General features: G+C 64.9%; 108 protein-coding genes (1 of these 108 running past the window's edge). 69 read left to right on the top strand and 39 right to left on the bottom strand.

Features of this window, described 5'->3' with window-relative positions; genetic code table 11:
- On the bottom strand, positions 1-20 hold the beginning of the coding sequence (locus tag CSQ95_RS10390; RefSeq protein ID WP_099409432.1) for a phytanoyl-CoA dioxygenase family protein. 1,174 nt of this gene lie to the left of the window's left edge; only the first 20 of its 1,194 coding nucleotides appear in the window; its start codon is at positions 18-20; the stop codon falls past the left edge of the window.
- 104 nt (positions 21-124) lie between these two features.
- Here CSQ95_RS10390 and CSQ95_RS10385 point away from each other — a divergent pair, with 104 nt between their 5' ends.
- From CSQ95_RS10385 to CSQ95_RS10340, 10 genes are all read left to right on the top strand, one after another.
- Positions 125-1,174 (top strand): LacI family DNA-binding transcriptional regulator, encoded by a 1,050-nt coding sequence (locus CSQ95_RS10385; protein ID WP_099409431.1) that lies wholly within the window; start codon positions 125-127, stop codon positions 1,172-1,174.
- Between the two features lie 65 nt (positions 1,175-1,239).
- A complete protein-coding gene (locus CSQ95_RS10380; RefSeq protein WP_218963598.1) occupies positions 1,240-3,057 on the top strand; it encodes a DUF885 domain-containing protein in 1,818 nt (605 codons plus the stop codon).
- 65 nt (positions 3,058-3,122) lie between these two features.
- Positions 3,123-4,112 (top strand): DMT family transporter, encoded by a 990-nt coding sequence (locus tag CSQ95_RS10375; protein WP_099409430.1) that lies wholly within the window; start codon positions 3,123-3,125, stop codon positions 4,110-4,112.
- A gap of 86 nt (positions 4,113-4,198) precedes the next feature.
- Positions 4,199-4,654, top strand: coding sequence for a homoprotocatechuate degradation operon regulator HpaR (hpaR, locus tag CSQ95_RS10370; protein ID WP_257218015.1), 456 nt, complete (start codon positions 4,199-4,201; stop codon positions 4,652-4,654).
- A gap of 316 nt (positions 4,655-4,970) precedes the next feature.
- Entirely contained in the window at positions 4,971-6,137 is a 1,167-nt protein-coding gene (locus CSQ95_RS10365) for a porin (RefSeq protein WP_257218014.1), read from the top strand.
- Between the two features lie 28 nt (positions 6,138-6,165).
- A complete protein-coding gene (locus CSQ95_RS10360; protein ID WP_240453642.1) occupies positions 6,166-6,690 on the top strand; it encodes a sorbitol dehydrogenase family protein in 525 nt (174 codons plus the stop codon).
- Positions 6,691-6,699: 9 nt separating this feature from the next.
- Positions 6,700-8,310, top strand: coding sequence for a GMC family oxidoreductase (locus CSQ95_RS10355; protein ID WP_099409426.1), 1,611 nt, complete (start codon positions 6,700-6,702; stop codon positions 8,308-8,310).
- Positions 8,307-9,716 carry a cytochrome c gene (locus CSQ95_RS10350; protein ID WP_099409425.1) on the top strand — a complete coding sequence of 470 codons (1,410 nt, stop codon included), beginning with the start codon at positions 8,307-8,309 and terminating at the stop codon, positions 9,714-9,716. The genes CSQ95_RS10355 and CSQ95_RS10350 overlap by 4 nt, the downstream gene beginning before the upstream one ends.
- 116 nt (positions 9,717-9,832) lie before the next feature.
- Positions 9,833-10,285, top strand: coding sequence for an Rrf2 family transcriptional regulator (locus CSQ95_RS10345; RefSeq protein WP_099409424.1), 453 nt, complete (start codon positions 9,833-9,835; stop codon positions 10,283-10,285).
- Entirely contained in the window at positions 10,272-11,234 is a 963-nt protein-coding gene (locus tag CSQ95_RS10340) for an NAD(P)/FAD-dependent oxidoreductase (protein WP_180279016.1), read from the top strand. The genes CSQ95_RS10345 and CSQ95_RS10340 overlap by 14 nt, the downstream gene beginning before the upstream one ends.
- Here the strand turns inward: CSQ95_RS10340 and CSQ95_RS10335 are convergent.
- Positions 11,162-11,923 (bottom strand): SDR family oxidoreductase, encoded by a 762-nt coding sequence (locus tag CSQ95_RS10335; protein WP_099409422.1) that lies wholly within the window; start codon positions 11,921-11,923, stop codon positions 11,162-11,164. The two genes, CSQ95_RS10340 and CSQ95_RS10335, sit on opposite strands and share 73 nt — an antisense overlap.
- Before the next feature lie 123 nt (positions 11,924-12,046).
- On the opposite strand from CSQ95_RS10335, the gene CSQ95_RS10330 reads away from it, so the two are divergent.
- Both CSQ95_RS10330 and CSQ95_RS10325 read left to right on the top strand, forming a co-directional pair.
- Entirely contained in the window at positions 12,047-12,970 is a 924-nt protein-coding gene (locus CSQ95_RS10330; protein WP_099409421.1) for a LysR family transcriptional regulator, read from the top strand.
- A 16-nt stretch (positions 12,971-12,986) separates the two neighbouring features.
- Entirely contained in the window at positions 12,987-13,739 is a 753-nt protein-coding gene (locus tag CSQ95_RS10325; protein ID WP_180279015.1) for a DUF4303 domain-containing protein, read from the top strand.
- Between the two features lie 3 nt (positions 13,740-13,742).
- On the opposite strand, the gene CSQ95_RS10320 is transcribed toward CSQ95_RS10325, so the two are convergent.
- The 7 genes from CSQ95_RS10320 to CSQ95_RS10290 all read right to left on the bottom strand — a co-directional run bounded on the left by CSQ95_RS10320 (position 13,743) and on the right by CSQ95_RS10290 (position 21,094).
- On the bottom strand, positions 13,743-14,864 hold the full coding sequence (locus tag CSQ95_RS10320) for a metallophosphoesterase (protein ID WP_099409419.1): 1,122 nt from the start codon (positions 14,862-14,864) through the stop codon (positions 13,743-13,745).
- 118 nt (positions 14,865-14,982) lie between these two features.
- Positions 14,983-16,500, bottom strand: coding sequence for a response regulator (locus CSQ95_RS10315; protein WP_099409544.1), 1,518 nt, complete (start codon positions 16,498-16,500; stop codon positions 14,983-14,985).
- Positions 16,487-18,310 carry an ATP-binding protein gene (locus CSQ95_RS10310; protein ID WP_099409418.1) on the bottom strand — a complete coding sequence of 608 codons (1,824 nt, stop codon included), beginning with the start codon at positions 18,308-18,310 and terminating at the stop codon, positions 16,487-16,489. The genes CSQ95_RS10315 and CSQ95_RS10310 overlap by 14 nt, the downstream gene beginning before the upstream one ends.
- On the bottom strand, positions 18,307-19,401 hold the full coding sequence (locus CSQ95_RS10305) for an ATP-binding SpoIIE family protein phosphatase (RefSeq protein WP_257218013.1): 1,095 nt from the start codon (positions 19,399-19,401) through the stop codon (positions 18,307-18,309). Before CSQ95_RS10305 ends, CSQ95_RS10310 begins: the two co-directional genes overlap by 4 nt.
- Positions 19,398-19,835: an ATP-binding protein gene (locus CSQ95_RS10300; protein ID WP_070310644.1), complete on the bottom strand. Its 438-nt coding sequence runs from the start codon at positions 19,833-19,835 to the stop codon at positions 19,398-19,400. The genes CSQ95_RS10305 and CSQ95_RS10300 overlap by 4 nt, the downstream gene beginning before the upstream one ends.
- Before the next feature lie 10 nt (positions 19,836-19,845).
- A complete protein-coding gene (locus tag CSQ95_RS10295) occupies positions 19,846-20,208 on the bottom strand; it encodes an STAS domain-containing protein (protein ID WP_034785745.1) in 363 nt (120 codons plus the stop codon).
- 7 nt (positions 20,209-20,215) lie between these two features.
- Positions 20,216-21,094: an STAS domain-containing protein gene (locus CSQ95_RS10290; protein ID WP_257218012.1), complete on the bottom strand. Its 879-nt coding sequence runs from the start codon at positions 21,092-21,094 to the stop codon at positions 20,216-20,218.
- A gap of 239 nt (positions 21,095-21,333) precedes the next feature.
- On the opposite strand from CSQ95_RS10290, the gene CSQ95_RS10285 reads away from it, so the two are divergent.
- From CSQ95_RS10285 to CSQ95_RS10270, 4 genes are all read left to right on the top strand, one after another.
- Positions 21,334-21,747: a hemerythrin domain-containing protein gene (locus tag CSQ95_RS10285; RefSeq protein ID WP_099409416.1), complete on the top strand. Its 414-nt coding sequence runs from the start codon at positions 21,334-21,336 to the stop codon at positions 21,745-21,747.
- Between the two features lie 34 nt (positions 21,748-21,781).
- Positions 21,782-22,963 (top strand): NO-inducible flavohemoprotein, encoded by a 1,182-nt coding sequence (gene hmpA, locus CSQ95_RS10280; protein ID WP_099409415.1) that lies wholly within the window; start codon positions 21,782-21,784, stop codon positions 22,961-22,963.
- 128 nt (positions 22,964-23,091) lie between these two features.
- Positions 23,092-23,400 carry a DUF485 domain-containing protein gene (locus CSQ95_RS10275; RefSeq protein WP_099409414.1) on the top strand — a complete coding sequence of 103 codons (309 nt, stop codon included), beginning with the start codon at positions 23,092-23,094 and terminating at the stop codon, positions 23,398-23,400.
- On the top strand, positions 23,397-25,079 hold the full coding sequence (locus CSQ95_RS10270) for a cation acetate symporter (protein ID WP_180279014.1): 1,683 nt from the start codon (positions 23,397-23,399) through the stop codon (positions 25,077-25,079). The genes CSQ95_RS10275 and CSQ95_RS10270 overlap by 4 nt, the downstream gene beginning before the upstream one ends.
- 68 nt (positions 25,080-25,147) lie before the next feature.
- Here CSQ95_RS10270 and CSQ95_RS10265 read toward each other — a convergent pair whose 3' ends face one another.
- Positions 25,148-25,603: an Rrf2 family transcriptional regulator gene (locus tag CSQ95_RS10265; protein WP_070291511.1), complete on the bottom strand. Its 456-nt coding sequence runs from the start codon at positions 25,601-25,603 to the stop codon at positions 25,148-25,150.
- A 341-nt stretch (positions 25,604-25,944) separates the two neighbouring features.
- Between CSQ95_RS10265 and ppc the strand changes: the two genes are divergently transcribed.
- The 9 genes from ppc (at position 25,945) to CSQ95_RS10210 (ending at position 37,649) form a co-directional block, all read left to right on the top strand.
- Positions 25,945-28,698, top strand: a complete 2,754-nt coding sequence (gene ppc, locus CSQ95_RS10255) for a phosphoenolpyruvate carboxylase (protein WP_218963597.1) — start codon at positions 25,945-25,947, stop codon at positions 28,696-28,698.
- 120 nt (positions 28,699-28,818) lie between these two features.
- On the top strand, positions 28,819-29,829 hold the full coding sequence (gap, locus tag CSQ95_RS10250; protein WP_099409412.1) for a type I glyceraldehyde-3-phosphate dehydrogenase: 1,011 nt from the start codon (positions 28,819-28,821) through the stop codon (positions 29,827-29,829).
- Positions 29,830-29,919: 90 nt separating this feature from the next.
- Entirely contained in the window at positions 29,920-31,380 is a 1,461-nt protein-coding gene (pyk, locus tag CSQ95_RS10245; protein WP_175444767.1) for a pyruvate kinase, read from the top strand.
- A 392-nt stretch (positions 31,381-31,772) separates the two neighbouring features.
- The gene (locus CSQ95_RS10235; protein ID WP_099409411.1) at positions 31,773-32,255 is read left to right on the top strand and encodes a DUF3617 family protein; all 483 of its coding nucleotides are present in this window, start codon (positions 31,773-31,775) and stop codon (positions 32,253-32,255) included.
- Positions 32,256-32,390: 135 nt separating this feature from the next.
- Positions 32,391-32,897 (top strand): sigma-70 family RNA polymerase sigma factor, encoded by a 507-nt coding sequence (locus CSQ95_RS10230; RefSeq protein WP_099409410.1) that lies wholly within the window; start codon positions 32,391-32,393, stop codon positions 32,895-32,897.
- Entirely contained in the window at positions 32,894-33,871 is a 978-nt protein-coding gene (locus tag CSQ95_RS10225) for a FecR domain-containing protein (protein ID WP_099409409.1), read from the top strand. The genes CSQ95_RS10230 and CSQ95_RS10225 overlap by 4 nt, the downstream gene beginning before the upstream one ends.
- Before the next feature lie 221 nt (positions 33,872-34,092).
- The gene (locus tag CSQ95_RS10220) at positions 34,093-36,552 is read left to right on the top strand and encodes a TonB-dependent receptor (protein ID WP_257218011.1); all 2,460 of its coding nucleotides are present in this window, start codon (positions 34,093-34,095) and stop codon (positions 36,550-36,552) included.
- A 75-nt stretch (positions 36,553-36,627) separates the two neighbouring features.
- Positions 36,628-36,996 (top strand): hypothetical protein, encoded by a 369-nt coding sequence (locus CSQ95_RS10215; RefSeq protein ID WP_070218459.1) that lies wholly within the window; start codon positions 36,628-36,630, stop codon positions 36,994-36,996.
- Entirely contained in the window at positions 36,993-37,649 is a 657-nt protein-coding gene (locus tag CSQ95_RS10210) for a hypothetical protein (RefSeq protein ID WP_143449935.1), read from the top strand. Before CSQ95_RS10215 ends, CSQ95_RS10210 begins: the two co-directional genes overlap by 4 nt.
- A gap of 105 nt (positions 37,650-37,754) precedes the next feature.
- Here the strand turns inward: CSQ95_RS10210 and CSQ95_RS29045 are convergent, their stop codons facing one another.
- On the bottom strand, positions 37,755-37,979 hold the full coding sequence (locus CSQ95_RS29045; protein ID WP_143449934.1) for a hypothetical protein: 225 nt from the start codon (positions 37,977-37,979) through the stop codon (positions 37,755-37,757).
- Positions 37,980-38,006: 27 nt separating this feature from the next.
- On the opposite strand from CSQ95_RS29045, the gene CSQ95_RS10205 reads away from it, so the two are divergent.
- Both CSQ95_RS10205 and CSQ95_RS10200 read left to right on the top strand, forming a co-directional pair.
- Positions 38,007-41,714 carry a PAS domain S-box protein gene (locus CSQ95_RS10205; protein ID WP_099409406.1) on the top strand — a complete coding sequence of 1,236 codons (3,708 nt, stop codon included), beginning with the start codon at positions 38,007-38,009 and terminating at the stop codon, positions 41,712-41,714.
- 13 nt (positions 41,715-41,727) lie between these two features.
- On the top strand, positions 41,728-42,723 hold the full coding sequence (locus CSQ95_RS10200; RefSeq protein WP_099409540.1) for an HD domain-containing phosphohydrolase: 996 nt from the start codon (positions 41,728-41,730) through the stop codon (positions 42,721-42,723).
- 11 nt (positions 42,724-42,734) lie between these two features.
- On the opposite strand, the gene CSQ95_RS10195 is transcribed toward CSQ95_RS10200, so the two are convergent.
- Genes CSQ95_RS10195 through CSQ95_RS10185 form a run of 3 tightly spaced genes read right to left on the bottom strand, consistent with a single transcriptional unit; the run spans position 42,735 to position 44,484 of the window.
- The gene (locus CSQ95_RS10195) at positions 42,735-43,415 is read right to left on the bottom strand and encodes an RES family NAD+ phosphorylase (protein ID WP_143449933.1); all 681 of its coding nucleotides are present in this window, start codon (positions 43,413-43,415) and stop codon (positions 42,735-42,737) included.
- A gap of 1 nt (position 43,416) precedes the next feature.
- Positions 43,417-44,061 (bottom strand): hypothetical protein, encoded by a 645-nt coding sequence (locus tag CSQ95_RS30025; protein ID WP_257218010.1) that lies wholly within the window; start codon positions 44,059-44,061, stop codon positions 43,417-43,419.
- A gap of 9 nt (positions 44,062-44,070) precedes the next feature.
- Positions 44,071-44,484 carry a hypothetical protein gene (locus CSQ95_RS10185; RefSeq protein WP_143449932.1) on the bottom strand — a complete coding sequence of 138 codons (414 nt, stop codon included), beginning with the start codon at positions 44,482-44,484 and terminating at the stop codon, positions 44,071-44,073.
- A gap of 174 nt (positions 44,485-44,658) precedes the next feature.
- On the opposite strand from CSQ95_RS10185, the gene CSQ95_RS10180 reads away from it, so the two are divergent.
- Positions 44,659-45,474 carry an aminoglycoside phosphotransferase family protein gene (locus CSQ95_RS10180; protein WP_099409403.1) on the top strand — a complete coding sequence of 272 codons (816 nt, stop codon included), beginning with the start codon at positions 44,659-44,661 and terminating at the stop codon, positions 45,472-45,474.
- 6 nt (positions 45,475-45,480) lie between these two features.
- Here the strand turns inward: CSQ95_RS10180 and CSQ95_RS10175 are convergent, their stop codons facing one another.
- Both CSQ95_RS10175 and CSQ95_RS10170 read right to left on the bottom strand, forming a co-directional pair.
- The gene (locus CSQ95_RS10175; RefSeq protein WP_099409402.1) at positions 45,481-47,361 is read right to left on the bottom strand and encodes a triacylglycerol lipase; all 1,881 of its coding nucleotides are present in this window, start codon (positions 47,359-47,361) and stop codon (positions 45,481-45,483) included.
- Between the two features lies 1 nt (position 47,362).
- The gene (locus tag CSQ95_RS10170; protein ID WP_099409401.1) at positions 47,363-48,139 is read right to left on the bottom strand and encodes a YdiY family protein; all 777 of its coding nucleotides are present in this window, start codon (positions 48,137-48,139) and stop codon (positions 47,363-47,365) included.
- A gap of 290 nt (positions 48,140-48,429) precedes the next feature.
- On the opposite strand from CSQ95_RS10170, the gene CSQ95_RS10165 reads away from it, so the two are divergent.
- The 12 genes from CSQ95_RS10165 to hmgA all read left to right on the top strand — a co-directional run bounded on the left by CSQ95_RS10165 (position 48,430) and on the right by hmgA (position 61,500).
- Positions 48,430-49,116: a winged helix-turn-helix domain-containing protein gene (locus CSQ95_RS10165; protein ID WP_099409400.1), complete on the top strand. Its 687-nt coding sequence runs from the start codon at positions 48,430-48,432 to the stop codon at positions 49,114-49,116.
- Positions 49,109-50,473 carry a cell wall metabolism sensor histidine kinase WalK gene (locus tag CSQ95_RS10160; RefSeq protein ID WP_099409399.1) on the top strand — a complete coding sequence of 455 codons (1,365 nt, stop codon included), beginning with the start codon at positions 49,109-49,111 and terminating at the stop codon, positions 50,471-50,473. Before CSQ95_RS10165 ends, CSQ95_RS10160 begins: the two co-directional genes overlap by 8 nt.
- Positions 50,474-50,694: 221 nt before the next feature.
- Positions 50,695-51,777 carry an acyltransferase gene (locus CSQ95_RS10155; RefSeq protein ID WP_099409398.1) on the top strand — a complete coding sequence of 361 codons (1,083 nt, stop codon included), beginning with the start codon at positions 50,695-50,697 and terminating at the stop codon, positions 51,775-51,777.
- Between the two features lie 178 nt (positions 51,778-51,955).
- Positions 51,956-52,858 (top strand): DUF535 family protein, encoded by a 903-nt coding sequence (locus tag CSQ95_RS10150; protein ID WP_099409397.1) that lies wholly within the window; start codon positions 51,956-51,958, stop codon positions 52,856-52,858.
- A gap of 112 nt (positions 52,859-52,970) precedes the next feature.
- A complete protein-coding gene (hemB, locus tag CSQ95_RS10145) occupies positions 52,971-53,945 on the top strand; it encodes a porphobilinogen synthase (protein ID WP_070218449.1) in 975 nt (324 codons plus the stop codon).
- A gap of 80 nt (positions 53,946-54,025) precedes the next feature.
- Positions 54,026-55,369 carry an MBL fold metallo-hydrolase gene (locus tag CSQ95_RS10140; protein ID WP_099409396.1) on the top strand — a complete coding sequence of 448 codons (1,344 nt, stop codon included), beginning with the start codon at positions 54,026-54,028 and terminating at the stop codon, positions 55,367-55,369.
- Positions 55,370-55,425: 56 nt separating this feature from the next.
- A complete protein-coding gene (msrA, locus tag CSQ95_RS10135; RefSeq protein ID WP_070218447.1) occupies positions 55,426-55,935 on the top strand; it encodes a peptide-methionine (S)-S-oxide reductase MsrA in 510 nt (169 codons plus the stop codon).
- Between the two features lie 18 nt (positions 55,936-55,953).
- Complete coding sequence (locus CSQ95_RS10130; RefSeq protein WP_099409395.1) at positions 55,954-56,772, top strand: helix-turn-helix transcriptional regulator; 819 nt, start codon at positions 55,954-55,956, stop codon at positions 56,770-56,772.
- A gap of 175 nt (positions 56,773-56,947) precedes the next feature.
- The gene (locus CSQ95_RS10125; protein WP_257218009.1) at positions 56,948-58,309 is read left to right on the top strand and encodes an MFS transporter; all 1,362 of its coding nucleotides are present in this window, start codon (positions 56,948-56,950) and stop codon (positions 58,307-58,309) included.
- Between the two features lie 12 nt (positions 58,310-58,321).
- The gene (locus tag CSQ95_RS10120; RefSeq protein WP_099409393.1) at positions 58,322-60,001 is read left to right on the top strand and encodes an FAD-dependent oxidoreductase; all 1,680 of its coding nucleotides are present in this window, start codon (positions 58,322-58,324) and stop codon (positions 59,999-60,001) included.
- Positions 60,002-60,013: 12 nt separating this feature from the next.
- The gene (locus tag CSQ95_RS10115; RefSeq protein ID WP_096235651.1) at positions 60,014-60,199 is read left to right on the top strand and encodes a DUF2783 domain-containing protein; all 186 of its coding nucleotides are present in this window, start codon (positions 60,014-60,016) and stop codon (positions 60,197-60,199) included.
- Complete coding sequence (gene hmgA, locus CSQ95_RS10110; RefSeq protein WP_099409392.1) at positions 60,196-61,500, top strand: homogentisate 1,2-dioxygenase; 1,305 nt, start codon at positions 60,196-60,198, stop codon at positions 61,498-61,500. Before CSQ95_RS10115 ends, hmgA begins: the two co-directional genes overlap by 4 nt.
- Here hmgA and CSQ95_RS10105 read toward each other — a convergent pair whose 3' ends face one another.
- The gene (locus tag CSQ95_RS10105; RefSeq protein WP_099409391.1) at positions 61,501-62,832 is read right to left on the bottom strand and encodes an LLM class flavin-dependent oxidoreductase; all 1,332 of its coding nucleotides are present in this window, start codon (positions 62,830-62,832) and stop codon (positions 61,501-61,503) included. It abuts the gene before it with no gap.
- 157 nt (positions 62,833-62,989) lie between these two features.
- Between CSQ95_RS10105 and CSQ95_RS10100 the strand changes: the two genes are divergently transcribed.
- The 4 genes from CSQ95_RS10100 (at position 62,990) to CSQ95_RS10085 (ending at position 69,278) form a co-directional block, all read left to right on the top strand.
- A complete protein-coding gene (locus CSQ95_RS10100; protein ID WP_099409390.1) occupies positions 62,990-64,189 on the top strand; it encodes a sigma-54-dependent Fis family transcriptional regulator in 1,200 nt (399 codons plus the stop codon).
- A 233-nt stretch (positions 64,190-64,422) separates the two neighbouring features.
- Positions 64,423-65,502, top strand: coding sequence for an LLM class flavin-dependent oxidoreductase (locus tag CSQ95_RS10095; RefSeq protein ID WP_099409389.1), 1,080 nt, complete (start codon positions 64,423-64,425; stop codon positions 65,500-65,502).
- 26 nt (positions 65,503-65,528) lie between these two features.
- On the top strand, positions 65,529-66,683 hold the full coding sequence (locus tag CSQ95_RS10090; protein ID WP_099409388.1) for an LLM class flavin-dependent oxidoreductase: 1,155 nt from the start codon (positions 65,529-65,531) through the stop codon (positions 66,681-66,683).
- Positions 66,684-66,905: 222 nt separating this feature from the next.
- The gene (locus CSQ95_RS10085) at positions 66,906-69,278 is read left to right on the top strand and encodes a TonB-dependent receptor (RefSeq protein ID WP_099409387.1); all 2,373 of its coding nucleotides are present in this window, start codon (positions 66,906-66,908) and stop codon (positions 69,276-69,278) included.
- A gap of 122 nt (positions 69,279-69,400) precedes the next feature.
- Here CSQ95_RS10085 and CSQ95_RS10080 read toward each other — a convergent pair whose 3' ends face one another.
- Positions 69,401-70,453, bottom strand: coding sequence for an ABC transporter substrate-binding protein (locus CSQ95_RS10080; RefSeq protein WP_099409386.1), 1,053 nt, complete (start codon positions 70,451-70,453; stop codon positions 69,401-69,403).
- 260 nt (positions 70,454-70,713) lie between these two features.
- On the opposite strand from CSQ95_RS10080, the gene CSQ95_RS10075 reads away from it, so the two are divergent.
- The 8 genes from CSQ95_RS10075 to CSQ95_RS10040 are packed head-to-tail and all read left to right on the top strand — an operon-like array spanning position 70,714 to position 78,514.
- Positions 70,714-71,466 carry a class II aldolase/adducin family protein gene (locus CSQ95_RS10075; RefSeq protein WP_099409385.1) on the top strand — a complete coding sequence of 251 codons (753 nt, stop codon included), beginning with the start codon at positions 70,714-70,716 and terminating at the stop codon, positions 71,464-71,466.
- Between the two features lie 22 nt (positions 71,467-71,488).
- Entirely contained in the window at positions 71,489-72,562 is a 1,074-nt protein-coding gene (locus CSQ95_RS10070; protein ID WP_099409384.1) for a PhnD/SsuA/transferrin family substrate-binding protein, read from the top strand.
- Complete coding sequence (locus CSQ95_RS10065; protein WP_099409383.1) at positions 72,559-73,395, top strand: ABC transporter permease; 837 nt, start codon at positions 72,559-72,561, stop codon at positions 73,393-73,395. The genes CSQ95_RS10070 and CSQ95_RS10065 overlap by 4 nt, the downstream gene beginning before the upstream one ends.
- Entirely contained in the window at positions 73,392-74,156 is a 765-nt protein-coding gene (locus CSQ95_RS10060; RefSeq protein WP_099409382.1) for an ABC transporter permease, read from the top strand. The genes CSQ95_RS10065 and CSQ95_RS10060 overlap by 4 nt, the downstream gene beginning before the upstream one ends.
- Positions 74,149-75,429 carry an MFS transporter gene (locus CSQ95_RS10055; protein ID WP_099409381.1) on the top strand — a complete coding sequence of 427 codons (1,281 nt, stop codon included), beginning with the start codon at positions 74,149-74,151 and terminating at the stop codon, positions 75,427-75,429. The genes CSQ95_RS10060 and CSQ95_RS10055 overlap by 8 nt, the downstream gene beginning before the upstream one ends.
- A complete protein-coding gene (locus CSQ95_RS10050) occupies positions 75,426-76,307 on the top strand; it encodes an ABC transporter ATP-binding protein (protein WP_099409380.1) in 882 nt (293 codons plus the stop codon). The genes CSQ95_RS10055 and CSQ95_RS10050 overlap by 4 nt, the downstream gene beginning before the upstream one ends.
- Before the next feature lie 32 nt (positions 76,308-76,339).
- Complete coding sequence (locus tag CSQ95_RS10045; protein WP_099409379.1) at positions 76,340-77,413, top strand: ABC transporter substrate-binding protein; 1,074 nt, start codon at positions 76,340-76,342, stop codon at positions 77,411-77,413.
- Between the two features lie 48 nt (positions 77,414-77,461).
- Positions 77,462-78,514, top strand: a complete 1,053-nt coding sequence (locus tag CSQ95_RS10040) for an ABC transporter substrate-binding protein (protein ID WP_180279013.1) — start codon at positions 77,462-77,464, stop codon at positions 78,512-78,514.
- A gap of 22 nt (positions 78,515-78,536) precedes the next feature.
- Here the strand turns inward: CSQ95_RS10040 and CSQ95_RS30020 are convergent, their stop codons facing one another.
- A complete protein-coding gene (locus CSQ95_RS30020; RefSeq protein ID WP_256267169.1) occupies positions 78,537-78,659 on the bottom strand; it encodes a hypothetical protein in 123 nt (40 codons plus the stop codon).
- 161 nt (positions 78,660-78,820) lie between these two features.
- Between CSQ95_RS30020 and CSQ95_RS10035 the strand changes: the two genes are divergently transcribed.
- Entirely contained in the window at positions 78,821-81,526 is a 2,706-nt protein-coding gene (locus tag CSQ95_RS10035; protein ID WP_099409377.1) for a polysaccharide deacetylase family protein, read from the top strand.
- A 13-nt stretch (positions 81,527-81,539) separates the two neighbouring features.
- Positions 81,540-81,902 (top strand): immunity 22 family protein, encoded by a 363-nt coding sequence (locus CSQ95_RS10030; protein WP_176741164.1) that lies wholly within the window; start codon positions 81,540-81,542, stop codon positions 81,900-81,902.
- On the opposite strand, the gene CSQ95_RS10025 is transcribed toward CSQ95_RS10030, so the two are convergent.
- A complete protein-coding gene (locus tag CSQ95_RS10025) occupies positions 81,881-83,110 on the bottom strand; it encodes a response regulator (RefSeq protein WP_099409375.1) in 1,230 nt (409 codons plus the stop codon). The genes CSQ95_RS10030 and CSQ95_RS10025 overlap by 22 nt on opposite strands.
- A gap of 95 nt (positions 83,111-83,205) precedes the next feature.
- On the opposite strand from CSQ95_RS10025, the gene CSQ95_RS10020 reads away from it, so the two are divergent.
- The gene (locus CSQ95_RS10020) at positions 83,206-85,275 is read left to right on the top strand and encodes a TonB-dependent receptor (RefSeq protein WP_099409374.1); all 2,070 of its coding nucleotides are present in this window, start codon (positions 83,206-83,208) and stop codon (positions 85,273-85,275) included.
- A 33-nt stretch (positions 85,276-85,308) separates the two neighbouring features.
- Here the strand turns inward: CSQ95_RS10020 and CSQ95_RS10015 are convergent, their stop codons facing one another.
- Positions 85,309-86,697: a hypothetical protein gene (locus CSQ95_RS10015; RefSeq protein ID WP_143449931.1), complete on the bottom strand. Its 1,389-nt coding sequence runs from the start codon at positions 86,695-86,697 to the stop codon at positions 85,309-85,311.
- A 216-nt stretch (positions 86,698-86,913) separates the two neighbouring features.
- Here CSQ95_RS10015 and CSQ95_RS10010 point away from each other — a divergent pair, with 216 nt between their 5' ends.
- The gene (locus CSQ95_RS10010) at positions 86,914-87,459 is read left to right on the top strand and encodes an RNA 2'-phosphotransferase (protein WP_099409372.1); all 546 of its coding nucleotides are present in this window, start codon (positions 86,914-86,916) and stop codon (positions 87,457-87,459) included.
- Here CSQ95_RS10010 and CSQ95_RS10005 read toward each other — a convergent pair.
- From CSQ95_RS10005 to CSQ95_RS09950, 13 genes are all read right to left on the bottom strand, one after another.
- On the bottom strand, positions 87,443-88,573 hold the full coding sequence (locus tag CSQ95_RS10005) for an aldo/keto reductase (protein ID WP_099409371.1): 1,131 nt from the start codon (positions 88,571-88,573) through the stop codon (positions 87,443-87,445). The two genes, CSQ95_RS10010 and CSQ95_RS10005, sit on opposite strands and share 17 nt — an antisense overlap.
- Before the next feature lie 12 nt (positions 88,574-88,585).
- On the bottom strand, positions 88,586-89,437 hold the full coding sequence (locus CSQ95_RS10000) for an aldo/keto reductase (RefSeq protein ID WP_099409370.1): 852 nt from the start codon (positions 89,435-89,437) through the stop codon (positions 88,586-88,588).
- Positions 89,438-89,529: 92 nt separating this feature from the next.
- Positions 89,530-90,720, bottom strand: coding sequence for a PepSY domain-containing protein (locus CSQ95_RS09995; RefSeq protein ID WP_099409538.1), 1,191 nt, complete (start codon positions 90,718-90,720; stop codon positions 89,530-89,532).
- A 14-nt stretch (positions 90,721-90,734) separates the two neighbouring features.
- Positions 90,735-92,714, bottom strand: coding sequence for a TonB-dependent siderophore receptor (locus CSQ95_RS09990; protein WP_180279012.1), 1,980 nt, complete (start codon positions 92,712-92,714; stop codon positions 90,735-90,737).
- Positions 92,669-93,208, bottom strand: coding sequence for an STN domain-containing protein (locus CSQ95_RS29660; protein ID WP_180279011.1), 540 nt, complete (start codon positions 93,206-93,208; stop codon positions 92,669-92,671). The genes CSQ95_RS09990 and CSQ95_RS29660 overlap by 46 nt, the downstream gene beginning before the upstream one ends.
- Before the next feature lie 103 nt (positions 93,209-93,311).
- Positions 93,312-94,316 carry a FecR domain-containing protein gene (locus tag CSQ95_RS09985; RefSeq protein ID WP_099409368.1) on the bottom strand — a complete coding sequence of 335 codons (1,005 nt, stop codon included), beginning with the start codon at positions 94,314-94,316 and terminating at the stop codon, positions 93,312-93,314.
- Positions 94,313-94,822: a sigma-70 family RNA polymerase sigma factor gene (locus CSQ95_RS09980; RefSeq protein WP_099409367.1), complete on the bottom strand. Its 510-nt coding sequence runs from the start codon at positions 94,820-94,822 to the stop codon at positions 94,313-94,315. Before CSQ95_RS09980 ends, CSQ95_RS09985 begins: the two co-directional genes overlap by 4 nt.
- A gap of 129 nt (positions 94,823-94,951) precedes the next feature.
- A complete protein-coding gene (locus CSQ95_RS09975) occupies positions 94,952-96,085 on the bottom strand; it encodes a HupE/UreJ family protein (RefSeq protein WP_099409366.1) in 1,134 nt (377 codons plus the stop codon).
- Positions 96,082-97,296, bottom strand: a complete 1,215-nt coding sequence (locus CSQ95_RS09970; RefSeq protein WP_099409365.1) for a hypothetical protein — start codon at positions 97,294-97,296, stop codon at positions 96,082-96,084. Before CSQ95_RS09970 ends, CSQ95_RS09975 begins: the two co-directional genes overlap by 4 nt.
- Positions 97,297-97,360: 64 nt before the next feature.
- On the bottom strand, positions 97,361-97,594 hold the full coding sequence (locus CSQ95_RS09965; RefSeq protein WP_099409364.1) for a hypothetical protein: 234 nt from the start codon (positions 97,592-97,594) through the stop codon (positions 97,361-97,363).
- A gap of 18 nt (positions 97,595-97,612) precedes the next feature.
- Positions 97,613-99,121 carry a DUF4331 domain-containing protein gene (locus tag CSQ95_RS09960; RefSeq protein ID WP_099409363.1) on the bottom strand — a complete coding sequence of 503 codons (1,509 nt, stop codon included), beginning with the start codon at positions 99,119-99,121 and terminating at the stop codon, positions 97,613-97,615.
- A 119-nt stretch (positions 99,122-99,240) separates the two neighbouring features.
- A complete protein-coding gene (locus CSQ95_RS09955) occupies positions 99,241-99,888 on the bottom strand; it encodes an NrsF family protein (protein WP_099409362.1) in 648 nt (215 codons plus the stop codon).
- Positions 99,885-100,475 carry a sigma-70 family RNA polymerase sigma factor gene (locus CSQ95_RS09950; RefSeq protein WP_099409361.1) on the bottom strand — a complete coding sequence of 197 codons (591 nt, stop codon included), beginning with the start codon at positions 100,473-100,475 and terminating at the stop codon, positions 99,885-99,887. Before CSQ95_RS09950 ends, CSQ95_RS09955 begins: the two co-directional genes overlap by 4 nt.
- 131 nt (positions 100,476-100,606) lie before the next feature.
- Here CSQ95_RS09950 and CSQ95_RS09945 point away from each other — a divergent pair, with 131 nt between their 5' ends.
- The 7 genes from CSQ95_RS09945 (at position 100,607) to CSQ95_RS09915 (ending at position 105,731) form a co-directional block, all read left to right on the top strand.
- Complete coding sequence (locus CSQ95_RS09945; protein ID WP_099409360.1) at positions 100,607-101,413, top strand: DUF1223 domain-containing protein; 807 nt, start codon at positions 100,607-100,609, stop codon at positions 101,411-101,413.
- On the top strand, positions 101,413-102,009 hold the full coding sequence (locus CSQ95_RS09940; RefSeq protein ID WP_099409359.1) for a cytochrome b/b6 domain-containing protein: 597 nt from the start codon (positions 101,413-101,415) through the stop codon (positions 102,007-102,009). The genes CSQ95_RS09945 and CSQ95_RS09940 overlap by 1 nt, the downstream gene beginning before the upstream one ends.
- Before the next feature lie 4 nt (positions 102,010-102,013).
- Positions 102,014-102,790 (top strand): molybdopterin-dependent oxidoreductase, encoded by a 777-nt coding sequence (locus CSQ95_RS09935; protein ID WP_099409358.1) that lies wholly within the window; start codon positions 102,014-102,016, stop codon positions 102,788-102,790.
- 192 nt (positions 102,791-102,982) lie between these two features.
- Positions 102,983-103,294, top strand: coding sequence for a pentapeptide MXKDX repeat protein (locus CSQ95_RS09930; RefSeq protein WP_099409357.1), 312 nt, complete (start codon positions 102,983-102,985; stop codon positions 103,292-103,294).
- Positions 103,295-103,428: 134 nt separating this feature from the next.
- Positions 103,429-104,649: an MFS transporter gene (locus CSQ95_RS09925; protein WP_099409356.1), complete on the top strand. Its 1,221-nt coding sequence runs from the start codon at positions 103,429-103,431 to the stop codon at positions 104,647-104,649.
- Between the two features lie 13 nt (positions 104,650-104,662).
- Positions 104,663-105,052 carry a DUF5071 domain-containing protein gene (locus CSQ95_RS09920; RefSeq protein ID WP_099409355.1) on the top strand — a complete coding sequence of 130 codons (390 nt, stop codon included), beginning with the start codon at positions 104,663-104,665 and terminating at the stop codon, positions 105,050-105,052.
- Between the two features lie 37 nt (positions 105,053-105,089).
- A complete protein-coding gene (locus tag CSQ95_RS09915; RefSeq protein WP_099409537.1) occupies positions 105,090-105,731 on the top strand; it encodes a CatA-like O-acetyltransferase in 642 nt (213 codons plus the stop codon).
- Here the strand turns inward: CSQ95_RS09915 and CSQ95_RS09910 are convergent.
- Positions 105,728-106,486, bottom strand: coding sequence for a helix-turn-helix domain-containing protein (locus CSQ95_RS09910; protein ID WP_218963596.1), 759 nt, complete (start codon positions 106,484-106,486; stop codon positions 105,728-105,730). The genes CSQ95_RS09915 and CSQ95_RS09910 overlap by 4 nt on opposite strands.
- 85 nt (positions 106,487-106,571) lie before the next feature.
- On the opposite strand from CSQ95_RS09910, the gene CSQ95_RS09905 reads away from it, so the two are divergent.
- Complete coding sequence (locus CSQ95_RS09905; RefSeq protein WP_099409353.1) at positions 106,572-107,333, top strand: alpha/beta fold hydrolase; 762 nt, start codon at positions 106,572-106,574, stop codon at positions 107,331-107,333.
- On the opposite strand, the gene CSQ95_RS09900 is transcribed toward CSQ95_RS09905, so the two are convergent.
- Together CSQ95_RS09900 and CSQ95_RS09895 are read right to left on the bottom strand one after the other, a co-directional pair.
- Positions 107,334-107,975, bottom strand: a complete 642-nt coding sequence (locus CSQ95_RS09900; protein ID WP_070310603.1) for a LysE family translocator — start codon at positions 107,973-107,975, stop codon at positions 107,334-107,336.
- Positions 107,976-108,082: 107 nt separating this feature from the next.
- On the bottom strand, positions 108,083-109,159 hold the full coding sequence (locus tag CSQ95_RS09895) for a YeiH family protein (protein ID WP_257218008.1): 1,077 nt from the start codon (positions 109,157-109,159) through the stop codon (positions 108,083-108,085).
- Positions 109,160-109,266: 107 nt separating this feature from the next.
- Between CSQ95_RS09895 and CSQ95_RS09890 the strand changes: the two genes are divergently transcribed.
- From CSQ95_RS09890 to CSQ95_RS09870, 5 genes are all read left to right on the top strand, one after another.
- Positions 109,267-110,166 (top strand): LysR family transcriptional regulator, encoded by a 900-nt coding sequence (locus CSQ95_RS09890; protein WP_099409351.1) that lies wholly within the window; start codon positions 109,267-109,269, stop codon positions 110,164-110,166.
- A 32-nt stretch (positions 110,167-110,198) separates the two neighbouring features.
- Positions 110,199-110,771 carry a helix-turn-helix domain-containing protein gene (locus CSQ95_RS09885; RefSeq protein ID WP_099409350.1) on the top strand — a complete coding sequence of 191 codons (573 nt, stop codon included), beginning with the start codon at positions 110,199-110,201 and terminating at the stop codon, positions 110,769-110,771.
- Positions 110,772-110,778: 7 nt separating this feature from the next.
- Positions 110,779-111,309, top strand: a complete 531-nt coding sequence (locus CSQ95_RS09880) for a GNAT family N-acetyltransferase (protein ID WP_099409349.1) — start codon at positions 110,779-110,781, stop codon at positions 111,307-111,309.
- Between the two features lie 213 nt (positions 111,310-111,522).
- Positions 111,523-111,786: a DUF378 domain-containing protein gene (locus tag CSQ95_RS09875; protein ID WP_083287209.1), complete on the top strand. Its 264-nt coding sequence runs from the start codon at positions 111,523-111,525 to the stop codon at positions 111,784-111,786.
- A gap of 12 nt (positions 111,787-111,798) precedes the next feature.
- On the top strand, positions 111,799-112,149 hold the full coding sequence (locus tag CSQ95_RS09870; protein ID WP_099409348.1) for a hypothetical protein: 351 nt from the start codon (positions 111,799-111,801) through the stop codon (positions 112,147-112,149).
- A gap of 46 nt (positions 112,150-112,195) precedes the next feature.
- On the opposite strand, the gene CSQ95_RS09865 is transcribed toward CSQ95_RS09870, so the two are convergent.
- Together CSQ95_RS09865 and CSQ95_RS09860 are read right to left on the bottom strand one after the other, a co-directional pair.
- The gene (locus CSQ95_RS09865; RefSeq protein WP_256267167.1) at positions 112,196-112,630 is read right to left on the bottom strand and encodes a cytochrome c family protein; all 435 of its coding nucleotides are present in this window, start codon (positions 112,628-112,630) and stop codon (positions 112,196-112,198) included.
- 103 nt (positions 112,631-112,733) lie between these two features.
- Positions 112,734-113,585 carry an EamA family transporter gene (locus tag CSQ95_RS09860; RefSeq protein WP_180279025.1) on the bottom strand — a complete coding sequence of 284 codons (852 nt, stop codon included), beginning with the start codon at positions 113,583-113,585 and terminating at the stop codon, positions 112,734-112,736.
- Positions 113,586-113,594 lie beyond the last annotated feature (9 nt).

The following is a 113,594-nucleotide window of genomic DNA, read 5'->3' as shown; positions in this document are numbered from 1 at the left end:
GCGGCGTCTGTGGTGGGCATGCGGTGTCTCCGTTGTTTAAGTTGTAGAATCAGTATAGGGATGAAAATCCGCATTTTTCATCAAAAAATCCATCAAAAAACCATCAATCTGAATTGGATATGGCATGACGCATCCGTTCCCCGTCAAGGTCGTGGCGCTGCAGGCCGGCGTCAGCGTGGCCACCGTCGACCGCGTGATCAAGCAGCGCGGCGGCGTGCACGCCAATACTGTGCGCCGCGTGATGCAGGCGCTCGATGAACTGGCGCGGCAAAGCACGCAGGTGGGCCTGTCTGGCAGAAAATTCATGCTCGATGTGCTGATGGTGGCGCCGCGCCGCTTCACGGACGCCGTGCGGGCCGCGCTGGAGGCCGAATTGCCGTCGCTGCATCCGGCCGTGCTGCGTTCGCGCTTTCACCTGCATGAAACCCTGGAGGTGGACGGCATCGTCGACCTGCTGGAGCGCATCCGCAAGAACGGCAGCCACGGCGTGCTGCTGAAAGCACCGGACTTGCCAGCGGTGGCGGAAGCGGTGAACCGGCTGGCGGCGGCCGGCATCCCCGTCGTGACCCTGGTGACGGACTTGCCAGGCTCCGCGCGCCGCAGCTACGTGGGCATGGATAACCGCGCGGCGGGCGAGACGGCCGCCTGCCTGGTCGGCCAGTGGCTGGGCGCGGGCAGGCGTCCAAGGAAACAGCAGGTGCTGGTGACCCTGAGCAGCAACCGCTTTCATGGCGAGGAAGAGCGCGAGATCGGCTTTCGCCGCGCGCTGCGCGAACGGCACCGCCACTTGTCCATCGTCGAAGTGAGCGAGGGCCACGGCATCGACGGCGCCACGGGTGCGCTGGTGCGTCAAGTCCTGGCAGATCATCCGGGCATCGCCGCCGTGTATTCGATCGGCGGCGGCAATGCCGCCATCGTGCAGGCATTTGCGCGAGCGGGCCGGCCCTGCCAGGTCTTCATCGGCCACGACCTCGATGCGGACAACGTGGCGCTGCTCAAGTCGGGCGCCATCCAGGCCGTGCTGCACCACGACCTGGGCCAGGACATGCGCCGCGCCTGCCAGGAAATCCTGCGGGCACAGGGTGCACTGCCGGCCCTGGCGCAATCGCCGTCACTGTCCGCCATCCAGATCGTCACGCCGTGGAACCTGCCCGTCCTGAACGGGGTGAATTGACAGGCCTGCGAGGCTGGCCGATACTCGCCGCTTCGCTCATCGCTCACCTTTGAAGGAATCCCCCGATGTCCGTCACGCCGAAATTGCACCAGACCGTACTTGCCGCCGCGCTTGCAGCCGCGCTGGCCATGCCCGCCATGGCGGCCGACCCCGTCGTTTCCGCAGCTGCTTCCGCGTCGTCCGCCTGGGTCGAGGCCAGCAACCGCAACGCGGCCATCGTGCTGGCGGCGCAGGCGCAGTTCTCGCCCGAAGACGCGTCCGACAGGGGCCTGGCCCAGTACGACGGCATGGTCGCCGACCTGGGGCCGGACATCATCGGGCGCCAGGTCGCGGCCATGCGGAAGGCGCGCGCGCAGTTGCAGCAGAAGCTGGAACTGGAACGCGACGAACGCATACGCCAGGACCTGGAAATTCTGATCGGCGCCGTCGACCAGGAAATCGCCGGCACCGAGCTGGAAGCCAGATACACCCTGCCGTGGGTCGATGTGCCGCAAATGGTCTTTGGCAGCATGCAAAGCCTGCTGCAGGAGCAGCGCCCGGCCGCGCGCCGCGCCAAGGCGCTTGAGCGCCTGCAGCGCTATGTGGGCCAGTTCCCGGGCAGCACGCCGATCACGCAGCAGGCGAAGGCGCGCTTCACGGAGAAAATCGGCACGCCTGACCTGGCCGGTCCCGTGCGCCTGCAGGTGGCGCAGTCACTGGAAAACGTGCCGACGTATATCGCCGGCATCCGCAAGCTGTTCGCCGACATGAAGATCGCGGGCGCCGAACCCGCGCTGGCCGCCATGGAGCAGCAGTTGAACGAATATGCGGCATGGGAAAAGCAGGTGGTGCTGCCATTGGCGCGCACGGATTTCCGCATGGCGCCCGAGCTGTACGCGTTTCGCCTGAAACAGGTGGGCATCGACATCGAGCCGCGCGCGCTGGTCGAGCGCGCGCAGGTGGCTTACCTGGAAACGCGCGCCGCCATGCAGGCGCTGGCGCCCGTGGTGGCGGCCAGGCTGGCCTTGACGGGCGTCGACGGCGCGGACTACCGCCAGGTGCTGCGCGCGCTGAAGAGCGATTCCATCCCGAACGCGCAGCTCGAGGCGCACTACAAGGACGTCAATACGCAGCTGGAACAGCGGATCACCCGGCAGCGCGTGGTCGATATCCCTGCGCGCGCCATGACCATGCGCCTGGCATCGGATGCCGAATCGGCGGCCCAGCCGGCGCCGCATATGCGTCCGCCTCCGCTGATCGGCAATACGGGAGAGCACGGCCAGTTCGTCCTGCCCGTCAGCAATCCGGCCGCCAGCGGCAAGGGCGAAGCGTATGACGATTTCAACTTCGCGGGCGCGGCCTGGACCCTGAGCGCGCACGAAGGCCGCCCTGGCCACGAGCTGCAATTCAGCGCCATGGTGGAGCGGGGCGTGTCGCAGGCGCGCAGCCTGTATGCGTTCAACAGCGTCAACGTGGAAGGCTGGGCGCTGTACGCGGAAGCGGAAATGATCCCGTACGAGCCGGCCGAAGGCCAGTTCATCGCGCTGCAGTTCCGCATGCTGCGCGCGGCGCGCGCCATGCTCGACCCGATGCTGAACCTGGGGCAAGTCACGCGCGAAGAGGCGGGCCGCATCCTGACGGATGAAGTGATGCTGTCGAAACCGATGGCGCGCCAGGAACTGGACCGCTACACTTTCAACATGCCGGGCCAGGCGGGCAGCTATTTCTACGGCTATACGCGCATCCTGCAGCTGCGCGCGGAAACGGAGCTGGCGCTGGGAGACCAATTCGACCGCCTGGCCTTCAACAACTTCCTGCTCGGACAGGGCTTGCTGCCGCCGGACTTGCTGGCCAAGGCCGTGCGCGAACACTTCATCCCCGGGCAGAGAAAAGCGAAGGGCTGACGGCGGGCGACTCGCGCCGCATACCCTATACTGGCGTCCTTGAATAATGACGTGAGCGTGGCTGCATGTGGCGTGGGATCGTATCTGGTTTGCTGGCCGGCGCCTTCTGGGGCGCCGTTTTCATTGTGCCCGTCTTGCTGCCGGATTTTTCTCCGTCCGAGCTGATGGTGGGCCGCTACATCTGCTATGGCGCGCTGGCGGCCGGCCTGATGCTGCCGCGCCTCCTGCCCCTGCTGCGCCGGCTGCGGCGCGGCGACTGGCTGGCCATGCTGCGCCAGGCGCTGGCGGGCAACGTCGTGTATTACCTGCTGCTGGCGTATGGCGTCAAACTGGCCGGCGTGGCGCCCACGTCGCTGATTATTGGTTTGCTGCCCCTGAGCGTGACGCTGTTCGGCCACAAGGACCACGGCGCGCCGCCCTTGCGCCGCCTGGCCTTGCCGCTGCTGGTGGTGGCTGCGGGCATGGCCTGCATCAATGTCGATATCTTCAGCCATGCGGACGGCGCGGGCGCGGACGGCGCCAGCCTGGCGCACAAGCTGGCGGGCGTGCTGTGCGCCATCGGCGCGCTCGCGTGCTGGACCTGGTATGCGCTCGACAATGCCCGTTTCCTCAAGCGCCATGCGCATGTCAGCGCCGCGGAGTGGGCCATGCTGTATGGCCTGGCCAGCGGCGTCATCGCGCTGGTCGTGGGCGCCGTGATGCTGGTGCTGCAGCCGGCGGGCGGCGCCGATGGCGCTCCGGCGCGCGACTGGCCCCGCTTCTGGCTCGTCTGCCTGCTGCTGGCGCTGGGCGCTTCCGTGATCGGCAACTATCTGTGGAATCTGGCGTCGCGCCGGGTGCCCGTCACCCTGTCGGGCCAGCTGATCCTGTCGGAGACCCTGTTCGCGCTGCTGTACGGCTTCGTCTACGCGCAGCGCATGCCGCGCCCGCTGGAGTGGAGCGCGATGGTCTTGCTGACGGCGGGCGTGCTGTGGTCCGTGCAGCGGCATGCGCACGAGGAGGCAGAGGGGCGGAGAGACGGGCGGGGAGAAGGGCGTGGGGCAGGGCGGACGTAGCGAAAAATACATCGTTGCCAGTCCGCCGTTTGCCCTGGGCCGGCCGTATAATGACGCTCATTTGCCGGTCACCCAGGGAGTTCCGCTTGCAGCTACCGATCCGTTATCCGAACATGCCGCAACTGCTGCTGAAGGCGCGCGACAGCCTGCTCCAGCATTTTCGTCCCATCCTCAATCACTTCGGCGTGACGGAGCAGCAGTGGCGCATCATGCGCGCGCTGAACGAAAGCCCCACCCTGGAACCGCGCGAACTGTGCGAGATCTGCCAGATTTCCAGCCCCAGCATGAGCGGCATCCTGGCGCGCATGGAAGAAATCGGCCTGATCGGGCGCAGCAAGTTCGAAGGCGACCAGCGCCGCCGCAAGGTGCACCTGTCGGAAGCGGGCGCCAGCCTGCTGCTGCAGATGGGTAAGCTGATCGACCTGCAATATGCCCACCTGGAAGAAGCGTACGGCAAGCAGGTGTTCGAAGACATGCGCCGCACCCTGGAAGCCTTCATTGCCCTCGAAACCCTGCCGGTGGCGCCCGCCATCCTGCGCTGAACCCCAAACTTTTCCTTGCCTGAGCATCATCGGGCGCGTGTTTTTCGACACGCGCCGCCGCTGCTTTTGCCATGCCTGTTCCGCGCATTGCCGCACCTTGCCGGGTGCGCGCCTTCTGGTTTTGCTATAAGACTAATCAATGTTTTGCTATAAGACTACGCCTTACAGTCAATCACTTACATGTGAGTAAATAAGCGTATAATTTGCTGCACTTGATCTAAATCAAGAAGAACAGCGGATGCCCCATTGTTGATGGGGCGGTAACGGGGCGCCACGCCCGTATTTCGCCAGATAAAACAGGAAAGTCAGGAAAAAAATGAACCATACATGCATGCGCGCTGCGGCGCTGGCCGTCTCCACGCTCATCGGCGCAAACGTTTGCGCCCAAAGCAATGTCACCATCTATGGCGTGGTCGACGCGGCCACCGCGTACGCGAGCAACCAGGGCGGCAAGTCGAATACCTATATGCGCAGCGGTAACTTGTCCGCCAGCAAAATCGGTTTCCAGGGCGTGGAAGACCTGGGCGGCGACCTGAAGGCGCTGTTCCTGCTGGAAAACGGCTTTGAAAGCGATACGGGCGCGCAAAGTTCGGCCAGCGCCCTGTTCAACCGCCAGGCTTACGTGGGCCTGCAATCGCACGCCTACGGCAGCCTGACGGCCGGGCGCCAGTACACGCCGTACTACCTGCTCGTGGGTTCCCTGGCGTCGAGCAACGTCTTGACGGGCGCCACCGGCGCACACCCGGGCGATATCGACGGCCTCGATACGACCGTGCGCATCAGCAATTCCGTCACCTACAGCATGCCCGCCTGGCGCGGCCTGCAAGCGAGCGCGCAATACGGCTTTGGCGAAGCGGCCGACGGCAATGCCGCGGGCAGCAGCTTCAGCGCCGCCGTCAAGTACAGCACCTCGCCGGCGGAACTTGCGCTCGGCTATCTGAAACTGAAAAATGGCGAGAACGGCACCGGCTGGAGCGACAAGGCCTCGGCCAGCTTCGGCATCTCCGCCATCAACCAGGGCTACGCCTCGGCCGACAGCATCGAATTCATCGCCGCCAGCGCCCGCTACACGATGGGCAAGTGGATGGTGGGCGCCAACGCCAGCAACGTGCAATACCAGGCGGGCAGCCATTCCACCTTCCGCGACACGGCCATCTTCAACACGGCCGGCCTGATCGCCAGCTACCAGTGGACGCCGCAGTGGTTCCTGTCCGCCGGCTACAGCGACACCTACGCCAGCCGCGCCAACGGCGTGTCGGACCGCGCGCGCTACCGCCAGCTGTCGTTCGAACAGAATTATGCGCTGTCCAAGCGCACGGCGATCTACCTGATCGAAGCGCGCCAGCTGGCGCGCGGCCAGACCCTGGGCCAGAACGGCGCCATCGTCGACGCCGTCGCCTCGGTCGGCGATTCGCAAAACGGCACGCCGTCGTCGAACGGCGGCCAGACGGTGGTGATGGTCGGTCTCAAGCATTCTTTCTGAACGGTTGCTGAACTCACGGGAGCTTCAATTGGACGCTACACATAACAAGGAGGGCCGCGGCCCCCTGAATCCCGGCCGCCGCATGGTGCTGGCCGGCTTGCTGTCGGCTTCGGCCGCGGCGCTGATTCCCTGGGCGCTGGCCGAACCGGTCGCCAGTGCGGAGCAGGGCGCCTTCCTGGGCGTGTCGGCCATGCTGGTCGGGCGCCAGGTGCTCGATCCCGTGCTGGCCCGGCGCCTGTATGACGCGTTGGTGGCGCAGGACGCTGCCTTCCCCGCGAATGTGCGTGCCTTGCTGGCCCTGATCAATGCGCAGGGCTTGCAGGCGGCCGGCCTGCAGGAAGCGCTCGATGCGCTCGACCCGGCACTGTCGCCGCTGGCGGCCCTGCCGCGCCAGATCGCCAGCGCCTGGTACCTGGGCATCGTCGGCACGGGCGAGGCGGCCGTCTGCGTCGCCTACGAGCAGGCGCTGAACGCGGCCGTCGTGGCCGACGTGCTCAAGCCCCCCACGTATTCCTACGGCGCCTACGGCAGCTGGGCCAGAAAACCCATTTAAGGAGCCATCATGGCTGAAGAACTCTCCGCCGATTACCTCGTCATCGGCTCCGGCATCATCGGCTCGCTGGCCGCGCGCAAGCTGGCGCTGGCCGGCGCCTCGGTGCTGATCCTGGAAGCGGGCCCGCGCGTGTCGCGCGGCGAAATCGTCGCCCGTTTCCGCAACACGACGCGCCGCAGCGACTGGATGTCGCCGTATCCGTCGGTGGCCACGGCGCCGCACCCGATCTACCAGCCGAAGGATAACGGCTACCTGGTGCAGGCGGGCCCGTACCCGTACCCGGCAGAGTACATCCGCCAGTTCGGCGGCACCTCGTGGCACTGGGCCGCGCAGGCGTGGCGTAACGTGCCGAACGATTTCCGCATCCATACCTTGTATGGCGTGGGCGTCGACTGGCCCATCAGCTACGAAGACCTGGAGCCGTTCTACCAGGAAGCGGAAGAGATCATGGGCGTCTCGGGTGCCGAGAATACGGGTTCGCCGCGCAAGCAGCCATTCCCGATGGATCCCGTGACGGAGCCGTACGCCATGCGCCGCATCCGCGAACGCCTCGACCCGTCGTTCAAGGTGGTCGGCAACACGGTGGCGCGCAACAGCGTCAGCTACGATGGCCGCCCGGCCTGCTGCGGCAACAACAGCTGCCAGCCGATCTGCCCCATCGACGCGCAATACCACGGCGGCATCGCCGCGCAGCAGGCGGAAGACGCGGGCGTGAACATCGTCTGCAACGCCAACGTCTACAAGCTGGAACACGACGCGCAGGGCCGCATCACGGCTGCCCTGTACTACGACGTGGATAAAAAAAGTCACCGGGTCACGGCCCGGACCTTCATTCTGGCCGCCAACGGCATCGAAAGCCCCCGTTTGCTGCTCGTTTCCGCCACGGACAAGTACCCGAACGGCCTGGCGAACAGCAGCGACATGGTGGGCCGCAACCTGATGGACCACCCGAGCACCTCGATCACCTTCGACGCCGATGAAGACCTGTGGCTGGGCCGGGGCCCGCAAAGTCCCAATTCCATCAACACCATGCGCGACGGCGACTTCCGCAGCGAACATTCGCCATACCGCCTGGACTTCACGAACATCTCGCGCGTGGATGGCGCGACCAGGGAGTTGATCGGCAAGGGCGTGTTTGGCGCGGAATTCGAACAGCAGCTGCGTTTCCGCTCGGCGCGCGAAATGAGCCTGAAAAACGTGCTGGAAGTGCTGCCGAACCCGGAAAACCGCATCGCCCTCAGCGGCGAAAAGGATGCCATGGGCATCCCCAAGCCGCAGGCGCATTATGCGATCGACGAGTACACGAAACGGGGCCACGAGCGCTCGAAGCAGGATTTCGAGCAGATCGCCAAACTGATGGGCGGCACCAATCTGCGCCACAGCAAGGAAGGCGTGTTCGCCAACAACCAGCACATCTGCGGCACCCTGTCGATGGGTTCCGATCCGGCCAAGGCCGTGTGCGACCAGTGGGGCCGCACATTTGATCATGCCAACCTGTTCCTGTGCAGCACCGGCGTGCTGCCCACGTCCGGCACCTGCAATTCGACGGAAAACGGCCTGGCCGTGGCACTGCGCACCGTCAAGCATATCCTCGACGAACAACAGGGAGGAACCGCATGATGGCGACCTTCAGAACGGCGGCCGGCGCCGCCTTGCTGGCACTGGCCTTGCCCGTGCTGGCGGCGAACGCCCCTGGCGCCGACGTGCAGGCCATCGAGCGCGGCCGCTACCTGGCGACGGCGGGCGACTGCATCGCCTGCCACAGCGTCCCGGGCGGCAAGCCGATGGCGGGCGGACTGTCCCTGGCCACGCCGCTGGGGGCCATCGTCGCCACCAACATCACGCCGTCGACAACGCATGGCATCGGCAACTACACGCTCAAGCAGTTTTCCGACGCCGTGCGCCATGGCGTGCGGGCCGACGGCGCGCACCTGTACCCGGCCATGCCCTACACGGCCTACGCCAGGGTGACGGATGACGACACGGCCGCCCTGTACGCCTACTTCATGCATGGCGTGGCGGCGGTGGACACGGCGCCAGCGCAAAAGACGGACTTGCCGTTCCCGTTCAACATCCGCCTGTCGATGACGGGCTGGAATTGGCTCTTCCTCGACAAGAAGCCGTTCGTGGCCGATGCGGCCAAGAGCATGGAGTGGAACCGCGGCGCCTACCTGGCGCAAGGGCTGGCCCACTGCAGCACCTGCCACACGCCGCGCAACGCGCTGATGGCCGAGCAGCTGTCGAAAGAGCTGGGGGGCTTTGATCTGGGTACCTGGTTTGCGCCGAACATCACCTCGGACGCCAACAGCGGCATCGGCAGCTGGAGCCAGCAGGACCTGGCCGATTACCTGCGCACGGGCCGCGCCGCGCACCGGGGGCAGGCAGCCGGACCGATGGCCGAAGCCATCGACCATAGCCTGAAGCACCTGAGCGACGCGGATTTGGACGCCATCGCGCATTACATCAAGAGCGTGCCCGCCATCCGCGACAAGGCGGATACGAAACCGGTGACGCAATGGGGCCAGGCGGGCGATGAGCTCAATGCGATCCGCGGCGTGGCGCTGCCGCAAAACCTGAACAGGATGTCGGGTGCGCAGCTGTACGATGCGCAGTGCGCCAGCTGCCACCAGGCGAAGGGCGAGGGCAGTTTCGACGGCAGCTTGCCGCCCTTGTTCCACAACTCGGTGACGGGCCGCAGCAACAGCAACAACCTGGTGATGGCGATCCTCGATGGGGTGGAGCGGCAGGATGGCAAGGGTAATCATACTGCGGGACACCTGATGCCAGCCTTCCGCCAGACCCTGTCGGATGAGCAGATCGTCACCCTCGGCAATTACGTGCAAAAGATGTATGGCAACCCTGACGTCAAGGTGACGGCGGAACAGGTGACGACCCTGCGCAATGGTGGCGTGCCGTCGAACCTGATCGGCCTGGCCCGCGCCGGCATCATCGTCGCCGTGCTGGTGCTGCTGGCCTTGCTGCTGTGGTGGCGGGGACGGCGGCGCAAGGAAACATCAGCAGCTTAAAAAATCCCCCTGAAGCAAAGGCTGGGGTCAGACCCGACAGGGTCTGACCCCTTTTTTTTTCGCAGGATTTTGCAACTCGTTTGCATATGCGGACATTATGTACTATGATTAGTTACATGAGACGCGACAGCAAACTATCATCGATCCTCCATGTGCTGCTGCACATGGCCCACGCGGGACGCCCGATGACGTCCGAGGAACTCGCCGGCTGCCTGGACACCAACCCCGTGCTGGTGCGGCGCGTGATGGCCGGCTTGCGCGAGCGCGGCTACGTGGCCTCGGGCAAGGGGCATGGCGGCGGCTGGCGCATCGTCTGCGATCTGCACAGGGTGACCCTGCAAGACATCTACGTGGCCGTCGGTTCGCCCACCATCTTCGCCATGGGAAACCGTGTCGACCAGCCGGGCTGCCTGGTGGAGCAGGTAGTCAACCAGTCGCTGGCCGGCGCCTTCGATGAAGCCGAGGCGCTGCTGATCCGGCGCTTCGGCGCCGTTACCCTGGCCGACCTGGCCGGCCGTTTCAGCCAACAATATGCCATCCACCGAGGAGCACCCCATGCACATCTTTGACGCCATCATCGTCGGCGGCAGCTACGCCGGCCTGTCCGCCGCCACGCAACTGGCGCGCGCGCGCCTCCGCGTGCTGGTGATCGACGGCGGCCAGCGCCGCAACCGCTACGCCAGCCACTCCCACGGTTTCCTGACCCAGGACGGCAGCGGGACGGCCGCCATCGCCGCCGAGGGCAAGGCGCAGCTGCTGGCGTATGCCACCGTCACCTGGCTGGACGGCACGGCAGTGCTGGCGGCAGCCAGCCGCGATGGCTTCGACGTGACCCTGGCGGACGGCAATGTCGTTCACGGCCGCCGCCTGGTGCTGGCCACCGGCGTGATCGACGAGCTGCCGCCCGTCGATGGCTTGTCCGAGCGCTGGGGCGGCAGCGTCTTTCACTGCCCTTATTGCCACGGCTATGAATTGGAGCAGGGCGCCATCGGTGTGCTGGCCACCGGGCCCCTGTCCATGCACCATGCGCTGATGCTGCCCGACTGGGGCACGGTCACTTTTTTCCTGAATGGCGCGTTCGAGCCCGATGCGGCGCAGCTGGCGCAACTGGGCGCGCGCGGCGTGACGGTGCTGCGCACGCCCGTGGCGCGGATTGACGGCGTGGCCGACGTGGTCATGGCCGACGGCAGCCGCCATGCGATGGCCGGCCTGTTCGTGGCCACCCGCACCCGCCTGGCCAGTTCCCTGGCTGTGACGCTGGGCTGCGCGCTGGAAGAGGGCGCCATGGGTCCGTTCGTGCGCACCGACGAGCAAAAGGCCAGCAGCGTGCCCGGCGTCTTTTGCTGCGGTGACGCGGGCCGCATGGCCGGCAGCGTGGCGTTCGCGGTGGCCGACGGCGCCATGGCGGGCGTGGCGGCACACCGTTCGCTGATGTTCGGGCTGGATCAGGCGGCAAAACCCCCGTCGATCTTCAGCCCCGCGCCCGTGACGAACGCCGCTTCGTCGCTGGCCAGGTAAGCCACCATGCCGGCGATTTCATCGGCCGTGCCGTGGCGGGGCAGGGCCATCAGGCCGTGCATCAGGTCGGCGAAGTCGCCCGTGGGCGGGTTCATGTCGGTGGCGACGGGGCCCGGTTCCACGTTGTTGATGGTGATGCCGCGCGGTCCCAGGTCGCGCGACAGGCCTTGCGTCAGGCCGCTCAGCGCCGATTTGCTCATGGCGTAGGCGGCCGCGCCGCCGAACGGCATGCGGTGCGCATTCGTGCTGCCGATATTGATGATGCGCCCGCCCGTCTGCATGTGCGCCACGGCCGCCTTGATGGCCACGAACACGGCGCGCACGTTGACGGCAATCGTCTTGTCGAAGTCCGCCAGCGAAAAATCATCGATGGCGCCGGGCAGGAATACGCCCGCGTTGTTGACGAGGATATCGATACGCCCAAATTGCGCCGCCACCTGGTCGATGGCCGCCGTCAGGGCTGCGGCGTCGGCCGCATCGGCCTGCACGCCCAGCGCCTTGCCGCCGGCCGCTTCCACCTTGGCGGCCAGCGCCTGCGCTTCGGCGGCCGAGCTTTGATAGGTGAAGATGACATTGGCGCCCTGGCTGGCCAGGCGGCGCACGATGGCCGCGCCGATGCCGCGCGAGCCGCCCGTCACAAAGGCGATCTTGTTCAGCAGTGACTGGGTATTGTTGGTTTGGGTTTGCATGACGGGCTTTCTGTGTGAGGAGTCGAGGAATTCAGTATCTATGTTTCATTCCTGCCGCGCTAGCCATGAATCGCTACAATCACTTTCAACTAAAACGATCAAATGAGCGGGTAGAATAGGCGCATGGATGCCCTCAATCACTTGCAATCGTTTGTGCTGTCTGCCGAGCTGGGCAGCTTTTCGGCGGCTGCGCGCCGCCTTGGGCTGACGCCGGCGGCCGTCAGCAAGAACGTGGCGCGGCTGGAAGCGAGCCTGGGACTGCGCCTGTTCCAGCGCAGCACGCGCCGCCTGACCCTGACGGAAGGGGGCGAACGCTTCCTGCAGCAGATCGGAGGCGCCTTGTCCACCTTGCGCGAGGCGATCGCCGGCGTGGCGGAAGAGGGCGGCCAGCCGGCCGGCATCCTGAAAATCAGCATGGCGCCGTCGTTCGGGCGCAGCTATGTGGTGCCCCTGCTGGGCGACTTCATCGCGCGCTACCCGGGCGTCATCCCCGACTGCCATTTCGACAACCGGCAAGTGGACTTGATCGGCGAAGGTTTCGATGTCGCCATCGGCGGCGGCATCGAGCTGACGCCCGGCGTGGTGGCGCGCGAACTGGGTCACGCCCACGTCGTCGCCACGGCGTCGCCCGCCTTCATGCAGGGGAAACGCATGCCCGCGCATCCTTCGGACCTGGCGCAATTCGACGGCGTGGCGCGCCGCTCGGCCGGCAGCGGCAGATTGCGCAGCTGGATATTGCGCGATGGTTCTGGCGGCGAAGGCGTGGCCGAATGCCGGCCGCGCGCCATCTTCGACGATCCGGAAGCGATGGCGCAGGCGGCCATCCAGGGTGTCGGCGTGGCGCTGCTGCCCATGCCGCACGCGCTGGCCCATTTGCGCAGCGGCGCGTTGATCCGCCTGCTGCCCGGCTGGCATGCCGATTCCGGCCCCCTGTCCGTGTACTATGCGAGCAAGAAGCTGCTGCCCGCAAAGACGCGCGTCTTCGTCGATTTCTTGCTGGAGCAGTTCCGCCAGCGCGATTTCGCCGCGCAGATACGACCCGATTAAGCAATCAACATTTTCCATGCATAGCAACTACAACCTGTTTTATACCTTCGACGGCGATCAGCCGGCCCACTTCCAGGAAGCGCGCGTTTTCGGCACGACCGTCTGGACGGCCGCCGGCGCGGCCATGACCTGGGGTGCGGAGACGCGCAAGGACTACGCCAGCGAAGCCGAGGCGCAGGCCGCGTACGTGGCGCATGGCGAGGCGGCGCTGGCCGATGGCTATATCTTGGCGCGCGCCATGGTCATCGACCCGGCCGTCTTCGATTTCGCGTTGCTGCAAACCCTGGTGGCGCAGGCCGCGCGCCTGGCTTTCGACTGCGTGCGCCGTGTGCATCCGGATCAGCACATCGACGCTTTCGCGCTGGTCAGCGACGACAGCGCCATGACGATAGGCTGCATGGCGAACAGCAGCGAAGCGCTGGTCGCCTCGGAATACGGCGAAGAGATGCTGTGGAACCCGGCCGAATGGGCGTTTGACGACGGCGGCGCCTACTTCGACAGCGCCTACCGTTTGCTGCTGCAGGCGCACCGTGGCTTGCCGTTCGACGTCGCATTCGCCACCTTCCGCGCCGGCGTGTTCGACGCCTGTATCGCGGCGCTGGCGCAGCTCGACGCCGAAGGCTGTTTTGGTACGGGCGCGCAGCGCAATCAAACCGTGCTGCTGTTCGAGGTCAGCGACAGCGAGCCGGTGGAAGGCGCGCTGGCGCGTTTGAATCCGCCGGCCGTGGTGGCGCGTTTCGAGGCGTGGATGGCCAGCTGGGCCGACTAGGTTCTACGCCGCCACCAGCCGCAACAGCGTAATCTCCGCCGGCGCGCCGATGCGCTTGGGCGGACCCCAGTATCCCGTGCCGCGGCTGACATAAATCCACAGGCGGCCTTGCCGGTGCAGGCCCGCCACGTAAGGCTGCTGCAGCGGCACGAACAGATTCCATGGCCAGAACTGGCCCCCGTGGGTGTGGCCCGACAATTGCAGGTCGTAGCCGGCCGCTTCCGCCTCGGGCGCGCTGCGCGGCTGGTGCGCCAGCAGGATGCGGGGGATATCGGCCGGTGCGCCGGCGATGGCGCCCTGCGGGTCGCTGCGTTGATCCGGATCGAAGGCGCCGGCATTGAAATCGGTGACGCCGGCCAGCGCCAGGCGCGCGCCGTCGTGCTCGAGCACCGCATGTTCGTTCATCAGCACGCGCAAGCCCAGGCGGCGAAATTCCGCCACCCATGGCGCGGCGCCCGAATAGTATTCGTGGTTGCCTGTGACGAGAAAGACGCCGTGGCGCGCCCGGAGCTCGCCCAGCGGCGCCGTATGGCTGCCCAGTTGCGCCACCGTGCCGTCGACCACGTCGCCCGTGATGGCGATGAGGTCCGCTTGCAGGCCGTTGGCGCGCGCGACGATGGCGTCCACATAGGCGCGCTTGATGGTGGCGCCTACGTGGATGTCGCTCAGCTGCACGATGCTAAAACCTTGCAGGGCGGCCGGCAAGCCGGTAATCGGCACCGAGACTTCGCGCACGCGCGCCACACGGCGGGCGTTGATGAAACCGACGACGGTGGCCAGCAGCGCCAGGGCTAGCGCCGCCACGGCGGAGGCCTGCGCATGCGGGCGGGTGGCGGGGATCAGCATCAGCAGTTCGCGCAGCACGGTGAGCACGAACAGCGAAGAAAAAAAGCCCATGCACAGCGAGCCGGCCCAGCTCAAACGGTCGGCCAGGCGCGCATCGTTGGTGACGGCGCGGGCGAAGATGGTCATCGGCATGAGCATGGTCGAGGCCAGCAGGACGGCACCGCCCAGCAGCCAACCGGCCAGGCCGACGGGCAGCGCGGGCAGCAGCAGCCAGCCCAGCAGGGCATGCAGGGCGCCCAGTATCATGGTGATGCGCAGCAGCGGCGTGCGGGTTTTCATGTGATCGTTCCAATGGTGGGGTACCCGGCGCGGCGGATGCGATGCGGCGCCATCGCCGGCCGCCGATTATAGCCGACGCCTCGGCAACCGGCAGCCGGCCACCCCGCTCATGCTGCGCTCATGGCGTGATATGCAGCCCCAGCATGGCCAGCTTGCCGAAATCGACAGGCTTGGCGAAGTGCTCGTTGAACCCGGCCTGCAGGGCCGCCTGGCGGTCGTGTTCCTGGCCATAGCCGGTCAGCGCCACGAGCTGGAATTGCTGCGGTATCGGCAGCTGGCGCAGCTTGCCGGCCACGTCGTAGCCGCTCATGTCGGGCAGGCCGATGTCGAGAAAGACGATGTCGGGCTTGAATTCCAGGGTGCGCTCGGTCGCTTGCGCGCCCGTGTAAGCCGTGCGCACCGTGTGGCCGTACATTTCCAGCAATTCGGCCAGGGTATCGGCCGCATCGCAGTTGTCGTCGACCACGAGGATGCGCTGGCTGCCGCCGCTGGCCTCCTCGCGCGCCGGCGCGGCGGCGGCCACGGGCACGTTGGCGTCGAGGGGCAGCATCACTTCGAAGGTGCTGCCCAGTCCCACGCCGGGGCTATGCACGCTGACCTGGCCGCCGTGCAAGGTCACCAGGTTGCGCACCAGCGACAGGCCGATGCCCAGGCCGTCCTGCACCCGGTCGGGCGAATGGCCGCTCTGCTCGAACAGGCCGAAGATGCTGTCGATGCTGGCGGCGGCGATGCCGATGCCGTTGTCGCTCAGGCGGATGCGCACGTTGTCGCCTTCGCGCGCGGCGGAAATGGCGATGCGCCCGCCCGGCGCCGTGAACTTGGCCGCGTTGAGCAGCAGGTTGGCGACGATCTGCGACAGGCGCACGGCGTCGCCGCAGACCCACAGTTCTTCCTTGGGCAGATGCACGTCGAGCGCATGACCGCGCGCCTCGATGCTGTGCGAACTCGTTTCCAGCGCGCTGCGGATGACGCTGGGCAGGCTCACGCTTTCCCATTGCAGCGAGATCTTGCCCTGCGAAATGCGCGACACGTCGAGCAGGTCGTCCACCAGGCGCACCAGGTGGTCCGTATGGCGGCCGATGGTGCGGCGCGCATTGTCCTGCACGGCCGGCACGACGGGGTCGAGCTTGCACAGCAGGGCCAGCGCCGTGCGGATGGGGCCCAGCGGATTGCGCAATTCGTGGGCCAGGGTGGCCAGGAATTCATCCTTGCGGCGGTCCACGTCGCGCAGCGCGCGCTCGACCCGGCCCAGGCGCAGCAGCGCCTTGACGTTGGCGATCAGTTCATCGGCCTCGATCGGTTCGACCAGGTAATTGTCGGCGCCGCCATCGAGGGCGCGGATCTTGTCGGCCGTGCCGATGCACGAGGCAGACGTCTGCAGCACCAGAATGGTGTTCGTCTCGGCACCGCCCTTCAGTTGGCGGCACACTTCCAGGCCGTTGATGTCGGGCAGCTTGACGTCGAGCAGGATCAGGTTAGGGCGGTCCTGGCGCGCGCGCAGCAGTGCGTCGCCCCCGTTCGAGGCTTCGATGACTTTGAAGCCGGCGCGTTTGAGGATGCGCGATTTGGCGTAGCGTGCGCCATCGCTGTCATCGACGTTCAGGATCAGAGCATCGCTGTTGTTATCCGGTAGCATGCGCATTGTCCCAGGTGGTTGTGCCTTGCGGCGGAACCGGCTCTTGCCGGTGATGTTGGTTGCCGATCAGCGCGCGCAGGGTCGCCAGCAATTGCTGGCGCGACAGCGGCTTGACGTAATAGGCATCGGCGCCCAGGGCCAGTCCCTTGCGCACGTCGTCGATCTCGGTGGCGACGATGACGGGCACCTGGCGCCGCAGCGGGTCGTTTTTCAGTTCGGCCAGCCAGTGCCAGGCCGTTTCGCCGTGCAGCAGGATGTCGAGGATGACGGCGGCGGGTCGCTGCTGTTCCCAGCGTTCCTGCGCCTCGCGCACGCTGCGCGCGGGGACGACGCGAAATTCGCTGCCGGCCAAAAATTTTTCATACAGCAGGCGCACGGGCGGATTGTCTTCCACCACCAGCACGCCGATGCGCTGGTCGTTGCCATTGTCGTTGGCCGGCGCGCTCGGCGGCAGGCTGCCTTCGGGCGCATGGTAGCTGGTGGGCAGGACCACGGAAAACAGCGAACCGTGGCCCGGCGTGCTGTCCACGGACACCGTGCCATTGAGCAGGGTGGCCAGGTTGCGGCACAGGGGCAGGCCCAGACCCGTGCCCTTGACCTTGCGCTGCATGTGGTTTTCCACCTGGCTGAATTCCTCGAAGATCAGCTGCACGTCTTCGGCATCGATGCCCAGGCCCGTGTCGGAGACGGAAAAGCGGATGGCGTCCTGCTCCGGCAAGGGCGTGGCGCTGACGACGATGGCACCCGCCTCCGTGAACTTGAGCGCGTTGGAGATGAAGTTGCGCAGGATTTGCGACAGCTTGCCTTCATCCGTATGGATCTGCAGCGCCGGGTCGGGGTCGATGAAGGTGAGCGTGAGCGTATCGGACACCAGCAGCGGTCGCAGCATGCCGCGCAGGGCGCTGAACAGGTCGGCCACCTGGAAGCTGTTGGCGTGCACGTCGACCTTGCCCGCTTCGATCTTGGCCAGGTCCAGCAGGTCGTTCACCAGGTCGCTCAGGCTGACGGCGCTTTGCAGGATGAACAGCACCTGCTTTTCCTGTTCCTCCGACAGTTCGCCGTCGATGCGGTCGAGCAGCAGCTTGGACAGGGCGCGGATGGAGCTGAGCGGGGTGCGGAATTCATGGCTCATGTTCGACAGGAAGCGCGACTTCATCTGGTCGGCGCGGCGCAGGTGGTCGGCTTTTTCATCGAGTTCCGCGAACAGCGCCACTACGCCCCGGTTGGTGTCTTCCAGTTCGCGCGTCAGTTGCAGCAAATCGTCCTGGCGCGTCTTCAGTTCGGCCAGGGTGCTCAGCAGTTCGCGGTTCTGCTGCTGCACCTCGGACAGCGTGATATCCGACGGCAGCGCCTGCAGGCTGCCGGACAGGGCGCCGATGCTTTGCCCGTCGAGCAGGGGCGCGTCGCGCGGGAACAGCTTGTGCAGCGTGATTTGCGTGCCGTCGCCGGGCGCGCTGTGGATATGGCAGTGGTCCATCAGGCGCTGCGCGCCCAGGATGCCCAGGCCCATGCCCGTAGGCGAGCGGTAGGTGCCGGCCAGTATCCGGTCGAGCTGCGCGATGCCGGGACCCTGGTCCTCGATGCGGATGCTGAGCACCTGCGGCGCCGTCTGGCCATCGATGGCGAAATGCACCTTGCCGCTGCCCGCGTAGTTGTAGACGTTGCGCGCCAGTTCCGACACGGCCGTGGCGATGCGCACCTGGTCCTGCACGCCGAAGCCGCACAGGGCGGCGATCTGCCGCGCGCGCTGGCGCGCCCCCACCACATCGAGTTCGCTGCCGATATGGGCTGTCAATATGCGTTGCGTCATGCCCCACCTGTCCTTTCTGCTGTTTCTGCTGTTACAGCCTGATGTTCCTCATGTTCGCGCAGCACCACCACCGTAACGTCGTCGCGCCCGCGCGAAAAATCGCGGTACAGCACGGCGGCGATCAGGCTGGGGTGGCATTGCGCCAGGCCCGGATACTGTTCCAGGTCCCAGCGCGTGTGCAAGCCGTCCGAGTGCATGATCAGGGTGGTGCCCAGCTGCCACGGATAGCAGAATTCCTGCACCTTGCGCAGATTGCTGCCGACGATGCCGTTATGCGACAGCAAATGCCGGCGCTGCTGCGCGTCGAAGGCGCAGGCGGCGATGTTGCCCACGCCGGCATAGCGCAATTCGCGGCGCGCGCTGTCGATATGCGCCACCGCCATGGCCGCGCCGCGCGTGGTGCGCAGCGCGCCGTGGGCCAGTTCGATGAAGGGGGCGGGCAGGGGCGGCAGGCCGGGCGTGTCGTGTTCCAGCAGGGCGCTGGCGCGCTCCGACGCGCGCGCCGCCAGCGGTCCGTGGCCCAGGCCATCGGCCACCATCAGGCTCAGTTCATGGCCTTCGCACACGACGTTCCACGCGTCGCCGCACACTTGTTCCGAGGCCAGCGGCAGGCACACGGCGCCGATGCGCCAGTTCGGATGGGCGGGAATGGCGCTGCTGGCGTTGGGTCCCCATACCACCATCATCAGCACCGTGCCCTTGCCGGGCCCCGTGTACAGGTCGAATTCCTGGCTCAGGCGGCGTATGGCGCCCAGCCCCACGCCGTAGGTGCCCGTGGTGGAATGGCCATCCTGCATGTGCTGGCGCACATTGGCCATGCCGGGACCGTTGTCGATGGCCAGCACTTCGATGCCGCTGGTGCCGCCGCGCAGCACCTTGCGCAGCAGGATCTCGCCGCGCTGCGCATGCTTGACGATATTGGTGGCCGCCTCGCTGATGATGATGGCCAGCTGGCCCGTGCGCACGTCGTCGAAGCCGATGCGGCGCGCCAGTTCGTTGCCGGCGCGGCGGGCCGCGGCGATCTCGCTCGGTTCGCCGATGGGAAAACTTCTTTGCCTGAGAATGTCAGGCTGTGGTTCCTGGTGGTTCAAAACAGCTTCCATTTCGCGATGGTGACGGTGGTGCCCGCGCCGGGCGCCGTGTCGATGTGAAATGCGTCGGCCAGGCGCTTGGCGCCGCCCAGCCCCAGTCCCAGCCCGCCGCCGCTGGTATAGCCATCGGTCAGCGCCAGGGGAATATCGTCAATGCCCGGTCCCGCGTCGACAAAGCGCAGTTCCAGTCCCTGGCGCGCGCCATCGCAGACGCGCGCGATGCGCGCTTCGCCGCCGCCGCCGTAGCGCAGGGTGTTGCGCGCCAGTTCGCTGGCCGCCGTGATGATCTTGGTCTGTTCGATCAGGCCAAAACCCATGGCGACCATGCTGTCGCGCACCTGCTTGCGCAAGCGCACGACGTCTTCGTCGTTATGCAGGGGCAGGATCTGTTGCGCCCCCGGCTGCGCCCGCTCCTGTGCCTGCGCGCCTAGCATGGCGCCCCCGTCATGCGCATGCGCCGCCCCGTTCCAGCAGCTTGATTCCCAGCTCCACGTTGAGCGCCGTGCTCACGCCTTCCAGGGTCAGCCCCAGTTCCACCAGGGTGATGGCGACGGCCGGCTGCATGCCGACGACGACGGTGCGCGCGTCGAGGATTTTCGCCATCGCCGCCGTGTTGCTGATCATGCGGCCGATGAAGGAGTCGACGATGTCGAGCGCGGAAATGTCGATCAGCACGCCCGTGGCGCGGTCCGTCACGATGCGGGTGGTCAGGTCGTCCTGCAGGGTCATCGCCAGGCGGTCATGCATGTCCACCTGTATCGTCACCAGCAACAGCCGGCCCATGCGTAAAATGGGGATTCTTTCCATAGGCGCCTCAGTGTTGTTGCTGCTGGTAGGTGATGCTGGAACCCGTGCGTTTCAGGGCCACGACGAAGGCGTCGGCCAGGGTGGCCTTGGTCATCACGTCTTCTAGGTTGACGCCCAGGTGCACGATGGTTTGCGCGATCTGCGGGCGGATGCCGCTGATGATGCAGTCGGCGCCCATCAGGCGCGCGGCGGCGATGGTCTTCAGGAGGTGCTGCGCCACCAGGGTGTCGACGGTGGGCACGCCCGTGATGTCGATGATGGCGATCAGGGCGCCCGTATCGACGATCTTTTGCAGCAGGCTTTCCATCACCACCTGCGTGCGGGCGCTGTCGAGGGTGCCGATCAGGGGCAGGGCCAGCACGTTTTGCCACAGCTGCACCACGGGCGTGGACAGCTCCAGCAATTCCTGCTGCTGGCGCAATATCACCTGTTCGCGCGCCTTCTGGTAGACGGCGATGGTCAGCAGGCCCAGCTCGTCGAACAATTTGCTGGTGCTGACGATGGCGTCGCCCAGCTGCTCCGGCTGCGCCGTGATTGCCTTGCGCAGGTAGGCGAACAGCGGTTCCTTGAGGGCGAACATGAAGCTGGCCGTGTCGATCGGTGAATAGCCCTGGCGCACGCGCGACTGCGATATTTCGGCGAGCAGCTGGCGCGTGTCGTCCCAGGCGCCGCCTTCGATGTCGAACGAGTCGCCGCTTTCCAGCGCGCCCGCCAGCAGCGGCAAGAATTGCGATGCCTGCTGGCGCAGCTCGTTTTCGGCGATCTTGTCGCGCCGCACCAGGCGGGCGATCAGGCCGGCCGTCCAGCCATCCAGCAGTTCCGTGTGGTGTTCGTTGATGATGCCGGCCAGTTGTTGCGCCTGGCCCATGCCCGTCTTGATGTTCATGCTGATCCTTCGCTGGAGTGGAGGGTGCGGCACGGCCGCAAACGGGCACGCGCTGTGATGAATAAATTATAGGCAGACATGGCCGTAGCTTGTGTTCTGTGCCGCACATAGTGGCGCATGTCGATGCACATTCCTGGCGGAAACATTGACGTCTTCACCTGGACTATTAAAGATGTATTTGATTTGCATGTTTAAGGGGATTCCGCTACACTGGCAGCACTCAACAAGAGAATCACGCCATGAATATCGACAAATTCAAACAGCAGCACCTGGCCATCTTGGCCGCCATCGATGACTTGCGCCGGCTGGCGCGCGGCGGCGTTGCCGCGCAGGCGCAGGCCATCGCCGAACAGATCGTCGCCATGAGCGGCTTGATCAAGCTGCACCTGGCCGTCGAGCAGCGCTACCTGTATCCGGCCGCGCAGGCGTCCGGCGTGGCCACGGTGGCCCAGCTGGGGCGCCAGTACGAACACGAGATGCACGGCATCGCCGGCGCCTATCTCGATTTCGCCGGCCGCTGGAATACGCCCGTGCGCCTGGCAGCCGAGCCGGAAGCCTTCCGCAGCGAAGCCAATACCGTGCTGCATGCACTGTTCCAGCGCATGCGCCGCGAAGACCACGATCTTTATCCCGCCATCGAATCACTGGCCTGAAAACCGCCTGCTCATCTATCTAAAGGAATTCCACATGCTGACCCAAGAACAACGCGCCATCATCACGGCCACCGTCCCCATCCTCGAGCAGGGCGGCGAAGCGCTGACCCGTCATTTTTACAAGAATCTGTTCCGCGACCATCCCGAAGTGCTGCCGTACTTTAACCAGGCGCACCAGCACAGCGGCGACCAGCAGCGCGCGCTGGCCAATGGCGTGCTGATGTATGCCAAACATATCGATCAGCTTGCCGCGCTGGGCGACCTGGTGGCCACCATCGTCAACAAGCACGTGGCCCTGCAGATCCGCGCCGAGCACTATCCGCTGGTGGGCGCCAGCCTGCTGCAGGCGATCCGTGAAGTGTTGGGCGAAGAGGTGGCCAGCGACGCCGTCATCGACGCCTGGGGCGCGGCCTACGGCCAGCTGGCCGATATCCTGGCCGGTGAGGAAGGGCGCATCTACAAGGCGCAAGCGGCCGCGCCGGGCGGATGGAGCGGCGCACGCGACTTTACCGTGCGCAGCAAGACGGTGGAAAGCGGCGAGATCACGTCCTTCCTGCTGGCGCCCGCCAATGGCCAGCCCGTGCTCGACTTTGCGCCGGGTCAATACATCGGCGTGCTGGTCAACGTCGATGGCGTGCCCATGCGCCGCCAGTACTCGTTGTCCGCCGCCAGCAATGGCCAGACCTACCGCATCAGCGTCAAGCGCGAAGAGGGCGGCAAGGTGTCGAATTTCTTCCATGACCACGTGCAGGCGGGCGACACGGTGCAGCTGACGCCGCCCTCGGGCGACTTCGTCCTGACCGAGAGCGACAAGCCGCTGGTGCTGATCAGCGGCGGCGTGGGCATCACGCCGACCCTGGCCATGCTGACCGCGGCCCTGCGCGGCACGCGTCCCGTGCATTTCATCCACGCGGCGCGCCACCACGGCGTGCATGCATTCCGCGCGCAGATCGACGAACTGGCCGCGCAGCACCCGCAGCTGCAGCGCTATTACTGCTACGCGGAACATGTCGGCGAGCAAGATGCCCCGGACGCCGTCGGCTTGCTGAATAAAGAGCAGTTGAATCGCTGGCTGCCGGCCTCGCGCGACGTCGACGCCTACTTCCTGGGGCCGCAGCCGTTCATGCGGGCCGTCAAGCAATACCTGCGCGAACTGGGCGTGCCGGAACGGCAGACGCACCATGAATTCTTCGGACCGGCAGCCGCCTTGAACTGATTTCTACTGCCTTGTGTTGCCCCTGCGAGAAAAAACCGCCGCCGTAAGGGGCGGGTAAGCCTCGCGCCGTATCGTGAGTGCAAGCTCGAAAAGAAAAGAGCAGTTTTTTACATAACGGAGGCAACACCATGCATGACGATCTGGTACAAAAACTCAAGACCGACCCCAATTATCATCGGCTGGTCAAGGTGCGCTCGCGCTTCGGCTGGGCCCTGACGGGCCTGATGATGCTGGTGTACTACGGCTACATCCTGCTCATCGCGTTCGACAAGGAATTTCTTGCTGCCAAAACGGGCACGGGCGTGATGACCTGGGGCATGCCGATCGGCCTGTTCGTCATCGTGTTTACCGTGGTGATCACGGGCATCTACGTGCGCCGCGCCAACAAGCAATTCGACGACCTGACCAGCGCCATCCAGGCACGGGTGCAGGCATGAGCGCCGCCAAGCATGCGCTGCGCGGCGTGGCCGGCCTGATCGCGCTGGCCTTGCTGGGGGCCAGCAATGCCGCGTTCGCAGCCGGCGCCGACCTGGGCCAGGCAGTCAAGCAGCCGACCAACTGGACGGCGATCATCATGTTCGCCGTCTTCGTCATCTTTACCCTGTTCGTCACCAAATGGGCGGCCAAGAAGACCAAGTCGGCTTCCGATTTCTACACGGCGGGCGGCGGCATCACGGGCTTCCAGAACGGCCTGGCCATCGCGGGCGACTATATGTCGGCCGCATCGTTTCTCGGCATTTCCGCCGCTGTTTTTTTGAACGGCTATGACGGCCTGATCTACGCCATCGGCTTTCTCGTCGGCTGGCCCGTCATCACCTTTTTGATGGCCGAGCGCCTGCGCAACCTGGGCCGCTACACGTTTGCCGACGTGGCCGCCTACCGCTTCAAGCAGGCGCCGATCCGTATTTTCTCGGCCTCCGGCACCCTCGTCGTGGTGGCGTTTTACCTGATCGCGCAGATGGTGGGCGCGGGCCAGCTGATCAAGCTGCTGTTCGGCCTCGAATACTGGATCGCCGTCGTCCTGGTCGGTACCTTGATGATGATCTACGTGCTGTTCGGCGGCATGACGGCCACCACCTGGGTGCAGATCATCAAGGCCGTGATGCTGCTGGGCGGCGCTACCTTCATGGCCGTGGCCGTGCTGGCGCAGTTCAACTTCAGCCCGGAAGCGCTGTTCGCCAAGTCCGTGGACGTGCATGCCACCAAGGAAGCCATCATGGGCCCCGGTTCCTTCATCAAGGACCCGATCTCGGCCATCTCGTTCGGCATGGCGCTGATGTTCGGTACGGCAGGCCTGCCGCACATCCTGATGCGTTTCTTCACGGTGCCGAGCGCCAAGGAAGCGCGCAAGTCCGTGTTCTGGGCCACCACCTGGATCGCCTATTTCTACATTCTGACCTTCATCATCGGCTTTGGCGCCATCGTGCTGGTCAGCACCAATCCCGAGTTCAAGGATGCGGCCGGCAAATTGCTGGGTGGTAACAACATGGCGGCCGTGCACCTGGCCAAGGCCGTGGGCGGCAACGTCTTCCTGGGCTTCATGTCGGCGGTCGCGTTTGCCACCATCCTGGCCGTCGTGGCCGGTCTGACCCTGTCGGGCGCATCGGCTGTGTCGCACGACCTGTATGCCACCGTCATCAAGAAGGGCAAGGCCACGGGCGCCAACGAATTGAAGGTGTCGCGCGTAACGACGATCGTGCTGGGCATCATCGCCGTGGTGCTGGGCATCGCCTTTGAAAAGCAGAACATCGCCTTCATGGTCTCGCTGGCCTTCGCCATTGCCGCTTCGGCCAACTTCCCCGTCCTGTTCATGTCGGTGCTGTGGAAAGACTGCACCACGCGGGGCGCCACCATCGGCGGCTTCCTGGGCTTGATCACGGCCGTCGCCCTGACGGTGGTGTCGAAGTCCGTGTGGGTCGACGTGCTCGGTCATGGCGAAGCGCTGTTCCCGTACGCTTCGCCGGCGCTGTTCTCGATGACGGCGGGCTTCGTCGGCATCTGGCTGTTCTCGGTGCTCGACAAGAGCCCGCGCGCGCGCATCGACCGCGCCGGCTACGAAGCGCAGCAAATGCGTTCGGAAACGGGCATCGGCGCGGCAGGCGCCAGCGCGCATTGATGTTTTTTAGGTAGCTACTGCAGGAAACAATGCCCGGTTCGCCGGGCATTGTTGTTTGTGGCACGCGCTTATTTGGCCACGCGCAGGGGAATCACCCCCGCCGCCAGCGCCGGCGCGCCCGGCGTCGCTTCGAGTATCGATGCCAGGGTCACCGTGTCAAGCACGGCCAGGAAGGCTGCCGTGGCCTGGCCCAGCTTGGCTTTCAGCAGGCAATCGGGCGTCAGCGGGCAGGTGTTGTTTTCCTTGTTAAAACATTCCGCCATAAAAAAGTCATTTTCCGTTTCGCGTACGACGGTGCCGATATTGATCTCGGCCGGGTCGCGCGCCAGGCGCAGGCCGCCATTCCTCCCACGCACGGTTTCCACGATGCCCGACAGGCCCAGCTGGTGCACCACCTTCATCAGGTGATTCTTGGAAATAGCATGCAGGTCGGCGATGTCCTGGATGGTGACAAGGCGGTCGCGGTGCACGCCCAGGTACATCAGGGTGCGCAGGGTGTAGTCAGTGTAGGCAGTCAGTCGCATGGGCATCGTTCATAAGATGTGGATTACATCCTTGTTTCATCCGCAGCATACAGGAGAGCGCCGGCCCTGTGTGTTGCGCCGTCACTTTTGATCCTCGAAAGACAAAAGTTGATTGCCTTTCGCTTAAATGCGTAGTAAATTTTCATATTGTTGCCCTGGTAAATAGCTTGCAGGCCCTTGTCGGCCCTTTGAGCATGGATTTTATTGATGAAAATCAAGAGGATGGTGAAGCAATAAGGTAAATTTACTACAAAAATCGGATGATGGGCGTTTCCCGGCCGGGAAGCGCGTACTACGCAATCTGTGCGGTGCCGCCGTGGCCGCCCCAGGAAATACATACCATGCAAATGAATGAAGTGAAAGACGAGCTGCTGAGCAGCGATATCCGCCAGCTGGGCCGTCTGCTGGGCGACGCCATCCGCAACCACCTGGGCGACCCCGCCTTCGAGCGCATCGAACATGTGCGCCAGCTGGCCATTCGTTTTCGCCGCGACAATGATGAAGCGGCGCGCGCGCAGCTGTCGGACGCGCTGCAAGCGCTGTCGCAGGAAGAAACCACGCAATTGACGCGCGCCTTCAGCTATTTCTCGCTGCTGGCTAACATTGCGGAAGATCAACACCATATCCGCCGCACGCGCGCCCATTTGATCGCCGGTTCGCCGCCGCGCCAGGGCAGTCTCAGCCATGCCGTCGGCAACGTGTTTGACGCGGGCAAGGCCGATGCGCTGGAAACGTTCTTTGAAGATGCGTTTGTTAGCCCCGTGTTCACGGCGCACCCGACGGAAGTGCAGCGCAAGAGCATCCAGAATTGCCAGATGGCCATCGCGCGCCTGTTGAGTGAGCGCGACCGTGTGCAAATGACACCGGAAGAATCGGAGCAGAACGAAGAAGCGCTGGGCCGCGGCATCGTGACCCTGTGGCAAACGCGACTGTTGCGCACGAGCAAGCTGTCCGTCATGGATGAAGTAGCCAACGGCCTGTCGTTCTACGACCACACGATCTTGCGCGAATTGCCGAAACTGTATTCCTCGCTGGAAACCATGCTGGCCCAGCGCGATGCCCGTTGGGAAGATGCGGAATTGCCTAATTTCATGAAAGTCGGCAGCTGGATAGGCGGCGACCGCGACGGCAATCCCTTCGTCACGGCCGACATCCTGCGCAGCACCCTGCAGACGCAAGCCGACAAGGTGCTCGACTTTTACCTCGGCGAATTGCGCAAGCTCGCTTCGCAACTGTCGCTGGCGCAAATCCTGAACGCCTGCAGCGAGCCGCTGCGCGCGCTGGCCGAGCGCTCGGCCGATGCGTCGCCGCACCGGGTCGACGAACCGTACCGCCGCGCCCTGCATGGCATCCATGCGCGCCTCGATGCGACGCGCGTGGTGCTCTCTGGCAAGGGCAAGCAAGCGGACGGCGTGCAGCCATATGCTGCGGCCGCCGAGCTGCTGGCCGACCTGGACGTGGTCCAGCATTCGCTCGTCAGCAATGGCTTGCGCGCGCTGGCACGGGGCCGTTTGCGCCAGCTGCGCCGCGCCGTCAAGGTCTTCGGCTTTTCGCTGGCGCCGCTGGACTTGCGCCAGAATTCCGATGTGCACGAGCGCGTCGTGGGCGAACTGTTCGCCGGCGCCCAGCCGGGCCTCGTCTACCTGGACCTCGATGAAGAGCAGCGCATCAGCTTGCTGCTGGCCGAGCTGGAGTCGCCACGCCTGCTGACGTCGCCGTATGCGCAGTATTCGGAAGAAACGACGTCCGAACTCGACATCTTCCGCGCCGTGCGCCAAGCCCACGTCAAATATGGCAAGGAATCGGTGCCGAACTGCATCATCTCGAAGGCTGCCAGCGTGTCGGACTTGCTGGAAGTGGCCTTGCTGCTGAAAGAAGTGGGTTTGCTGCGCCAGGACAGCCGCGAAGTGGACGTTAACATCATTCCCCTGTTCGAAACCATTGACGACTTGCGCGCCGGCCCCGCCATCATGGCGCGCGCCTTCGGCTTGCCGTTTTACCGGGGCTTGCTGGCGTCGCGCGCGGACCAGCAGGAAGTCATGCTCGGTTATTCCGACAGCAACAAGGACGGCGGCTTCTTGACCTCCGGCTGGGAACTCTACAAGGCCGAGATCGAGCTGGTGACGGTGTTCAAGGAATATCAGATCAAGCTGCGTTTGTTCCACGGCCGCGGCGGTTCCGTCGGACGCGGCGGCGGCCCCAGCTACGAAGCCATCCTGGCCCAGCCGGCAGGTGCCGTGCAGGGGCAGATCCGTTTGACGGAGCAGGGCGAAGTTATCACGGCCAAGTATGCGAACCCGGAAGTAGGGCGCCGCAACCTGGAAGTGCTGGTGGCCGCCACCATCCAGTCGACCCTGCTGCCGCAGGCGCAGCTGCAGCCGAAGGCCTCGGCCGGCGCGGGCCACCTGGCCGCGATGGAAGAGCTGTCCGGCACGGCCCTGAACGCCTACCGCGACCTCGTCTACGGCACGGACGGCTTCGAACAGTACTTCTGGGAATCGACGGTGATCGCGGAGATTGCCGCGCTGAACATCGGCAGCCGTCCCGCCTCGCGCAAGAAATCGACCTCGATCGAGGATTTGCGCGCCATTCCCTGGGTGTTGAGCTGGGCGCAATGCCGCTTGATGCTGCCGGGCTGGTTCGGTTTTGGTTCCGCCGTGCAAGCCTACCTGGCCGCCCATCCCACCTGCGGGGCGGACGTGCTGCGCGGCATGTACACGGACTGGCCCTTCTTCACTTCCCTGCTGTCGAACATGGATATGGTGCTGGCCAAGAGCGACATCGCCATCGCCGGCAAGTATGCGGAGCTCGTCAAGGACAAGGCCCTGCGCGACGCCATCTTTACACGCATCCGCACCGAATACGCGGCCACACTGGACGCCTTGAAGCTGATCACGGGCCAGGAAGAGTTGCAGCAAGCCAACCCGCTGATGCAGCGCTCGATACGCAACCGTTTCCCCTACATCGACCCGCTCAACCACGTGCAGGTGGAGCTGCTGAAACGTTTCCGGGAAGGTAAGCAGGATGCTGCGGCGCGCACGGGGATTCATTTGTCGATCAATGGCATTGCGGCGGGCCTGCGCAACAGCGGTTAACTTTTAGGGGGCAGTCACTGCGTGATCGGAATACGCCCCACTGGAGCGTATTCCCCCGCCGGGTCTGACCCCAGCTTTGCGTTTGGGCTGGTTTTGAGTAGAAAACAACAAGGAGACAGCATGACCATCAAAGTTGCCATCAATGGCTATGGCCGCATCGGCCGCAACGTCTTGCGCGCGTTTTATGAAGGCGGCAAGCAGCAGGATATCGAAATCGTCGCCATCAACGACCTGGGCGACGCCAAGTCGAATGCGCATTTGACGCGCTACGACACGGTGCACGGCAAGTTTCCCGGCGTCGTCACCATCGACGGCGAGAACATGCTCGTCAACGGCGACCGCATCCGCGTCTTCGCGCAGCGCGACCCGGCCCTGATACCGTGGGGGGAACTCGGCGTGGACGTCGTGCTCGAATGCACGGGTTTCTTCACGACCAAGGAAAAAGCCTCGGCGCATTTGAAGGGCGGGGCAAAGAAAGTCATCATTTCCGCGCCGGGCGGCAAGGACGTGGACGCCACCATCGTGTTCGGCGTCAACCAGCATGTCTTGAAGGCATCGGACACAGTGATTTCGAATGCTTCGTGCACGACGAATTGCCTCGCGCCATTAGTCAAACCCCTCAACGACGCCATCGGCATCGAATCGGGCCTGATGACCACCGTGCATGCCTACACGAACGACCAGGTGCTGTCCGACGTGATGCATGAAGACTTGCGCCGCGCCCGTTCGGCCACGCATTCGATGATCCCCACCAAGACGGGTGCGGCCGCCGCTGTCGGCCTGGTCTTGCCGGAACTCAATGGCAAGCTCGATGGTTTCGCCATCCGCGTGCCGACCATCAACGTCTCCTTGGTCGATCTGTCCTTCATCGCCAAGCGCGATACCACGGTGGAAGAGGTGAATGCCTTGCTGAAAGCGGCGTCGGAAGGCGCCCTGAAAGGCATCCTCACGTACCAGACGGAACCGCTCGTTTCCATCGACTTCAACCACAACCCGGCTTCGTCGAACTTCGATGCGACCTTGACCAAGGTTTCGGGCCGCCTCGTGAAAGTGTCGTCGTGGTACGACAACGAGTGGGGCTTCTCGAACCGCATGCTCGACACCACGGTCGCCCTGATGGCGGCCAAGTAACAAGAATCAGCGCTGATCCAGCGCACCAGGACGGCCGGCCCACAAGGCCGGCCCTTGCAGCAGCACGAACTTTATAGAAAGCAGCACACCATGACCATGCAAGTACAACAACGCGCCACCAAGATCGTTTCCACCATCGGCCCCGCTTCGAACGATATCGATACCCTGGTCCGCATGTTCAAGGCCGGCGTCGACGTCGTGCGCCTGAACTTCTCGCATGGCAAGGCGCAAGACCATATCGACCGCGCCCGCATGGTGCGCGAAGCGGCAGCGCTGTGCGGCCGCGAAGTGGCCATCATGGCCGACTTGCAAGGCCCGAAGATTCGCGTCGGCAAGTTTGAAGAAGGCAAGATTTTCCTGGAAAACGGCGCCAAGTTCATCCTCGACGCGAAATGGGGCGAAAACGGCGAACTGGGCAACATCGAGCGCTGCGGCCTCGACTACAAGGAATTGCCGCGCGACTTGCGCGCTGCCGACGTATTGTTGCTCAACGATGGCCTCATCGTCCTGACGGTGGACAAGGTCGTCGGCAGCGAAATCCACACGACCGTGAAAATCGGCGGCGAATTGTCGAACAACAAGGGCATCAACCGCCAGGGCGGCGGCTTGTCCGCGCCAGCCCTGACGGCGAAAGACATGGAAGACGTCAAGACGGCGATGAGCTTCCAAGCCGATTACGTGGCCGTGTCCTTCCCGAAAAACGCCACGGACATGGTGATGGCGCGCCAGCTGGCCAATATCGCCGGCGAAGCGTGGGACCACAAGCCGATGATGATCGCCAAGATCGAACGGGCGGAAGCCATTCCAGCGCTGCAGGAAATCCTCGATGCTTCCGACGGCATCATGGTGGCGCGCGGCGACCTGGCCGTCGAAGTGGGCAATGCGGCCGTGCCGGCCTTGCAAAAGCGCATGATCAAGATGGCGCGCGCGTCCAACAAGCTGGCGATCACGGCCACGCAGATGATGGAATCGATGATCGTCAACGCCGTGCCGACGCGCGCGGAAGTGTCCGACGTGGCCAACGCCGTGCTCGATGGCACGGATGCCGTCATGACGTCGGCGGAAACGGCGTCGGGCCGCTATCCGATCGAAACGGTGGAAGCGATGGCCGCCATCTGCCTGGACGCGGAAAAGTGGGATACCTGCAAGCTCGATGCCGATTTCCTCAACGCCACGTTCTCGCGCATCGACCAGTCGATCGCCTACGGCGCGCTATTTACAGCCCACCACCTGCGCGTGAAAGCGATCGCCACCCTGACGGAATCGGGTTCCACAGCCCTGTGGATGAGCCGTTGCAACATCGACATCCCCATCGTGGCCCTGACCCCGAGCGTGGGCACGCGCCGCAAGCTGGCCCTGTACCGCAACGTCAGCACCCTGGAACTGACGTCCGGCACGGACCGCGACAAGGTCTTGCAGCAGGCGGAAGATTTGTTGGTGGAACACAAAGTCGTGACCAAGGGCGACACCGTCGTGCTGACCTGGGGCGAGCCGATGGGCAAGGTCGGCGGCACGAATGCGTTGAAGATCATGAAGATCGGTCAGCACTGATCGTCTCGCCCGCCGCCAGTTGCCTGCAGCCTTAAGAACGGCTGAAAAAGAGGCCGCTGGCCGCCAGGCGCAATGGCAGACGCCAAATCTGCCATTGCGATGCCCGCGTTTCCGTGTCAGCATGGTTCTCCTGCCTTGCAAGGCGCATCCGGAGTGCATGATGACTGAATACTTGCCTGCCTTGATCTGGTCGCTGTCGGCTTTCGTTTGCCTCTTCATTGCCAAGCGCCGCTCCTTGAAAACTACGGCTGTCAGGGCCATCCTGGTGGTGCTCCTGGGGCCGTTTGCCATTCCCTTCGTATTGGCAGCCAGGCCCGGGATGCACGGCTAAGCGTGCGGCCTGCGTGCGTTCCTCTTTGCTATATTTAAACTTTTAGCCAAAAGGAATGCCCATGAAACGCAGCGCGACACTGCTCCTGACGATGATCCTTCCCCTGTGCGCAGCCACGTCCGCCTCGGCGGCGGAACCGGCGCAGCGTTTGCAGCGCGCCACGGGGCTGTGGAAGGTGACGCCCGCCACCTCGCCGTTTTCCTGGGAAATCTGCGTTGATCAGCAACGCGACCGCCTGATCGACGACGACTTGTGGAGCGATTTCGAGCAGGAATGCCAGATCGCGTCGCAAAGCCGCCAGGGCGACAGCTATACTTTCCAGTCCAGCTGTCCTGGCGCCAAGCTGGCGGGCAGTTTCAAGGGCGACCTGGCCAAGGCTTATACCCTGACCGCCGATACCACTATCGAACTGAACGGCAAGACCGAGGTGCAACGCACGGAACTGGCGGGCGTATTCCTCGGTGCCTGTCCCGCCGGGTTGGCGCCGGGTGCGAAGAAAATGCGCGGCGGCATGGTCATGAAGAGCTTGTATCTCAGCCGCTAAGAGCCGGCAACCGCGCTGAAACAACGGTTTCCATCGATAGGCAGGCGCCGGCATTGACGCCGGAGGCCAGGATTTGTGATAATGAGAATTATTATCAATTAGTCGCGCCTTGCCTTGCGCGCATTGGAGTCCCGAGTGAACATTGCGCAGTCCAGCGAGTCGATAGCAGGCATCTACAGCAGCCACCACGGCTGGCTGATGCGCTGGCTGCGCGCCAAGCTGCAGTGCGCCGACTATGCGGCCGACCTGGCGCAGGATACCTTCGTGCGCCTGCTGACGGCGCCGCCCGAGAGCCGGCACAGCCTGCGCGAACCGCGCGCCTATCTCACCACCGTGGCGCAGCGCCTGCTGATCGACCATTACCGGCGCCTGTCGCTGGAGCAGGCGTGGCTGGAAACCCTGGCGCAGCAGCCTGAATTGCTGATGCAGTCGCCGGAAGAGCGTTTGCTGGTATTGGAAGCCTTGCAGCGCATCGATGCCATGCTCGACGGTTTGCCGCCGCTGGTGCGCAACGCCTTCCTGCTGGCGCATGTCGATGGCCTCGCTTATGGAGAAATCGCCCGTCGCCTGGGCGTGAGCGAGCGCAGCATCAAGCGTTACATGGTGCAGGCGTTCGAGCGCTGCATCCTCTTGATCCTGTGAACGCCAGCACGGCTGCCATCGACCCGCGCGCCGCCCGCGCGGCGGCGCAATGGCTGGTGCGCTTGCACGGGGGGCCTTTGAACGTTGACGAACAGCAAGCCTTCCAGGCCTGGCGCACCAGCGATCCCGCGCACGAAGCTGCCTGGAAACGGGCCGAGCTCGTGTGCGGCACCCTGGCCAGCGTGCCGCCGGTGCTGCGCCAGGCGGCGGACGGGGCGCCGCAGTCGCCGCAGCGGCGTGCCGTGCTCTATGGCCTTGCCGGGCTGATCGTGGCCGGACCGGCACTGTGGCTGGCCAGCCAGTCGGCGCCGTGGCAAGCGTGGCGCGCGGCCATCCGCACGGCCAGGGGCGAAATCCGCCACATGACATTACCCGATGGCACGCAACTGGTACTCAATACGGACACGGCCATCGACGTGCGCTTTGACGGCGCCGCGCGGCTGGTGGTTTTGCATGTCGGGGAAATCCACGTCGCTACGGCGCACGACGGGGCCGTGCCGGCGCGCCCGTTCCTCGTGCGCAGCAGCAATGGCGTCGTGCGCTCGCTCGGTACGCACTTCAGCGTGCGCCAGGGCGGCAGCGTGCTGGCGCCGCGTACGCAGGTGAGCGTCAGCGAGGGCGCCGTCGAGATTCGGCCAAGGGAAGCTTCCGACGCCTTGCGCAGGGTCGATGCGGGCCGGCAGGGCAGTTTTGACGACGCGGCCGTTTCCGCCTTGACGCCGCTGGCGCCGCATGCGGACGCCTGGCTGCGTGGCGTGCTGATCGCCGAGCGCATGCCGCTGGGCGAGGTGCTCGAACAGGTGGCCCGCTACCGCTATGGCGTGCTGCGCTGCGATCCGGCGCTCGCCGCCATGCCCGTGGACGGCATCTTCCAGTTGCACGACCCGGAGAACATCCTGCTCTTGCTGCAGCGCGCCTTGCCGATCCGGCTGGCGCGCCGCACGCGCTACTGGATCAGTGTCGAGGCGGCTTGAGCTTGTCGGCTTACGCGTGGCCTTGCCACGCTAAGCCGACCTACGCCTGTCGGGTATGGTAGGTCGGCTTAGCCCGCAGGGCGTAAGCCGACGTGCTCCAATTTACTTCTTGCCTGTCCCTTTTTGCAGATTGCTTCGTCATACAAGGTAGAGAACGAACAATCCGAACCATCGAAAGGGTTTACATGGCTTTGCAGCACCGCACGTTGACAGCAGCACGCATGACGCTCCATCCCACCACCGGCGCCGTGCGCGCCGCGCTGGTCTTGTTTCTCGCCGTGGGCGGCGCCGGCGCCACTTTGCCGCACTTGGCGCTGGCGGCCGAGGCCAGCCAGGCAGCCAGCACACGCGACTACAGCATTCCCGCCGGCAGCCTGCGCGATGCGCTGGCCTCGTTTGCCATCGCCGCCGGCGTGAACCTGTCCACGCAGGGCGTGGCGCTCGACGGCCTGGTGACGCCGGGCTTGCAGGGCCGTTATGGCGTCGCGGCCGGCTTGCAAACGTTGCTGCAAGGCAGCGGCCTCGAAGTGCTTGAAAACGGCAATGGCAATTACCTGTTGCGAAAAATCAAGACCAGCACGGCCGATGGCGGCCTGGCCAGCATGCCCGCCGTGGTCGTCAGCGCCGAGGCGGACCGCGCCACGGAAGGCACGGGTTTATATACGGCGCGCGCGATGTCGACGGCCACAGGCCTGAACCTGTCGCAACGCCACACGCCGCAAACGGTCAGCGTCATTTCGCGCCAGCAGATGGAAGATTTCGATTTGACCACCTTGCAGGACGTCGCGCGCGCCACGCCTGGCATCTATGGCAAGACCCAGGGCGTGTCCGACCAGGAAACCACGTATTTTGCCCGCGGTTTTGCCTTGAGCCACGTCAACGTCGATGGCTTGCCGCTCGATGTCACAGGTTTTAATGAGCGTAATGTTTCCGCCGACATGCTGATGTACGACCGGGTGGAAGTGGTGCGCGGCGCCACGGGTTTGATGGAAGGGGCGGGCGCGCCGTCGGGCAGCATCAACATGATACGCAAGCGCCCCACGGCCACGCCCCTGCTGAACGCGTCCGCTCACCTGGGCAGCTGGAAGGACCGGCAATTGACGGTGGACGCCAGCAATGCCTTGAACGCCTCGGGCAGCGTGCGCGGCAGGGTGGCGGCCAGCTGGCGCGACAGCGACAGTTTCGTCGACGTGGTCAACAACACCAATGGCACCGTGTATGCGATCGTCGAAGCGGACCTGACGCCGTCCACCACGGCCGGCATCGGCTTTTCGCGCCAGCACAGCCGCACCGATGGCGTCTTCGTCGGCTTGCCGACGTTTGCCGACGGCCGCCACATGGACTTGCCGCGCTCGACCTTCCTGAATAATGCCGACTCGTTCCAGAAACGCGACAACAACGTCGTCTTCGCCGACCTGGAAACCAGGCTGGAGAAGGGCTGGCGCAGCCGCTTTGCCATCACGCGCATCGATGCCTCGTCCAGCACGCGCAATACCACCAATAGCCGCATCGATGGCGAGATCTATCGCTTCGGCCAGTCGGAAACGGGCTGGAAGTACAACACGGATCAGGTGGTGGCTGACTGGCGCCTGAGCGGCCCCGTCACCTGGTTCGGCCGCCAGCACGACGTCATCGTCGGCGCCAGCTACCGCCACGACGATTCGGATGCGGGTCAGAGCTGGGAGGGCGCCGGGACGCGCGTGATCGACATCCGCCAGTGGAATCCCCATGCCTACCGCATGAACGGCGCGCCGTTCGAGCCGTACAACTGGGGCCGCAAGACGGATGAGAAGGGAATTTATGCGGCCGGCAACTTCAGTCTGGCCGATCCGCTGCGCCTGGTGCTGGGCGGGCGCTTCGGCTGGTATGCGCAGGACGTGACGGGCTGGTATGCCAGCAACCCCACGTGGCGGCGCGGCCTGACGGAAAACGCGAAATTTACGCCGTACGCGGGCCTCGTCTATGATGTGGATCAACATCACTCCCTGTACGCGAGCGGCACGCAGATATTCCAGCCTCAAAGCGTGCTCGATGTGGGCGGCAATACCTTGCCGCCGCTGAGCGGCACCAACCTGGAAGTGGGCGTCAAGGGCGAGTACTTCGGCGGCCGCCTCAATGCCGGCGGCGCCCTGTTCCGCATCAAGCAGAATAACCGCGCGATGGCCGATGAAGTCAATTGCCCCACGGGCGGCGCCATCTATTGCGCCCGCGCGGCCGGGCAGGTGCAGAGCGAAGGCGTCGATCTGCAATTGTCGGGTTCGCCACTGCCGGGCTGGCAGATCGCGGGCGGCTACACCTATGTGCTGGCCAAATATACGAAAGACAGCGTGGCGGCGAACATCGGCCAGCGCATCGCCACGGATGAGCCGAAGCAATTGTTCAAGCTGTACACGACTGTGCAGCTGCGCGGCAGCCTGGCGCGCTGGAATCTGGGCGGCTCCGTGTACGCGCAGGACAAGATCTACCGCCGCGACACGGGCTACCTGACGCAACAGGGCGGCTACGCCATCGTCGGCTTGACGGCCGGCTACCGCCTGAGCGAGCAGGTGCAGCTGCGCGTCAGCGTCGACAACGTGCTGGACCGCCGCTACCACCAGGGCCTCGGCTATGCGTGGTCGGGCGGGCTGGAACGCTACGGCGCGCCGCGCAGCGTGCTGCTGTCCCTGAACTACAAGCTGTAGGGGTGACGTCAGCGGAGCGCGCCCGGCCGGGCGCCTCTGCTACACTGCCGCCGTCTTCACTTTTACACGGTTCCCATGTCCGCCACGCCTGTCCTCACGCCCCTGAAAAGCGCTTTCCAGCAATCGCGCGCCGAGAATAACATCGAGCTGATCCTGCCCGAACTGCTGGCCGCGCAATTGCACGTCGTGATCGGCGGGCAGAGCGAGCAGATCGACCTGTTCCTCGTGCCGTCGCCGAATCCCGAGCGCCAGTGCGTGACGGTGGCGGAAGACCTGGCCTTCCTGGCCGGCATCAATTTTCCCAAGATTCCCGTCACGGGCGCGCAGCTGATCGCGTCGATTCCTCCCGAGATCGAGATCGTCATCCTGCACGGCGATGGTGCCAACTACCTGACGCGCGAACAGCTGGCGTGGTTCCGCGGCATGCTGGCGCCGACCGCTTGAGCGCAGCGCCGTCTCGCAAGCTCAAAGGGGCACGCGCCGAATGGATACGCTTTGCGCCGGCCGACGATGCAAGTTCCCAGGCAGCGATGATGGCCAATCTGCGTCCCGTGCTGTGGCGCAGCGTGCTGCTGGGCGGCTGCGCCCTGATCCTCGCCTTTGTCCTGCAAGCCGTCTGGCGCGACGTGCCATACGCGGGCGATGCGGTGCTGCTGCTCCTGCCGGCACTGGCCGCCTGGACCGTCGGCCTGGTCCTGCTGCCGGATCGCAATCTGTCCTTTGATGTCGAAATCAACGACGCCGGCCTGTTGCTGCGCCGGGTGGCGCGGCGTTTGCCTGGCCATGAGAAGGCGCTGCAGCTGGAACTGCGGCAGATACGCGCGCTCGAGGTAGTCGCCTACGCGGGCGCGGTAAATGTCTACCGGGGCGGGCCACCGATGGCGCGCCTGGAGCTGTTGCTGCACACGACCCTCGACGACTGCCCGCTGATTCGCGTGATTGGCATGGATCTGCCCGTGCCGCAGCGCTGGTCGTTGCGGCAGATCAAGGACGAGTTGAGCCGGCGTTGCAAACTGGCCGGTATTCCTGTCGCCGTGCGGGCCGGTCCCACCTATCAGGAATCTTCCGCGATACGCGCGAAGTGGCCGCCAGGCTGAGCGGCCGGGAATTGTCGCATCAGGGCTGTGGAATACTCTTCTTTTGACAACTATATTGCTGAAGTCCTATGAATATGTTCGCAAAGCAACTATACTCATGATTCTTTAAAAAATCATCGTCACGCTGGCGGCCAGATATCCGCGCCAGAGTTCGTACGCATTCCGCTTTTTCCCTCTGTAAAAAGCACCTTTCCCCCGCGCGGCAGGCGCGGGCGTGATGACCGAGCCTTGCCCTGGTCGACTGCTGCCGTTGTCATTTTCGCTGTGTTGCCGCTTTACTAAAAAGTCCGGCGCCGGCGCGCGGTGCGCCGTCATGTTTTGCGACGTCACGTTTCACTCTATTCGGTTCACGACAGTATGCTGAGTTCCATCTTTGCCGTATCGAACGATACCTTGCCGTACATCTATGGCACGCACAATGCCTGGCTGGTGTTGTTTTCTATCGGCATCGCCATTTTTGCCTCGTTCATGGCCTTGCAGATCGCCGGCATGGCGCGCAGCAGCGAGCGCGGCTTCCAGCGCCAGACGGCCATCATCACGGGCGCCATCGCGCTCGGCGGCGGCATCTGGTCGATGCACTTCATCGGCATGCTGGCCTTTGATATCTGCACGCGCGTGTCCTTCGCGCCCGGCCTGACCCTGCTGTCGATGCTGCCAGGCATGGCCGCTTCGTGGGTGGCGCTGCACCTGCTGGCGCGTCCGAGCATCAACTGGCGGCAATTGGTGGTCGGCGGCGTGCTCGTCGGAGTTGGGATCGGCTCCATGCATTACAGCGGCATGGCCGCCATGCAGACGTCGCTGGCCCTGCGCTACGAACCCTGGCTGTTTGTGCTCTCGCTGCTGGTGGCCGTCACCATGGCCATGCTGGCGCTGTGGGTGCGCTTCGGCCTGAACGCCATGCGTTTGCGGCTGGGGCCGCTGGCGTCCTTGTTTGCCAGCAGTGTCGTCATGGGGCTGGCTATTTCCGGCATGCATTACACGGGCATGCTGGCGGCGCGCTTTTCCGGCACGCCCACGGCGGGCGACAATACGATTACCGTGCAAGCCTCGTTCGTGGCCCTGGCCGTGGCCCTGATCACCGTCACGCTGACCGTCTTCGTGGCCGCCGCGAATGGCTTGCTGCGCTACCGCCAGCTGCTGCGCCACGCCAGCGCCAGCGAATCGCGCCTGCGCGCCATCGTCGACACGGCGGCCGATGGCCTCATTACCATCGATGGCCAGGGCAAGGTGCGCTCCTTCAATCCCGCCGCGGAAAGCCTGTTCGGCTGGCGCGAAGCGGAGATCGTCGGGCGCGACGCCAGCGTGCTGCTGCAACCGGCCGACGCGGCCGAATACGAGGGCTATCTGCGCGACTATCTGGAAACGGGCGCTTCGCGCATCCTCGACAGTGGACGCGAACTCGATGGCTGCCACAAGGACGGCACCGTGCTGCCCATGCGCGTGGCGATCGGCAAGATCGATACGCCGGGCCAGCCCCTGTTCGTGGCGTTTGTCACGGACATGCGCTCGTCGCGCAGCATGGAGCAGGCGCTCAAGGACAGCGAGCGCCAGTACCGTACCCTGATCCGCAATATTCCCGGCGTGTCCTTCCACTGCAGCTTCGCGCCCGAATGGAAGATGATTTTCATCAGCGACGCCGTCTTCAACCTGACGGGCTGGACGCCGCAGGACTTCATCGAAGGGCGGGTCAGGCTGTTCGACCTCGTGCATCCGGACGACCGCCAGCGCGTCAACGACACCTGTGTGCAGGCGGCCGGCGAAAAGCGCGACTTCGAGAACGTCTACCGCCTGATCCACCGCGACGGGCGCGAGCGCTGGGTGCGCGAAAGCAGCGGCCCCGTGCTCGACAACGACGGCGTGGTGCGCTGGATCGACGGCGTCATCCTCGACATCACGGAAAGCGAATTGCGCAACGCCGAATACGAAGGCAAGGTGACAGCCATCTCGCGCGCGACGGCCGTGGCGGAATTCGACCTGCAGGGGCGCATCCTGGCGGCCAATCAGAACTTCCTCGACCTGGTCGGCTACCAGCTCGACGACGTGCTGGGCCTGCACCACAGCATCTTCTGCGAACCCGCCCACGTGACCTCGCCCGACTACATCGCGTTCTGGCAGCACCTGGCGGGCGGCGAATTCAATACGGGCGAGTACAAGCGCATCGGCAAGGATGGCCGCGAAGTGTGGATACAGGCTTCGTACAATCCGATCTTCAACACGGACGGCAAGCCGTTCAAGGTGGTCAAGCTGGCCACCGACGTGAGCGAGCGGCGCGCCATGCAGGAAAACCTGCGCGCGGCGAAAGACCGCGCCGAGCTGGCCGCCGAATCGAAGACCAGCTTCCTGGCCAACATGAGCCATGAAATCCGCACGCCGATGAACGCCATCATCGGCTTTACGGAAGTGCTGCTGGGGACGGCCCTGGACAGCCTGCAGCGCCGCCACCTGGGCACCGTGCGCCAGTCGGCCCGTTCCCTGCTCGAACTGCTCAACGACATCCTCGACACGGCCAAGCTGGAAAAGGGCGCCACCGAGCTGGAACTGGTGGATTTTTCGCTGCCCGACCTGGTCGACCACGTGGCCGCGTCCCTGCGCGTCACGGCGCACGCGCGCGACCTGGTGCTGCATGTCGACGTCGATCCGGGCATGGGCCAGTTCTTCCTGGGCGACGCGCGCCGGGTGCAGCAGGTGCTGACGAATTTGATCGGCAACGCCGTCAAGTTCACGGAAGTGGGCCATGTGCGCGTGGCCGTCGGCATGCAGGGCGAGCAAGTGCATATCGCCGTGCACGACACGGGCATCGGCATTCCGGCCGACCGCCTGGACAAGATCTTCGCCCCATTTACGCAGGCCGATTCCTCGATGAGCCGCCGCTTTGGCGGCACGGGCCTGGGCACGACGATTTCGCTGCAGCTGGTCGAACTGATGAAAGGCACCATCACGGTGGAAAGCACCCTGGGCGTGGGCAGCGTGTTCCACGTGCTGCTGCCGCTGGCGCCGGGCAAGGCCGTGGCGCGCCGCAGCGAGCAGCCCGTGGCGGCTTTGCCGCCGCTGCGCATCCTGGCGGCAGACGACGTGCCGCAGAACGTGGAGCTGCTCCTGATCAGCCTGGGCGCGGCCGGCCACCAGGTGATCGCCGCCAGCGATGGCGAGAGCGCCGTGCGCGAGTTCAGCAAGGGCAGCTTCGACATCGTCCTGATGGACGTGCAGATGCCGCGCATGGATGGACTGGAAGCGACGCGCCTGATCCGCGTGTACGAGCGCGAGCAGGGCCTGAAGGCGACGCCCATCATCGCCCTGACGGCCAGCGTGCTGGAACAGGACCGCCGCGCCGCGCAGACGGCGGGCATGAACGGCTTTGCCTCGAAGCCGCTGGAAATGCACAAGCTGACGGCGGAAATCGCGCGCCTGCTCGATATCGCCGTGGCCATGCCGCCGCCGGCCGCCGGCGCGGCGGCGCGCGTGGCCGCCGGCCAGGTCGACTGGCAGCGCGGCATCGCCCTGTGGGGCGGCCGCGAAGCCTTGCAGCGGGCGATCGGCCGCTTCGTGCAGGCCAATGGCGACTGCGCCGCCATGCTGGCGGCGGAACTGGAACGCGGCGGAGGCAGCGTGGCCGGCCACCTGCTGCACCGTATCAAGGGCGCGGCGGGCAATTTGTGCCTGGTGCAGGTCGAAAGCCTGCTGGGACGCATCGAACAAGCGATCGCGCGCCAGCTGCCGGCCACCGAATTGCTGGTGCAGCTGGCCGCCGCCTTCATGGCGCTGGCCGGCGAACTGGAAGAGGTAAATATGCCGGCCGTGGCCATGGGCGCGACGCCCGCCGGCGCGCCCCTCGATGCGCCAGCTGCCGGCGTCTTACTGCGGCAAGCCATCGCCAGCCTGGAGGGCGGGCAGCTCGACGACGCCCTGATGGCGCAGATCGCCGCCATCCTGGCGCCGCACGGCCAGCAGCAGCGCCTGCAGGCGCTGGCCAGCGCCATCGACGACTTTGAATTTGCGCGCGCCGCGGGCGTGCTGCGCCAGCTGCTGGCGTGGCTGGAAGAACCTGCGCCTGCCGACCTTTCCTGATATTGGACTGACGATGACCTTACACGAAGACAAACCGATCCTGCTGCTGGTCGACGATGAAGCGACGAACCTGCAGGTGCTGCGCCAGATCCTGCAGGACGATTACCGCCTGCTGTATGCCAAGGATGGCGAGAAGGCGCTGGAACTGGCGCAGAACAACCCCGTCGAACTGATCCTGCTCGACATCATGATGCCCGCCATGACGGGCTACGAAGTGTGCCGCCAGCTCAAGGCCATGCCGGCCACCGCGTCGATCCCCGTCATTTTCGTCACGGCCCTGTGCGACGTGAAGGACGAGGCGGACGGCTTCGACGCCGGCGCCGTCGACTACATCACGAAACCCGTCAGCCCGCCCATCGTGCGCGCCCGCGTGCGCACGCACTTGTCGCTGGTGGACGCCGAGGAATTGCGCCGCTCGCGCCTGCAGGTGATCCAGACCCTGGGCCAGGCGGCCGAGTACAAGGATAACGAGACGGGCATGCACGTCATCCGCATGAGCTATTACGCGCGCCAGCTGGCACTGGCGGCCGGCTACAGCGCGGCCAGGGCGGAAGATTTATTGAATGCGGCACCGATGCACGACGTGGGCAAGATCGGCATCCCCGACGCCATCCTGCAAAAGCCGGGCAAGCTCGATGCGGAAGAATGGAAAGTCATGCGCCGCCACGCGGAAATCGGCGCGGCCATCATCGGCGAGCACGCGGGCGGACTGCTGAAAATGGCGCGCACCATCGCCCTGACGCACCATGAAAAATGGGATGGCAGCGGCTATCCGCAAGGCCTCAAAGGCGAAGAAATCCCCCATGAAGGCCGCATCGTCGCCATCGCCGACGTCTTCGACGCGCTCACCAGCGAGCGCCCCTACAAGCGCGCCTGGACGATCGAAGAGGCCATCGCCACCATGCAGCGCGACAGCGGCACGCATTTCGATCCCGCGCTGCTGGCGCTGTTCATCGAACAGCTGCCGGCCATGCTGGAGATCAAGGACAAGTGGCGCGAGCCGGCGTAGGGCGTATCAGCTCAGGGCGGGTCCACGCGCAGGCGGTCGGCAAGCAGGCGTGCATGCGAAGGGCTGTCACCGAACGTCAGATGCGAGCGCGCCATGTTCCTACCCAGCATTTCCATGTAACGCGAGGAAAGAGCATAAGCGAATTTGCCTGGCTGGCGACGCGACGGATAGATGAAGCCATGAATCGCGCCTGCCTCCTGTGCAATGATCTGATCGAGTTGCCAGCCCAGCCATTGGCACCAGTCGTGGTCGGGACTGTACAGGCGGTCATAAATACCCAACCGGCTGGCGACAGGACCTGTAAGGTCGAACAATCGCAGCGGAGCGCTGAATGACAGCGTCGCTATCAGGGCTTGTTTCGCATTGTGAGCGATGTAAAAGGTGCCCGGGCGCGTGACGTCGTTACTGCAAAGCTGTGCTTCCCAGGCCGCCGTGTAGATATCGTCCGCGGCATACACCCAGTGATAGGGGAAGCCGCTCGGATCAGCCAACTCGGCGGGTGGACCGAAGCGATATGTGCGTTCGACCTTCGCGGGCCAGATGGAGGCCTCGTTCCACGCCGCGCGTACCAAGGCTTGGCCCGATTGAAGGGTGACGACATTACTTAATAATTCAGTGCGCAGCGATTCGAGCGCTGGCAAGTGTGCCGCCATTTCTGGCGGGACGGGTGTTTCGTTCAGTTGATGCGCCATGCTAGCCTATGATATCGGCCATGCCCCTGTGCTGCCACGTTGCCGCCGCAATGACCTTGCGTAGCCTTTCGCGTGCTGGCAAGTCCAGCAGCGCCTGCTGACTGGGGTGGATGTCGGCCCGCGTTTCAAACGATTTGCCTGCAAGCATTTCTGCCGGGGACAGTTCGTTGAATTCATCGGCACTGCTGATCCAGAAGGCATGAATTTCACTACTCGGCTGGTCGGCGAGAATGGCGAGCGCCGGCGCGATCAGTTCCGGCACCGGCTGCACAAATTGCCAAGCCGGAAACTCCTTGCCGATACTGCGCCCTTTGGGTGTCACGCAATAAAACCGCTTGCTATCCACCGCGCGATACAGCGACGCTTGCGAAAGCGCCACCCATCCTTGTTCGATCACATCCGAAACCTTGAGTTTTGACACGGGAAGCTGGACCGGTATCGCAGACGGCGTGGCCCCAAGCGAAGCGCGTGCTTCATTCAGCGCACGCTTGGCCAGATCGATCATGTGGCTACGCTCGGGACCTTGCGCCAGGATATCGAAGCGCGCGGCCACGAGCTGCGAGAATTGTTCAATCACTCGAAGGTCGTTGTCTGTCCATTCCCGATGCTCGGGAGTCAGAACGCCGTAATCCAGATTCGGTGTCATCTTGTTTCCTCAGGCAAAGGCGGGTGGTGCGATCGAAGGATGCGTTGCTGTAATTCGCCAAACCCGCCCGGAGAGCACCAGGCCTTGAGTCGGTACGCAATGTAGCAGTTTTTGCAATGTCGCCACGAGCAAACGGTCTTTGTCGCGCTTGATTAACAGCTGCACATAGTATTTTCGCACCATGTGCTTGAGCCGCGCACCTTCCGTCGCCATTCTGGCGTTTTCCACTGCTTCAAAAAAACGCAGATAGGAATCGCGCAAGCGCTGCATCGATTGCCCCGCAAGCAGGCGTGCCTGCCTGATCTGGGCCAGAATGCCACTTTCCTGCTCGATAGCCGCGAGGGCGCGCAAGTGCTCGAAAGCATTTTTCAATGCCTGGCGTTCAATGGCGGAGAACAGTTCAGATGGCGACAATACATTCATGATGACCTATAGGCGGAAGCATAGTAAAGAACATCATATACAAGATTCTCATGTTTCGCAACTTTATCATCGGAGAAATTCCTGTATTCCGGGCGAGTATCCATAAGGGCCGATCAGCCAGCATTTGCGTATCTCCCTTATAGTGGCGTCCTGACCGTCATCACAGGACTACCCATGGATTACCAGAACCGCATTGCCGACTATCTTCGGCAATGGTCGTTGCAAGCCGATGGTGTGCCCTTGCACACGCACGCGGCATGCCTGCTGCCCGTGTTGCACGGTGGCCAGCCGGCCATGCTGAAGCTGTCGACTGGCGACGATGAACGGCGCGCTGGCGCCGTGCTGCGCTGGTGGGATGGCGACGGGGCCGTACAGGTGTTGGCTTCGTCCCCGGATGATGACGTCCTGCTGCTGGAGCGGGTGATTTCGCTTCGTTCGCTGACCGGGCTGGCGCGCTCGGACGAGGCGGGCGATGCGGCTGCGACGCGCATCCTGTGCGCGGTGGCCGCGCACCTGCATGCAGCGCGGCCCATGGCGCCGGCGCTACCGCCCTTATCCGATTGTTTCGCCGCGCTGGCTGCCGCCGCACCGCTGCACGGCGGCGTGTTCTCGGATTGCTACGGCGTGGCCCGCGAACTGCTGACGGCGCCGCAAGATATCGTCGTGCTGCATGGCGACTTGCATCACGAGAATGTGCTTGATGGTGGTGCGCGCGGCTGGCTGGCCATCGATCCGAAAGGTTATGTGGGTGAGCGGGTTTTTGACTTTGCCAATGTGCTGTGCAATCCGGATGAGGCGATGGCGACGGCGCCGGGCCGGCTGGAGCGGCAGGTGGCGCTGATCGCCCATGAAGCTGGCCTTGATCGCGCGCGTCTGCTGGCGTGGGTGGCCGCATGGGCTGGCCTATCGGCCGCCTGGCACTTGGAGGATGGCACACCGCCGGAGACGGCGCTGGCCGTGGCCCGCATTGCGCTGGACGCTGTGGCTTAATGGCGGTTAAAGGCTGTCCGGCAGCCGCAAGATCCGCCGTATCTCCAGAATCGCCTGCGGACTTTCCTGCACGCTGTGCCAGGACGGAATGACTTTTTCCGACAGGGCGCCGTCGAGGTGGGCGCTGGCGTAGGGCACCACGCCGTCGCTCGATTCGGCCAGCGGCAGGTCCGGCGTGTCGTTGCCCATGATGGAGTAGTAGCGCACTTTCGGGCTGATGGGCAGGTCGGCCACCAGGCGCACGAACGGGTCCTTGTCGCTGAGGTTATCGATGCTGTTGGGGATGCGCAGCGGCTCGCTGCTGCCCGTGTCGAGCTGCGCCAGGCTGCCGGCCGCGTCGGACAGCTGGTCGAGCATGGTGATGGGCAAGGTGACGAGATTGGCGATCCAGCGCGCCACCTTGTGGTTGGCGAACGAGGTGCCGCGGTGCGGCGCGGCGATGAAGATGGCGCGGTTGACCTGCGGCATGGCCGTGAAATTGAGGTAGGGCGCCAGCCCGGCGCGCACTTTTTCCGCCTTCTTGCCCTTCAAATTGTATTCTTCCGTGATGGCGTCGAGCAGGGTGTTGCTGGCGTCGGACACCATCAGGCGCGCCAGCACGCCGCCCATGCTGTGGCCGATCAAGACCATCTCGTTCGCCGCATCCGCCTTGCCAGCGGGGTCGAACTGCGCCAGAGTGGCGGCGAGCGCCTTGCGGATGGCGGCGTTATTGGCCGCCAGCGGCGCATTGCTCGGGTAGTACACCTGCCAGATCTGGTAGCGGCGGCGCAGCTGTTCGTCGCCCATCAGTTCATTCGCCACGTTGATCCACGCTTCCGGGCTGCTGGCCAGGCCGTGCAGCATGACGATGGTGCGCTTGTTCGGGTCGTAGGGCTGCATCAGGTGCACCTGCGGGCGCGAAATGCCGTCGGCGCGGCCGAACAGGGTGCGCAGCGCCTGCACGCCGAAGCCGGAGCGGGCCAGCCACAGGCCATAGCCGGCCGTGAAGTTGGCTGCCACGGGCAGTTCCTGGCCTGCCATGCGCGTCGATTCGCTGCGCGTCGGGTCGACCAGCATCACCAGCAGCTGCTGCGTGGCCAGGACTTCCTGCAGGCTGTTGCCGTCGAAGCGGATCAGCGCCGTGACGACGGGGAAGCGGGTTTCCTGGTACGGCACATAGTCGCCTGTCGACGCCGGGGGCTTGGGCATGACGGCCACCAGGTCGGCGCCGAAGCCGTCGCGCCGGTACACATTGCGCAGGCCGGAAAACGTCAGCGAGGTGGCCGGCAGCAGTTCTTCCGGCAGGGTGCCGTCTGCGGGCAGCCGCAGGGCAGACAGTTCGCTGTCGATCTGCCAGCCGGCGACGCGGATCACATGGCCGTCCGGGCGGTATTCGCCGCGGTGGCGGAACAGGTTGCCGACGGCCTTTTGCACGGCATAGTTATAGTAGTCGCGGATCTGCGTCTGGCGTTCCTCGAAGGCGCGCTGGCCCGGCGTGCGCGTCGTGTAGAACAGGTAGGCGTAGGCATAGCGGGCCGATTCCAGCCACGCGGCCAGCAGCTCGGCGCTGGGGTGGCCGCCCTGTTTTTCTTCGGCCAGGGCGCTTTCCAGCCACAATTCGGAGAGGGTTGCCAGGCGCTGTTCGTCGCTGAGCAGCTCGGAGCGGGCCAGGTCGGCGCGACAGCTGCCCGTATTGGCTTCGCAGGCGGCGATGTCGCTGCCGATGATGCGCAGCACTTCGCTGGCCGAGGCGCTGAGTTTGCCCGTGGTGAGGATGTCGCCGCGCCGCTGCTGCAGGTAGTCGGCTGGAGAAATGGCGCTGACGGTGACGGCGGCGCAGCCGCTCAGCAGCGCCGCGGCACAGAGCAGGGCGCCCAGGCGCAAGCGCCGCATCAGCGTGGCCGGCATCTCAGAACGAGTAGACCAGGGTCAGCGAGGTTTGCGTATCCGTGTTCTTCTTGTCGTCCGGTACGCGGGTATCGTTGCGGGCGCTGAAGGCGGCCTTCATCTGCATGGTGCCGTTGATTTTCGTGCTGAGCGCCGTTTCGGCGATCGAGTGGGTGTTCGAGGTGCCCCGTTCCACGCTGACCGTCTGCGTAAACATGGCCGACTGGCTGATCTTCCACTTCATGGCGGCCGCGCCGCGCACCGTCAGGCCGTGTTCCGATTCGCCCGCGTCATTGGTGCCGCTGAAATAGCCAGGACCGAATTCCACGTCGACGCTCTTGTCGCTGGACTGGTACCAGCGCGAGCCGTGACCGACGGCCAGGGTCGAGTACTTGGTGTAGGCGCCGAACTTGTCGTTCACGTGCGAGGCCAGCACGAACAGTTTTTCATGGTCGGCCATCAGCTTGTAGGCGGCCTTGGCGGAGGCGGAAAAGCGTTCGGCCGAGCGTTCGCGGATCTTTTGTCCTTCGTCGTTCGTCGTTTCGTCTTCCTTGAAGTAGCCGCTGAAGATGTACTGGTTGCTCCAGTCGTCGAGTTCCTGGCGCGCGTCGATCTTGCCCGTGACGGAGGTGCCGACCGTGTTGCCCGAGGTGGTGATGGCGCCCAGTTCGGCGGAAGTGCTCCAGCTGCCGATGGGGATTTCATCGAACAGCATGCTTTGTTTGGTGTCTGCTGCGGCGGCGTTGCCGCAAGTGATGGCCATGGCCAGCGCCAGTGCGAGAGATTGGGTCGATTTCATGGCTGTATTGGTCTGTGGCGCGCGCCAGGCGCGCCTGATGTTCGTTAGTGGCAGTGGTGGCGATGCTGGCCGCGGCAAGCCGGGAAGCGCTGATAAAACATGCGCGCGCGGGCGCGGCCAAACATTGTCGAGGCTGTATTGTACCCGACCCCGTCAACGTTCGCCGCACGCCCCGGCGCGCACGAATACTGCTATATGGGTTGCCCGATCCTGGACGCCGGGGCTGGCAAGTGGCGCGCGCCTGGCGTATGCTGCGCGTATTTGCTGCCTGATCTTACAAGGAATCCCCCGTGCGCTGCCTGGTCATCGAAGACGAAGCCGAAACTTCCCGTTACATTTGTGCCGGCCTGCGCGAGGCTGGCCACGACGTCACCGCCTGCGACAATGGCATCGACGGCATGCGCCTGGCCTGCGGCGAAGACTGGGATGCGCTGGTGCTCGACCGCCTGCTGCCCGGCGAGATCGATGGCCTGGCCATCGTCGCGCGCCTGCGGGGCATGGGCCGCAACACGCCCGTGCTGGTGCTGTCGGCCCTGTCCAGCGTCGACGAGCGCGTGCGCGGCCTGCGCAGCGGCGGCGACGATTACCTGTCGAAACCGTTCGCCATCGCCGAACTGCTGGCGCGCATCGAGGCGCTGCTGCGCCGCGCCGCGCCCGTCCCCGAATCGACGCAGCTGCAGGTGGCCGACCTGGTGCTCGACATGCGCACCATGCGCGTGACGCGCGCCAGCAGGCAAATCGCCCTGCAGCCGCGCGAATTTCGCCTGCTGGAATACCTGATGCGCCACCAGGGCCAGTCCGTCACGCGCGCCATGCTGCTCGAAGCCGTGTGGGACTACCATTTCGACCCGCAGACCAACGTCATCGACGTGCAGGTGAGCCGCTTGCGCACCAAGGTGGACAAGGAATTTTCACCGCCGCTGATCCACACGGTGCGCGGCGTCGGCTACACCCTGGGCGTGCTCGACAGTGCGTAACTTGCACCGCTCGATCGCGGCCCGGCTGGCGCTCGGCTATGGCGTGCTGGTGGTCGTGTCGATCAGCATCGTGTGCGCCGTGTTCTATTTCGGCACCATCGGCGTGCTTGACCGCAGCGTGGACCGCAAGCTGACCTTGCTCTCGGAGCGCCTCGCCGTGCTGTACGAGCAGGGTGGCAGCAGCCGCACGACGGCGGAAATCGCCCATTTGCTCACCGACCGCACCGACAGCGACACGGAGATCTTTTTACTGGTGGCTGCCGATGGCCGCCGCGTGGCCGGCAATCTGTCATCCTGGCCCGACGCGGGCAGCCCCGTGGGCCGCCTGCTGCACCGCGACGTCACGCGCGAAGGGCGCAGGGTGCCCGCGCGCATGCTGATCCGTGACCTGGCGGGCGGCGCGCGCCTGTTCGTGGGACGCGACATGGAAGAGGGCAAGTCGATCCGCGCCCTCGTGCTGCGTTCGCTGGCTTACGGTGGCGGGGTGGCCATCGTGCTGGTGGTGGCGGGCGCCTGGCTGTTCCGCCGCCAGCTCGAGGCGCGCATCGGGCAGATCCGCCGCACGGCGGGGGAAATCGAGGCGGGCGACCTGAGCCGGCGCATTCCCGTGTCCAGCGAGGATGAATTCGGCTTGCTGAGCCGCGACATCAACCGCATGCTCGACCGCATCGAACACCTGATGGAGGGCGTGCGCCACGTGTCGAACGCCATCGCGCACGACCTGCGCACGCCGCTGGGACGCATCCGCAACAAGCTCGATGGCGCCTTGCGCCAGCAGCAGGGCGTGGCCGGCTACGAGAGCGTGGCGCAGGCGGCCATCGACGACATCGACGATCTGACACGCGTGTTCGACAAGCTGCTGCAGATCGCGGCGGCTGAATCGGGCATGCGTCCCGAGAATTTCGACGACATCGACCTACACCAGATCGGCGCCGACATCGTGGAAATGTATGAAGCGACGGCCGACGAGCAGGGCGTGCTGCTGGTGCAGATGTATGGCGAGGCTGTGCCGGCGCGCGGCGACCGCAACCTGCTGGGCAGCGCCCTGGCCAGCCTGGTCGACAACGCCATCAAGTACGCGGGGCAGGGCGCCACGGTGGAAGTGTCGGCTGGCAGCGATGAGCAGGGCAGCTGGCTGGCCGTGCGCGACAACGGCCCCGGCGTGCCGGCAGAGGAGTTGCCGAAGCTGACGCAGCGTTTTTACCGGCTCGACAAGAGCCGCCATTTGCCTGGCAACGGCCTGGGACTGTCCATCGTGGCCGCCATCGCGGCCCTGCATGGCGGCAGCCTGGAGATCGAGGATGCGGCGCCGGGATTGCGGCTGCGCTTCAGGCTTGCCGGTTTTATTGCCCGCTAACCCCGCCTTGTTGTCCGCCGTTTTTTTTTGACGGCATAACTGTTATCATATTTACTTTTTAATAAAACATTATGATATAATTTTGCTACTGTTAGTGGCGTAGCCCTTTGGCGGCAGATCCTGCCCGTCTTCGTGCGGCTGCATTAAGTGATCGCCATATCTGCCTGGTCCTCATTGCTGGCGCGGTGTGCCAGTTCGACAGATGGATATCGGGAGTAAGCATGACTGGTGCTGGCATGAAGAATGGCCATTTCAGTGGCCGTATCGTTTCCCTCGATGGCTTGCGTGGCTTGGCCGCGATGCTGGTCGCCGTGTATCATTTGCCGGTCATATTTGGTTTCACGATCACGCACGCTTACCTGGCGGTCGACTTCTTTTTCATCCTCTCCGGCTGGGTCATGGCACATAGCTATGAAAAGCGCATCTGCCTTGGCATGCCTTTCAGGGACTTTCTGTATAACCGCTTTGCCAGACTGTATCCGCTGTACGCCGTCGCGTTACTGGCAGCCCTCGCCGTCACCCTGATGAAGAGCCGCATCGGTACCGGGTCGGCAAACATCGCATGCTTCGTGCCCAATGCGCTGATGCTGCCATGCCTGCAGGATGATGGGCCTACCTTTCCCTTGAACGGACCAAGCTGGTCGATTTTCGTCGAGGTGACCATCAATCTGATCTGGTTCTTTGCCATCCGCATGGGCATGCATACTTTGCGCTGGAAGCTCGCCGTGCACCTTTGCTCGGCATTGCTACTGTGGGGATTCGCTGTCTGGATGAACCGCTATCTGGCCGGCTATGAGTCGGATGACGTCCACGAAGGCTTGCTGCGTGGCCTGCTGGGCTTTGCAGGTGGTTTGCTGTTGTTCCATTGCCGGATGCATGCCTTGATACTGGCCTATTTTGCAGCCCTGGCGCTTGGCGTGTTTGCCGTCTTTTATGCGGTGGGTGATACCGCCGATGTAATACCGCTGGGCCTCTTCGTGATGGGCGTGCTGCCCACGACGGTATGGCTCGCCGCCAGGCAGCGGCCGGCGATACTCGAAGGCCGGGCAGCAGCCTTCCTGGGCGACTGCTCCTATGCCATCTACCTGCTGCATGTGCCGCTGGCCATGATGCTGCAAAAGCCGCTGCGCCTGATGTTTCCGGGGACGGGCATATCGGCCTACATGATGAAAGCGGCGATCTTCACCGCCATCCTGCTCTTTGTCAGCAGCATGAGCTATCGCTTGCTGGAAGTGCCGGCACGGCGCTGGCTGCTGCAGCGGCTCAAGCGCGACCTCAGGCCGGTAACCGGCTCCATACAATAATGTGCTTGCGCGCCAGGCGCCAGGTCGACATTACCAACTTGTAACCCCCTTCGTTTTCGCCTCCCCCTATCATCCGCTCTACCCGGCGTAGAGCGGCTGCGTGCGCGCAGCCGCCTGTCCCGGGCTGCCCGCGACCTGTCGCGGCTTGCCTGTCCAGACCCGTCGTAGAGCCGTTCGCATGCATACTTTTACCGCCGCCGGCGACAACACCGCGCCGCAGCAGGCGCCACTGCGCCAGCATGGCCACCGCCTCAAGGCCGCCTTGGGCGCCCTGGTGTTTCCGCTGCAGCGCGCGCGCTGGCAAGCCTTTGTCGCAGGCACGCCTGGCCTGGCGGCGCTGGCGCACGCCCATCCCAGCCTGCTGTACAAGATTTACCGCCCCTACGCCAGCCGCCAGTTTGGCTGCGCGGCCAGGGTCGACCTGCTGCGCGGGCATTACCGCTTCCTGTGGCAGGCGGGCGCGCGGCCGCTGGTGGAATACGCGGCGCGCCGCGCGCTGGTGCTGGCCGCCATCGAGGGCAAGGATGGCGCCATCTACCGCCTGCAGCTGACGGCCATCCACGACAGCCACCGCGAAGGAGAACTGTGCCTGCGCCTGACGCGCGACGGCGTGTCGCTGTACCTGGCCAGTTTCCTGTTCCGTCCCCAGCCCGGCGGCGCCGTCATCCAGCTGGGCGCCTTGCAGGGACTGCGCTCGCAGGCGGGCGCGCAGGCGGTGAAGGAAGCGACGCGGGCGCTGCACGGCTGCCGACCGAAAAACCTGATGGTGGCCGCCTTGCGCGACCTGGGCGATTTTTTCGGTTGCGGCCACCTGGACCTGGTCAGCAACGCCAACCGCATCGCGCTGAACTGGCGCCGGCGCCGCCACATCTCGTGCGATTACGACCTGGCGTGGCGCGAACTGCATGCGCTGCCTGCCGGCGACGGCAATTACCGCCTGCCATGCGGCCCTTGCCGGATGCCGGACCTGGAGCTGGTGCCGTCGAAAAAACGCGCCGATGCGCGCCGCCGCGGCGCCATGCTGGTGCAGCTGGCGGCGGACATGCGCTGGCAAGTGGCGGCCCTGTTGCAGCCGCAATGACGGCGCAGGGCGGTCTTTTTTGACCTGCGCGGCTTTTTTGCCGGGCAGCCCGGCGCAAGCGGCGCGATCGGCGTATACTTATCGGCGTTGTTAACCTGAAGCCAGTCACCCCATGCCAGCACAATTCCCCACTTCGCGCATGCGCCGCCTGCGCGCGACCCCGCAACTGCGCGAGCTGTTCCGCGAAACCGAGATCAATCCGCGCGATCTGGTCCTGCCGATCTTCGTCGACGAAGGCAGCAGCGATTTCATCGACATCAAGTCCATGCCCGGCGTGCGCCGCATTCCCGAGGCGAAGCTGGCGCAGGAAATCGAGCGCTACGCGCGCGCCGGCCTGCGCTCCGTCATGACCTTCGGCATTTCGCACCACAAGGACAGCCACGGCACGGACACCCTGAACCCGGACGGCCTGGTGGCGCGCATGTCGCGCATCATCAAGGACGCCGTGCCGGAAATGGTGGTCATGTCCGACACCTGCTTCTGCGAATACACGGACCACGGCCATTGCGGCATCCTGCATGGCGACACGGTCGACAATGACAGCACGGTGCTGAACCTGGGCAAGCAGGCCGTCATCGCGGCCCAGGCGGGCGCCGACATCATCGCCCCTTCGGCCGCCATGGATGGCCAGGTAGCGGCGATCCGCAGCGCGTTAGATGCGGCCGGCTTCCACGACACGCCCGTGATGGCGTATTCGACCAAGTTCGCCTCCGGCCTGTACGGCCCGTTCCGAGATGCGGCCGGCAGCACCCTGAAGGGCGACCGCAAGACCTACCAGATGGACCCGATGAACCGCCGCGAAGCGGTGCGCGAGTCCTTAATCGACGAAGCCGAAGGCGCGGACGCGCTGATGGTGAAACCTGCCGGCGCCTACCTGGACATCATCCGCGACCTGCGCGAAGTGACGCGTTTGCCGATCGGCGCCTACCAGGTCAGCGGCGAATACGCGATGATCAAGTTCGCCGCCCAGGCGGGCGCCATCGACGAGCGCCGCGTGGTGCAGGAAACCCTGGGCGCCATTAAGCGCGCGGGCGCGGACATGATCTTTACGTACTTTGCGATGGATGTGCTGAATAATCCGTACTAAGTAAATCAACGCGGGGCAGGGCAGGCGCCTTTTCAGCTATCATGGCGCGCTGCCCAACCGGGTCTTATTTGTCGCTTCCCATGCCCCTGAAAATCTCCCGCATCCTGCACGCCGGCTATGTCTTCGAATGCGAAGGCACGGCCATCGCCTTCGATCCCATCGTTGAAAACCCCTTCAGCCGCAACTGCCACGCGTTTCCGTCCGTGCGCTTCGATCTCGACGCCGTGCGCCGGCTGCGCTGGGACGCCGTCTTCATTTCGCACTTCCATGACGACCACTGCTCGCTCGACAGCCTCGATGCGCTCGACCGCGCCACGCCCATCTATCTGTACTGCGTCTTCGACGAACTGTTCGCGATGCTGCGCGCGCTCGGCTTTACGCAAGTGCAGCGCCTGCACATCGACGTGGCCGTGCGCGTGGGCGCCATCGAGGTGATCCCGCGCCGGGCGCTGGACGACGACGTCGATTCGCTGTTCCAGGTGCGCGCGGCGGGTTTGAACGTATTGAACGTCGTCGACTCGTGGATCGGCCCCGAGACGCTGGCGCAGCTGGCCGCGTTCGCGCCGTGGGACATGGTGCTGTGGCCATTCCAGACCATGCGCGAGATCGCCGTCATCGCGCCGTCGCTGGCAGCGCGAGGCCCGGTCGAACTTCCCGACGACTGGGTGCCGCAGCTGCGCGCGCTGGCGCCCCGTTACCTCGTGCCCAGCTCCTGCCAGTTCGTGCAGGAAGACTGGTCCTGGTACAACCACGCGATGTTCCCCGTTACCTACCGCCGCTTTGCCGATGAAATCGGCGCCGCGCTGCCCGAGGCGCACATCTTCCGCCTCGATCCGTCGACGGCCGTGCTGCTCGACGCGCACGGAGTGAGCAGCGCCGAACCCTTGCCCTGGGTGCTCCCGGTCGGACCGCAGGACGTGGATTTCGATTACCGTCCCGACGCGCCGCCGCCCGCCACGGCGGACATCGCCCGCCGTTTCGCACCCTTGAGTGCCGCCGACACGGCGCTGGTGCTCGATTTTTGCCAGGGTGGCTTGCTCGAGCGCTACCGCGACATGGAGCTGCCCGAGGACAGCTACTTCCAGCAACCGCGTTTGTGGCGATTGTCGCTGTATGGCCATGACGGCGTAGCCACCGTCGTGCATTACCGCACGCATGGCGACTTGATTGACCTGGTGCCGGAGACGAACGAAGCGCCCGGCTGGACCACCGAAGTGCCGCTGGTGAAATGCCATGCGGCGCTGGTGCTCGGTGAATCGCTGACGTCGATGTACATGCGCATCAATGACGGTCCTTTCGTTGCCGGGGCGCGGGCCGCACTGGCGGAGGCCGACGTCGTCGACGATCCCCTGATACGCTGCCTGTTCAATGACGCCATCGGCGCCTACCAGGCGGCGCAGCTCAAGCGCTTGCTGGCCCGCTGAAGAAAGTCGCGCGACAGAGTAAGATAGCTGCTTCTGACGAGAACGGGAAAGACACCATGGCACAAGACAACGAAACCGCGATCCTGGCCGGCGGCTGCTTCTGGGGCGTGCAAGATTTGCTGCGCCGCTATCCGGGCGTGATCGCCACGCGCGTGGGCTACAGCGGCGGCGACGTCGCCAACGCCACCTACCGCAACCACGGCACGCATGCGGAAGCGATCGAGATCATCTTCGATCCGAGCACCATCAGCTACCGCAAGATCCTGGAATTTTTCTTCCAGATCCACGATCCCAGCACGCCGGACCGCCAGGGCAACGACCGCGGCACCAGCTACCGTTCGGCCATCTTCTACACGAACGACGAGCAAAAGCGCGTGGCCGAAGACACGATCCGCGACGTCGACGCGTCCGGCCTGTGGCCCGGCAAGGTGGTGACGGAAGTGGCGCCGGCCGGCCCGTTCTGGGAAGCGGAACCCGAGCACCAGGATTATCTGCAGCGCTTGCCGCACGGCTACACCTGCCACTACATCCGGCCGGACTGGGTCTTGCCGCAGCGTCAACAATAAGCGTCACGGGAGACGGCCATGCGCTATTGGCAGGTGGAGCGGCGGCAGGCGGAAGGGCAGCTGGATCTGGGGCGCGCCCTCGATCTGGTGGCCGCCATCGGCCATGCCGACGTGAATGCCGTCGCCGGGGCCATCCTGAAGACGGTCAGCACGGCCGCGCCCATTTCCCAGTGCACGATCTTTGCCTATGAATTCGGCAACCGGCCCCGCACGGTGGCCGTGGCCGACCGGCGCGGCGGACGTTTCCTGCAGGATATCGCGGACAGCTACGCGCGCCATTACTATGCGCTCGACGGCAACCAGCGCGTGATCGCGCCCGCGTCCGGGCGGAAAATCGATCCCGCCATCGTGCTGCACCAGCAAGCGAGCGACGAGATCGACCATCCCGGCTACCGCGCCACCTGCTATCAAAAACCGAATGTCTCGGACCGGCTGTCCCTGCTGGTGCAGCCGGCCGGCGATATCTGGCTGTCCATCAATTTCTACCGCGACAACAGCCAGGGCCAGTTCCAGCCTGGCGAAATCGCCGCCATCGAGACCCTGTCGCCGCTGTTCGCCCATGCGGCCAAGCACCACTACAGCCTGAACGGCCAGCCCGCGCAGGGTGTCGCGCCCATGATGCTGGCAAGGTTGCGCCAGCATTGTCCCGCCTTGAGCAAGCGCGAACTGGACGTGCTGCGCTGCGTGCTCGAAGGCTTCACGGCCGTGGAAATCGCCGAGACCATGGGCCTGCAGCCATCAAGCGTCATCACCTACCAGAAGCGCGCCTATAAACGCCTGGGTATTTCCAGCCAGCGCCAGTTGTTTGCGCTGTGCATGGCGCCAGCACCTGTCTAGTCCCTTGGACGTAGGGACGGCTCCGACTTTTTGACTGTGTTCGCCGCGAAATGTCCCCAAAATGGGGACAGGGTTCGCATCGCGCGTCTGCATACTGTGTTTCAAGCCGGGACCACCCGGCCGCTCTCACCCAATAAAATCAACAAGGGGAGGGCGACACCTTATGGAGACCAGCATGACCATCGCCCAAGGGGCCACCCCCGCCATCGCCGCCACCCCGGCGCCCGTCCTCGACGCGGCCAGCGTGCAACTGGAACAGCAGGTGATGCGCAAGGTATCGCGCCATCTGCTGGGTTTTCTGTTCCTGCTGTTCGTGTTTTCCTTTCTTGACCGCATCAACATCGGCTTTGCCGGCCTGACCATGATGCAAGACCTGGGCCTGTCCGGCACCCAGTTCGGCTTTGCCACCACCCTGTTTTACATCGCCTACATCGCTTGCAGCATCCCCAGCAATATCGTGCTGGCGCGCATCGGCGCGCGTAAATGGATCGGCAGCATGATGATTGCCTGGGGCCTGGCCTCGACGGCAACCCTGTTCGCCGGCGGCCCGGCCAGCCTCTACGCGCTGCGCTTTTTGGTGGGCGTGACGGAGGCGGGCTTCCTGCCCGGCATGCTGCTCTACCTCACGTACTGGTTTCCCAGCGCCTACCGGGCGCGCGCCAATGCTCTGTTCATGATCGCCATGCCGGTCACGGCCGCCATCGGTTCGGCCCTGTCGGGCCTGATCCTGGGGCTGGACGGTCACTGGGGCTTGAAAGGCTGGCAATGGCTGTTCTTGCTCGAAGGCATGCCTTCCGTGCTGCTGGGCCTGGCCGTCTACGGCTACCTCGACGACGCGCCCAACAAGGCAAACTGGCTGGGCAAGCTGGAACAGCAGGTGCTGGCGCGCATGCTGGCCGCCGAGCACAAGCCTGATGCGCCCCGGCAAAAAGTCTCCGTGCTGGCGGAAATGCTGTCGCCCACCGTGCTGAAATTCGGCATCGCCTACTTTTGCCTGGTGAATACCCTGGCCATGGTGGCCATGGTGGCCGTGTGGACGCCGCTGATCGTGAAAAGTTTCAATAGCGGCGCCAGCAACACCCAGATCGGGCTGCTGGCGGCGATACCGCAGGTCTGCACCGTCATCGGCATGATTCTGTGGGGCCGCCGCTCGGACCGCTTGCAGGAGCGCCGCTGGCATATCGTCTGGCCTATGCTGCTGTCGGCCTTTGGTTGGCTGTTGACCGCCTATTCTGGCAACCCCGTGCTGCAGTTGCTGGGCGTGTGCATGGCCTCGACGGGCGCCTACACGGCCATGTCCGTCTTCTGGACCACGCCGGACCGGGCCCTGAGCCTGGGCGCGCGCGCCATCGGCATCGCCGTCATCAATGCCACGGGCAATATCGGCTCGGCCCTCAATCCCGTCGTCGTGGGCTGGCTGAAGGATTTCACGCACAGCTTTGCCACGGGCTTGCTGTATGCCAGCGTGCTGCTGGTGGTCGGGGCTGCCATCGTGCTGACCCTGCCGATTGCGCGCGGCGGCAAAACACATTCTTGAGAGGACACCATCATGCGCGACACGTTTCACCCTTATCCCCATGTGCCGAAAGTGTATCCGCCCGGCAAGCCTGCGGGTGCCGGCACGCAGCACGTGCCGGTCCTGATCGTCGGCGGCGGCCCCGTGGGCCTGGCCACGGCCCTGGGCCTGGCCCGCCACGGCGTGCGCTCGGTGCTGATCGAGGCGGACGATGGCGTCTGCACGGGCAGCCGCGCCATCTGCATCTCGCGGCGCAGCCTGGAAATCATCGACCGCCTCGGTGCGCTCGACGGTTTTATCAGCAAAGGCTTGCCGTGGGCGGGCGGCCGCAGTTTTTACCGCGACGAGGAAGTGCTGCACTTTACGATGCCGCAAGACGCGAACCAGAAATTGCCGCCGATGGTTAACCTGGCGCAATACCATATCGAGCAATTCCTGCTCGATGCGGCCGAACGCCAGCCGGAGCTAATCGATATCCGCTGGCAAACGCGCGTCACTGGCGTGCAGCAGCGCGCCGATGGCGCCACGGTCACGCTGGCCACGCCCGATGACACCTACACCATCGACGCGGACTGGCTGGTGGCGGCCGATGGCGGGCGCAGCGCCGTGCGCGAGGCGCTGGGCTTGAAATTGCAGGGCACCAGCTATGAAGGCCGCTATGTGATCGTCGACATCCATTTGAAAAGCGAGCGCCCCACGGAGCGCCTCGCGTATTTCGACCCGCCGTCGAACCCCGGCTCGACCGTGCTGGTGCACAAGCAGCCAGACGATATCTGGCGCATCGATTACCAGCTACGCGACGATGAGGATGCGCAGGCGGCGGTGCTGCTGGAAAACGTGGCACCCCGCGTCGACAGCCTGCTGGCCATGATGGGGGAGACACAGCCATGGCACCCCGTGTGGATCACCATTTATAAAGCCAACGCCTTGACCCTGGACAAATACCGGCACGGCGCCGTGTTGTTCGCGGGCGACGCCGCCCACCTGGTGCCGATCTTCGGCGTGCGCGGGGCCAATTCCGGCATCGACGACGCCGACAATCTGGCCTGGAAACTCGCCTATGTCGTCAAGGGGCAGGCGCCTGATAGCTTGCTCGACAGCTATTCGAATGAACGTGTGTACGCCGCCCATGAAAACCTGCGTCACGGCACGAAAAGCACGGAATTCATGGCGCCGCCCACGTTCGCCTTCGAACTGATGCGCACGGCAGTGCTGGGCCTGGCGGGCAAGCACGCACACGTGCGCTCGCTGATCAACCCGCGCCAGACCAGCGCCATCGCGTATGCGCAATCGGCCTTGAATGCGCCTGAGCTGGACGTGTTCGCGGCCGGTCCCGCGCCGGGCACGGTCTTGCCCGAGTGCCCGCTCGCGCTGCCGCACAACGGCGGCCAAAAAGCGCGGTATATTACCGATCTGGTGCAGCGCGCCGATGGCCATTTCACGGGCCTGTATTTCAGCGAGGATGGCACGGTGCCCGCGGAACTGCTGGCGCTGGGCGACAGCTTGCCGTTGACGACCGTGGCGATCGTCCGCAGCGGGGAGCAAGGGGGCGCCTGGGACCACACGGCGCAGGTATGCTCGCTGTTTGACGCGCAGCCAGGCACGTTTTATCTCGTGCGCCCGGATGGGCACGTGCTGGGACGCTGGCGCCAGGTGAGGGTGGGGCAGGTGGTGGCAGCGCTGGCAGCGGCCGGCATCGCCCAATCAAAGTAACAAGGAGATCATATGACCGACATCGAACTGGACAATCTTTACACCGAGCTGTGCCACACCATGGGCGGCCTGGGCGAACAGCGCTCGCCCTTGTTCCTGGCCCGCTTCGCCTTGCTGGCCATGGGCGCCATCGGCAAGGCCGACGTGGTGCAAGGCTTGCTGCGCGACGCGGCCGACGGCCTGGCGGAGAGCGCATGATAGGCGCCGGCTACCAAAGCGGCTTCGGCAACGAGTTTGCCACGGAAGCCATCGCCGGCGCCTTGCCGCAGGGACAGAATTCGCCACAGAAGGCGCCGCTGGGCCTGTATGCGGAGCAGTTGTCGGGCACGGCGTTTACGGCGCCGCGCGCGCAGAACCGGCGTTCCTGGCTGTACCGCATCCGCCCGGCCAGCCAGCATCCGCCATTCACGCCGCTGGCAAACACGCGCATCGCCAGCGATTTTCATGCGATGCCGCCGACGCCGCCGAACCAGCTGCGCTGGGACCCGCTGCCGCTGTCCGACAGCGCCACGCCGGTGGACTTCATCGACGGCTGGCAGACGATGGCGGGAAACGGCAGCGCCGAAGCGATGAGCGGCTGCGCCATCCACGTGTATGCGGCCAACCGCTCCATGCAGCGCTTCTTTTATTCGGCCGACGGTGAATTGCTGGTCGTGCCGCAGGAAGGGCGGCTGGCGATTGCCACGGAACTGGGGCTGATCGAACTGGAACCGCAGGAAATCGCCGTGATTCCCCGCGGCGTGCGCTTCCGCGTCACCCTGCCGGACGGCCAGGCGCGCGGTTATGTGTGCGAAAACTTCGGCACCGCTTTCCGTTTGCCGGACATGGGGCCCATCGGCTCGAACGGCCTGGCCAACAGCCGCGATTTCCTCACGCCGCACGCGGCCTACGAGGATATCGAGGGCGATTGCGAACTGGTGGCCAAGTTCGGCGGCCATCTGTGGCGCACGACCCTCGACCATTCGCCGCTCGACGTCGTCGCCTGGCATGGCAATTACGCACCGTATAAATACGATTTGCGCCGCTTTAATGTCATCGGCTCCATCAGCTACGACCATCCGGACCCGTCGATCTTCCTCGTGCTGCAGGCGCCGAGCGAAAATCCGCTGCTGGGCGCGATCGACTTCGCCATCTTCCCACCCCGCTGGCTGGCCGCCGAGCACACGTTCCGCCCGCCCTGGTTCCACCGCAACGTGGCCAGCGAATTCATGGGGCTGATCCACGGCGTGTACGACGCCAAGGCGGCCGGTTTTGTACCTGGCGGCGCCAGCCTGCACAACTGCATGTCCGGCCACGGCCCCGATGCGCAGACGTTCGAGAAAGCCTCGCACAGCGATACGTCCGCGCCCGTGAAGGTGGCCGATACCATGGCTTTCATGTTCGAGACGCGCACCATCCTCAAGCCCACGCCGTTCGCGCTGGACGGCGGCCTGCTGCAAAACGACTATTTCGAATGCTGGCAAGGCTTGCGCAAGCATTTTGATCCGGATCCTGATTGATCAGGCGGCCCGCGCCCGCGTATGCGGATTGGCGGGCCGCGCCAGTCCCAGGTGGCCGCGCAGGGTGCTGCTGGCATACTCGGTGCGGAACAGGCCGCGCCGCTGCAGTTCCGGCACCACCAGCCGCGTAAAGTCCTCGAAACCCTGCGGCAGCAGCGGCGGCACGACGTTGAAACCGTCCGCGCCCCGTTCCACGAACCACTGCTCCATCACGTCGGCCACCGTCTTGACGGAGCCGACGGCTTGCAGATGGCCGCGCGCCACGCGAAAGCGCAGCACCAGCTGGCGCAAGGTCAGGTGCTCGCGGCGGGCCAGCTCCAGCTGCTGTTGAAAACGTCCCTTGCCATTGTCGCCCGCCTCGTAGGGCAGGTCGGGCAGGGGGCCGTCGAGCGGATAGCCGGACAAGTCGAAGCCGCCAAATTCCAGGTTGCTGAAGTCGACCAGGTCCTGCAGCTCGCCGAACTGGTCCTGCGCCTGCTGGTCCGACTCCGCCACCACGACGGACAGGCCCGGCGTGACTTTCAATTGATCTTCGGCGCGGCCATATTTCGCCATGCGGCCTTTCACGTCCGCGTAATACGCCTGCGCCACGGGCAGCGAGGTGGCGGAGCAGTACACCATCTCGGCCAGGCGCGCGGCAAATTCGCGGCCCGTCTCGGAATTGCCCGCCTGGACCAGCACGGGGTGGCCCTGCACGGGGCGGGGCAAGTCCAGCAAGCCTTGCGAGGCGAAATACTCGCCCCGGAAATCGAGCGCATGGCCGGCTGCCAGCTGGTAGAACTGGCCGCCGGCGCGGTCAGGCCGCTCGAAGGCGTCGTCGTCCCAGCTGTCCCACAGGGCCTTGGACAGGGCGACGAATTCATCGGCGCGCGCATAGCGCTGCGCGTGGCTGCGCGGCGCATCGATGCCGAAATTGCGCGCCGTATGCTCGGCGAACGAGGAAACGACGTTCCAGCCGGCGCGCCCGCCGCTCAGATGGTCGAGCGAACTGAATTTGCGCGCCACGTGATACGGGTGCTCGTAATTCGTGTTGACGGTGGCGATCAGGCCGATGTGGCTGGTGACGGCGGCAATCGCCGACAGCAGCGTGAAGGGTTCGAACGGCAGGCCGATGGCGGCGCGGCCCGTGTCGGGCATGACGTCGCCCGAGCGGCCGATGAAGTCGGCGATGAAAAAGCTGTCGAACCTGGCCGCCTCGGCCAGCCTGGCGGCGCGCAGCCACCAGGCCAGGTCGGGCCGTCCGCTGGCGCTGGCGGACGGATGGCGCCAGGCGGCAGGGTGGTGGCCGTGGCGCTGCAAAAAGACGTTCAGGACGAGCTGGCGTGCTGGCATGGGGGAAGCTCCGTGGTGGGTTGGCGACATGATCTGCGTCAATACTGATGCAAGCTTCGGGCCAGCAAGGGGCCAGCGCCCGTATATGCAAAATCCGGATAAGCTAGCGCGGCACCATTCGTTCACGCCGGCAGATGGCGCGCGGTATAGTCGGCCCATGGAACTCTTAGCCCACAATTTCAGCAGCGATTTCGCGCGCAGCGCCCACCTGGCCCGTGGCGCGGGCGCCGGCGCTGACGGCGACAGCGAGGCGCTCGTCGCCTTCCGCGACCCGCAGCAAATGAGCTTGCTGGTGCGCGCCACGGCCTTTGTCTTTGCCGACCCCCGTTCGCGCCAGTTGCATGAACTGATCGAACGCATCGCGCCCAGCGAGGCGACGGTGCTGATCACGGGCGAGACGGGGACGGGAAAAGAGCTGATTGCGCGCCATGTGCACGGCTTGAGCGGGCGCGCCGAGCAGACTTTCGTGGCGATCAACTGCGGCGCGTTTTCCGAAACCCTGGTCGAGAGCGAACTGTTTGGCTATGAAAAGGGAGCATTTACGGGCGCGCAGCAGGGCAAGCCGGGCTGGTTCGAGACGGCCAGCGGCGGCACCCTGTTCCTCGATGAAATCGGCGACTTGCCGCTGGCGATGCAGGTCAAGCTGCTGCGCGTGCTGCAGGAGCGCGAAGTGGTGCGCCTGGGCGCGCGGCGCGCCATTCCCATCGACGTGCGCCTGATCGCCGCCACGAACGTGGACCTGGCCGAAGCCGTGCGGGCCGGGCGCTTCCGCGAAGACCTGTATTACCGCCTGCAGGTGATTGGCCTGCCGCTGCGTCCCCTGCGCGAGCGTCCGGGCGATATCATGCCGCTGACGCGCCACTTCATGGCCATCTATGCGCAGCGCCTGCACCTGGGCGAGGTGGAGCTGGACCTTGATGCGCAGGAGGCCTTGCTCGGCTATCCATGGCCGGGCAATATCCGCGAACTGGAAAACGTCATTCACCGCGCGCTGCTCGTGTGCCGCAGCGGCGTCGTGCGCGCCGAAGACCTGAGCTTGTCGGGCTGGCACCGCGCTCCGGCGCCTGCATCGGCCCCTGTGCCCGTGCCGGACGCGTGGGCCGGCGGCGCCGACATCGCCTACGCGGCCCACGGCGCGGCCGGCCAGGACGATTTATTGGCCGCCGAGCGCTTTGCCCGCGCCTGGCAAGCCTTGCTCGACTCGGGCGAGGCCGTGGAATTCGAAGCGATGCAGCAGGAACTGGTGCGCGCCGCGTGGGAGCGCAATGAGCGCAACCAGGTGCGCACGGCGAAACACCTGAACCTGAGCCGCAACATCCTGCGCACCTTTTTGAAAAAGGCGGGCGCCATCGACTAGGCGCGTGATGGATCTCCTGGAGCCGGACCCGCAGCGCTGCGGCTCCGGCTTTTTTCATGGCTGCTGCACGCGCAGCACATTGCTGCCATAAGTACAGCCGATTGCTGCGCAAGCAGCAGCTTCGGACGTCGATGGGTATCTAGCGCATGGCATGCTTTCTGCGAGGAGGGAAGGGCAGGCCGCCGCGCCAATGTGCGGCGGTGTTTTCTTCGACCCACGACAGGAGTCCATGCATGACCATCGAATTCATCTGGCAATTGCCCACCAGCGGCGACGGCCGTTATGCGGCGCCCGGCATCACGCGCCGGGGCGAACGGGCCGCTGGCGCGCCCAGTCCCCTGCAGGCGGGCGTGAGCGACCCGTGCGGCGCGCGTCCGCCCTTCACTTACTTCGACTACCTGCACCAGATCGCCCGCGCGGCCGACCTTTCCGGCTTCGACGGCATCCAGATACGCCACGATACGCAGGGCGATGAAAGCTGGATCGTCGCCGGCTACCTGGCCCGCAGCACGCGCCACCTGAAGCTGATCGCCGAATTCGACGCGGCCTGGGGTTCTGCCGTGTACGCGGCAAAGAACGCCGTCAGCTTCCAGCGCTTCACGGGCGGGCGCTTCGCCTGGCAGATCGGCCACGGCGGCGATGCGGCCGCGCGCAGGCGCCAGGGCGATGCGGTGCCGGACGCCGATATTCTGCCCCGCATCGATGAATTCATCACGGTGGCGCGCGGCGTACAGAACACGTCGCCGTTCAGCTTCAAGGGCAGGTTCTTCGAAGTGCAGGATGGCGGCTTCAAGGGGCCGCTGGCGAACCATGCTGTGAATAGTATTTACCTGACGGGGGAGACGCCCGAGGCGCTGGCCCTGTCGGCGCGACAGGCCGACGTGCACGTGTTCGATGCGGCGCCCGTGGCGGACTTGCAGCCTTCCATCGGCAGCCTGCAGACGCAGGCGCGCCAGCTGGGCCGCGCCGTGGCGGCGGGTTTGCGCATCGACGTGCTGGCCCGTGAAACGTTCGACGAAGCCTTGCGCGACGCGCGCCGTTACCGCAGCGGCGCGGGTCTGCCAGATGAACTGCCGTCCGACGGCGGCACTGCCGCGTTCTGGCCCGGCTTTGCGCAAGCGCAAACGGGCTCCCACGGGGCCCTGGTGGGCAGTTATGCGCAGGTGGCCGCCGCGCTGCAAGCGTATGCGCAGGCCGGAGTTTCCAGCTTCGTGCTGGCGGCCATCCCCCATTTCGAGGAAGCCTACCGCATCGGCGAACACGTGCTGCCTCGCGTGCGGGCAGCGTTGAGCGCCCAGCTGCAAGCGGCCTGAATCCAACTTATTAAGGAGTACCCTACATGGCAATCGATTTTTTCTGGCGCATCCCCACGCATGGCGAACCGAGTTCGCACCGCGCCCGCACGCCGTTTCGCGGCGACTGGTTCCCCGGCAATGACAACCTGCGCCAGGCCGGCCTCGGTGGCGGCGGCGCCGACGGTTTTACCTACATCGACTACCTGGCGGAAATCGCCCGCGCGGCCGAACTATCGGGCTTCCAGGGCGGCCTGATTCCGTCGTTTCCCATGACGGATGAACCATGGGCCATTTCCGCGCTGCTGGCGCGCGAAACGCGTACTTTCCGCTTCATGATTCCGTTCCAGCCCGGCTTTCTGAACCCCGTGGTGGCCGCGCGCATGACGGCCAGCCTGCAGCGGGCCACGGGCGGCCGCGCCCTGTACAACGTCATCACGGGCGGCGGCGGCCCGGCGCAGCTGTGGTGGGGCGATGCGGCCGGCCACGACGACCGCTATACGCGCACGACGGAATTTCTCGACGTGGTGCGCGGCGTGTGGCGCGGCGGGCCGTTTTCCTACCAGGGCAAGTTTTACCAGGTGGAAGGCGCGGGCCTGGCCACGCCGTTGTCGGAGCAGGACTTTCCCGAGATCTATTTTTCAGGCTCGTCCGACGCGGCCCTCGGTTCGGCCTCGAAGCACGCCGATTACTACCTGACGTGGCTGGAACCGTTCGAGCAGCTGCGCGAGAAATTCGCCCGCGTGCAGGAAAAGACGGCGCTGCTGGGGCGCAAGATCAAGTGCGCCGTGCGCGTCGATATCGTCGCCCGCGCCACGGAAGAAGAGGCGTGGGATGAGGTGCGCAAGGGCTTTGAGGCCGTCGATGCCGCCACCCTGCGCCAGTTCCTCGGCGCCGATGGCGGCGATTCCGTGGGTGCGGCGCGCCAGCGGGGCAACCGCCCGACCACCTTGAACAGCTACAAGGACCTGATCACGGCGCCGAACATCTGGTCCGGCTTCAATCTGCTGCGCGGCGGGCAGACGCAGGGCATCGTCGGCAGCTACCAGCAGGTGGCCGAACGCCTGGACGAGCTGGTGCAGCTGGGCGCCGACGCCTTCATCCTGGCCAGCACGCCGCACCTGGAAGAAGCGTACAGGGTGGGCGAGGAAGTGCTGCCGCTCGTGCGCGGCCACACGGCGGCACTGCTGCGCGCCGCCTGATCCTTTCCCCTGTTGCCGCGACAGCAGCGCCACCGCCTGCTGTCGCGCAGGCAGCACGCGGCGCTGCCGCTGCTGCCAAATCAACAGCGCTATCATGACGATAGTCTTCCTTTGAAATCAAGCACTTAAGGTCCATTTTGCTGCGCTGCGGCAGCGGGCATGCCCCTTGCAATACTGGTCATCACCATCTCGCGTTTTGACTTTACTCAAGGATAATCACCCATGCGCCGTTCGACTGCCCCCGCCGCCTCTTCCCCATCTCCTCTTCATTTGACGCCAGTGCGCCGCGCGCTGCGCTCGGCCTTCGCCATCGGCGGCCTGATGCTCGCCCCAGGGTTGGCCCATGCGGAAACGCCTGGCGCCGATGTCATCGCTGCGGCTGACGCGAATGGCGCCGGCGAGGGCGCCTCGCTGCAATCGGTGACGGTGACGGCGCAAAAGCGCGAAGAATCGGCGCAGAAGGTGCCCAGCGCGATCACGGTCCTGGGTGGCAAGGAGCTGCTCGACACGGGCATCGGCCGCTCGGCCAGCGAAATCCTCAATTACGTGCCGAACGCCTCGGCCGGCACGCAGCAGCATGGCCGCCCGCGCTGGTGGATACGCGGCGTGGGCGCGGGCCAGCAGCAGGTGGACTTTCCGAATCCCGTCGGCTTCTACCTCGACGACGTCTACATCAGCAATTCCAGCGCCACGGGCTTTCCCCTGTTCGACCTGGATCGGGTGGAAGTGCTGCGCGGCCCGCAAGGCACCTTGTGGGGCAAGAACACGACGGGCGGCGCCATCAACGTCATTTCGCGCAAACCTTCGTTCAAGTCCAGCGGCTACGCCAAGCTTGACTACGGCAGCTACGACACCACCGTGGCCGAAGGTGCCATCGGCGGTGCGCTGGTCGACGAGGTGCTGGCGGGGCGGCTGTCCTTCCATACGGAGCAGCAGGACAAGGGCCGCTTCCGCAACCAGTTTACGGGCGAACGCGATGGAAAACTCAAGGACAGCGCCATCCGTGGCCAGCTCAAGGCCCTGATCGGGCGCGACCTGACGGCGAACCTGAACCTCCATTACCGCGACTATACGACCAAGGGCGCCACCACCACCGTGGCCAGCTATGGCGCCAATGGCGTGTACCGCAACGGCTACATCCCCAGCACGAATCCCGACGACGTCAGCACGAACGCGCCGGCCGACAGCGACGTGAAACAGGGCGGCGCCCAGCTGAACCTCGAATATGCGCTGGGCGAGCTGACCCTCACTTCCATCACGGGCTATGAAAATTTCAGGAACGAAGCCACGGGCGACAGCGACAATACGCCGCTGGAAGTGGGCCGCAGCCGTTCCAAGGCCAGCAGCCGGCAAGTGTCGCAGGAGCTGCGCCTGACGTCGCCGCAGAACGGCGCCGTGAGCTGGGTGGCGGGTCTGTTCTACTTCAATGAAAAGATCGATGCCGATTCGGCCGGCGCGCGCCTGCCCAACGGTACCGTGCCGGCGCTGGCGGGCAGCACCCAGCCCGTCGGCTACAACCGTACCATTTACCAGCACAAGGCGCGCAGCGCGGCCATCTTCGGCAGCACGACCGTCAACTTCAGCGAGCAGCTGCTGTCCACCTTCGGCCTGCGCTGGACCACGGAAACCAAGGACCTCGACTTGCGTCGCGTGCAGGCCGTGTCGAACACGGTGACGTTCGGCGACGCGGCCAACTGGTGGAACACGGTCCGGGGCGGCAATTACACGGCCGCCTCGGTCGCCAACAATAACTTCACGTCGAATCCATCGACCACGTGGAATGCGCTGACGTATGACGTGACGCCCGAATACCGCTTCAGCCGCACCCTGCGCGGCTACCTGAAATACGCGCACGGCATCAAGTCGGGCGGCTACAACACGAGCGCCACGGACGTGCGGGCGCTCAATACGGTGAAGCCGGAAACCCTGAACTCGTTCGAGGCCGGCATCAAGTCCGAATGGCTGGACGGGCGCTTGAATTTCAACGCCAACGTTTTTCACTATGATTACAAGAACGTGCAGGTCAATATCACGGGCGTGTACAACGGCGACCCCACGCAAAGCGTCAATTACTTGCAAAACGTGCGCAAGGCCCACGTCAACGGCGCGGAATTCGAGATCGAGGCGCAGCCGACGGACAATCTGCACGTCAACGCCAACCTGGGCCTGCTGCGCACGGAATTCGACGACTTCGCCATCCAGAACAATGGCGGCGACCGTTCCGGCAACGAATTCGTGCGCTCGCCCCACGTGACGGCCCTGCTGGCGGCCGACTACCGCTACCCGCTGGGCAATGGCGCGCAGCTGGTCTTCAGCGGCGACGTGCGCTACACGTCGAAGCAGTACTACTATGTCGACCCGCAGAGCGACGCGCGCGGCCTGCTGAATCAGGGCGGCTTCGCCCTGGCCAATGCGCGCCTGTCGTACGTGCTCCCGGGCGGCAAGCAGCGGATCACGGCATATGCGAACAACCTGGCCGACAAGGTCTACCGCAACCACACCTTGACCAGCTTCGTGCCCGGCGCCGTCAACGGCGACACCGTCATCATCGGCCAGGGCCGCACGGTGGGCGCGTCGTACACGGTGCAGTTCTGAGCGTGACCGCCTGATGTAAAAGGCCGGCAAACTCGCCGGCCTTTTTTCCCGTAGGTCGGCTTAATGCAGCGGTAGGTCGGCTTAGCGCAGCGTAAGCCGACAACACCACTACGCCGCCACCATCAAGCCGCTACCCGCAGCAGTGCCTCCAGCCGCCGCTGGGCTTCCTCCAACGGCCGGCGGTCTATCCAGCTGTCGATATCGACGTCGCGGTCGAGAAAACCGTGCTGCAATTGAAAATCCTTCTGCTGGCGGAACAGCGCCACCTTGTCGTCGAACAGGTCGGGCGCCAGGGTCAGGTGAAAACCGTCGCGGTAGGCTTCGGCCACGGCGTCGGCGCCGGCCCGCGTCTCGCCCTGCAGGATGGCCAGCACCTCTTCTTTGTGGCTGCGCGCCCAGTGCGCGGCGCGCAAGGTCTGCGTCAAAAAGCGCACGACCAGCTCGAAATGCTGTTCCAGCATGGTTGCATGCACGGTGATCGGGCGCGGCGTGCCGTTGTTGACGCGGAAGCGCCGGTCGGGCAGGGCGTCGATGTCGATGGCCACTTCCAGCCCCTCCGCGCGGGCCGCTTCGGCCGCCGCCGCGCCTTTCACGTAGACGGCGTCGACTTCGCCGCGCAGGAGCGGGCCTATGCCTTGCCACAGGCCCGCGCCCAGATTGGCCGATGCCTGGGCGTCGGCACCCACTTCCACCAGTCGCACATCGTCGAGCGTGAGGCCGGCGGACGCCAGCACGCCCTTGTAGCCGGCCAGGCTCATGCCGCGCGCGATGCTGCGCCCGCGCCGGTTCTCGCGCAAGTCTTCGGCGCGGAACACGGGCAGCGCCAGCCGCTTGCCCTGCAGCTGCGCGGGCGTGGCGATGCCGGAACCGGGGCGCACGAGGATGGCTTGCCATTCATCGATCCACGTCAGGCCGATCAGGCGCGTGGGCGCTCCTTGCGCGCGCGCGGGCAAGGCCAGCAGGTTGCCCCCTTCGCGCACGAGCGTGGACAGGCCATGGTCGTAATGGTGGCGCGCCAGCTCGCCGCCCACTTCCTGCAGCGTCTTCAAGGCGATGCCGTCGCGGGCGAATTCTTCGTCCAGCCAGCCCAGTTTATAGGCCAGGCCCGTGGCCGTGGGCACGGGGCAGCGGGTGAACCAGACGGTATCGACGGCGGGGGAGGTTGCGGTAGTCATGGGATTCCTTGGTAAAGGTGAGGAAGACCGAACGCTGCACGAAACATGCCTGCTGCCGGGGTCTGACCCGCCGGGTCAGACCCCGAACCGCGCTTGCTGGCTGGCAGACAGTGCATATCCGTACCACTGCTGCCATGCCAGCAGCCGCTGTTGCGCAGGCAGCAGCGCTCCGTCATTTGTGCGGCCCCGGCGCTGGCACGCGTCTTGCGAAAGTAGAGGCATGACTGATTCGTACCTCAACCTCAAGAATGGAGCATGACATGACGGACGTGGCACAAGCACAAGCACCAGAGCAAGTACAAACCCCGGAGTTGACGGCGGCCGAACTGGCCTTCGTGGAGCAGGTGCGGCGCGATGCGCAGACCGCCTTCGACGGCTTGCGCGAGACGGGCAGCCTGACGGCCAACGGCACGGTGGGCTTCGTCGAGCGCACCCCTGGCGGCGACAAGGTCGTGGTGGTCAACGACCCGGGCCCGTTCCGCCGCGGCCAGTCCCTGAAGGCGGCCGTGCTGGCGCTCGATGGCACGGTGCTCGTGGGCGACGCCAACAACGGCGGCGCGCGTTACCTGAAACTGTTCCGCGAGCGGCCCGAGGTCACGTCGATTTCGCACGTGCACTCGCCATCGCTGGGTGCGTGGGCGCAGACGCATCGCACCCTGCCGATCCGCTATGTGCCCGTGCAGCGCTTCCAGCTGATCCGTGAAATTCCCATCTATATCGACCGCCGCCAGCCGGAAGTCGATTTCATCCTCGGCGAAATCGCGCGCAATACGCATGCGACGGCCATCCTGGAAGCGAATGGCGGCGCCACCGTGTGGGGCAAGCAGGGCTTGCTGAAGCTGGCCGAATTCATCCTGCTGCTGGAAGAGGGGGCAAAAATCCAGATCGCGGCCGAAGCCATCGGCGGTTCGCGCGACTTCGGTCCCGGCGTGCTGCTGCAGCAATGGAAGATGAGCAAGCTGATCGACACGGCGCGCGCCTTGTCGTTATTGCCTGCCACCGACCTGGTGTAACCCTTACTAGAACAGGCCCGCAATGTCATTGAAATTCTTACGTTTGAGCTGGCGCAAAGTCGTCGCCGTTGCCCTGGCGGCCAGCCTGCTGGCGCCAGCCATCGCGGCGGCGGCCGAGCCGCTGCCGGCTGCCGTTCGCATCGCCGTCGTGGCGCGCACGGCGCCGTCCGGCAAGACCGTGTTTGCCGGTTCGGCCGCCCAGGTGGCTGCCCAAGGCTGGCTGGCGGCCGAACTGGGCAAGCTGGGCGTGAAGCTGGAATGGGTGCCCGTCACCACCAATTCCGTGGCGACGCAAGTCAACGAGGCGTTTGCCAACCACTCGATCGACCTGGCCCAGTATGGCGACTTGCCATCGATTATCGCCAACGCCTCGGGCCTGCAGACGCGGCTGATTTTGCCGGGTGGCAGCTTCAGCAACACTTACCTGGTGGTGCCGAACGGCTCCACGGCCCGCTCGATCAAGGAGCTGAAGGGCAAGAAGATCGTCCTGCACCGTGGCCGGCCGTGGGAATACCCGTTCGCGCGCCTGCTGGAAGCGAATGGCATGAGCTTGCGCGACGTGAAAATCCTCAACCTGAACCCGCAGGCGGGCGCGGCGGCCGTGGCGACGGGCGGCGCCGATGCCTTCTTTACCCTCAGCGACGCCTTTTTGCTGGAAGATAAAAAGGTGGGCAAGATCATCTGGTCCAGCAAGGCGCCGCCGCAGGACTGGAAGATGCGCGCCGAACTGTGGGCCGACAGCGGTTTCCTGCAACGCTGGCCGCAGCTGGCCCAGCTGGTGGTGACGGCCTATGTGCGCGAGCACCACCGGGCCGCCGGCGCCGGTGGCGAAGACGAGTACGTGCGCACGGAGGCGGCGGCGGGCCAGGTGGAAAGCGTCGTGCGGCGCGAACTGGCAGGCGACCATACGCCGTGGCAGGCGCGCTGGTCGCCATTGTTTACGGCCAGCCTGCGCCAGCATTACCTGGGCGAGGCGGCATATGCGAAGAGCGCGGGCCTGATCGGGCGGCCCCTGCAAGTCGACAGCCTGTTCGCGCCACAGTTCGTCAACCAGGCGCTGGCGCAGCTGAAATTGCAAACGTACTGGGCGCCATGACTTCCCTCACTATCGCCTTGCCGCGCTCTTGCGCGCCTGCGCATGCGGCGTCCATTCCCTGGCTGCGGCGTTTTGTGCGCTCGCCCTGGTCCGTGTGGGCATCGCCGCTGGCCTTGCTGCTGCTGTGGACGGCCGCCACCACCTTCGAGTGGATGCCAGCGCACATCTTGATGTCGCCCTGGCAAGTGCTGCTGACGGCGGCGGACCTGGCCGAAAGCGGAGAATTGGGCCAGCACCTGGGTATCAGCCTGTTCCGCCTGCTGGCCGGTTTCGGCCTGGGCGCCAGCGCGGGCCTGGCCTTCGGCGTCGTGCTGGGTCTGTCGCCAGGCTTGCGCAGCTATGTCGACCCCACTTTCAATGTCTTGCGCCAGTTGCCGACCGTGGCCCTGATTCCTTTGTTCATCTTGCTGTTCGGCATAGGCGAGAGTTTCAAGGTGTTTATCGTGGCCAAGGCCAGTTTCTTCATCGTCGCGCTGGCCGTGCATGACGCCATCCGCAATCTGTCGCAGCGCTACTTTGAGGTGGCGCAAGTGTATTGTTTTTCGCGCTGGCAGCGCATCCGTTTGATCGTCCTGCCCGCCATCGTGCCCGCCGCGCTGACGGGCATGCGCATCGCGCTGTCGCGTTCGTGGATGGTGCTGGTGGGCGCGGAATTACTGGCCGCCGACAGCGGCCTGGGCCAGATGATGGAAATGGGCCGGCAAATGTTCCGCCTCGACGTGGTGATGGTGGGCGTGGTGCTGACGGGCGTAATCGGCTTCGGCCTGGACCGGGCCTGCCACGCGCTGGAAGCACGGCTGATGCGCTGGAAGCGCAGTGGAGAGAACTCATGAAGCAACGTTTGAGTGTGATCTTCAAGGGCGCGCTGCTGCCCCTGGCCTTGCTGGGCGCCTGGCAATGGGCATCCGGGCAGGGCGCTGCCGCCGCCTACATCTTTGTGTCGCTGGGCGATCTGGCGCACAGCCTGCGCGACCTGGTCTGGACGGGCGAACTGTGGGTGCATCTGCGCGCCAGCCTGGGACGCACGCTGGCCGGACTGTTGCTGGGCGGCAGCGCCGGCATCGTCACGGGTGCGCTGATGGCGCAGTCGCCGCTGGCGGACCGGCTGATCGGCCCGCTGTTCCACAGCATCCGCCAAGTCCCCCTGTTGGGGCTGATTCCCTTGCTGGGATTGTGGGTGGGCAATGGCGACGGCGCCAAGCTGCTGGTGATTGCCATCGCCGCCTTTTATCCCACCGTGCTCAACACGTATGCGGGCATGCGCCAGGTGGAAGGGAGACTGCGCGAAGTGGGGCAGGTGCTGACCCTGACGCGCTGGCAAACCCTGCGCCAGATTCTGTTGCCGGGCGCCATGCCGGCCATCGTCACCGGTGTCACGCATGCGCTGGCGTTCGCCTGGCTCGCTTGCCTGGGCGGCGAACTGCTGTTTGCGGCCGGTCCCGGCATGGGTTCCTTGCTGCTCAACGGCGAGGTGTCGGGCCGCATGGACGTCGTCCTGCTGGCCGTGCTGGTGATCGCACTGCTGGCGCAGGCGATGAACGTGGCGTTTGCGCGACTGGCGCGTTTGCTGGTGAAGGGGCGCAGCAGTGAGTAAATCCCTGCCATTCCAGCCAGACGCGGCCGTCAGTGCCCGCGAAGGGGAGCTGCGCGCCTTCCTGCTGCGCTTTATCGGCTTGACCCTGCTGTCGGGCGTAACGATCGGCATGAACAAGGTGCTGGCCACCTTGCTGGGCTTGCATTTGCACGTGAGTAATTTCCAGCTGGCCGCAATCAGCAGCGCGGAAACCCTGGCCATGGCGCTGGGGACCATTCCGGCCGGCTACATCTTGTCGCGCGGCAATCCGAAGCACCTGTACGCGGGCGTCAGCCTGAGCCTGGCGCTGGCCTTTTGCGTGCTGCCGTGGCTGCCCGGCTGGCAATGGGTGGCCCTGCTGATGTTTTTGGTGGGCCTGTGCATCTCGCTGCGCATCGTGGCCATGAGTACCGTGTTTCTCGTGCGCTTGCCGGAACTGGGGCAGGGCAAGGCGGGCTGGTACAAGGGCACCTTGATCCTCGGCATGCAGTTCCTGGGTCCCCTCTGCGGCAACTACCTGATCGCGCAGTTGGGCCTGAAGGCGGGCTTTTTGATTTCCGCCCTGATGTTCGCCATCCTGGCCGTGCTGGGCTGGCACGTATTGCCCAACAATACTTTGCCGGATAACACGGCACCGCGCAAGCAGATGGGACAAAGTGCGCTGCCCGGTGCGGCCAGCCTGCGCGAGCTGCTGCGCCTGCCTATCGTGCGCGTGACTTACCTGTTCGAAATCCTCGCCAGCTTCACGGCATCCAGCGTGGGCGTGTTTTCCATCCTGCTGGCGATCCGCGTGCTGCACTGGCCTGCGCACCACTCCGTCTGGCTGATGGCCGTGCAGGGACTCAGCTGCGTGCTGGTACTGCTGTTCCTGGGGCGTTTCGTGCTGGCCAGCCGCTACCGCGAGCAACTGTATGGCGGTGCGCACCTGGCCATCATGGCCGCCTTGCTGATCCTGGGCTTGTGGCCGTCCAGCATCACCTACCTGGCCGCTTCCGTGCTGCTGGGGATGGGGCTGGGCGTGAATAACCTCGTCAACACGGACAACATCGCCCGCGCGCCCGTCGACAAGGCCCGCGTTTCCGCCCATCTGACCCTGTTCGGCATGGTGGGCGGCACGGCCGGCGCGCTGGCGGCCGGCCATCTGGCCGACGTGGCGGGCTTGCGCAATGTGTTTCTGATCTGGCTATTTCCGTGGCTGGCCGCCTGGCTCTGTTTCCACGGCAGCCGCTGGCTGCGCCGGGCGCCGCCCGCCGCCATTCCTTCCCTCGCCCCCACTGCAGAGAGTGCGCCATGAATGATTTTGTTTCTCCATCGACCTTGCTGCCGCAGAGGCAGCAGCTGAGCGGCGGCTTGCAAGTGCAGCACGTGAGCAAGTCGTTTGCGCTGAAAGGCGCGCCGCTGCTGGTGCTCGACGATATTTCGCTGACCATCGCCCCCGGTGAATTCGTCGCCATCGTGGGCGCCTCCGGTTGCGGCAAATCCACCTTGCTGCGCCTGCTGGCGGGCCTCGACACGGATTACACGGGCTTGCTGCTGCACGACGGCGTGCCGATCCGTGGCACGGACTTGCGCCGGGGCCTCGTGTTCCAGGATCACCGATTGTTTCCGTGGCTGACGGTGCAGCAGAACGTGGCCGTGGCCTTCAGCAATACCCGTGTGCCGCAGGCCGAGCGCGACGCCCGCGTGGCGGCGGAAATCGCGCGCGTGGGCCTCGACGGCTATGCGGATGCCTATCCGCATCAATTGTCAGGCGGCATGTCGCAGCGGGCGGCCATCGCGCGTGCGCTCGTCGGGCGGCCCGACGTGCTGCTGCTGGACGAGCCGCTCGGTGCGCTCGACGCGCTGACCCGCTTGCGCTTGCAGCAGGAATTGCGCCGCCTGTGGCAGGACGAGGGCATCACCATGGTGATGGTCACGCATGACATCGACGAAGCCGTCTACCTGGCCGACCGCATCGTCGTGCTCGATGCGCGGCCCGGCAAGGTGCGCCGCGTGCAGGACGTGCCGCTGGCCCACCCGCGCCAGCGCGGTTCGCCGGGCTTCGTTGCCATCCGCGACGGCTTGCATGCGGATTTCAGCGACCTCGACGACACGCACGCGCCCGTGGCGCAGGAAGTGGATCCCAGCAGCCTGTGGGATGGCAATGAATGGGCGCGCAGGATGGCGCTGTAGTTTTTTGATATTCATCAACCTGGAGAGACAGCATGAGCAATGAAAGTCAGGCAGCAAACCAAGCACTCGACACCCTGTGGTACACGCGCTGCCCCGTCCCCACGGGCCTGGGCATTTCCCTGCAGCAGGGCTGGCTGGAAGACGCCTTGCGCGCCGACGGCACGAGCTTGCGCTCCTTGCGCGAATCGGACCAGGAAGCCGTGCGCGAATCGCATTTCGACCATACCTTGCAGAACTCCGTGCGCCACGGCGGCAATATTCCCGCCCTGTGGGCGCGTGCGGCGGGACGCGACACGCGCGTCATCGGCCTGTCGTGGTCGGACGAGACGCAGCTGATATTGACCCTGCCCGACAGCGGCATTCAGACGGTGCGCGACTTGAAGGGCCGGCGCTTCGGCTTGCCCCTGTGGGCCAGGGCGCAGATCGACTTTGCGCGCGCGCAAGCCTTGCGGGGGCTGGAAAACGCGCTCAGCCTGCAAGGCTTGACGGTTGCCGACGTGGAACTGGTCGATTATGTCATTCAGGCGGGCCAGAGCGAAACGCCACCGGAGCGGGGCGCGGCAACGAATCTGTTCAGCGGCGCGCGGCGCGGCGGCCAAAGCCCGGAGCTGCTGGGCTTGCTGCGGGGCGAGGTCGACGCCATTTTCCTGAAAGGCGCGTCGGCCGCCCAGCTGGCGCAGCAGTTCGGCTTGCACACGGTGATCGATACGGGCAGCCATCCGGAGCCCTTGATCCGCGCCAATAACGGCACGCCGCGCACCTTGACCGTCGATGCGCACTTGCTGGACCACCATTTCAGCTCGGCCGTGACCCTGGTGGAGCAGGTGCTGCGGGCCGAAGCGTGGGCACGCAGTCATGCGGACGAGACGCGGCGTTTCCTCGCGCGCGAATCGAATGCCAGCGAGCACTGGGTGCAAGTGGCTTACGGCAAGGATGCCCATCTGCGCCTGGACACGGATCTGGCGGAAACGTCGGTCGCGGGCTTGCAGGATTTCAGCGACTTTTTGTTCCGCTGGAACTTCCTGCCCAGCAAGGTCGACGTGCGCGCGTGGATCGATCCCCGTCCTTTCGACGCGGCGCTGGCGCAGACGCGCCGCGCGGCCTGAGCGGGAAGCACGTCAACGGTGGCCATGTTCGATGATGAGGAGAATGCGATGCGGCGACGCACGGTGATGGGCGGGCTGGCCTTGCTGCCCCTGGCGGGAAAAGCGGCCTCGGCGGCGAAAGCGGCGGGGGCGCCGGCAGCCCTGCGCATCGCCTCGACGGGCTTTGCGGAAAACGGCAAGGCGGAACTGGGCGGCATCGCCTACCGCGTGCAGCAGGAAGGCTGGCTGGCCCGCGAACTCAAGCTGCGCGGCGTGCGGCTGGAATGGCTGCCCGTCACGGGCGACACGGGCGCGACCATGAACGAGGCGTTCGCCAGCGGGCGCATCGACATGGCCGCGTATGGCGACTTGCCGTCCGTCATACTCAACGCGGGCGGCGTGCGCACGCAGGTGATCGTGCCGGCGGGGCGCGGCACGGACCAGTTCCTGCTGGTGCCCACCGGCTCGCGCGCCACGTCCCTGGCCGAGCTGAAGGGCAAGCGCATCAGCGTGCACCGGGGCCGGCCGTGGGAACTGGGCTTGCGCCAGCTGATCGCCGACCAGCGCATGTCGCCCACGGATTTTCGCCTGATTAACATGGACCTTAAACCGGGCACGGCCGCGCTGGCCACGGGCGCCGTCGACGCCTTGTTCATGATCAATGGCTATCCGCTGGAAGACAAGGGCATCGGCCGCATCATCTGGTCCAGCAAGGGCTTGCCGGAGAGAAAAATGCGCGCGGAACTGTGGGCGCGGCGCGACTTTACGCAAGCCCATCCCGACATCGCCGAACTGGTGGCCACGGCCTGGTTGCGGGCCCAGCATTGGGCGGCGCTCGATGGCAACCGCGAGGCGATCATCAAGGATGGCACGCGCAACGGCACGCCCGACAGCGTCGTGCGGCGCAGCTACGACGATCCGGGCTTGCAGTGGAAGGAGCGCTGGTCGCCGCTGTACGACGACGCTGTCTACCGCCATTACCGCCGCGTGCTGGCGTTTGCGCAGGAGCAAAAGCTGATCCGCCAGCCCCTGACGGCGGAGGAATTGCTGGAACCGCGTTTTGTCGCGGCAGGCTTGAAAAAGCTGGGCTTGGCCAGTTACTGGGAGCCGGCCAAGGTGTAGTTCTGGAAGACGGGCGCGTGGCTCAGTGCGGCAGGCACACGCGCCCCGCCACATTGACCACGTCGTCGCCCGCATGCGCGCGCAGTTGCAGCAGCATCAGCGCCACGCCCAGCATCAGCGCCGCAGCGCAGAGTTTCTTGTGCATCGTCGTTCCCGTTTTCACTATCTATGAAGGTGTGCAGCGATATTATTGCCGAAATTCATCGTGCGGGCTGAGCAAGTGCCAAGCGTGCTTTACAATTATGCATCTTGCGCATCCGCGCCATCTGAATTGTATGCATAGTATGTGAAGGGAATGACAAGCCTGTGACTTCCAAGCCGATCAAGATCGCCGCCACCGTTGTCGTGGCTCTCGCCGCTGGGGCCGGCATTTATAGCTACACCCGACCGGCCGCCACCGCCACGCCGGGCGCCCCGGCCTCGGGCAGCCCTGCCGCCGCGCCGCACTCCGCCGTCGATACGGCCGCCGTGGCCAGCCAATTCCGCGACTTGCTGGGCAATTTCCGCAAGATCATCGTGCTGCTGGCCGACGAGCAAAGCTTGCCCGAAGGCGCGCGTGACGAAGCCCGTAAAGTGGGCCAGGCGCTGTTCCATGAAAACCAGGAACGCATCGCCAAGCTTGATCTTGCGCTCGATCAATTGACGGCGCCCACCAATCCGGGCCGCTTCGAAGCGCTCGACAGTCTGTTGACGTATATCGAATCCGATCCCGGCCTGTATGACGCGGACCGCCTGGCTTTCCGCGAGCTGCTGCAAAGCATGCTGGCCGACGTGGCCAAGGATTCGTCCTTGCCGGCGATCAAGCTGCACAAGCGCATTTCCGAAGATCTCGATGCGCTGGGCGAGATCGAGCGCAATTACGAGAAGGAAATCCGGCAAATCTTCGGCAACCTGGGCCAGCGCGCCATCGAACTCAAGCGCGAACGGTGGGACGATTATGTGGCGCAGCTGAAAAAACTGTACAGCCGCGAACAGATTCTGAAGGAAAACGGCATCGTCGTGCCTTATGTGGCACCTTCGGCAGTACCGCCGGCCGGCTCCGTGCCGGAAGCCAAGCCCGTGCCCAAGAAGGATGAGGCGGAAATCTTCGGCCTCGGTTTGCCGAAGAAAACCATCGTGCTGACCTTCGACGACGGCCCGCACCGCCGCTACACGGAAGAAATCAGCGCCATTCTGAAACAGTATGGCGTGCCGGCCGTGTTCTTCAACGTGGGCCGCAATCTGGGTTCGCTGGACGCGGAAGGCCATGCCAAGCTGGGCGCGGGCGCGGAAGTGAGCCGCAAGTTGATGAAGGAAGGCTATGCCGTGGGCAACCACAGTTTCAGCCACGCACAGTTGTCGAAGCAGACGGGCGACAAGCTGAAAGGCGAAATCCTCGGCACCGACACTTTATTGAAGGCCATCAGCCCCGAGCGGGCCGCGCTGTTCCGCTTTCCGTATGGCGCGCGCAACAGCGAAGGCATGGCCGCGCTGGCCGATGCCCATTTGAAATCCGTGATGTGGAATATCGATTCGCTGGACTGGGCCGACCCCGTGCCCAGCTCGATCACGAACCGCGTGCTGGCGTCCGTCGACAAGGCGGGGCGCGGCATCGTCCTGTTCCACGACATCCACGAACGCACGGTGAAAGCCTTGCCGGCCGTGCTCGACAAGCTGATCGCGGAAGGCTATCAATTTGCGGGCTGGGATGGCACCAGTTTCCAGGTGGCGAAAAGCACGGCGCCCGCGCCCGAGAAAGTGCCCGTCACCACGGGCTACGCCAATTCCTGGGCTGTCGTGATCGGCATCGACGATTACGCGAAATGGCCGAAATTGCAATATGCGGTGCGCGACGCGCAAGGCATCCGCGAAACCCTGATCGAAAAATTCGCGTTTGCGCCCGAGCGCGTCGTGACCCTGAAAAACGGCGAAGCGACGCGCAACAACATCCTGGCCGCCTTCCATGACAAGCTGGCCCATGGCGGCGTGCAAAAGAATGACCGTATCTTCGTCTTCTTCGCCGGCCACGGCGCCACGCGCAAGCTGAGCTCGGGGCGCGACCTCGGCTACATCGTGCCCGTCGATTCCGACCCGGCGCAGTTCGCCACGGATGCGATTCCGATGACGGAAATCCAGAATATCGCGGAGTCCTTGACGGCCAAGCATGCGTTCTTCGTCATGGACGCCTGCTACAGCGGCCTGGGCCTCACGCGCGGCGCCGGTTCCAGCTCTTTCTTGCGCGACAACGCCAAACGCATCGGCCGGCAAATGCTGACGGCCGGCGGCGGCGACCAGCTGGTGGCCGATGGCGGGCCGAACGGCCACTCCGTGTTTACATGGACCCTGCTGCAAGGCCTGGCGGGCAAGGGCGACCTGAACGGCGACGGCCTCATCACGGCCACGGAACTGGCGGCGTATGTGGCGCCGGCCGTCTCCAGCGTGTCGAACCAGACGCCCGCATTCGGCAGCTTGCCCGGATCGGAAGGGGGCGATTTCGTCTTCGAATTGCCGGGCGAGACGGAATTCCTCAGCCCGAACACGACGCAGCTGTCGACGGAAGCCATCGCCCTGAACAGCAAGCTCGACGCCAAACCGGCGGCGGCCAGCGTGACGGTGAAGGATTTGCAGGGCGGCGAGCAGAAGATCGTCACGCCGGGCGCCGTACCGACCTCCACGCGCCAGCTGGCGCAGCGGGCCAACGACCGCGGCTTGCAGCTGTACAAGGAGAAACAGTATGCGGCGGCGGAAGCGCAATTTACGGAAGCGCTGAAATTGCGTCCCGACTTCGCGCTGGCGGCCAACAACCTGGGCTTTGTCTTCTACAAGCAGGAAAAATACCGCGAAGCGGCCCGCTGGTTTGAAAACACGGTCAAGATGGACCCGTCGCGCGCCATCGCCTACCTGAACCTGGGCGACGCGTATGCCAAGGCCGGCGATGCGGCCAAGGCGAAAGCGGCCTATAAAACCTATCTGGAACTGGCGCCGACGGCCTCGACGGCGCCGGCCGTGCGGCAAAAGATGGACAAGCTGTAAGTTGGCGTCCAACTTGTCCACGGTCCACGTCTTCACCTGCAGCGGCCGCTTTGCCAGCTGGGAAGCGTTGCAGGCCTACCTGGCGCCCGCGTACACGGAAGATGGCGATGCCGTGCCGTCGCCATTCTTCCTGGAAACGGGCCTGACGCAGTATGAGCCGGCCTGCTTCGAGAGCGCACTGCTGGCCGCGCCCGCGCCGCTGGCAGAGTTGCTCGATGGCGTGTCGTATGCCGGCAGCTGGCTGGCGCAGGCGTGCGCGGACGCGCAGGGTGTGCTGGCCGATACGGCCGTCTGCGTGTTTGCGCCGAATCAACTGGCGCATCCGCACCGCAGCTCGCTGCACCACGTGGGCAGCTACGCCTGCGACGGCGGCTGAGCCTCATTTCCGCGTTGTTCATGTATGAGCTTGTTGACGCTGGCCAGCAGGCTGGTGCCCGAGGTGGTGATGAAACGGGCGCCCGCCGCCTGCGCTTCCGTGCCGTAACTGGCAACCGTATCCTTGCTGCAATACACGACGATGGGCAGTTCCGGCAAGGTCTGGCGTACCTCGCGCACCGTGCGCACGCCCGCATCCTTGACCCGGCGGCCGTTTTCCACCCTGGCCATGTCCGTGATGAATAGCGCGTAGTGTTTCTGTTGCAGCATGGCCAGCGCCTGCCGCGTCGACACGGCCTGGTCCACCTTGATGTTTTCCCGTTCCAGCTGCTCCATCAGCAAGGTATTGTTGCGCGGGTGGTCGTCCAGCCACAGTACGAGGCTGGACGGCTTTTGCGCCGTCGGCACGCCGGCCAGGGCCGCGACGGCGGCGCCCCCGTCGGGCGGATGGGCCAGCAGCAGCTGCGTGACGGCTTCCTGCATGTCGTCGAGCGACTTTTGCTGCAAGCGGCTCAGTTCCGTCACTTCGATTTCCTTGCCGCTTTCGAGGCGCACGGACTCGTTCTTGACGAGGCTGTCGGCGCGCTTGATCATGATGGACAGGTAAATGCGCGTGAGCAAATAGCCGATCAAAAAACCATGCACGGAAAAGAACAGCATGATGCCGCCGACGATGGCCATGGCCGTGGGCGTGTCTGTGGCCAGGCTGGGCGCGATGAAGGCGGCCATGCTGCGCGCGCTGCCGGGCAGGCTTTTGAGCTCGATCAAACCCACGCCGACGATGATTTTCGTCAGCCAGTCCGACACTTCCACCAGGTTCGAATTGATTTCCATGGGCGTGGGCGTGCCCAGGAACAGCGTGTTGCTGGGGGTGCCGGTTGCCGCGTCCGCGCTTGCCGGGGGAGGCTCGTCCGTGGAACGGCCCTTGCCATTAGCCTGCTCGTCGGGCGGGGCGGCGTTGACGGTACCCGAGGGCAGACTGCGCGGTATGCCGAATAAAAACCCCAGCAGCATGCCGCTGACGCAAAAGCCCAGGCTCCACAGCAGGGCCGGCACGGCGTGGTAGTAGGGCGGCAGCAGGGCGCCCGCCAGCACGGCCAGCAAGCCCGCCAGCAAGATGAACAGCAGGATGTAGGGCAGCACGTCGCGCTTGCGCACGGCCGCCGTGACGCTTTTGCTCGCCTTGCCGCTGCTGTCGCTCAGGTCCACGGTCGCTCCTTGAAAAATGCTGAATCCAGGCAGCCGATCTGCCGCGTATATATCCCGTAGGAGCCTGTACTGACATCATAAAAAGGGGAGGCGCGATGCGATTGATAAAACGCAAACAGCTGGCAGCTTGTGCCTTGTTGCTGGTGGCCGGCGCCGGCAAGGCGGCTGCGCCGGAGGCCGCATCGCCCACGGATGCGTCGCGCACCGTGCGCGTGACGGGCCACTACGACAACGCCGTCGGTACCTCGGACGCGGCCAGCCAGGGCGTCATCACCAATGAGCTGATCGTCAACCGGCCGGCTTTGCGCACGGGCGAATTGCTGGAATTCGTGCCGGGCCTGATCGTCACCCAGCACAGCGGCGACGGCAAGGCCAACCAGTATTTCCTGCGCGGCTTTAACCTCGACCATGGCACGGATTTCGCCACCTATGTGGACGGCATGCCCGTCAACATGCGCACGCATGCGCATGGCCAGGGCTATTCCGACCTCAATTTCCTCATTCCCGAGCTGGTGCAGCGCATCGATTACAAGAAGGGGCCGTATTTCGCCGGCGAAGGCGATTTCGCCTCGGCGGGCGCGGCGCGCATCCGCCTGGCCGACAAATTGCCGCAAGGCCAGGCCAGTGTGTCCGTGGGCCAGCACGGCTATGTGCGCGCCGTCGTGGCCGATTCCCTTGATGCAGGACCAGGCACCTTGCTGTATGGCCTGGAAGTGAACCGCAACAATGGCCCCTGGGACGTGCCGGAGCGCGTGCGCAAGGTCAGCGGCGTGCTGCGCTACAGCCAGGGCACGCCGGACGACGGCTTCAGCGTGACGGCCATGGCCTACAAGAACAGCTGGAACGCCACGGACCAGGTGCCGCTGCGCGCCGTGGAGTCTGGCCAGATCGGCCGTTTCGGCTCGCTGGCGCCCAGCGACGGGGGAGATACCTCGCGCGCCAGCCTGTCGTACGCGATGCGCCGGCGCACGGAAAACCACCTGTTCGAGTTTGACGCGTACCTGATCCGCTCGCAGCTGGAACTCAACAGCGATTTCACGTATTTCCTGGCGAATCCGGCCACCGGCGACCAGTTCCAGCAAAGCGAGCGGCGCACGGTGGCCGGTGTCAACACCAGCGAAAGCTGGAATACGCAGCTGTTCGGTCTTTCCCTGCGCAACAAGCTCGGCGTGCAGGCCCGTTATGACCGGGTGTCGCCCGTGGGCCTGTACAACACGGTGGACAGAGTGCGGCAAAGCACGGTGCGCGAAGACAATGTGCGCGAGGCCAGCATCGGCCTGTACGGCGAAAACACGACCCAGTGGCTGCCCTGGCTGCGTTTCGTGGCGGGCGTGCGCTACGACGCCTACCGTTTCAATGTGGCCAGCAGCATAGCCGGCAACAGCGGTAAGGCGCAGGACCACGTGGTGTCGCCGAAACTGTCCGTGATCCTGGGGCCGTGGCGCCAGACGGAGTTTTTCGTGAACTACGGCAAGGGTTTCCATAGCAACGATGCGCGGGGCACGACGCAGACGCGCTTGCCCGATGGCACGCCTTCGGCTGCCGTGACGCCCCTCGTGCCGACCAGGGGCCTGGAACTGGGCGCGCGCACCGAATGGCTGCCGGGCCTGCAAAGTTCGCTGGCCCTGTGGCGGCTCGATCTCGCGTCGGAACTGCTGTTCGTCGGCGACGCGGGCGAAACGCAGCCGAGCCGTGCCAGCCGCCGCCACGGCATCGAATGGAACAACCATTATGTTGCCGCGCCGTGGCTGCTGTTCGACCTGGACCTGGCCGCCTCGCGCTCGCGCTACACGCAAAACGATGCGGCCGGCAATTATATTCCTGGTTCGATCGACAGGGTCGCGTCGTTCGGCGTGACCGTGACGGACCGGGGCCCGTGGTCGGGCGCCTTGCAGCTGCGCTATTTCGGCCCCCGTCCCTTGATCGAAGACAATAGCGTGCGCTCGGCCTCGACCACCCTCGCGTATGCGCGCCTCGCTTACCAGCTCAACCGCAGGACGCGGCTGTCGCTCGACGTCTTCAATCTGTTGAATAAACGCGCCAGCGATATCGATTATTACTATGCGTCACGCCTGCCCGGCGAGGGGGCGGACGGCGTGAATGACCGGCATTTTCACCCCGTGGAACCGCGTTCCGCGCGCTTGACCTTGTCGTATGCGTTTTAATCGCCCGGCGCAAGAATGCAGGCGAAGCGATCCTCAAGCGCTGCTACCGCCACCGCCACGTTGAAAACGTCCTTTAATCGCGAGCAGAAGAAGGGCGGCGATGCCGACCGAACCTATGCTTTGAAGCAAGGAGAGGGCAAGCAGCGTGATGCTATTTGCGTTGATGAACGCATTGCTGGCAAAGATGGACAATGGACTGAGCGCGTTCTGCATGGCAATGGTCAATGCAGGATGCTCCGAAAAAATCTTGCTTTCTAAATTTTTGTTAATCAGGAAGCATTGCTTGTTATTGCAAAAAAATATTTCGAAAATATAAAATACACACCAGAAGGCGAAGTTCCATAGGATAAAGGATAGCAGGGCGCGCCAGATGGACGTGCCGAAGGCAGAAATCTGATCATAGAGCCATGATATGGCAATTTCGGCCATATCCATCTTGATATGCGAGTCGGAAGAGAGGGCGGCGCGGCGCCGTGAGCGTAATTCCTGGGCGAAAAATTCTGCTTCTTCGTGCTGCGCGCCAGCTTTTTTCATGGCGATACGCAAAGCCCGAAAGCGGCCGGGGGTGTCGTTCATGATCTGTTTATTTGTAATAAAAACTTCAGACCGTTTTTTATCCTTGGCCAAGCCATACTCAGTGTGTAAAAAAGTCGTTTCGCTGGGTGCCGAAACATCATGAAAGTCTGGCGGCAACTCAAATTTGCAATCGTCGAATGTTGCAATTAATTTTATTCTGGATTCACGAAATGAAATATCTTCCAGAATTGTTGCTCTGCGTATGTTTATTCCATCGGATATATTACAATTGATGATGTGTGCCCGTCGTATTCTTGCGCCATGAATTTCCAGAAATGCTATTTCCGATCTTTTTATTTCAATCAGATTAAAACTTCCTGAGGTTCTGAAAATTTCTTTGACGGAAAAATCAGTTGCATATATTGTTGCTGATGATTTCTGCAGGCTGATGTCGCCAGATCCCATGATGGTAGTTGCATTGAGAATAAATTCCACTCTCTTTGCGTATGACTCGAAGCGTATGTTCATGTGCTTGAAAATCGAGCGGGAAAAATCGAACTCGATGTAATACCAGCCAAAATCCGCCAGGATATTCTCTTCCATGCTGAAACTGTCGGGGATGTGCAAGCTTGTGCAATCAATCAGCAAGCCTCGCGGCGGGTTGACGCCGATATGAAGCAAGTCTTCCGCCGTAAATCCCCATTCGTCTTCATGCTGATGTGCCAACGATATTGATTCTTGAATGAAGGAAAGCAGCTCTGCTGCCATGACCATATGTAACAATGGCAGGCCATCGTGCCCTTCGCACGCAGAAAGGCGACCCGATGGAAAGGTTGATTCGCGTAGGGCCGCGAGTTCCCATTCGACTCGATCCATGAGATCAGCGTGATCCTGTGCATCGTTCATGTATTTGATACATCAATGGAAGTGAATGAATCAAGCTATCTTGCGCGCAGCGACTGGCTGTGTATTCAGTTATTCAATATCGCTTGATGGATTTCAAGAAGACGGTAAAGTGCGCGCACTTTACCGTGGCAAGTGATGTCGCTGCCATGGCAGCGCGGCCTCTGCTACACTACAAGCATGGTGCACGGCTGTGCGTGCTCATCACAAAAAGATTGAATGACAGATCATTTAGTACAAACCAGTAAATTCCTTTCCCTTATCCTGCGCCACGCGCCCGAAAAAATCGGCCTCGCACTCGATGCCCAGGGCTGGGCCGATATCGGCCAGCTGCTGGCGCACGCTGCCCAGCATGGGCGACATATTTCCCGCGAACAATTGGATGACGTGGTGGCGCGCGACAGCAAGACGCGCTACGCGATCAGCGATGACGGTTTGCGCATCCGCGCCAACCAGGGGCATTCCTTGGCCGCCGTCGATATCGCACTGCCGCCCGCCACGCCGCCCGCCATGCTGTACCACGGCACGGCCAGCCGCTTTGTCGAGGCGATCCGTGCCGCCGGTTTGCTGCCGGGAGCGCGCAAGCACGTGCATCTGTCAAGCAACCTCGAAACGGCCGTGGCCGTGGGCGCGCGCCATGGCAAGCCCGTCGTGCTGACCGTCGATGCGGCCGCCATGCAGGCGCAGGGCCGTGTGTTTTATCTGTCGGACAATGGCGTGTGGCTGGCGGATGTGGTGCCGGCAGGGTTTATCGGCTTCCCCTGAAGGGCGCTTCCACGCCCGAATAGGCGAGCACGGCATCGGGCAGGCGCGCGCCCCGGATGGCGATGGCGGCGATCGATTGATTCAGTTCGGTCAGTTCTGCCAGAGTAAAACGCACGCCCGCCGCGCCCAGGTTGTCTTCCAGGTGCGCCATCTGTGTCGTGCCTGGGATGGGCACGATCCATGGCCGCTGCGCCAGCAACCAGGCGAGGGCGATACGGGCCGGTGTCGTCTGCTTGCGCACCGCCCAGTTTTTCACCAATGCCACCAGCGCCAGGTTGTGCGGCAGGTTTTCCGCTGCAAAGCGTGATTCGACCTGGCGGATGTCGCCCTCGGCAAAACGGGTTTTCGCGTCGATGGCGCCAGCCAGGAAGCCCACGCCCAGCGGGCTCCACGGCACGAAGCCGATACCGAGTTCCTCGCACAGGGCCAGCACGCCGTCGTCCGGCCCGCGCCACAGCATCGAGTATTCGCTTTGCACGGCGGAAACGGGCAGGGCCGCATGGGCGCGCCGCAAGGTGTTCAAGCCCATCTCGGACAAGCCCCAGTGCAGCACTTTTCCTTCGCGCATCAGGTCCTGCACGGCGCCGGCCACGTCTTCGATCGGCACTTGCGGGTCCACGCGGTGCTGGTACAGCAAGTCGATGCGGTCCGTGCGCAGGCGTTGCAACATGCCGTCGACGACCAGCTTGACGTGCGCCGGACGGCTGTTGGTGCCGGGGCGGCGTTCGCCCGTCTGCTGGTCGATGTTCCAGCCGAACTTGGTGGCGATGGCGATGTCGTTGCGGAATGGCGCCACGCCTTCGCCCAGTATCCTCTCCACCTCGTGCGGGCCGTAGGCTTCGGCCGCATCATACAAGGTGACGCCCTGCTCGTAAGCCGTGCGAATGATGCGATGCATTTCGGGACGGCTGGGTATTGTCGTCTGGTAAGTGCGGCTCATGTTTTGCACGCCCAGGCCGATGCTCGATACTTCCAGCTGGCCCAGCTTGCGGCGGCCCTCCACCGTAGCGCGCACCGTCTGGCTCTGTGCCGAGCTGATCAATGGCATGGCGGTCAGGCTGCCCGCCGCCAGCAGGAAACCGCGGCGGCCCGTGCTTGTATCTTTTGTTGGCATGTGTGTTTTCCCTTAAATATCAAGCTTGCGTTCGGCCATCCATTTGACGATGGCGGGATCGCGGTGCGAGAAGAAGCTGCTGACGCCCGTTTCAAGCTTGGCGATGGCGGCCATGTCACCCTCGTCGAGGTCGAAGTCAAAGATGGCCAGGTTTTCCGCCATGCGTTCGCGGCGCACCGTCTTGGCCAGCACGGCAATGCCCCGGTGCGTGAGCCAGCGCAGGACGACCTGGCCCACGGACTTGCCGTGTCTGGCGGCGATGCCCAGCAGCAACTCGTTCGTGAATAGATGGTTGCGGCCTTCGGCGAACGGCGCCCACGCTTGTGGCTGCACGCCGTGCTCGAGCATGAAGGCCACGCTGTCGGCCTGCTGGTGGAAAGGGTTGACTTCGATCTGGTTGACGGCGGGCGCGATGTCGTTGAAGGCGATGAGGTCCATCAGGCGGTCGGGCTGGAAATTGCTCACGCCGATGGCGCGCAGCTTGCCGCCGCGATACGCATCCTGCATGGCGCGCCACGATCCGTGCACGTCGCCAAATGGCTGGTGGATGAGGAATAAATCGAGGTAATCGAGCTGCAAGCGCCGCAGCGACTGCTCGATGGCGTCGCGCGTGCGCTCGTAGCCCGTGTCCTGCACCCACAGCTTGCTGGTGACGAACAGCTGTTCGCGCGCCACGCCGCCATGCTTGATGCCCTGGCCGACGGCCGCTTCGTTAAGATAGGACGCGGCCGTGTCGATCAGGCGGTAGCCGGCGCCAATGGCGTCGATCACGGCGCGTTCGCACTCGGCCGGGTCGGGAATCTGGAAGACGCCGTAGCCGGCGACGGGCATGCTGATGCCGTTGTTCAGGGTGACGCGATGCATGGCTGGCTCCTTCGGTAATTGACAGGAGCTACTTTACGGCGTCACCCACTCCTTGATAAGCCGTTGTAATCGGCATGGTCTTATAAGTCATGCTAATGAATCTTGGCCTTGCCCTGGCGCTTGCGCCGCCAGATCAGCACGCCCGTCACGCTCAGGCCCGCCACCAGCATCCCCATGGCGCAAATGAACAGTTTGAAGGGCCAGCCCCACATCGAGGCCATGTGCAGGGCGCTGATCCAGCTGCGGATGGTGTCGCCGCTGGCCGCGCCCGTGGGCAGCCAGGCGGCCAGCTGCCGGCCGCTGGCCGCGTCGAAAAAGACGGTGGTCAGGCCCTTGTGGGCGCGCACGTCGCGGCTGCTGCGCACGCTGTAGCTGTAGACGCCCAGCGCGCGCTCGTAGGCCAGCGCGTTTTCCTCGAGGATGGCAAAGTGCCCGCTGCGCGCCAGCTGCGCCATCAGGCTGCGGCCCTGCGCGCGGGCCGCTGGCCAGTCCAGCCGTGGCCCCGGCGACGGCGTGTGCCGCGCCACCACTTCCTCGGCTGGCTGATGGGGGAACAGCGGATGCATCACGGCCGCATACGCGCCGTACAGATTGAAGGCGACACCGCTCCAGGCGAAGACCAGCAGCATGGCCCACAGCCACAGGCCGCCCGCGCGGTGCAGGTCGAACACCAGTTTATAAGTGCCGCCATGGCGGCGCAGCAGCCACGACGGGCGCCAGCGCAGCAGCCACGGCTTGCTGCCCGGCGAGCGTTTTTTCAGGCGTGCGGGGAAGGTCAGGGCGGCGCCGATGAAGCAGTCGATGGTCCAGACGATGGCGATCAGGCCGAAAATCAGCAAGCCCGTGTCGCCCAGCGCCAGCGCGTAATGCAGGCGCTCGATGAAGGGCAGCAGGTTGATGGCGCCCTGGCCGATCTCGCCCCATTTTCGCTGGCCCAGTAGCGCCCCCGTGTACGGATCGACAAACACTTCGTCGCTGGCCAGCGGCGCGGCGTCCGCCGTCGGGCGCAGGTAGAACTGCATGCTGTAGCCGGGCGGCGCCGACAGCGGTGCGTAGCTGAGCTGCGCTTGCGGGAAGCGCGCGGCGACCGACTCGCGCAGCTGCAGGGCGTCGAGCGGCGCGGCGCCCGGCGTTGGCGGCGCCGCGCGGAAGACGGCAGGCAGCAGGGCCGCCTCCAGTTCCTCCTTCCACGCGAGCGCGCTGCCCGTGACGCCGGCCACGATGAGGAAGCCGGCCATCAGCAGGCCGGCATAGCGGTGCAGCGCCGCCAATGCAGGGCGCATTTGCAGCGATGGCATCAAAAGCGGTACATGGCGCTGACGTTGGCCGTGCGTTCGGCATTGCGGTAGCACAGATTGGGCAGGTAGCCGCAGTCATACAGGGTCTGCTTGTTGAGTACATTGTTGACGTTGAGGGCAAACTGCCACGGTCCGCGCGATACGCCCAGCGCCGCATCCCACTGCGTGATGCCGCCATTGCGGATATTCAGGTTCTCGCCGTCGGAGTTCGAGCGCATGGCGCCGAGAAAGCGCATGCCCAGCGCCGCATACGCGGGCAGCGCCGTGCCCAGGTTGAACGCTTGGCGGGCCCAGGCCGAGGCGCTGTGGCGCGGCGCGCCCGCTTGCTGCAAGCCCAGGTCGCCGTTATTGCTCTTCCTGACTTCCGTATCGAGGTAGGTGTATTGCGCGATCAGGCTCAGGCGGCTGGCAAACTCCGTGCGCGCTTCCAGTTCCAGGCCGCGCGAGCCCACCTGGCCCGTTTGCTGCAGGCGGCCCGGATTGCCGATGTCGGAGGTGGTGACGTTGTCGCGCACCAGGTCGAAGACGGCCGCCGTATAGCTGGCGCGCTGGCCCACGGGTTCGTAGCGCACGCCGGCCTCGAACTGCTTGCCGCGCGATGGCTTCAGGGCGTTGCCGTTGGCCGTGATGCCCAGTTCGGGCGAGAACGAAGTGGCGTAGCTGACGTACGGCGCCCAGCCGCCATCGAGCAGGTAGACGGCGCCCACGCGGCCCGTGGTGGCCGATGGCGACTGGTGGAAGTCGGGTTTGACTGCGCCGCTATGGAGGTCGGTGACGTCGCGCGACTGCGTGGCCTTGTCGTGGCGCAGGCCGGCCGTCACGACCCAGCGGTCCCATTTCAATTGATCCTGCGCATACAGGCCCAGCTGGCGCGACGGCGCTTCAGCGCGCGTGGGCGCCTTGGCGGGAAGCAGCGGCTGCTTGCCGTACACGGGCTGGTACAGGTCGATCGGCGCGATAAAGCCTTTTTGATGGCGGTAGTCGTCCGTGTTGCGGATGTTCGCGTAATCGACGCCCAGCAGCACCTGGTGCGCCAGGCCGCCGGCGGCAAACCGCGCCTGCAGCTGGGTGTCGGCGAACAGACTTTTCGACGCCGTATCGACGGGCATGAAATAGCGCTCCACCGTACCATCGTCGTTCAGGCCCAGGGGGAACATGTCCGTGCGGTCGTTGTTCAGGCGCGTGTAGCGCAGGTTCTGGCGCAGCGACCAGGTGTCGTTGAAGCTGTGCTCGAACTCGTAGCCCAGCATGGTATTGCGGCGCTTGAAGCGGTTATCGTCGCCCATCAGGTTGACTTTCGGATCGACCTGGCCGCGCGGGCCAGGCAGCAGCAGCTGGTTGGGAAAAGCGTACTGCTGGTTGTCCTGCTCGTAGCGGGCCAGCAAAGTCAGGCGCGTGGCCGGTCCCGCCTGCCACGTGAGCGAGGGGGCGAAGTACAGGCGGTTGTCGCGGTCGCGCTCCAGCCGCGTATGGGCTTCGCGGCCCAGCATGACGACCCGATACGTCCAGGCGCCTGGCGCGTCGAGCGCGCCGCCCACGTCGGCTTTCAGCTGGCGGCGCTGGTAGCTGCCGTACTCAATCCCCACTTCGCGCACGGCATCCGCGCTGGGGCGCTTGCTGACGGCGTTGACCATGCCGCCGGGCGGAATCTGCCCGTACAGCACGGAAGCGGGGCCGCGCAGCACTTCCAGGCGTTCCAGGCCATACGGCTCGATCGAGGCGCCAAAGGTGCGGCCCGAATTGCGCAAGCCATCCTGCATGATGCCGTTCGTCTCGATGGTGAAGCCGCGCAGCAGCGAGGAATCGTCGCTGCCCAGCGGGCGCTGGTTCGGCGTCACGCCGGCCGTGTAGCGCAGGGTTTCGTCGAGCGACTCGGCATTGCGGTCGCTGATTTCATCGGCCGTGACTACCGAGACGGATTGCGGGTTCTCGTTCAGGGCCGTGTCGGTCTTGGTGGACGAGGCGGCGCGCCGCGCCACGCCACATAGCCGCGCACGGGGCCCGTGGCCGTTTCGCGTTCGCTGCTCGCATTGATGGTGATCGCGGGCAGGGTGGCGCTGGCCTGGGCCGGCGCTGGCGTCTGTGCCGCGGAGGCGTCCGCGCGCAGCGCATACGCGCCATGCGCGCCCGCCACCAGGCGCAGGCCCTGGCCGCGCAGCAGTTCCTCGAAGCCCTGGCGCACCGTGTAGCTGCCCGTCAGGCCGCCGCTGCGCTTGCCCTGCAGGAGCGCCGCATCGGCCGACAGTTCCACCCCGGCCGTGCTGGCGAAACTGGTCAGCGCACGTTCCAGCGGTCCGGCGGGAATGGCGTACTGGCGCTGCGCCTGCGTGTTGCCTGCCGCCTGGGCGTGGGCGGCTGGTGCCGTGACGGCCAGGGCGCCCACGGCGGCACCAGCGAGGAACAGGGCCTGAATGGCGGCGGCGAGGGGAAACGGGCGCAGCTTGTGTGCGGGAGCGGTCAGGCGAGCAGGCATGGTGCAAATCCTTGGAAAGTGGCGGGAAAAAATTCGTTCTTCCCGTATTCCGAACGAAAAGCCAAAACCCTCAACGTTTTTTCATTTTTTTTGCAGGTATTTTTCAGGACGCCTGGCGCGGCCCCACGCTGACCCAGTAGCGTGTGCGGTAGTGCAATTGCACGGGCAGGCTCAGGGCCAGGTTGGCCAGCGAGCGGTCCGTGTCGCGCAGCGTATACACGCCCGTCACGCGCAGGCCGGCGATGGATTCGTCGCAGCGCAACACGCCGTGGCGGTAGCGGCCCAGCTCGGCCAGCAAGTCATCGAGGCGCATGCGTTCGGCCACCAGGCTGCCCTGCGCCCAGGCGGCGGCGCTGTCTTCCACGCTCGCCACGTCCTGTACGTCCTGCCGCGTGTAGTCGGCGCGCTGGCCCGCCTGCAGATGCAGGGATTCCGCCCCGGCGCGGGCCGGCTGCAAGGCCACGGCGCCCTGGAAGACGGCGACCTGGCTGACGCCATCGTCGAGCCGCACGGAGAAGCGCGTACCGAGCGCCGTGGCCGTGCCCTGCGGCGTTGCCACCAGCAGCGGGCGGTAGACTGCCGCGTTTTCATGCGCGCTGGTGACGAGGATGGCGCCCGCGCGCAGCACGATGCGCCGTTCGCCGGCGTCGTAGCGCACGTCGATGGCGCTGGCCGTGTCGAGCACCACCTGCGTGCCGTCGGCCAGCACGATGGCGCGCGTCTCGCCCACGGCAGTGCGGTAGTCGCTGCCCATGCCCATGCCCATGCCCGTGCCTTGCCACAGGCCGGACTCGTGCGCCAGCAGGGCCGTGCCGCCGCCCGCCGCGATCAGACCCAGCAGCTGCAAGGCGCGCCGGCGCCCGGTGGCACGGCGCTGGACCGGCGCCAGCGCGCCGCGCGCGACCTCGCGCGGCAAAGCGTCGAATTGCCGGGCGAAGCGCTGCAGCCGGGCCCAGGCCCGCTCGTGCTCGGGGTGGGCGGCGCGCCAGGCGGCGCAGGCATCCGCGTCGGCCACGCTGGCGTCTTCCGCCCACAGCCGCGCCATCCACTCGGCGGCGCGCTGCAGCGCGGCGGGGGCGATGGGTGCGCCGTCCGGTTGGGAACTCATACGCATTGCGCCGCGCAGCAGGCCAGCAGGGCGCGGGCGATGTATTTTTCCACGGACGAGACGGATACGCCCAGGCGCGCGGCGATGTCGGCATACGCCATGCCTTCGAGCTTGCACAGCAAAAAGGCGTCGCGCACCTTGGCTGGCAGGCTGGCGAGGATGGCGTCGATTTCCAGCAGTGTCTCGACGATCAGCGCGCGCATTTCCGGCGTCGGGACGGTCGCTTCCGGCTGCGCGGCGATGGCGTCCGCATAGGCGGCCTCGATATGCCGACGGCGGAACAGGTCCACCACCAGGCCGTTGGCGATCTGCGCCAGATGCTGGCGCGATTCTTCCGGCTGGGGCGCGCGGCCCCGCGCGAGGATGCGCAGATACGTGTCGTGCGCCAGGTCGGCCGCATCGAAGGCGTTGCCCAGCTTGCGGCGCAGCCAGCCCTGCAGCCAGCCGTGATGGTCGCTGTACAGGATTTCGATTTGATGGTGCAGTTCCAGTTCCGGGCGTAGCATGCAACCTTTCCATGCCACGGTCCACAGGACAGACAGGCCTTGATGCGATTGAGAATTGTTCGTATTGTAGCCCGATTGCCGCGACTTGTGGCCCGGCAGTGGCGGGCCAGCAACGCTAGCGAGCCGGCATCAGGCCGGGATCAGCCTGATATCGGCCACCCGCTCGACCAGCCACACGCACGCCACCAGGGCAATCACCAGCGATCCCACGGTCAGCACCTGCCGGTACAGCCAGGTCTTGCGCAGCAGCCAGGCGAGGGGCAAGAAGGCGGCGACGATGGCCAGCTGGCCGATTTCCACGCCCACGTTGAAGCCCAGCAGGCTGGCCAGCAGCGAGCCTTGGGGCAAGCCCAGGTCGCGCAGCACGCTGGCAAAGCCGAAGCCGTGGATCAGGCCAAAGGCGAAGGCGGCCACGGGGCGCTTGCCGCGGAACAGCGGCAGCAGGTTGTTCAGCGCGGCCAGAATGACGGAAGCGGCAATCGCCGACTCCACCCAGCGCGAAGGCAGCGATACGAGCGACAGACTGGCCAGGCTCAGGGTGATGGAATGGGCGAGCGTGAACGCCGTGACGACTTTCAGCACGTCAAGGAAGGCCGCCTTCAGACCCTGCTGCTGTTCGCGCAAGCCCGGCAGCAGCACGGCCGGCAGCAGCAGCGACAGCAAAAACAGGATATGGTCGTAGCCGATCCAGATATGCCAGATGCCGTGTCTGACGTAGGCGCCGAACTGCGCCAGGCGGTCGGGCGCGGCCAGCGAAATGGTCTGGCGTGGGCTGTCCGGGTCGAAGATGGCCGTTTGCGTGGCGCCGCCGCTATCGATCTTGAGCAGCCCCTTGTGCTGCGGGTCGAGGTCGGCGAACAGCGTATAGCCAATGGTGAGACTGGCTGGCGCAGCGCCGCCCGGGCAAGTGGCCTGGAAGCGCAGCACGTTGTAGGCGCCGTCCGTGTGGTTGTCGATCAGCTGCCCGGCGGCTTGCAGGGGGCAGGCGCCCCGGTCGCTGGCCACCTGCAGGCGCTGCAGCGCGTAGGCGGCAATGGCCGCATGGCGCGCGCGGATTTCATCCCAGGTCAGGGCGCCGTCGCCGTTGCCATCGAGGCCGATGGCAAAATCGAGGTCGCGCAGGGCAATATCCCATTGCCCCTCGATCTGCTGGCCGTGCACGGCCAGGCTCAGATAGCTGTCGCTGGGCTTGTGCGCCTGCGCGGGGGCCAGCCATGCGCTCAGGAGCAGGATGAACAGGCAGCGCTTTACAGCACACCTCATAGTAGCCCCGCTTTCCTGATAATACTGACTTTTTGCCCATCCTGCGGGCCCAGCTGCCTGGCAAGCCGCTGCAGAGTCACGTCTTCCACGCCGTTGGCGGCGATCCAGGCCAGCACCGGCTGCGCGGCGCCGTCATTGCGCGCGGCCAGGGCCGCTTCGAGCACGATGCGCATGTCGGGTACTTCCTTCTGGATGGCCCAGTTTGTCTGCGCCAGTTGCAGCGCGGACGGCACATCCTGTTGCAAGAACAGGGCGAAACGGGCTTGCTCGCGCTGGTGCACGGTATCGCCCCGCTGCATGGCCGCATTGAAGCGGGCCGCCAGCTCGGCCTTGGCCGCCTGGAATGCCGTCTGCCGGCCGGGCAGCGATTGCAGGGCCAGCGCATAACGCAGCAGCAGGGCGTCGATGCGCTGCTGGTCTTTGAGTAACTTGACGACGTCCTGCGGACGCTGCCGGTCGAGCAGGAAATCCGCGTAGGCGCCCAGCAGATAGCTGTCGCGCGGCTGCTGCGCCAGTGCCTTGGTGTAGCGCGCCTCGGCCAGCGTTGAATCTCCGCGCCGCGTGGCCATTTCCGCCAGCAGGGTGGCGGCCCAGCTTTCCAGCTCGGGCGCCGCGCCGGCGCTCCTTTGCAAGGTCAGGTCCAGCAAGCGCTCGCTGGCGGCGGCGCGACCCGTGACGCTGGCGATATTGGCAAGGCAGGTGACGGTGACCAGCTGCGTGGAAAGCGCTGACAGGCGCGCGCAGGCCGCCGTGGCTTGCTTGTAGTCGCCCTGCACGGTCAGGACGGTGGCGCGCGTCAGCCAGGCCTGGGCGTTGTGCGGCTGCTGCGCGATGACGGCGTCGAGGTCTTGCAGGGCGAGACCGAACTTGTGGGTGCTTTGCAATATGGTAGCGCGCAGCAGGCGCACGGGCAGGGGCGGTGCCGCCTGCCGCCACCAGGGCGCCAAGGCCGCCTGCGCGTAACCGAGGTAGCGCGGGTCCGTTTCGCTGCGCGCCAGGGCGATGTAGCGCTGCGCCAGGCTTGCCGCCAGGGGCATGTCTTGCGGCGTGGCATTCAATTGCTGGCGCAGGCCGCGCAGCTCGCTCTGCGTGGCGTCGGCGCGGCGCGGCAGCTGTTCGATGACGGCGCCGCCATCTTTCGGCGTGTAGGGCGCGGCTTGGGCCAGCAGGGGCAGGCAGGCGCACAGCAGGGAAATCGGTGTTTTCATCATGGATGCCATCAACAGTCATTGATGCGGGCACCGGAGAGCGGACTCCCCGGCGCCCGCAAGGGCCTTACAGCGGCACCGCTTCCGTGTCTTCCGGCGACGTCGCCATGATGGCGTCGATGGCGATGTCTTCCTTGTCATCGCCGGTGTTCGCGATGACGTTGCTGACGGCCGTATAGAAGGCGTCGAGCATGGTCACGGGGGGCGGCGTGGTGCCGCCGCTGCCGTTATCGCCGCCGCCACCGCAGCCTGCCAGCAGGGCCGTGAGCGCCAGGGCGCTGAGTGCATGGAGCTTTTTCATCGCATTCTCCTCGTTGGCTTACATCTGCGGCGAACCGGCGATGGGGTTTTTCAGGTAGGGAAAGCCTGCCGTGAAGTAGGTTTCATCGAGGAAGGCGCCGTCCGTGAAGTGCAGGCCGCCAGCGGGCGCGTCGGCCGGAGCGCAGCCGATGTTCAAGGTGCACAGCTTGCCCATGGCCACGCGCAGCACCACGTCGACCACGTCGTCGCCGGGACGGCGTCCGTTCGGGAAGCCTGCGTTGTCGCCATCGATCACGCCCAGGCGTTTTTGCGATCCTACGGCGGTGGGTGCGATCGAGGTGTTCAGGCGCAGCATTTCCGATGCCGTCACGGTGACGGGCTGGTTCACGCCCTTGATGCCCGTCAAGAAGGTGGCCACGAGGTCGTTGCGGGGGAAGTTGGTGGGCGCCTTGGCGCCTGCCGAGCCGAACAGCACTTCCACCAGGGCGGGCACGGTGGGATTTTTCACGTAGTCGGCAAATTGCGCATCGCCCGACGGCTTGCTGGCGTTGAAGCGGTCCTTGTCCTTCAGGCCGATCACCACTTCATTTACCAGCGGCATGCCTAGCCGCGACACTTGCACCCAGGCGCCGCCTTCCTTCGACGCCGGAATGGCGCCCGGTGCCGGGTTCAGCAGGCGTCCCTGGCGCAGGCTGGCCGTGGTCCAGCCGCCGATGACGGGCTCCAGGCCCGCCGTCAGGCAGGCGGTCGGCACTTCCATTTCGAGGGCCGTGACGTTCTTGCGCGCCAGGTCGTCCCTGGCGGCGGACTCCGCATTCGCGGCAAATTCCGTGGCGGGCGCCTTGATGTTAATCAAATCGAACGTTTCTCCCAGGTTGACCACAAACGGGTCCTTGCGCTGGCCGACGAACAGGCGCGCCGGCGTGGCGCAGCCGGGGATGTTGACCGTGTAGACGTGCTGCGCGGCATACGCGGCATAGTTGGGGATGGACTTGTTGCCGATATTGTCGACGGGCTTGTCGAACACGCTGCCGCCGCCGCTGGCATTGGTGACGCTGCTGCGCGTGCCGCTGCGGCGGTCGCCCCGCACCACCGTCACGCTGTAGGTTTCGCGCACGTTCAGGCCCGGCGGGTTGACGGAATCGATGGCGCCGCCGTTGATGACGAGCGGAATCGAGACTTTCTTGCCGCCGACGGTGAACTGGTCATCCTTGATGGTGTTGGTGAAGCGGAACTGGAAGGTGAGGTCTTCCTTGCCGTCGCCATTGTTGTCGATATGGATTTCGTACAAGGCGTTCGGGTCCATGGCGAAGTAATTCGGACCGCCGTAGGCGTCCTGCAGGGGAATATAGTCGGCCACCAGGGTAGTGTAGGCGCCGCGGCCCGCTTCATAGCTGCGGAACATGTAAAAGTCGGTGGCGTCGACTTTGGGGTTTTGCGTGATGAACGGCGCTTCGCGGTGGCTGGAAGCGTAGGCGGCTGGCGCGATGGCCAAAGTGAAGGAAACGGCGAGAAGGTTGCCCAGGAGGGCGGCGCCCAGTGCGGTTTTCGAGTGTGACAATGACATTTCGATTCTCCCGATGTTGTGTTTGCGTTGACAGGCAAGTCCAAGAAACTGCAGGCTGCCTGGCTTATACGCACGGGGGAAGAAAACGGATTCACTGCTTCGAAAAGGATGTCATTCGCTTACCAGGCCAGTACCTTCGGGCCGATGGCCGCGCCGATGGCGGTCGGTACCAGCATGCCCAGCACGTACCAGAAGCCGACGAAGCTGGCCGCCAGCTCCGGGCAGTGCAGGCAATATACGAGGGCAGCCATGGCGCCGGCGGCAAACCCGGCCGCCGCGCCGGCCAGGCGCAGGCGCGTGGGCGCCAGCTGGCGCATCAGGCGCAGCACGGCGGCCAGGATGGGCAGCGAGAGCATGGCGATCAGCAGGGGGCAGCTGCGCCAGGTGGCGCCCCAGAACAGCTCGGCGCGCTGTTCTGGCGGCGCTTCCTGCACGATGATGGCGCCCAGCGCCCACATCAGCAGCACGGGCATGGCGAGCAGCAGGGGCAGGGCGCGGGTAGCGGCGCCCGGCAGGCACAGGCGGCGGCTGACGTGCCAGGCCGCCAGGCACAGGCACACGACAAAGCCCACCTTGATCCAGAAGTCGGGCAGCAAGGCCAGCTGTTCCAGGTTGGGCCGCACGCCCAGCAGCATGGCCATCAGGGCCACGCTGGCCAGCAGGCCGGCGCCCAAAGTGCCTGCGGCGCGCCAGTGCGTGCCGGGCGGCGCCGCGGCGGCCACGTCGGGGCCGCTGGCCAGCATGGCGATCAAGTCATCGGTTTTCATGGTGCGCTTCCTTCTATCCTTAAATGGGCCGCCAGTGCTTTCAAGCCGCGGTGCACGGCCACCTTGACGCTGGCTTCCGAAATGTCCATGGCCGCCGCCGTGTCGCGCACGGACCAGCCGTCGAGCTTGGTATGCACGATGGCGTCGCGCTGCTGCGCCGGCAAGGTGGCCAGCAGCTTGCCCAGGTCGCGGCTGGCCTCGGCCGCCTCGGCATCGGCGCTGGAAAACAGTTCCTGCGCGCTATCTTCTTCGTCATACGGCAAGTGCTGCGCCTCGCGCCGCCCGTGCCGGCGCAGCCAGTCGATCATCTTGTAGCGGGCGATCGCATGGATCCACGACGTCAGCGGCACGCCCGTGTCATACGTCAAGCGCTGGTTGTGGATGGCCAATAAACATTCCTGCACCAGGTCTTCCACCTCGTCCGGCCAGCGCTGCAGGCGGCGCCGGAAAAACGCGCGCAAATGGGCGCTGCTTGCCTGCAAGAAACTTCGATACGCCGCCGCATCGCCATCGAGGCCGCGCAGCATCAAGCCATGCAGCCGCAATTCCGTGCCGTGCAACTGCTCGCTTACTGGTATTCGTTGCATGCAGGCCTTTGGTGACAGGCGTTGAGAAAAATAAATCTTAAATTATTTGAGGGGGGCTGTAACCAATCCGCATGGTGCGGCGAATTGACAGGCAAGCACGCTTCTTATTTTTAATATACCGGCTAACGACCATGGACATCAAGCACCGTCTTGCAACACTACTTTTACCCTTGCTGAGCATGGCTGTGGTAGCGCCGGCCGCCGCGCAGATGGCTTCCAGCCGGCGCTGCGAAGTCAAAAGCGGTGCGCAGACGGCGGCGCTGGTGGAACTCTACAGCAGCGAAGGCTGCTCCAGCTGCCCGCCCGCCGACCGGCGTCTGAACGCCTTGCGCAAGGAAGCGGGGACGGCCAGCCTGATCGTGCCGCTGGCCCTGCACGTCACGTACTGGGACCAGATCGGCTGGACGGACCCGCTGGCGCAGGCGCAATTCGATGCGCGCCAGGCCGAGCTGCTGCGCCACCAGCCGCGCCATGTGGCCTATACGCCGCAGTTCTTTGTCGGCGGCACGGAATTGCGCGGCTGGGATACGCAGCTGCCGGCCGCCATCCGACGCATCAACGCGACCGCCGCGCCCGTCGCTATCCGCCTGTCCGCCGCGCCGGCGCCGGGTGGAAAATTAACGCTGGAAGCCGATGCCAGTGCGCCGGACGCGCGGACGGGTGGCCAGCTATACGTCGCCATCAGCGAAAGCGGCATCGTCTCGACCGTGTTGCGCGGCGAAAACCGGGGCGCCACCCTGCATCACGATGCGGCCGTGCGCCTGTGGCTGGGGCCAGTTGCGCTGGCGCAAGGCCGCGCCCGGCTGCGCCGCGAAGTCAGCCTGCCCGCCAGCTGGCGCCCCGAGCAGCTGCAAGTGGTCGCCTTCGTGCAGCGGGCCGACAGCAGCGCCATCCTGCAAGCCGTCAGTACGGCATCCTGCGCGAAAGGGGTGATGTGATGAACGGACAAGCGAGCGTGATCCACCCCGCCTGGCTGCGCGTGACGCACTGGCTCAATGCCGTGGCCGTCGTGGTGCTGGCCACCAGCGGCTGGCGCATCTACAACGCGGCGCCATTCTTCCCGTTTGAGCTGCCGCGCGCGCTGACCCTGGGCGGCTGGCTGGGCGGCGCCCTGCAATGGCATTTCGCCGCCATGTGGCTGCTGGTGGGCAATGGCTTGCTGTATCTGGTCATCAATATTGTTTCGGGACGGCTGCGGCGCCAGTTCTTTCCCCTGTCGCCGCGAGCGCTGCTGGCCGATTTCGTCGCCGCGCTGAAGGGCAAGCTGGCCCATGCGGACCCGCGCCGCTACAACATGGTGCAGCGCGCCGCCTACCTGTTCGTCATGCTCGATTGCATCGTGCTGGTGCTGTCCGGCCTGGTGCTGTGGAAATCCGTGCAGTTTCCCCTCTTGCGCGAACTGCTGGGCGGCTACGAGAGCGCGCGCAGGGTTCACTTCATCGCCATGGCGCTGCTGACGGGCTTTGTGGGCGTGCACCTGCTGATGGTGGCGCTGGTGCCGCGCACCCTGGTCGCCATGCTGCGCGGCCGCTAAGGAGATGAGCATGAAAAAATCCATCCTCGTGCAAGAACAGGGCCAGGCCATGCTGGCCGACGCCTTGCGCCAGATCAAACAGCCGTCGCGCCGCCTGTTTTTGCAGCGCAGCCTGACCCTGGGCGGCCTGTCCTTGCTGACGGGTTGCAACGCCAGCGACCCGTCCAGCATCGAGACAGCCTTGATGGCCGTGTCGCGCATGAACGACCGGGTGCAGGGCTGGCTGTTCGACCCCAACAAACTGGCGCCCACGTATCCGGACTCCATGATCACGCGGCCGTTTCCCTTCAACGCGTATTACGGCGAGGATGAGCTGGAACAGGTCGATGGCGACGCCTGGCGCCTGGAACTGAGCGGCTTGATCGCCGACAAGAGGCCGTGGACCCTGCCGCAGCTGCGCGCCCTGCCGCAGGAAACGCAGGTGACGCGCCATATCTGCGTGGAAGGCTGGAGCGCCATCGGCAAGTGGGGCGGCGTGCCGTTTTCCCACTTCCTCAAGCGGGTGGGCGCCGACACGACGGCCAGATACATCGGCTTCCAGTGCGCCGACGATTATTTTACGAGCATCGACATGGCCACGGCCCTGCATCCGCAAACCATCATGGCCCTCACGTACGACGGCCAGGAATTGCCGCCCAAATACGGCTACCCGATGAAATTGCGCATGCCGACCAAGCTGGGCTACAAGAACCCCAAGCACATCCAGGCCATTTTTGTCACGAATACCTACCCGGGAGGGTATTGGGAGAATCAGGGCTACAACTGGTTCGGCGGTTCCTAGGAAGGCCGGGGGAGCCGGCCAGGGCGGCGTTGCATTGCCTTGTCGTACTAGTCGTACTGCCTGCGGCAATGCGCCTGGCCCTGACCACCTCCCGGCCTTCCTTATGTTCAGCAGCAAGCAGCACCCTGTAGCACAGCAATAGTTTTACCACCGGGCAATCTCGCCCATCCAATACTGAGACAAGGACATATCATGAAAACCACCATTACCACCTTCGCCGCCATCATCGCTTCCGCCATCCTCATGTCGGGCGCCGCGTTTGCCCAGGACGCCATGCAGAAAGACGCGATGGCCAAGCCTGCCTCGGCCGACGCCATGCACAAGGATGCGATGGACAAGGACGGCATGCACAAGCCGATGGCCAAGAAACACATGAAAAAGGATCACATGGCCAAGGATGGCATGGCAAAAGATGTCATGGGGAAAGACGGCATGAAAAAGGATGAGATGAAAAAGGATGAAATGAAAAAGGATGGCATGGCCAAGGATGCGATGGCCAAGTAGTGCAGGGGCCTGGCGCCGTCAACGCGATGGCGCCGGGCCGCGAGCGTCTTCCTGCGTTCACCCATGCTGCCGCATGATGCGAAGTTGCCAATTGGTGTAAGCTGGATGCCTCCTGATTTCCCGCATGCACAGTCATGACCGAACCGTCCGTTGCCACGCTGTCCCCCGAAGCACATCCTTCCGATAAATCGATCCGCCGCCGCTCGCTGTTTGCCGCCTGCAGTGCGCATGCCGTGCATGATGGCTTGACGGATGTCATCTATGTGCTGCTGCCCATCTGGCAGGCGCAGTTTGCCATCAGCTACGCCATGGTTGGCCTGTTGCGCGGTTCCTACTCGGGCATGATGGCCGGTTTCCAGCTGCTGGCCAGCCGGCTGGCGAAGCGCTGGGGACGCGAGCGCATGCTGGTGGGCGGCACGGCGCTGGCCGGCATCGCCTACCTGATCGCGGGGCAGGCGGGCGGCCTGGCCGTGCTGCTGATCGCCTTGCTGCTGGGCGGCCTGGGCGCCAGCACCCAGCATCCGCTGGCCTCGTCCATCGTCACGGACACGCACGAGGCGGGCGGCGGCGTGAAGGAAGCGTTGTCGCACTACAATTTTGCGGGCGATATCGGCAAGACCCTGATTCCCGCGCTGGTGGGCTTGCTGTTGCTGGTGTGCAGCTGGCAAGCGAGCGTCTCGCTACTGGGCTTGCTGGGCCTGGCGGCGGCCGGCTTGCTGTGGTGGCTGCTGCCGAAGCCGGAAGAGATCCAGGCTAGCCAGAAGAAAGCGGTCAAACCCGTCACTGGCAGCGGCTCCAAAGCAAGCTTTCGCGCGCTGCTGGCGACGGGCACCCTGGACAGCGCCGTGCGCATGGGTTTTCTCACCTTTTTACCGTTCTTGCTGAAAAGCAAGGGAGCGGGCACGGCCGGCGTCGGCATGGCCTTGTCGCTGCTGTTCGTGGGCGGCGCCTTCGGCAAGCTGCTGTGCGGCTACCTGGGCGCGCGCATTGGCATGATGAAGACCGTGTGGCTGACGGAATCGATGACCTCGCTGCTGATCGTCGCGGCCCTGTGGCTGCCGCTGGCCGGCATCATGGCCATGCTGCCCCTGCTGGGGCTGGCGCTGAACGGCACCTCGTCCGTGCTGTACGGCGTGGTGCCGGAACTGGCCGAGCCGGGCAAGCGCGAGCACGCGTTTGCCCTGTTCTACACGGGCAGCATCGGCGGCGGCGCGCTGTCGCCCGTGCTGTTCGGCGCGCTGGGCGACCATACGAGCGTGCCCACGGCCTTGCTGGCGCTGGCGGCCGTATTGCTGCTGACCTTGCCGCTGGCGTGGAAGGTGCAGCGGGGCCTGGCGCACGGCGGCGCCGCATGACAGGATACCTCGCATGAGTCTGCCATTGCCGCGCGACAAACACGATACGGGCAATGCGCAAGCCCTGACCGCCTTGCGCTGGGAAGAACTGCGTCCCGCCATGCCGCAGATTCTCGAGTGGGTGCAGGACGCCAACTGGCCCGTGGCCGCCGTCCTCCTGCCTTACCTGGCCGGCATCGGTCCGCGCCTGGCTCCCTATGTCAAAACGGTGCTGGCCAGTGACGATGAACAGTGGAAATATGTTGTTCTGCTGGGCATCGTGCGCCATTCCTCCGGGCTGGCTGCCGCGGTGGACGGGCAATTGCAGCGCTTCGCCCTGGCGCCAACGGCTGCCGAGCTGGAAGAAGGCGTGGCCGAGGCGGCCCGGGAGATTTTGGCGGGCAGCGGCGCTGGTGCGGCGTGATTTGCCCGCCAGCACCTGCATCGTCTACACTCGCCGCATGAAAAATTTTGAAAAGCGGCGCGACCGCTATGACTTGTTCCGCGCGTTTGACAATCCCCTCGTCAACATCAATTTCCAGCTCGACGTGCCGGATTTCCGGCCCTGGTGCAAGGAACGGAACATTCCCGTGTTTCACTTTTTCCTGTTTTGCCTGCTCAATACGGTCAGGGACATCGATAATTTCATGTACCGCATCTGCCAGGGCGAAGTGATCAAGATCGACGATTTCCCCGCGTCCTACACCGTCATCAACGGCGACGAGAACCTCAACTACACGCGTTTTACCATGACGGACCAGCTCGATCTCTTCATCGAACGGAGCCTGGAAGCCAAGCGCCTCGCGGAAGCGAGCACCGCGCTGATCAACACGGGCGAGGGGCAAAGCGAGCGCGAACGGCGCAATAATATTTTCATCACCTGCCTGCCATGGCTGGAGCTGGCGGCCATCGAGCACCCGATCTGCCGCCACCGCGACGCCGACATCCCGACCTTTACCTGGGGCAAATTCGGCCCCGCGCAGCCGGACGGCCGCATGCGGATACCGTTTTCCGCGCAGGCCCACCATGGCTTTGTCGATGGCTACCATGTGCAGAAACTGGCGCAGGCGCTGGCACAGCGCATCGCCGCCATGATTGCCTAAGCTAAATAGTCGCTGGGCGCCCGGCCCAGCACGCGGCGGAAGGCGGCCGTAAAAGCGCTGGGGCTGGCATAACCGAGATCGAGCGCCACGCGGGTGACTGCTTGCCCCTCGGCCAGCCGCGTGATGGCCGCCAGCAGGCACGCTTGCTGGCGCCATTGGGCAAAGGCCAGCCCCGTCTGGGCGCGGAATTGCCGCGTAAACGTGCGCCGGCTCATGCCCGCCTGCGCCGCCATCGCGTCCAGGCCGCTGTCCAGGCTGGGCTGTTCGAGCAATTCCATGCACAGCCGCGCCAGCCTGGCATCCTGCGGCAGGGGCGCGCTCAGGGGCAGGGGACTGGCAGCGGCGATTTCGTCGAGCAGCAAGGCCATCAACCGCCCGGCGCGCGACGCCTGCACATACAAGGCTTCCACGGTCACCGCTTCGGCCAGCAACTGGCGCAGCAGCGGCGAGGCATCGAGCACCTGGCAATCGGATGGTAAATCCATGCTGGCGATGGCGTCCGGGGCGATAAACACGTTGTGCATGCTCACGGCGCCATGCATGCGCATGCCGTGGACGAGTCCGGCCGGTACCCAGCAGGCGCGTTGCGGCGGCACCAGCCAGTTGCCCTGCGGCGTGTGCACGCTGATGACGCCGCGCGCGGCATACGCGAATTGCCCGCGCGCATGGCTGTGGCTGGGAAATATCTCGCCGGGGGCATAGTCGCGCGCCGTGGCGATCAGTGTTCGCGGCACTTCCGTATAAAAATCATCCATGGCCCGTACTCTACAGTATTTGACCTGGCATCGAAGGCGGGCCGTTCGCTGGCCGCTTACCATCTACTCTTTTTCAGGAGAGTGTATGCACAATAGCTATCATCGCGTGGGCCATGGCCCGCACGCCGTCATCGTCCTGCACGGCTGGTTTGGCGACGCGCACGCGTTTGCGCCGATGGAAACGGCCCTCGATGGCGACGCCTTCAGCTATGTCTTCATGGACAATCGCGGCTATGGCGGCATGCGCGGCGCGGCGGGCGAGTATTCGATGGAAGAGGTCGCCCGCGACGCGCTGGCCTTGGCCGATGCGCTGGGCTTTGCCACGTTCAGCGTGGTCGGTCACTCGATGGGCGGCATGGCGCTGGAACGGCTGGCCTTGCTGGCGCCCTTGCGTTTGCGCAAGCTGGTGGCCGTGGCGCCCGTGCCCAGCTGCGGCGTGGCGCTGCAAGGCACGGCCCGGCAACTGTTTCTCGACGCCAGCGGCGATGTGCAGGCGCGGCGCGCCATCATCGATCGCAGCACGGGCGGGCGCTTGCCTGCAAGCTGGCTGGACTGGAAGGCGCAGTATTCGTGGGAAAGTGCGGATCAGGCCGCGTTTGCCGCCTATTTTCTCGCGTGGAGCGAAACGGATTTCAGCGGCGAAGTGCAGGCAACGGCGTCGAAACTGCCCTTGCTGGCGCTGGTGGGGGAACACGACCCCCGCTTTGATGCGGACTTGATGCGCCGCACGTATCTGGCGTGGTACCCGCAAGCCCGACTGGAGGTGCTGGGCAATGCGGGACACTATCCGATGAATGAAACGCCGCTGGCCCTGGCGGCCAGCATCGAGACATTTTTACTTCAGTAATTACGCGGCCTTGCTGCGCAGGCGCAGCAGGCTCAGGCCCAGCAGCACGAAGGCGCCGCCCGTGATGCGGTTGAACAGCTTGGCGCGGCCCGGCGTTGCCAGCTGGGTTTTCAGCAGGCGCGCCAGGTTGGCGTAAAACAAGTGGGCCAGCATGGCGCAGGCGACGAACGAGGTCGTCAGCACGGTGAACTGGATGGCCACCGGCTCGCCCGGCGTGATGAATTGCGGAAACAGGGCCGAGAAGAACAAAATGGCTTTCGGATTGGTCAGCGCGACCGTCAAGCCCTGGCGGAAGAGTCTCCAGAACGAATTAGGATTCGCCGCGCCTTGCACCACGGGCGCATCGGCCACGACGCTGGTCTTGCTGCGCCATTGCTTGATGCCCAGGAACACCAGATACAGGGCGCCGGCCAGTTTCAGCAGCATGAAGGCCGTGGCCGAGGTGGCCAGCACGACGCCCATGCCGGCCATGGCCACGCCGGAAATGATGAACAAGCCAAAACCATTGCCCATGCTGCTGATCATCGCGCGGCGCGGGCCGACGGCGATGGCATTCGAGATGGCCAGCAAGACGGCCGGGCCGGGAGAAAACGTGACGAGCAGGGCGACGCTGCAGAAAAGCAGCCAGTTCGAGAGGTGCATGGGTGTTCCTGGGTGGGGCCGAAGCCGGATTGGGGAGTCAAAACACGTCTATTGTACGAAGTTTTCGGCTCCCGCGCCGGCGGCCCCGGCTGGTATCAGATTAACTCTCAGGCAAACAGGCCCGCCACCACATGGTTGATGGCGGCGCCGCCGGCGATCAGCCAGCAGAACAGCAGGCCGGCCAGCAACAGGGGCTTGATGCCGGCGCGGCGGATGGCCGACATATGCGTCGTCAAGCCCAGGGCCGCCATGGCCATGGCCAGCAGGGCCGTGTCGATGTCGGTGATGGTGGTGACCATGCTGGCTGGCAACAGGCCCAGCGAATTGAAGGCCACCACGGCAATAAAAATGAAGGCGAACCAGGGGATGGCCAGCTTGGCCGCCTTGTCGTGGCTGCCATCTTTGGCCTTGCCGCGCGCCAGCACGGCCGACAGGATGACGAGGAACGGCGCCAGCATCATCACGCGCACCATCTTGGCGATCACGGCCGCATTCGCCGCCTCTTGCCCGATCGACTTGCCGGCCGCTACCACTTGCGCTACCTCATGCACGGTCGAACCGATGTACACGCCGAAGGCCGTGGGCGTGGCGCCCAGCACTTGCCAGCCCAGGTTCAGCTGATACAGCACGGGGTACAAAAAGATGGCGATGGTGCCGAACACCACGACGGTGGAGACGGCGACAGTGACGTCTTCGCTGCGCCCCTTGACGACGGGTTCCGTCGCCATCACGGCCGCCGCGCCGCAGATCGAGCTGCCCGCGCCGATCAGAATGGCGCTGTTGCGTTCCAGCTTGAACACCTTGGTGCCGAGGAACATGGCCAGGCCAAACGTGGACGCCAGCACCAGCGCGTCGATGGCGATGCCCGCCAGGCCCACCTGGCCGATATCCTGGAACGTCAAACGGAAGCCGTAGAGGATGATGCCAAGACGCAATAACGTCTGCTTGGAAAACGCTACGCCCGCGCCGCAGGTGGGCGCCAGGCCACCATAGACGCTGTTGCCCAGCACAATGCCCAGCATGATGGCCAGGGTCAGGGCGCTCATGCCGTGGCTTTGCATCCATTCCAGCTTGCCCAGCGCAATGGCGCCCCAGGCGATCATGCCGCTCAGCAGCAGGCCGGGCAGGAGGCGGCCATAGCGGTCGCTGAAACTTGTTGTGTTGCTTGTTGAGAGGGAAGACATGCCGTACTCCATGGTTCTTGGTTCGTATGGCACGACTGTACAGTTCGCTGAATAAGTGGTAAAACGGATTGTTTTTGTATGTTTAACCTATTGAGTGAGTATATTGGATGGCGCTTACGTTGCGGCAACTGCAGATCTTCCTGGCCGTGGCGGACACGGGCAGCACCAGCGCGGCTGGCGAACTGATTGCGCTGTCGCAATCGGCCACCAGCGCGGCCCTGAACGAGCTGGAAACCTTGTTGGGCGCGCAACTGTTCGACCGCGTGGGCAAGCGATTGCTGCTCAACGACAATGGCCGCCTGCTGTTGCCGCAGGCGCGGCAGATGCGCGACGCGGCCGCCAGCATCGAGCGCCAGTTCGCGGGCGCCGACCCGTCCGTGCCCGTCAGCCTGCAGATCGGCGCCAGCACGACGATAGGCATCTATCTGTTGCCGCAGATCCTGGCCCAGGCGGCGCAGCAGTACGGGCGCAGCATCCCGCAGGTGACGATTGCCAACACGGCCGACATCGCCGCCGCCGTGGCGGAGTTCCGTGTCGATATCGGCCTGATCGAAGGGCCGTGCCATGAGGCGGGCCTGCTGGTGGAACCGTGGCTGACGGACCAGATGCTGATCGTGGCCGCGCCCACGCACCCGCTGGCGCAGCTGCGCCATTTGCTCAGCTTTGCGGAGCTGAACCAGGCGGGCTGGCTGCTGCGCGAGGCGGGCTCGGGCACGCGCGAAGCCGTGGAGCAGGCGCTGGTGCCGTATCTGCATTATCTGCGCGCCGCAGGCGAATTCAGCAACTCGGAAGCCATCAAATATGGCGCGGCGGCCGGTCTCGGCATCGCCTGCCTGTCGCGGGTCGTCGTGGCCGATTTGCTGGCCAGCGGCCAACTGGTCGAGCTGGAAACCATGCTGCCGCCCCTGGAGCGCAATTTCTATCTGATCCGCCAAGCCAAAAAGATCCTCTCGCCCCGTTTGACAGGATTTTTGGAACTGTGCCGCCACGCGTCGCGCATGGCTTGACTGTTTTCCATATAAGGGATAAATTCCCACATATGGAAAATTCAACGCTCACAGATAACGAGACGGAACAGCGCCTGGCCGCGCGATTAAAACAGTTGCGCGTGGAGCGGAGCTGGTCGCTGGACCAGCTGGCCAGTGCCAGCCAGGTCAGCCGCGCCACCCTGTCGCGCCTGGAAAATGGCGAAGTCAGCCCGACGACAGCCGTGCTGGGCAAGCTGTGCGCCGCGTATGGCCTGGCCATGTCGCGCCTGCTGCGCATGGTCGAGGACGATTTTCCGCCCCTGCTGCGGCGGGCTGAGCAAAGCGTGTGGACGGACGCGGACACGGGCTTTGTCCGCCGTTCCGTCTCGCCCCCGTCGCGCGCGCTGGCCGGCGAAGCGCTCGAATGCGAGCTCGGCGCGGACGTGACGATCAGCTATGCCGCCTCGCCCCGGCCCGGCATGGAACACCATCTGCTGCTGCAGGAGGGCAAGCTCAACGTGACGGTCGACGGCCGCTCCCACGCTTTGCTTCCCGGCGATTGCCTGCGCTACCAGTTGCACGGCGCCAGCGCGTTTACGACCCCGCCGGACAGCGGCGCCCGCTATTTTCTCTTTCTTGTCTGAGGTCACCATGCTCGCATCGCTACGCCATTTTTCTTCCGCCGATATTCTTGTACGCCTGCCGGAACTGGGCACCTTGCTGCAAGACTGCGTGCACGACGGCGCCAGCATCGGTTTTATCCTGCCGTTTGATACGGCGGCCAGCCAGGCGTTCTGGACGGATAACGTGGTGCCCGCCGTGACGCGCGGCGTGCGCCTGCTGCTGGTGGCCGAAGTGGAAGGCAAGGTGGCCGGTGCCGTGCAGCTGGACTGGGATACCAATCCCAACCAGGCGCACCGGGCCGAAGTGCGCAAGCTGCTGGTCGCGCCCGCTTTCCGCCGCCACGGCATCGCCCGCCAGCTGATGCGGGCGCTGGAAGAACAGGCGCGGCAGCTGCCGTGCAGCCTGCTGACCCTGGACACGCGCAGCGGCGACCATGCCGAACCGCTGTATTTGTCGCTCGGTTACGTGGTGGCGGGCAGCATCCCCGCCTATGCGCTGGCGCCTGCCGGCGACCGGCTGGACGCCACCACCATCATGTACAAGCAACTGGAGCAATGACCTGGCAAGGGGAACTCAGGCATCGGAAGACAGCCCACGATGCCGTTGGCCCCCACCGTGAGCTGGCTTGTTGCCAGATAAAATCACCTGCCTTATTACAGACCCGTCCTACGTCGATACCCGGCATCGTCCGACTGGCGTGTGCCGGTGCCGCGCCTACACTGTTCTTTGATAGACCCGGCGGCGGGTCCTTTCTTCTTACAGGAGGCTGATATGGCGAATATCCAGGCAGGATCGGACGGTGCGGCAAAACAGGAAATGTCGGAAAAGCGCTTGAACGTGGTCGACTGGATCTCCATGATCCTCTTGATCGTGGGCGGCTTGAACTGGGCGCTGGTGGGCCTGTTCGATATCGACATCGTGGCCCGCATCCTCGGTGCCATGACGGCGGCTTCGCGCGGCGTGTACGTGCTGGTGGGGCTGGCGGCGCTGTATTCCATTTACCTGTGCCTGCGCAAGTTCCCGGCCAAATCCTAGATGGGAGGATACATGCCTGTTGGTGCAAGCCCCAAGCGCGAACGCGAATTCAAGAAGCTGGAACGCGATTTCAAGCAGGAAGGTCGTTACCCGGGCCGCGAGGAAGAGGTCGCGGCGCGCATCGTGAACAAGCAAAGGGCGCAGTCGGGTGAAACCAGGCAAGCGCAGGAGCGGAAAAAAGCCGGCGGCGCTGCCCCGGAGGCGTTACCGCCTGACTTGCCCATCGCCGGCTACCAGCAACTGACGGTGGCGCAGATCCGCGGCAAGCTGGACGGCCTGTCCGCTGTCCAGCGCAAGCGGCTGCGCGCTTATGAGGCGGCACACAAGAAGCGCAAGGGCGTGCTGCAAGCGCTGGAGGCTTGAGCTGGCGTCATGAGCTGGATGCGGTGTCCGGCTGTCAATGCATGCGTTATGGGACGGCTTGCTGCGTGCGCAGGTAGGCCAGCAAGTCGGCCACTTGCTGCGCATTGCCGATGCCCCAGAAGCGCATGTTGTTTCCGGGAATGAAATCGCTGGGCGCCTTGAGGAAGGCGGCCAGGTTTTGCTCGGTCCAGACAATATTCGCGTTTTTCATGGCCGCCGAGTATTTGTAGTCGGTGGTGGCGCCGGCCTTGCGGCCGATCACGCCCGTCAGCTTGGGGCCGAAGCCGCCGCGCGCCGATGGTCCCACCTGATGGCAGGAAGCGCATTTGCGAAATGCTGCCTTGCCCGCTTCGGCATTGCCGGTGAGGGGGGCGGGAGCGGCAGCCTGCGCTACGGCTGCTGGCGCCAGCAGCAGGGCTGCAGCGGCCAGAGGGGAGAGCAGGCGACAAAGAAAGGTGGATGTCATCGGTGAGGCGGGCATGCAATGCGTGGCAAACGATGACGCATTTTACAGGCGCACATCAAAATCTGCCCGCCAGCATGACACGGATGCGAGGAAGCGGCGCACGACGGATGCAATACCGTTAGCGCTTGCCGCCCTGTGCGCCCAGCGCCGCCATGGCCGACGCAAACACGATGCAGGCGATGGCCAGCCACTGGGTCAGGCTCAGCAATTCTCCCAGCACGGCCATGGCGGCCAGCGCGCTGACGGCGGGCGCGGCGCTGCTGAACATGCCGAACACGCCTTGCGGCAAACGGCGCAAGGCAAAGATTTCCAGTGAATACGGCAGGGCGCTGGACAGCATGGCGATTGCCAGGCCCATCAGCGCAATCGATGGCGCCAGCAGGGCCGTGCCCGAATACGCGACACCGATGGGCACCGTCACCATGGCCGCCACCGTCATACCCCAGGCGACGGCCTGGCCGCCCTGCAAGGTCGAGGCGCGCTTGCCGAAGATGATATACAGCGCCCAGCACAGGGCCGCGCCCAGCGCATACGCCACGCCGACAGGGTCCAGGCTGCCCGGGCTGCCCTGCAGCGGCAGCAGCAAATATAAACCGAACACGGCGCAGGCCACGGCGAACAAATCGCGCGGCCGGCGCGATGACAGCATGGCCACGGCCAGCGGCCCCGTCACCTCGATGGCCACCGCAATACCGATCGGTATCAATGCAAACGCCCGATAAATCAGCAAGTTCATCAACCCCAGCACGGAACCATAGATCAGCAGGTTCAGCACATCCTTGCGCGTCAGCCGGTAGCGCCACGGCCGGAAGATGGCCAGCAGGATCAGCGCCGAGAACCCCACGCGGTACGCCGTAATCCCTTCCACGCCAATGACAGGAAACAGATTCTTCGCAATCGCCGCCCCCAGATTGACGGAAATCTGCCCTCCCAATACGGCCAGGGAAGGGAGCAGGATGCTGTCGGGCAGGGGGGAGGT

Origin of the sequence: Janthinobacterium sp. BJB304 (assembly GCF_002735765.1) — a bacterium.
In the GTDB taxonomy this organism is placed as follows: Bacteria; Pseudomonadota; Gammaproteobacteria; order Burkholderiales; family Burkholderiaceae_D; genus Janthinobacterium.
Note: the sequence above shows the minus strand (reverse complement) of the source record. Positions and strands in the feature narration are given on the sequence as shown.

Coding starts and splice junctions, on each gene's coding strand:
- CSQ95_RS10095 (WP_099409389.1), top strand. CDS start 64,423: ATGACCATCGAATTCATCTGGCAATTGCCCACCAGCGGCGACGGCCGT.
- pyk (WP_175444767.1), top strand. CDS start 29,920: ATGACCATGCAAGTACAACAACGCGCCACCAAGATCGTTTCCACCATC.
- CSQ95_RS10170 (WP_099409401.1), bottom strand. CDS start 48,139: ATGAAATCGACCCAATCTCTCGCACTGGCGCTGGCCATGGCCATCACT.
- CSQ95_RS10235 (WP_099409411.1), top strand. CDS start 31,773: ATGAAACGCAGCGCGACACTGCTCCTGACGATGATCCTTCCCCTGTGC.
- CSQ95_RS10175 (WP_099409402.1), bottom strand. CDS start 47,361: ATGCCGGCCACGCTGATGCGGCGCTTGCGCCTGGGCGCCCTGCTCTGT.
- CSQ95_RS09915 (WP_099409537.1), top strand. CDS start 105,090: ATGAAAAATTTTGAAAAGCGGCGCGACCGCTATGACTTGTTCCGCGCG.
- CSQ95_RS10200 (WP_099409540.1), top strand. CDS start 41,728: ATGACCTTACACGAAGACAAACCGATCCTGCTGCTGGTCGACGATGAA.
- CSQ95_RS10070 (WP_099409384.1), top strand. CDS start 71,489: ATGTCATTGAAATTCTTACGTTTGAGCTGGCGCAAAGTCGTCGCCGTT.
- CSQ95_RS10285 (WP_099409416.1), top strand. CDS start 21,334: ATGAATATCGACAAATTCAAACAGCAGCACCTGGCCATCTTGGCCGCC.
- hmgA (WP_099409392.1), top strand. CDS start 60,196: ATGATAGGCGCCGGCTACCAAAGCGGCTTCGGCAACGAGTTTGCCACG.
- CSQ95_RS09970 (WP_099409365.1), bottom strand. CDS start 97,296: ATGATGAAAACACCGATTTCCCTGCTGTGCGCCTGCCTGCCCCTGCTG.
- CSQ95_RS30025 (WP_257218010.1), bottom strand. CDS start 44,061: ATGACACCGAATCTGGATTACGGCGTTCTGACTCCCGAGCATCGGGAA.
- CSQ95_RS10015 (WP_143449931.1), bottom strand. CDS start 86,697: ATGAACGATGCACAGGATCACGCTGATCTCATGGATCGAGTCGAATGG.
- CSQ95_RS09910 (WP_218963596.1), bottom strand. CDS start 106,486: ATGGATGATTTTTATACGGAAGTGCCGCGAACACTGATCGCCACGGCG.
- CSQ95_RS10350 (WP_099409425.1), top strand. CDS start 8,307: ATGATGGCGACCTTCAGAACGGCGGCCGGCGCCGCCTTGCTGGCACTG.
- CSQ95_RS30020 (WP_256267169.1), bottom strand. CDS start 78,659: ATGCACAAGAAACTCTGCGCTGCGGCGCTGATGCTGGGCGTGGCGCTG.
- CSQ95_RS10325 (WP_180279015.1), top strand. CDS start 12,987: ATGCATAGCAACTACAACCTGTTTTATACCTTCGACGGCGATCAGCCG.
- CSQ95_RS10045 (WP_099409379.1), top strand. CDS start 76,340: ATGAGCAATGAAAGTCAGGCAGCAAACCAAGCACTCGACACCCTGTGG.
- CSQ95_RS10295 (WP_034785745.1), bottom strand. CDS start 20,208: ATGGAAAGAATCCCCATTTTACGCATGGGCCGGCTGTTGCTGGTGACG.
- CSQ95_RS09955 (WP_099409362.1), bottom strand. CDS start 99,888: ATGAAAACCGATGACTTGATCGCCATGCTGGCCAGCGGCCCCGACGTG.
- CSQ95_RS10020 (WP_099409374.1), top strand. CDS start 83,206: ATGCGATTGATAAAACGCAAACAGCTGGCAGCTTGTGCCTTGTTGCTG.
- CSQ95_RS10385 (WP_099409431.1), top strand. CDS start 125: ATGACGCATCCGTTCCCCGTCAAGGTCGTGGCGCTGCAGGCCGGCGTC.
- CSQ95_RS10085 (WP_099409387.1), top strand. CDS start 66,906: ATGCGCCGTTCGACTGCCCCCGCCGCCTCTTCCCCATCTCCTCTTCAT.
- CSQ95_RS10335 (WP_099409422.1), bottom strand. CDS start 11,923: ATGCAAACCCAAACCAACAATACCCAGTCACTGCTGAACAAGATCGCC.
- CSQ95_RS10265 (WP_070291511.1), bottom strand. CDS start 25,603: ATGCGACTGACTGCCTACACTGACTACACCCTGCGCACCCTGATGTAC.
- CSQ95_RS10000 (WP_099409370.1), bottom strand. CDS start 89,437: ATGCATCGCGTCACCCTGAACAACGGCATCAGCATGCCCGTCGCCGGC.
- CSQ95_RS10075 (WP_099409385.1), top strand. CDS start 70,714: ATGACGGACGTGGCACAAGCACAAGCACCAGAGCAAGTACAAACCCCG.
- CSQ95_RS09875 (WP_083287209.1), top strand. CDS start 111,523: ATGGCGAATATCCAGGCAGGATCGGACGGTGCGGCAAAACAGGAAATG.
- CSQ95_RS10380 (WP_218963598.1), top strand. CDS start 1,240: ATGTCCGTCACGCCGAAATTGCACCAGACCGTACTTGCCGCCGCGCTT.
- CSQ95_RS10125 (WP_257218009.1), top strand. CDS start 56,948: ATGACCATCGCCCAAGGGGCCACCCCCGCCATCGCCGCCACCCCGGCG.
- CSQ95_RS09935 (WP_099409358.1), top strand. CDS start 102,014: ATGAGCATGAAAAAATCCATCCTCGTGCAAGAACAGGGCCAGGCCATG.
- CSQ95_RS10315 (WP_099409544.1), bottom strand. CDS start 16,500: ATGCTACCGGATAACAACAGCGATGCTCTGATCCTGAACGTCGATGAC.
- CSQ95_RS09980 (WP_099409367.1), bottom strand. CDS start 94,822: ATGCTACGCCCGGAACTGGAACTGCACCATCAAATCGAAATCCTGTAC.
- msrA (WP_070218447.1), top strand. CDS start 55,426: ATGGCACAAGACAACGAAACCGCGATCCTGGCCGGCGGCTGCTTCTGG.
- CSQ95_RS10050 (WP_099409380.1), top strand. CDS start 75,426: ATGAATGATTTTGTTTCTCCATCGACCTTGCTGCCGCAGAGGCAGCAG.
- CSQ95_RS10300 (WP_070310644.1), bottom strand. CDS start 19,835: ATGCTAGGCGCGCAGGCACAGGAGCGGGCGCAGCCGGGGGCGCAACAG.
- CSQ95_RS09925 (WP_099409356.1), top strand. CDS start 103,429: ATGACCGAACCGTCCGTTGCCACGCTGTCCCCCGAAGCACATCCTTCC.
- CSQ95_RS10180 (WP_099409403.1), top strand. CDS start 44,659: ATGGATTACCAGAACCGCATTGCCGACTATCTTCGGCAATGGTCGTTG.
- CSQ95_RS09885 (WP_099409350.1), top strand. CDS start 110,199: ATGGAAAATTCAACGCTCACAGATAACGAGACGGAACAGCGCCTGGCC.
- hmpA (WP_099409415.1), top strand. CDS start 21,782: ATGCTGACCCAAGAACAACGCGCCATCATCACGGCCACCGTCCCCATC.
- CSQ95_RS09975 (WP_099409366.1), bottom strand. CDS start 96,085: ATGAGGTGTGCTGTAAAGCGCTGCCTGTTCATCCTGCTCCTGAGCGCA.
- CSQ95_RS10080 (WP_099409386.1), bottom strand. CDS start 70,453: ATGACTACCGCAACCTCCCCCGCCGTCGATACCGTCTGGTTCACCCGC.
- ppc (WP_218963597.1), top strand. CDS start 25,945: ATGCAAATGAATGAAGTGAAAGACGAGCTGCTGAGCAGCGATATCCGC.
- CSQ95_RS10120 (WP_099409393.1), top strand. CDS start 58,322: ATGCGCGACACGTTTCACCCTTATCCCCATGTGCCGAAAGTGTATCCG.
- CSQ95_RS10340 (WP_180279016.1), top strand. CDS start 10,272: ATGCACATCTTTGACGCCATCATCGTCGGCGGCAGCTACGCCGGCCTG.
- CSQ95_RS10040 (WP_180279013.1), top strand. CDS start 77,462: ATGCGGCGACGCACGGTGATGGGCGGGCTGGCCTTGCTGCCCCTGGCG.
- CSQ95_RS10310 (WP_099409418.1), bottom strand. CDS start 18,310: ATGACGCAACGCATATTGACAGCCCATATCGGCAGCGAACTCGATGTG.
- CSQ95_RS10205 (WP_099409406.1), top strand. CDS start 38,007: ATGCTGAGTTCCATCTTTGCCGTATCGAACGATACCTTGCCGTACATC.
- CSQ95_RS10220 (WP_257218011.1), top strand. CDS start 34,093: ATGACGCTCCATCCCACCACCGGCGCCGTGCGCGCCGCGCTGGTCTTG.
- CSQ95_RS10155 (WP_099409398.1), top strand. CDS start 50,695: ATGACTGGTGCTGGCATGAAGAATGGCCATTTCAGTGGCCGTATCGTT.
- CSQ95_RS09895 (WP_257218008.1), bottom strand. CDS start 109,159: ATGTCTTCCCTCTCAACAAGCAACACAACAAGTTTCAGCGACCGCTAT.
- CSQ95_RS10090 (WP_099409388.1), top strand. CDS start 65,529: ATGGCAATCGATTTTTTCTGGCGCATCCCCACGCATGGCGAACCGAGT.
- CSQ95_RS10005 (WP_099409371.1), bottom strand. CDS start 88,573: ATGCCAACAAAAGATACAAGCACGGGCCGCCGCGGTTTCCTGCTGGCG.
- CSQ95_RS10290 (WP_257218012.1), bottom strand. CDS start 21,094: ATGAACATCAAGACGGGCATGGGCCAGGCGCAACAACTGGCCGGCATC.
- CSQ95_RS10010 (WP_099409372.1), top strand. CDS start 86,914: ATGACAGATCATTTAGTACAAACCAGTAAATTCCTTTCCCTTATCCTG.
- CSQ95_RS10140 (WP_099409396.1), top strand. CDS start 54,026: ATGCCCCTGAAAATCTCCCGCATCCTGCACGCCGGCTATGTCTTCGAA.
- CSQ95_RS09965 (WP_099409364.1), bottom strand. CDS start 97,594: ATGAAAAAGCTCCATGCACTCAGCGCCCTGGCGCTCACGGCCCTGCTG.
- CSQ95_RS10105 (WP_099409391.1), bottom strand. CDS start 62,832: ATGCCAGCACGCCAGCTCGTCCTGAACGTCTTTTTGCAGCGCCACGGC.
- CSQ95_RS09995 (WP_099409538.1), bottom strand. CDS start 90,720: ATGCGCCCTGCATTGGCGGCGCTGCACCGCTATGCCGGCCTGCTGATG.
- CSQ95_RS09960 (WP_099409363.1), bottom strand. CDS start 99,121: ATGTCATTGTCACACTCGAAAACCGCACTGGGCGCCGCCCTCCTGGGC.
- CSQ95_RS10275 (WP_099409414.1), top strand. CDS start 23,092: ATGCATGACGATCTGGTACAAAAACTCAAGACCGACCCCAATTATCAT.
- CSQ95_RS10185 (WP_143449932.1), bottom strand. CDS start 44,484: ATGAATGTATTGTCGCCATCTGAACTGTTCTCCGCCATTGAACGCCAG.
- CSQ95_RS10100 (WP_099409390.1), top strand. CDS start 62,990: ATGGAACTCTTAGCCCACAATTTCAGCAGCGATTTCGCGCGCAGCGCC.
- CSQ95_RS09940 (WP_099409359.1), top strand. CDS start 101,413: ATGAACGGACAAGCGAGCGTGATCCACCCCGCCTGGCTGCGCGTGACG.
- CSQ95_RS09890 (WP_099409351.1), top strand. CDS start 109,267: ATGGCGCTTACGTTGCGGCAACTGCAGATCTTCCTGGCCGTGGCGGAC.
- CSQ95_RS10060 (WP_099409382.1), top strand. CDS start 73,392: ATGAAGCAACGTTTGAGTGTGATCTTCAAGGGCGCGCTGCTGCCCCTG.
- CSQ95_RS10345 (WP_099409424.1), top strand. CDS start 9,833: ATGAGACGCGACAGCAAACTATCATCGATCCTCCATGTGCTGCTGCAC.
- CSQ95_RS10195 (WP_143449933.1), bottom strand. CDS start 43,415: ATGGCGCATCAACTGAACGAAACACCCGTCCCGCCAGAAATGGCGGCA.
- CSQ95_RS09905 (WP_099409353.1), top strand. CDS start 106,572: ATGCACAATAGCTATCATCGCGTGGGCCATGGCCCGCACGCCGTCATC.
- gap (WP_099409412.1), top strand. CDS start 28,819: ATGACCATCAAAGTTGCCATCAATGGCTATGGCCGCATCGGCCGCAAC.
- CSQ95_RS09920 (WP_099409355.1), top strand. CDS start 104,663: ATGAGTCTGCCATTGCCGCGCGACAAACACGATACGGGCAATGCGCAA.
- CSQ95_RS10330 (WP_099409421.1), top strand. CDS start 12,047: ATGGATGCCCTCAATCACTTGCAATCGTTTGTGCTGTCTGCCGAGCTG.
- CSQ95_RS10150 (WP_099409397.1), top strand. CDS start 51,956: ATGCATACTTTTACCGCCGCCGGCGACAACACCGCGCCGCAGCAGGCG.
- CSQ95_RS09985 (WP_099409368.1), bottom strand. CDS start 94,316: ATGAGTTCCCAACCGGACGGCGCACCCATCGCCCCCGCCGCGCTGCAG.
- CSQ95_RS09870 (WP_099409348.1), top strand. CDS start 111,799: ATGCCTGTTGGTGCAAGCCCCAAGCGCGAACGCGAATTCAAGAAGCTG.
- CSQ95_RS10130 (WP_099409395.1), top strand. CDS start 55,954: ATGCGCTATTGGCAGGTGGAGCGGCGGCAGGCGGAAGGGCAGCTGGAT.
- CSQ95_RS09865 (WP_256267167.1), bottom strand. CDS start 112,630: ATGCCCGCCTCACCGATGACATCCACCTTTCTTTGTCGCCTGCTCTCC.
- CSQ95_RS09950 (WP_099409361.1), bottom strand. CDS start 100,475: ATGCAACGAATACCAGTAAGCGAGCAGTTGCACGGCACGGAATTGCGG.
- CSQ95_RS10115 (WP_096235651.1), top strand. CDS start 60,014: ATGACCGACATCGAACTGGACAATCTTTACACCGAGCTGTGCCACACC.
- CSQ95_RS10270 (WP_180279014.1), top strand. CDS start 23,397: ATGAGCGCCGCCAAGCATGCGCTGCGCGGCGTGGCCGGCCTGATCGCG.
- CSQ95_RS09900 (WP_070310603.1), bottom strand. CDS start 107,975: ATGCACCTCTCGAACTGGCTGCTTTTCTGCAGCGTCGCCCTGCTCGTC.
- CSQ95_RS10065 (WP_099409383.1), top strand. CDS start 72,559: ATGACTTCCCTCACTATCGCCTTGCCGCGCTCTTGCGCGCCTGCGCAT.
- CSQ95_RS09945 (WP_099409360.1), top strand. CDS start 100,607: ATGGACATCAAGCACCGTCTTGCAACACTACTTTTACCCTTGCTGAGC.
- CSQ95_RS10215 (WP_070218459.1), top strand. CDS start 36,628: ATGTCCGCCACGCCTGTCCTCACGCCCCTGAAAAGCGCTTTCCAGCAA.
- hemB (WP_070218449.1), top strand. CDS start 52,971: ATGCCAGCACAATTCCCCACTTCGCGCATGCGCCGCCTGCGCGCGACC.
- CSQ95_RS10320 (WP_099409419.1), bottom strand. CDS start 14,864: ATGAAAACCCGCACGCCGCTGCTGCGCATCACCATGATACTGGGCGCC.
- CSQ95_RS10365 (WP_257218014.1), top strand. CDS start 4,971: ATGAACCATACATGCATGCGCGCTGCGGCGCTGGCCGTCTCCACGCTC.
- CSQ95_RS10375 (WP_099409430.1), top strand. CDS start 3,123: ATGTGGCGTGGGATCGTATCTGGTTTGCTGGCCGGCGCCTTCTGGGGC.
- CSQ95_RS10355 (WP_099409426.1), top strand. CDS start 6,700: ATGGCTGAAGAACTCTCCGCCGATTACCTCGTCATCGGCTCCGGCATC.
- CSQ95_RS09930 (WP_099409357.1), top strand. CDS start 102,983: ATGAAAACCACCATTACCACCTTCGCCGCCATCATCGCTTCCGCCATC.
- CSQ95_RS29660 (WP_180279011.1), bottom strand. CDS start 93,208: ATGCCTGCTCGCCTGACCGCTCCCGCACACAAGCTGCGCCCGTTTCCC.
- CSQ95_RS09880 (WP_099409349.1), top strand. CDS start 110,779: ATGCTCGCATCGCTACGCCATTTTTCTTCCGCCGATATTCTTGTACGC.